Annotated in this window: 103 protein-coding genes (2 of these 103 only partly in view); 65 read left to right on the top strand and 38 right to left on the bottom strand. The window is 61.2% G+C overall.

Annotation, left to right across the window (positions count from 1 at the left end; all coding sequences use genetic code 11):
- The 4 genes from CLH61_RS11365 to CLH61_RS11350 form a co-directional block, all read left to right on the top strand.
- A protein-coding gene (locus CLH61_RS11365; RefSeq protein WP_099614853.1) for a TRAP transporter permease crosses the window boundary here: on the top strand, positions 1-70 show its final stretch. Its footprint begins 2,111 nt before the window's first position; the window shows 70 of its 2,181 coding nt (coding positions 2,112-2,181); the start codon falls outside the window, past its left edge; its stop codon occupies positions 68-70.
- Between the two features lie 127 nt (positions 71-197).
- A complete protein-coding gene (locus CLH61_RS11360; RefSeq protein WP_099614852.1) occupies positions 198-2,012 on the top strand; it encodes a sensor histidine kinase in 1,815 nt (604 codons plus the stop codon).
- Positions 2,009-3,361: a sigma-54-dependent transcriptional regulator gene (locus CLH61_RS11355; RefSeq protein WP_099614851.1), complete on the top strand. Its 1,353-nt coding sequence runs from the start codon at positions 2,009-2,011 to the stop codon at positions 3,359-3,361. Before CLH61_RS11360 ends, CLH61_RS11355 begins: the two co-directional genes overlap by 4 nt.
- A 94-nt stretch (positions 3,362-3,455) precedes the next feature.
- Positions 3,456-5,945 (top strand): cation-translocating P-type ATPase, encoded by a 2,490-nt coding sequence (locus tag CLH61_RS11350; protein ID WP_099614850.1) that lies wholly within the window; start codon positions 3,456-3,458, stop codon positions 5,943-5,945.
- A gap of 19 nt (positions 5,946-5,964) precedes the next feature.
- Here CLH61_RS11350 and CLH61_RS11345 read toward each other — a convergent pair whose 3' ends face one another.
- The 4 genes from CLH61_RS11345 to CLH61_RS11330 all read right to left on the bottom strand — a co-directional run bounded on the left by CLH61_RS11345 (position 5,965) and on the right by CLH61_RS11330 (position 10,825).
- Positions 5,965-7,905, bottom strand: coding sequence for an alpha/beta hydrolase (locus tag CLH61_RS11345; protein ID WP_099614849.1), 1,941 nt, complete (start codon positions 7,903-7,905; stop codon positions 5,965-5,967).
- A 202-nt stretch (positions 7,906-8,107) separates the two neighbouring features.
- The gene (locus CLH61_RS11340) at positions 8,108-9,460 is read right to left on the bottom strand and encodes a PhoH family protein (RefSeq protein ID WP_099614848.1); all 1,353 of its coding nucleotides are present in this window, start codon (positions 9,458-9,460) and stop codon (positions 8,108-8,110) included.
- A 76-nt stretch (positions 9,461-9,536) separates the two neighbouring features.
- Entirely contained in the window at positions 9,537-10,028 is a 492-nt protein-coding gene (locus CLH61_RS11335) for a CBS domain-containing protein (protein WP_099614847.1), read from the bottom strand.
- A gap of 74 nt (positions 10,029-10,102) precedes the next feature.
- Complete coding sequence (locus CLH61_RS11330) at positions 10,103-10,825, bottom strand: START domain-containing protein (RefSeq protein WP_099614846.1); 723 nt, start codon at positions 10,823-10,825, stop codon at positions 10,103-10,105.
- 116 nt (positions 10,826-10,941) lie between these two features.
- On the opposite strand from CLH61_RS11330, the gene CLH61_RS11325 reads away from it, so the two are divergent.
- Positions 10,942-11,982 carry a DUF2804 domain-containing protein gene (locus CLH61_RS11325; RefSeq protein ID WP_228152620.1) on the top strand — a complete coding sequence of 347 codons (1,041 nt, stop codon included), beginning with the start codon at positions 10,942-10,944 and terminating at the stop codon, positions 11,980-11,982.
- 51 nt (positions 11,983-12,033) lie between these two features.
- On the opposite strand, the gene minE is transcribed toward CLH61_RS11325, so the two are convergent.
- From minE to CLH61_RS11300, 5 genes are all read right to left on the bottom strand, one after another.
- Positions 12,034-12,285, bottom strand: a complete 252-nt coding sequence (gene minE, locus CLH61_RS11320) for a cell division topological specificity factor MinE (protein WP_099614845.1) — start codon at positions 12,283-12,285, stop codon at positions 12,034-12,036.
- A 3-nt stretch (positions 12,286-12,288) separates the two neighbouring features.
- Positions 12,289-13,101 carry a septum site-determining protein MinD gene (gene minD / locus CLH61_RS11315; protein WP_099614844.1) on the bottom strand — a complete coding sequence of 271 codons (813 nt, stop codon included), beginning with the start codon at positions 13,099-13,101 and terminating at the stop codon, positions 12,289-12,291.
- Between the two features lie 110 nt (positions 13,102-13,211).
- The gene (minC, locus tag CLH61_RS11310; protein WP_099614843.1) at positions 13,212-13,979 is read right to left on the bottom strand and encodes a septum site-determining protein MinC; all 768 of its coding nucleotides are present in this window, start codon (positions 13,977-13,979) and stop codon (positions 13,212-13,214) included.
- Positions 13,979-14,365 carry a HopJ type III effector protein gene (locus tag CLH61_RS11305; protein WP_099614842.1) on the bottom strand — a complete coding sequence of 129 codons (387 nt, stop codon included), beginning with the start codon at positions 14,363-14,365 and terminating at the stop codon, positions 13,979-13,981. Before CLH61_RS11305 ends, minC begins: the two co-directional genes overlap by 1 nt.
- Entirely contained in the window at positions 14,362-14,673 is a 312-nt protein-coding gene (locus CLH61_RS11300; RefSeq protein ID WP_099614841.1) for a DUF1244 domain-containing protein, read from the bottom strand. The genes CLH61_RS11305 and CLH61_RS11300 overlap by 4 nt, the downstream gene beginning before the upstream one ends.
- A gap of 103 nt (positions 14,674-14,776) precedes the next feature.
- Here CLH61_RS11300 and dinB point away from each other — a divergent pair, with 103 nt between their 5' ends.
- The gene (dinB, locus tag CLH61_RS11295) at positions 14,777-15,841 is read left to right on the top strand and encodes a DNA polymerase IV (protein ID WP_099614981.1); all 1,065 of its coding nucleotides are present in this window, start codon (positions 14,777-14,779) and stop codon (positions 15,839-15,841) included.
- Between the two features lie 27 nt (positions 15,842-15,868).
- Here the strand turns inward: dinB and CLH61_RS11290 are convergent, their stop codons facing one another.
- Both CLH61_RS11290 and CLH61_RS11285 read right to left on the bottom strand, forming a co-directional pair.
- Positions 15,869-16,441, bottom strand: coding sequence for a phosphatase PAP2 family protein (locus tag CLH61_RS11290; RefSeq protein ID WP_099614840.1), 573 nt, complete (start codon positions 16,439-16,441; stop codon positions 15,869-15,871).
- The gene (locus CLH61_RS11285) at positions 16,407-17,627 is read right to left on the bottom strand and encodes a glycosyltransferase family 4 protein (RefSeq protein WP_099614839.1); all 1,221 of its coding nucleotides are present in this window, start codon (positions 17,625-17,627) and stop codon (positions 16,407-16,409) included. Before CLH61_RS11285 ends, CLH61_RS11290 begins: the two co-directional genes overlap by 35 nt.
- Before the next feature lie 119 nt (positions 17,628-17,746).
- On the opposite strand from CLH61_RS11285, the gene CLH61_RS11280 reads away from it, so the two are divergent.
- From CLH61_RS11280 to CLH61_RS11265, 4 genes are all read left to right on the top strand, one after another.
- On the top strand, positions 17,747-18,784 hold the full coding sequence (locus CLH61_RS11280) for an NADP(H)-dependent aldo-keto reductase (protein ID WP_099614838.1): 1,038 nt from the start codon (positions 17,747-17,749) through the stop codon (positions 18,782-18,784).
- 228 nt (positions 18,785-19,012) lie between these two features.
- On the top strand, positions 19,013-19,333 hold the full coding sequence (locus tag CLH61_RS11275) for a hypothetical protein (protein ID WP_099614837.1): 321 nt from the start codon (positions 19,013-19,015) through the stop codon (positions 19,331-19,333).
- 191 nt (positions 19,334-19,524) lie between these two features.
- Positions 19,525-21,732 (top strand): acetyl-CoA hydrolase/transferase C-terminal domain-containing protein, encoded by a 2,208-nt coding sequence (locus tag CLH61_RS11270; RefSeq protein ID WP_099614836.1) that lies wholly within the window; start codon positions 19,525-19,527, stop codon positions 21,730-21,732.
- Positions 21,732-22,190: an FKBP-type peptidyl-prolyl cis-trans isomerase gene (locus tag CLH61_RS11265; RefSeq protein ID WP_099614835.1), complete on the top strand. Its 459-nt coding sequence runs from the start codon at positions 21,732-21,734 to the stop codon at positions 22,188-22,190. Before CLH61_RS11270 ends, CLH61_RS11265 begins: the two co-directional genes overlap by 1 nt.
- Position 22,191: 1 nt before the next feature.
- On the opposite strand, the gene CLH61_RS11260 is transcribed toward CLH61_RS11265, so the two are convergent.
- Positions 22,192-23,010, bottom strand: coding sequence for a lysophospholipid acyltransferase family protein (locus tag CLH61_RS11260; protein WP_099614834.1), 819 nt, complete (start codon positions 23,008-23,010; stop codon positions 22,192-22,194).
- Between the two features lie 23 nt (positions 23,011-23,033).
- Positions 23,034-23,813, bottom strand: coding sequence for a GNAT family N-acetyltransferase (locus CLH61_RS11255; RefSeq protein WP_099614833.1), 780 nt, complete (start codon positions 23,811-23,813; stop codon positions 23,034-23,036).
- A 303-nt stretch (positions 23,814-24,116) separates the two neighbouring features.
- Between CLH61_RS11255 and CLH61_RS11250 the strand changes: the two genes are divergently transcribed.
- From CLH61_RS11250 to glpK, 3 genes are all read left to right on the top strand, one after another.
- Complete coding sequence (locus tag CLH61_RS11250; RefSeq protein ID WP_099614832.1) at positions 24,117-24,854, top strand: response regulator; 738 nt, start codon at positions 24,117-24,119, stop codon at positions 24,852-24,854.
- A 55-nt stretch (positions 24,855-24,909) separates the two neighbouring features.
- Complete coding sequence (locus CLH61_RS11245; protein WP_099614831.1) at positions 24,910-26,484, top strand: ATP-binding protein; 1,575 nt, start codon at positions 24,910-24,912, stop codon at positions 26,482-26,484.
- Between the two features lie 231 nt (positions 26,485-26,715).
- Positions 26,716-28,200: a glycerol kinase GlpK gene (gene glpK, locus CLH61_RS11240; RefSeq protein WP_099614830.1), complete on the top strand. Its 1,485-nt coding sequence runs from the start codon at positions 26,716-26,718 to the stop codon at positions 28,198-28,200.
- A gap of 10 nt (positions 28,201-28,210) precedes the next feature.
- Here glpK and CLH61_RS11235 read toward each other — a convergent pair whose 3' ends face one another.
- Together CLH61_RS11235 and argF are read right to left on the bottom strand one after the other, a co-directional pair.
- Positions 28,211-29,281, bottom strand: a complete 1,071-nt coding sequence (locus tag CLH61_RS11235; protein ID WP_099614829.1) for an ABC transporter ATP-binding protein — start codon at positions 29,279-29,281, stop codon at positions 28,211-28,213.
- A gap of 6 nt (positions 29,282-29,287) precedes the next feature.
- Positions 29,288-30,202, bottom strand: coding sequence for an ornithine carbamoyltransferase (argF, locus tag CLH61_RS11230; RefSeq protein WP_099614828.1), 915 nt, complete (start codon positions 30,200-30,202; stop codon positions 29,288-29,290).
- A gap of 301 nt (positions 30,203-30,503) precedes the next feature.
- On the opposite strand from argF, the gene grxD reads away from it, so the two are divergent.
- A complete protein-coding gene (grxD, locus tag CLH61_RS11225; protein ID WP_099614827.1) occupies positions 30,504-30,830 on the top strand; it encodes a Grx4 family monothiol glutaredoxin in 327 nt (108 codons plus the stop codon).
- Between the two features lie 84 nt (positions 30,831-30,914).
- Here the strand turns inward: grxD and CLH61_RS11220 are convergent, their stop codons facing one another.
- The 5 genes from CLH61_RS11220 to CLH61_RS11200 form a co-directional block, all read right to left on the bottom strand.
- Positions 30,915-31,667: an energy transducer TonB family protein gene (locus tag CLH61_RS11220; protein ID WP_099614826.1), complete on the bottom strand. Its 753-nt coding sequence runs from the start codon at positions 31,665-31,667 to the stop codon at positions 30,915-30,917.
- Positions 31,668-31,754: 87 nt separating this feature from the next.
- On the bottom strand, positions 31,755-34,004 hold the full coding sequence (locus CLH61_RS11215) for a DUF1631 domain-containing protein (RefSeq protein WP_099614825.1): 2,250 nt from the start codon (positions 34,002-34,004) through the stop codon (positions 31,755-31,757).
- Between the two features lie 195 nt (positions 34,005-34,199).
- The gene (locus tag CLH61_RS11210) at positions 34,200-34,802 is read right to left on the bottom strand and encodes a Yip1 family protein (protein ID WP_099614824.1); all 603 of its coding nucleotides are present in this window, start codon (positions 34,800-34,802) and stop codon (positions 34,200-34,202) included.
- Between the two features lie 165 nt (positions 34,803-34,967).
- Positions 34,968-36,248, bottom strand: a complete 1,281-nt coding sequence (locus CLH61_RS11205) for an HlyC/CorC family transporter (protein WP_099614823.1) — start codon at positions 36,246-36,248, stop codon at positions 34,968-34,970.
- 79 nt (positions 36,249-36,327) lie between these two features.
- On the bottom strand, positions 36,328-37,134 hold the full coding sequence (locus CLH61_RS11200) for a cytochrome C assembly family protein (RefSeq protein WP_099614822.1): 807 nt from the start codon (positions 37,132-37,134) through the stop codon (positions 36,328-36,330).
- A 168-nt stretch (positions 37,135-37,302) separates the two neighbouring features.
- Between CLH61_RS11200 and ffh the strand changes: the two genes are divergently transcribed.
- The 13 genes from ffh to ung all read left to right on the top strand — a co-directional run bounded on the left by ffh (position 37,303) and on the right by ung (position 50,925).
- Positions 37,303-38,688: a signal recognition particle protein gene (ffh, locus tag CLH61_RS11195; protein WP_099614821.1), complete on the top strand. Its 1,386-nt coding sequence runs from the start codon at positions 37,303-37,305 to the stop codon at positions 38,686-38,688.
- Between the two features lie 163 nt (positions 38,689-38,851).
- Entirely contained in the window at positions 38,852-39,091 is a 240-nt protein-coding gene (gene rpsP, locus CLH61_RS11190; protein WP_099614820.1) for a 30S ribosomal protein S16, read from the top strand.
- A 27-nt stretch (positions 39,092-39,118) separates the two neighbouring features.
- A complete protein-coding gene (gene rimM, locus CLH61_RS11185; protein WP_099614819.1) occupies positions 39,119-39,646 on the top strand; it encodes a ribosome maturation factor RimM in 528 nt (175 codons plus the stop codon).
- Between the two features lie 3 nt (positions 39,647-39,649).
- Positions 39,650-40,408: a tRNA (guanosine(37)-N1)-methyltransferase TrmD gene (trmD, locus tag CLH61_RS11180; protein ID WP_099614818.1), complete on the top strand. Its 759-nt coding sequence runs from the start codon at positions 39,650-39,652 to the stop codon at positions 40,406-40,408.
- Positions 40,409-40,433: 25 nt separating this feature from the next.
- Positions 40,434-40,790, top strand: a complete 357-nt coding sequence (gene rplS / locus CLH61_RS11175) for a 50S ribosomal protein L19 (protein WP_099614817.1) — start codon at positions 40,434-40,436, stop codon at positions 40,788-40,790.
- 182 nt (positions 40,791-40,972) lie between these two features.
- The gene (gene xerD / locus CLH61_RS11170) at positions 40,973-41,905 is read left to right on the top strand and encodes a site-specific tyrosine recombinase XerD (protein WP_211289104.1); all 933 of its coding nucleotides are present in this window, start codon (positions 40,973-40,975) and stop codon (positions 41,903-41,905) included.
- A 149-nt stretch (positions 41,906-42,054) separates the two neighbouring features.
- The gene (locus CLH61_RS11165) at positions 42,055-42,801 is read left to right on the top strand and encodes a DsbC family protein (protein ID WP_099614816.1); all 747 of its coding nucleotides are present in this window, start codon (positions 42,055-42,057) and stop codon (positions 42,799-42,801) included.
- A gap of 99 nt (positions 42,802-42,900) precedes the next feature.
- Complete coding sequence (locus CLH61_RS11160) at positions 42,901-44,202, top strand: homoserine dehydrogenase (RefSeq protein WP_099614815.1); 1,302 nt, start codon at positions 42,901-42,903, stop codon at positions 44,200-44,202.
- Positions 44,203-44,214: 12 nt separating this feature from the next.
- Positions 44,215-45,615 (top strand): threonine synthase, encoded by a 1,401-nt coding sequence (gene thrC / locus CLH61_RS11155; RefSeq protein WP_099614814.1) that lies wholly within the window; start codon positions 44,215-44,217, stop codon positions 45,613-45,615.
- A gap of 6 nt (positions 45,616-45,621) precedes the next feature.
- Entirely contained in the window at positions 45,622-47,352 is a 1,731-nt protein-coding gene (recJ, locus tag CLH61_RS11150) for a single-stranded-DNA-specific exonuclease RecJ (protein ID WP_099614813.1), read from the top strand.
- A 111-nt stretch (positions 47,353-47,463) separates the two neighbouring features.
- Positions 47,464-48,559 (top strand): peptide chain release factor 2 gene (gene prfB, locus CLH61_RS11145; protein ID WP_099614812.1). Its coding sequence is split into 2 segments (ribosomal slippage): positions 47,464-47,535 and positions 47,537-48,559, totalling 1,095 coding nucleotides; the frame shifts between segments, so codons are not numbered across the junction.
- Between the two features lie 68 nt (positions 48,560-48,627).
- On the top strand, positions 48,628-50,181 hold the full coding sequence (gene lysS / locus CLH61_RS11140) for a lysine--tRNA ligase (RefSeq protein WP_099614811.1): 1,554 nt from the start codon (positions 48,628-48,630) through the stop codon (positions 50,179-50,181).
- A gap of 3 nt (positions 50,182-50,184) precedes the next feature.
- Positions 50,185-50,925, top strand: a complete 741-nt coding sequence (gene ung / locus CLH61_RS11135) for a uracil-DNA glycosylase (protein WP_099614810.1) — start codon at positions 50,185-50,187, stop codon at positions 50,923-50,925.
- Here the strand turns inward: ung and ygfZ are convergent.
- The 4 genes from ygfZ to nadB are packed head-to-tail and all read right to left on the bottom strand — an operon-like array spanning position 50,904 to position 54,262.
- Positions 50,904-51,872 (bottom strand): CAF17-like 4Fe-4S cluster assembly/insertion protein YgfZ, encoded by a 969-nt coding sequence (ygfZ, locus tag CLH61_RS11130; protein WP_099614809.1) that lies wholly within the window; start codon positions 51,870-51,872, stop codon positions 50,904-50,906. The genes ung and ygfZ overlap by 22 nt on opposite strands.
- Positions 51,873-51,914: 42 nt before the next feature.
- The gene (locus CLH61_RS11125; RefSeq protein ID WP_099614808.1) at positions 51,915-52,391 is read right to left on the bottom strand and encodes a hypothetical protein; all 477 of its coding nucleotides are present in this window, start codon (positions 52,389-52,391) and stop codon (positions 51,915-51,917) included.
- Positions 52,375-52,629 (bottom strand): FAD assembly factor SdhE, encoded by a 255-nt coding sequence (locus CLH61_RS11120; protein ID WP_099614807.1) that lies wholly within the window; start codon positions 52,627-52,629, stop codon positions 52,375-52,377. The genes CLH61_RS11125 and CLH61_RS11120 overlap by 17 nt, the downstream gene beginning before the upstream one ends.
- A 28-nt stretch (positions 52,630-52,657) precedes the next feature.
- On the bottom strand, positions 52,658-54,262 hold the full coding sequence (nadB, locus tag CLH61_RS11115) for an L-aspartate oxidase (protein ID WP_211289103.1): 1,605 nt from the start codon (positions 54,260-54,262) through the stop codon (positions 52,658-52,660).
- Between the two features lie 135 nt (positions 54,263-54,397).
- Between nadB and rpoE the strand changes: the two genes are divergently transcribed.
- From rpoE to pdxJ, 13 genes are all read left to right on the top strand, one after another.
- Positions 54,398-55,084, top strand: coding sequence for an RNA polymerase sigma factor RpoE (gene rpoE, locus CLH61_RS11110; protein WP_273168075.1), 687 nt, complete (start codon positions 54,398-54,400; stop codon positions 55,082-55,084).
- An 18-nt stretch (positions 55,085-55,102) separates the two neighbouring features.
- On the top strand, positions 55,103-55,651 hold the full coding sequence (locus CLH61_RS11105) for a sigma-E factor negative regulatory protein (RefSeq protein ID WP_099614804.1): 549 nt from the start codon (positions 55,103-55,105) through the stop codon (positions 55,649-55,651).
- A 45-nt stretch (positions 55,652-55,696) separates the two neighbouring features.
- Positions 55,697-56,695: a MucB/RseB C-terminal domain-containing protein gene (locus tag CLH61_RS11100; RefSeq protein WP_099614803.1), complete on the top strand. Its 999-nt coding sequence runs from the start codon at positions 55,697-55,699 to the stop codon at positions 56,693-56,695.
- The gene (locus tag CLH61_RS11095) at positions 56,692-57,141 is read left to right on the top strand and encodes a SoxR reducing system RseC family protein (protein ID WP_099614802.1); all 450 of its coding nucleotides are present in this window, start codon (positions 56,692-56,694) and stop codon (positions 57,139-57,141) included. Before CLH61_RS11100 ends, CLH61_RS11095 begins: the two co-directional genes overlap by 4 nt.
- A gap of 149 nt (positions 57,142-57,290) precedes the next feature.
- Positions 57,291-58,700, top strand: coding sequence for a DegQ family serine endoprotease (locus CLH61_RS11090; protein WP_407657575.1), 1,410 nt, complete (start codon positions 57,291-57,293; stop codon positions 58,698-58,700).
- A 151-nt stretch (positions 58,701-58,851) separates the two neighbouring features.
- Positions 58,852-61,578 (top strand): bifunctional diguanylate cyclase/phosphodiesterase, encoded by a 2,727-nt coding sequence (locus tag CLH61_RS11085; protein ID WP_099614801.1) that lies wholly within the window; start codon positions 58,852-58,854, stop codon positions 61,576-61,578.
- A 155-nt stretch (positions 61,579-61,733) separates the two neighbouring features.
- Positions 61,734-63,536, top strand: coding sequence for a translation elongation factor 4 (gene lepA, locus CLH61_RS11080; RefSeq protein ID WP_099614800.1), 1,803 nt, complete (start codon positions 61,734-61,736; stop codon positions 63,534-63,536).
- Positions 63,537-63,549: 13 nt separating this feature from the next.
- A complete protein-coding gene (lepB, locus tag CLH61_RS11075; protein ID WP_099614799.1) occupies positions 63,550-64,353 on the top strand; it encodes a signal peptidase I in 804 nt (267 codons plus the stop codon).
- A 30-nt stretch (positions 64,354-64,383) separates the two neighbouring features.
- A complete protein-coding gene (locus CLH61_RS11070; RefSeq protein WP_099614798.1) occupies positions 64,384-64,773 on the top strand; it encodes a DUF4845 domain-containing protein in 390 nt (129 codons plus the stop codon).
- Complete coding sequence (rnc, locus tag CLH61_RS11065) at positions 64,770-65,459, top strand: ribonuclease III (RefSeq protein WP_099614797.1); 690 nt, start codon at positions 64,770-64,772, stop codon at positions 65,457-65,459. Before CLH61_RS11070 ends, rnc begins: the two co-directional genes overlap by 4 nt.
- Positions 65,459-66,376 carry a GTPase Era gene (gene era / locus CLH61_RS11060; protein WP_099614796.1) on the top strand — a complete coding sequence of 306 codons (918 nt, stop codon included), beginning with the start codon at positions 65,459-65,461 and terminating at the stop codon, positions 66,374-66,376. The genes rnc and era overlap by 1 nt, the downstream gene beginning before the upstream one ends.
- A 7-nt stretch (positions 66,377-66,383) precedes the next feature.
- Positions 66,384-67,112, top strand: coding sequence for a DNA repair protein RecO (gene recO / locus CLH61_RS11055; protein WP_099614795.1), 729 nt, complete (start codon positions 66,384-66,386; stop codon positions 67,110-67,112).
- Positions 67,102-67,836 (top strand): pyridoxine 5'-phosphate synthase, encoded by a 735-nt coding sequence (gene pdxJ / locus CLH61_RS11050; protein ID WP_099614794.1) that lies wholly within the window; start codon positions 67,102-67,104, stop codon positions 67,834-67,836. Before recO ends, pdxJ begins: the two co-directional genes overlap by 11 nt.
- Positions 67,837-67,838: 2 nt before the next feature.
- Here the strand turns inward: pdxJ and CLH61_RS11045 are convergent, their stop codons facing one another.
- A complete protein-coding gene (locus tag CLH61_RS11045) occupies positions 67,839-70,724 on the bottom strand; it encodes a response regulator (RefSeq protein WP_099614793.1) in 2,886 nt (961 codons plus the stop codon).
- A gap of 284 nt (positions 70,725-71,008) precedes the next feature.
- Between CLH61_RS11045 and cysM the strand changes: the two genes are divergently transcribed.
- The 5 genes from cysM (at position 71,009) to CLH61_RS11020 (ending at position 76,901) form a co-directional block, all read left to right on the top strand.
- On the top strand, positions 71,009-71,902 hold the full coding sequence (gene cysM, locus CLH61_RS11040) for a cysteine synthase CysM (RefSeq protein WP_099614792.1): 894 nt from the start codon (positions 71,009-71,011) through the stop codon (positions 71,900-71,902).
- Positions 71,903-71,925: 23 nt separating this feature from the next.
- Entirely contained in the window at positions 71,926-73,275 is a 1,350-nt protein-coding gene (gene rlmD / locus CLH61_RS11035) for a 23S rRNA (uracil(1939)-C(5))-methyltransferase RlmD (protein WP_099614791.1), read from the top strand.
- A 62-nt stretch (positions 73,276-73,337) separates the two neighbouring features.
- A complete protein-coding gene (gene relA / locus CLH61_RS11030; protein ID WP_099614790.1) occupies positions 73,338-75,575 on the top strand; it encodes a GTP diphosphokinase in 2,238 nt (745 codons plus the stop codon).
- Positions 75,572-76,423, top strand: coding sequence for a nucleoside triphosphate pyrophosphohydrolase (gene mazG, locus CLH61_RS11025; protein WP_099614789.1), 852 nt, complete (start codon positions 75,572-75,574; stop codon positions 76,421-76,423). The genes relA and mazG overlap by 4 nt, the downstream gene beginning before the upstream one ends.
- 133 nt (positions 76,424-76,556) lie before the next feature.
- Positions 76,557-76,901 carry a pilin assembly protein gene (locus tag CLH61_RS11020; protein ID WP_099614788.1) on the top strand — a complete coding sequence of 115 codons (345 nt, stop codon included), beginning with the start codon at positions 76,557-76,559 and terminating at the stop codon, positions 76,899-76,901.
- A gap of 132 nt (positions 76,902-77,033) precedes the next feature.
- On the opposite strand, the gene CLH61_RS11015 is transcribed toward CLH61_RS11020, so the two are convergent.
- Positions 77,034-77,270 (bottom strand): hypothetical protein, encoded by a 237-nt coding sequence (locus CLH61_RS11015; protein ID WP_099614787.1) that lies wholly within the window; start codon positions 77,268-77,270, stop codon positions 77,034-77,036.
- An 83-nt stretch (positions 77,271-77,353) separates the two neighbouring features.
- Between CLH61_RS11015 and ppc the strand changes: the two genes are divergently transcribed.
- From ppc to CLH61_RS10985, 6 genes are all read left to right on the top strand, one after another.
- Entirely contained in the window at positions 77,354-79,999 is a 2,646-nt protein-coding gene (ppc, locus tag CLH61_RS11010; RefSeq protein WP_099614786.1) for a phosphoenolpyruvate carboxylase, read from the top strand.
- Between the two features lie 51 nt (positions 80,000-80,050).
- Complete coding sequence (locus CLH61_RS11005) at positions 80,051-81,418, top strand: aminoacyl-tRNA deacylase and HDOD domain-containing protein (RefSeq protein ID WP_099614785.1); 1,368 nt, start codon at positions 80,051-80,053, stop codon at positions 81,416-81,418.
- A 199-nt stretch (positions 81,419-81,617) separates the two neighbouring features.
- Entirely contained in the window at positions 81,618-82,271 is a 654-nt protein-coding gene (gene adk / locus CLH61_RS11000) for an adenylate kinase (RefSeq protein ID WP_099614784.1), read from the top strand.
- Positions 82,272-82,288: 17 nt separating this feature from the next.
- Positions 82,289-82,984 (top strand): tRNA (adenosine(37)-N6)-threonylcarbamoyltransferase complex dimerization subunit type 1 TsaB, encoded by a 696-nt coding sequence (tsaB, locus tag CLH61_RS10995; RefSeq protein ID WP_099614783.1) that lies wholly within the window; start codon positions 82,289-82,291, stop codon positions 82,982-82,984.
- A gap of 42 nt (positions 82,985-83,026) precedes the next feature.
- The gene (locus CLH61_RS10990; protein ID WP_099614782.1) at positions 83,027-83,824 is read left to right on the top strand and encodes an undecaprenyl-diphosphate phosphatase; all 798 of its coding nucleotides are present in this window, start codon (positions 83,027-83,029) and stop codon (positions 83,822-83,824) included.
- A gap of 18 nt (positions 83,825-83,842) precedes the next feature.
- The gene (locus tag CLH61_RS10985; RefSeq protein WP_099614781.1) at positions 83,843-84,649 is read left to right on the top strand and encodes a class I SAM-dependent methyltransferase; all 807 of its coding nucleotides are present in this window, start codon (positions 83,843-83,845) and stop codon (positions 84,647-84,649) included.
- An 8-nt stretch (positions 84,650-84,657) separates the two neighbouring features.
- Here CLH61_RS10985 and plsB read toward each other — a convergent pair whose 3' ends face one another.
- Entirely contained in the window at positions 84,658-87,123 is a 2,466-nt protein-coding gene (gene plsB / locus CLH61_RS10980) for a glycerol-3-phosphate 1-O-acyltransferase PlsB (RefSeq protein WP_099614780.1), read from the bottom strand.
- 134 nt (positions 87,124-87,257) lie between these two features.
- Between plsB and nudC the strand changes: the two genes are divergently transcribed.
- The gene (gene nudC / locus CLH61_RS10975) at positions 87,258-88,088 is read left to right on the top strand and encodes an NAD(+) diphosphatase (protein WP_099614779.1); all 831 of its coding nucleotides are present in this window, start codon (positions 87,258-87,260) and stop codon (positions 88,086-88,088) included.
- Positions 88,085-88,957 carry a glutamate racemase gene (murI, locus tag CLH61_RS10970; protein ID WP_228152619.1) on the top strand — a complete coding sequence of 291 codons (873 nt, stop codon included), beginning with the start codon at positions 88,085-88,087 and terminating at the stop codon, positions 88,955-88,957. The genes nudC and murI overlap by 4 nt, the downstream gene beginning before the upstream one ends.
- Here the strand turns inward: murI and CLH61_RS10965 are convergent.
- The 4 genes from CLH61_RS10965 to CLH61_RS10950 all read right to left on the bottom strand — a co-directional run bounded on the left by CLH61_RS10965 (position 88,935) and on the right by CLH61_RS10950 (position 95,175).
- Complete coding sequence (locus CLH61_RS10965) at positions 88,935-89,942, bottom strand: DUF2156 domain-containing protein (RefSeq protein ID WP_099614778.1); 1,008 nt, start codon at positions 89,940-89,942, stop codon at positions 88,935-88,937. The two genes, murI and CLH61_RS10965, sit on opposite strands and share 23 nt — an antisense overlap.
- An 86-nt stretch (positions 89,943-90,028) precedes the next feature.
- Positions 90,029-90,682, bottom strand: a complete 654-nt coding sequence (locus CLH61_RS10960; protein WP_099614977.1) for a class I SAM-dependent methyltransferase — start codon at positions 90,680-90,682, stop codon at positions 90,029-90,031.
- 265 nt (positions 90,683-90,947) lie between these two features.
- The gene (locus CLH61_RS10955; RefSeq protein WP_407657573.1) at positions 90,948-93,140 is read right to left on the bottom strand and encodes an EAL domain-containing response regulator; all 2,193 of its coding nucleotides are present in this window, start codon (positions 93,138-93,140) and stop codon (positions 90,948-90,950) included.
- A 31-nt stretch (positions 93,141-93,171) separates the two neighbouring features.
- A complete protein-coding gene (locus CLH61_RS10950; RefSeq protein WP_228152618.1) occupies positions 93,172-95,175 on the bottom strand; it encodes an HDOD domain-containing protein in 2,004 nt (667 codons plus the stop codon).
- Positions 95,176-95,513: 338 nt separating this feature from the next.
- On the opposite strand from CLH61_RS10950, the gene CLH61_RS10945 reads away from it, so the two are divergent.
- The 4 genes from CLH61_RS10945 (at position 95,514) to CLH61_RS10930 (ending at position 101,401) form a co-directional block, all read left to right on the top strand.
- Positions 95,514-96,737 carry a MinD/ParA family ATP-binding protein gene (locus CLH61_RS10945; protein ID WP_099614777.1) on the top strand — a complete coding sequence of 408 codons (1,224 nt, stop codon included), beginning with the start codon at positions 95,514-95,516 and terminating at the stop codon, positions 96,735-96,737.
- 213 nt (positions 96,738-96,950) lie between these two features.
- A complete protein-coding gene (locus CLH61_RS10940) occupies positions 96,951-98,486 on the top strand; it encodes a fatty acyl-CoA reductase (protein WP_099614776.1) in 1,536 nt (511 codons plus the stop codon).
- Between the two features lie 261 nt (positions 98,487-98,747).
- A complete protein-coding gene (gene acs, locus CLH61_RS10935) occupies positions 98,748-100,694 on the top strand; it encodes an acetate--CoA ligase (RefSeq protein WP_099614775.1) in 1,947 nt (648 codons plus the stop codon).
- A gap of 41 nt (positions 100,695-100,735) precedes the next feature.
- Entirely contained in the window at positions 100,736-101,401 is a 666-nt protein-coding gene (locus CLH61_RS10930) for a response regulator transcription factor (protein ID WP_099614774.1), read from the top strand.
- A gap of 129 nt (positions 101,402-101,530) precedes the next feature.
- On the opposite strand, the gene CLH61_RS10925 is transcribed toward CLH61_RS10930, so the two are convergent.
- The 3 genes from CLH61_RS10925 to CLH61_RS10915 form a co-directional block, all read right to left on the bottom strand.
- A complete protein-coding gene (locus tag CLH61_RS10925) occupies positions 101,531-102,082 on the bottom strand; it encodes a YceB family lipoprotein (protein WP_099614773.1) in 552 nt (183 codons plus the stop codon).
- 112 nt (positions 102,083-102,194) lie between these two features.
- Entirely contained in the window at positions 102,195-102,386 is a 192-nt protein-coding gene (locus CLH61_RS10920; RefSeq protein WP_099614772.1) for a CPXCG motif-containing cysteine-rich protein, read from the bottom strand.
- 9 nt (positions 102,387-102,395) lie between these two features.
- Positions 102,396-103,619 (bottom strand): pyridoxal phosphate-dependent aminotransferase, encoded by a 1,224-nt coding sequence (locus CLH61_RS10915; RefSeq protein ID WP_099614771.1) that lies wholly within the window; start codon positions 103,617-103,619, stop codon positions 102,396-102,398.
- 191 nt (positions 103,620-103,810) lie between these two features.
- On the opposite strand from CLH61_RS10915, the gene CLH61_RS10910 reads away from it, so the two are divergent.
- The gene (locus tag CLH61_RS10910) at positions 103,811-104,788 is read left to right on the top strand and encodes a D-2-hydroxyacid dehydrogenase (protein WP_099614770.1); all 978 of its coding nucleotides are present in this window, start codon (positions 103,811-103,813) and stop codon (positions 104,786-104,788) included.
- 33 nt (positions 104,789-104,821) lie between these two features.
- Here CLH61_RS10910 and CLH61_RS10905 read toward each other — a convergent pair whose 3' ends face one another.
- Together CLH61_RS10905 and CLH61_RS10900 are read right to left on the bottom strand one after the other, a co-directional pair.
- Positions 104,822-106,081, bottom strand: a complete 1,260-nt coding sequence (locus tag CLH61_RS10905; protein WP_099614769.1) for an aspartate aminotransferase family protein — start codon at positions 106,079-106,081, stop codon at positions 104,822-104,824.
- Positions 106,082-106,193: 112 nt separating this feature from the next.
- A complete protein-coding gene (locus tag CLH61_RS10900) occupies positions 106,194-107,351 on the bottom strand; it encodes an isocitrate/isopropylmalate dehydrogenase family protein (RefSeq protein ID WP_099614768.1) in 1,158 nt (385 codons plus the stop codon).
- 203 nt (positions 107,352-107,554) lie between these two features.
- Here CLH61_RS10900 and CLH61_RS10895 point away from each other — a divergent pair, with 203 nt between their 5' ends.
- Entirely contained in the window at positions 107,555-107,911 is a 357-nt protein-coding gene (locus CLH61_RS10895) for a hypothetical protein (protein WP_099614767.1), read from the top strand.
- Positions 107,912-107,917: 6 nt separating this feature from the next.
- Here the strand turns inward: CLH61_RS10895 and CLH61_RS10890 are convergent, their stop codons facing one another.
- Complete coding sequence (locus CLH61_RS10890) at positions 107,918-108,811, bottom strand: LysR family transcriptional regulator (protein ID WP_099614974.1); 894 nt, start codon at positions 108,809-108,811, stop codon at positions 107,918-107,920.
- 158 nt (positions 108,812-108,969) lie between these two features.
- Here CLH61_RS10890 and CLH61_RS10885 point away from each other — a divergent pair, with 158 nt between their 5' ends.
- The 6 genes from CLH61_RS10885 to CLH61_RS10860 all read left to right on the top strand — a co-directional run bounded on the left by CLH61_RS10885 (position 108,970) and on the right by CLH61_RS10860 (position 114,187).
- Positions 108,970-110,181, top strand: a complete 1,212-nt coding sequence (locus tag CLH61_RS10885; RefSeq protein WP_099614766.1) for an acyl-CoA dehydrogenase family protein — start codon at positions 108,970-108,972, stop codon at positions 110,179-110,181.
- A 196-nt stretch (positions 110,182-110,377) separates the two neighbouring features.
- A complete protein-coding gene (locus CLH61_RS10880) occupies positions 110,378-111,199 on the top strand; it encodes an SDR family oxidoreductase (protein ID WP_099614765.1) in 822 nt (273 codons plus the stop codon).
- Positions 111,200-111,229: 30 nt separating this feature from the next.
- On the top strand, positions 111,230-112,294 hold the full coding sequence (locus CLH61_RS10875; RefSeq protein ID WP_099614764.1) for a phosphotransferase family protein: 1,065 nt from the start codon (positions 111,230-111,232) through the stop codon (positions 112,292-112,294).
- Positions 112,294-112,983: a histidine phosphatase family protein gene (locus CLH61_RS10870; RefSeq protein ID WP_099614763.1), complete on the top strand. Its 690-nt coding sequence runs from the start codon at positions 112,294-112,296 to the stop codon at positions 112,981-112,983. The genes CLH61_RS10875 and CLH61_RS10870 overlap by 1 nt, the downstream gene beginning before the upstream one ends.
- A 14-nt stretch (positions 112,984-112,997) precedes the next feature.
- Entirely contained in the window at positions 112,998-113,768 is a 771-nt protein-coding gene (locus tag CLH61_RS10865; RefSeq protein WP_099614762.1) for an SDR family oxidoreductase, read from the top strand.
- 167 nt (positions 113,769-113,935) lie between these two features.
- Positions 113,936-114,187: a DUF2798 domain-containing protein gene (locus CLH61_RS10860; RefSeq protein WP_099614761.1), complete on the top strand. Its 252-nt coding sequence runs from the start codon at positions 113,936-113,938 to the stop codon at positions 114,185-114,187.
- A gap of 214 nt (positions 114,188-114,401) precedes the next feature.
- Here CLH61_RS10860 and CLH61_RS10855 read toward each other — a convergent pair whose 3' ends face one another.
- On the bottom strand, positions 114,402-115,343 hold the 3' portion of the coding sequence (locus tag CLH61_RS10855) for an NAD-dependent succinate-semialdehyde dehydrogenase (protein ID WP_322868242.1). The gene runs 522 nt beyond the window's last position; only the last 942 of its 1,464 coding nucleotides appear in the window; its start codon lies off the right edge, out of view; it ends in the stop codon at positions 114,402-114,404.

Raw genomic sequence — 115,343 nt, 5'->3', positions numbered from 1 at the left:
CGGTATCGGCCTCACCGTGGTGGCGTTTCTCCTCCAGCGCCAGCGCAGACTGAAACTGGCCACAGCCTGATACCGCAACGACCGGCAGGGATGCCGGTTCCGTATCCCCGTGGGCGCTTTATGCCGACGGGGTTGCGGGCTTGTGCTGGCCCCCGGTCGCCGCTACGCTGGCGACTTTACTGCAGGTTAGCGGTGTAATGTCCTACCGAATCGGTGCTGTTGTTCTGTTTGCCCTGACCCTCGCTGCCTCCTGGTGGCTGGGTGGCTGGGCGGGTTATCGCCAGGTCGAACAGGAAAGCCTGGAAGAAGCCTTCCGCTACCGGCAGCTGGTGGCCAATGAACTCAATCGTTACCTTCCCATTCCCGAACTGATGGCCGAGCACCCGCTGCTCGCCGAGGCCCTGCGGGCGCCACAGGACGCCGGTGCGATCCTGCGCGCCAATGAAGAAATGCAGCGCATGGCCACCATCGTCGGCAGTTCAGACGTCTACCTGATGGATCTGACGGGGCTGACCATTGCGGCCAACAATTACCTCCAGTCCGACAGCTTCGTGGGCCGTAACTTCAGTTTCCGGCCCTACTTCAGCGAGGCAGTGGCAAGCGGCGGTGCAGCCATCTATTTTGCCCTCGGACTGATGTCCGGTGAGCGTGGGCTGTATTTCTCCCATCCGGTCCGGGATCACGATGGCCGGGTACTGGGGATCATTTCGGTCAAGGTGCTGGTTCATGAGCTGGAATCCCAATGGCACCGGCCGGCGGCATTACGGGAGGCGGAAATGGTTGTGCTGGACGGCGCGGGCATCAGCTTCCTGGCGAGTCGCCCGCGCTGGCTGTACCGGGATTTCCAGCCTGACAGTGCGGCCAACAAGGGCTCCCAGACCCTGGAGCGATACCCCCGCCGTCAGTTGCTGCCGATTGCCATTGACTACCTTGATCGCCCCTTCGGCCTTTCGGACCAGTCAGTCCGGGTTCGCCTGACCGAAGATGGCGAGGTACGGGAGTTTCTCAGTGTGCGCACACCGCTGCCCCGCATGGACTGGGTGCTGCAGGTGATGGTGGGTACCCGTCCGGTATTGTGGATACGGCTGGGTTTTGTGGTGGGTGGAGCCGCGTTGTTCTTTGGCTGCTTCCTGGCCTGGCTCTACCTGCGGGAGCGCTATCGCCGCGAGGCCGAACTGGCGTTGCGGGGCGAGCAGCTGGAGCAGCGGGTGGCAGAACGCACCGCCGACCTGGAGCGCTCCAACGCACAGCTGATGGCAGAGATCGCGGAGCGGGAAAAGGCCCAGGACGAACTGCGGGAAACCCAGCAGGAGCTTATTCAGGCTGCCAAGCTGGCGGTGCTCGGGCAGATGTCCGCCGGCTTGAACCATGAAATGAACCAGCCGCTGACGGCGATCCAGGCCTATGCCCGCAACAGCCGCCGCTTCCTTGAGCGGGGGGCCAGCGACATGGTGGACGCCAATCTGAACGAGATCATCGTGCTGTGCGACAAGATGGCCGAGCTGACCCGCCAGTTCAAGGTGTTTGCGCGCAAATCAGAGGGACCGCCGAGCAGCGTGGATCTGCGGCTGGCCATTGATGCCGCGCTGAAAATCATTGGCGCCCAGACTGCCAGCGAAGGCATTGATTTTGACTGGCAGCGGCCGGCGGATGCGGTGATGTGTCATGGTGACCTGATCCGGGTGGAGCAGGTGATGGTGAACCTGCTGGCCAACGCGGTGCAGGCTGTCGAGGGAGTTGACCAGCCGGCCATCACCATTGATATCGCCAGCGACGACGGGTGCTGGCGTTGCCGGGTGCGGGACAACGGTTCCGGGCTGCCGGCGGATACCGAGCAGATCTTCGAGCCGTTCTACACCACCAAGTCCATGAAGCAGGGCCTGGGGCTGGGGTTGTCGATATCCCGGCAGATCGTGGATGCCCTGGGGGGGAGCCTGACCGGCCGTAACCGTGCCGACAGCCCCGGGGCCGAGTTTGTGTTGACACTGAACAAGCGAGAGGGAGAGGAATGACAGAGCCGGCGGTAATATTTGTCGATGATGACCCGCACATCCGGCAGGCGATGGGCCAGACCCTGACCCTGGAGGATTTGCCGGTGGCCTGCTTTGCCGACGGCGCCTCCAGTCTGGCGGCCATTTCCCGGGACTACGAAGGCATCGTGCTGTGTGACTACAACATGCCGGGTATGGACGGCCTCGAGCTGCTGGCGAAAATCCGTGAGCTGGATGAGGCGATTCCGGTCATCATCCTGACCGGTCAGGGGGACATCAGTACGGCGGTGTCCGCCATGCAGCAGGGCGCCTATGATTTTATCGAGAAGCCGTTCGACCATGACGAGCTGATTGAGCTGCTGCGCCACGCCCTGGAAAAGCGCCACCTGGCGCTGGAAAACCGCCGGTTGCGCGCCCAGTTGCGCCTGCTGGCCCGCCCCGGGCCCCGAATCCTTGGCGACTCGCCGTCGATGCGCAAGGTCATGGCGACCATTGATCCGCTGCTGGATATATCCGCCAACATCCTGCTGCACGGGGAAACCGGCTCCGGCAAGGACGCCATTGCCCGCTACATCCATGAAAACAGCCCCCGCAGCAGCCACAACTTTGTGGCCATCAATTGTGGCGCGGTGCCAGAGAACCTGATCGAAAGCGAACTGTTCGGCCATGAGTCGGGGGCCTTTACCGGGGCTGACAAGCGTCGCATCGGCAAGATCGAGTATGCCGACAAGGGCACGCTGTTCCTCGACGAGGTGGAAAGCATGCCAATGCCCCTGCAGATCAAACTGCTGCGGGTGCTGGAGGAGCGCCGGGTGGAGCGGCTCGGCAGCAATCAGGAAATTGATGTGGATGTGCGGGTCATCGCCGCAACCAAGGCCGACCTGAAAAAACTCAGTGACGAAGGCACCTTCCGTCAGGATCTGTTTTACCGGCTGAACGTCGTCAAGGTGGATATTCCGCCCTTGCGGGAGCGCAAGGAAGATATCCCGCTGCTGTTCCACCACTTCGTACTGATTGCTGCCGCCCGCTATGACCGGGAAAGTGTGCCGCTGGATGCCGGCCAGGCCGCGCGGCTGATGCAGCACAGCTGGCCGGGCAATGTGCGGGAGCTGCGCAACCTGGCCGAGCGCTATGTGCTGCTGGGCCCTGCGGCGCTGAACGAGAGTGACCCCGTCGCCGCCGGTAACGTATCCGGCCGTCAGACCCTGGCGGAAATGATGGACGGCTTCGAACGCTCAGCCATCATCAGTGCCCTCAACCACTGCCACGGCAGCATCAAGGACACCATGGTGCAACTGGGCATTGCCCGCAAGACCCTCTACGACAAGATGAAGAAACACGGCCTCGACAAGGCGGAGTTCAAAGACTGACGGCGAAGCACACTCCGGGGACAGACCCAAGGTCAGTCCCCGGTAAGAACTTCCCGTTGAGGCTTACAGTGTTGGTGCGGAGGGATCTTGCCTAATGAAACAGTTGATACCCACAGACCGATTGACCGGCCTTGCGGGCTCCTTGTCAGGCCTCAATGAGAAGGAGCGTGGCGAACGGCTGCTGCGCTATGGTCCCAATCGCATTGTTGAGCATGGCCGGTCCGGTATCTGGAGCGTACTGCAGGATTCACTCCGGGACCCGATGCTGTGGTTCCTGATAGGCACCGCTGCGGTATTTTTCCTGGTGGGCGAGTGGACGGAAGCCGTTGTGATGGTCGTTGCCCTGATCCCGTTTTTGGGCATGGACGCCTTCCTGCACCATCGCACCCAGGCCTCGACGGCAGGCCTTAAAAGCCAGTTGTTGACTTCCGCACGGGTACTGGTGGGCACTACCCCGGTGACGGTGCCGTCCGAAGACATCGTGCCGGGAGATCTGGTTGAGGTACGTGCCGGCGAGCCTTTTCCTGCCGATGGACTGATTGTCGCTGCCGACAACGTGCAGGTCGATGAATCGGTGCTGTCCGGTGAAGCCTACCCGGTGCGCAAAAGCGGGGTACGCTCAGGTCCGGACGGTGCCGTGGCCGGCGATGCGGACAGTGATGGCTGGGGGTTCGCCGGAACACGGGTGCTGACAGGCATGGCCCGCGTCCGCATTGCCTACACCGGGCGGGAAACGGCCTACGGTGAAATCGTTCGTACGGCGGTGGAAGGTACCTTGAAACGGACGCCGCTGCAGCAGGCGGTTGCGGAACTGGTGCGGGTATTGCTCGCCGTTGCGCTGGTAATTTGCCTGGTACTCGCGCTGACCCGGTTGTGGCAGGGGCACGGCATGCTGGATGCCATACTCAGTGCTGTGACGCTGGCGGTGGCCGCGCTTCCTGAAGAGTTTCCCGTCGTATTGACTTTTTTTCTGGGGCTGGGCGTGTTCCGGCTGGCGCGGCGCCGGGCTCTGGTCCGGCGTGCGGTGGCGGTGGAGAACATCAGCCGGGTAACCGCCATCTGCTCTGACAAGACCGGGACGATGACCGCCGGTCAGCTGGTCCTGGCGCATCAGTTTCCTGCGGAGGGTTATAGTGCGATCCTGCTGCAGATAGCAGCCGCTGCCTCGCGTGGGGAATCGGGTGATCCCATGGATGCAGCCATTCTTGAGGCCGTTGCGGAGCATCCGCCGATTGAACCGGTAGCGAGCTTTCCCTTTACCGAAGACCGCAAACACGAGACCAACCTATTTCGCCAGGGGGGCACTCTGCAGGCAGCGGTCAAGGGCGCGCCGGAAACCGTCCTGGCTCTCAGCGCTGAGGATGCCGCGACACGGCAGCAGTGGCTGGACCGGGTGGCGGAGCTGGCGGCCACCGGTCACAAGGTCATTGCCTGTGCGCACCGTGTACTGCCGCCAGGCCACGCCGTCGACACTGAACCGGATACCGGCTTTAGCTTCAGCGGTTTACTCGCGTTCGAGGATCCGGTGCGGGAGGGTGTGGCCGAGGCATTGCGCAGCTGTCTGGCGGCAGGAATCCGGGTCATTATGGTGACGGGGGATCATCCGCTGACCGCGACGGCCGTCGCGCGGGAGATTGGCCTGGGGGGAGCAACCCCGCGGGTGCTTACGGGCGATGAACTCAGTGCCTGTCTCGCCAGTGGCGACTCCGATGATCTGGAGCGGGTGGATGTCGTTGCCCGGGCGGTACCGACGGTTAAACTGCAGTTGGTCAAGGCCCTGCAGGCCGGGGGAGAAGTGGTGGCGGTCACCGGAGATGGGGTCAATGACGTACCGGCGTTGAAGGCGGCGGACATCGGCATCGCCATGGGCGAGCGCGGTACCCGAAGTGCCCGTGAAGTCGCATCGATCGTGTTGATGGACGATAACTTTCGCACCATCGTCCGTGCCATGGAGGAAGGCTGGCAGCTGTTCCGTAACCTGAAACTGAGCTTCCAGTACCTGTTGATGATTCACATCCCGCTGGTCATCACGGCAACGCTGATTCCGTTGCTGGGGTTTCCGGTGCTGTATCTGCCAATCCACATCGTTTGGCTTGAGCTCATTATTCACCCAACCGCCTTGCTGGTGTTCCAGAACCTTCCGGAACACGCCCGCTTACCGCTGGCGACGCGAACCGGCAAGGCAATTCTGTTCTCCCGCCAGGATGTTATCCAGGTGCTCGTTGTGGGCCTGCTGACGACCGCCCTGATCTACTGGAGTTTCCTGCGCAGCCTGGGCGAAATGCAGGATGTGGCTCATGCCCGTTCGATGGCACTTGCGACACTGATCGTTGCAGGAGCGGTGATGACAGCTGGCCTGAGCCGGCTCAGGGGGAGGGTGGCGGTAATGGTTACGGTGGCTGGTCTGCTATCCGCTCCCCTGTTAATCCAGCCGGATGCCGTTGCGGTGGCGCTTCATCTGAGCCCCTTGCACCTGGCCGACTGGTTGCGCGCCGTGGGCAGTGGTGTTCTGGTGGCTATCCCGTTGGTTGCGGGTGCGCTGCTGCGTCGCAGCTCACGCACCGGCAAGCGCGCCCGTGCCTGAGCTGCGAGGGTTTGGTTGCTCAGTTCGATGCTGACACTGTAAATGGTGCCTGGCCGTCCGCACTCAGCACCGGTAACGCCACCTGACCGCTGACCGTCACATACTGGCTGGCCAGGTCCCGCGAGAAGGCGCCGACGAAGGTCGGGTGCTGGCCGTACAGCATCAGCACCAGCTGGTCACCGGCGTTCAGTCGCTCGGCGATACCGGTGAGCTGGATGCGGTGACTGCCCAGGCCGCGAACCGGTTGAACCTGTTCATCAATCAGCTCCGGGATACTGGCGCCGCCGCGGACCACGCCCACCCCGAGGAACAGGATTGCGTCACAGGTGCCGGTGGCGGCCATCGGGTCCGAGCTGTCGAGGCACAGCTCATCGAGGGCCGCATCGCCCAGGCTCAGGGACAGCTCGGCGGTCGGAATGCCGGCAATGACGGCGTCTTCCTCGACCGTCAGCAGCGGCACCAGTGTGGGTACAGCACCCAGTACCCCGATCGGTGCGACTACCGGCAGTTGCTGGCCGAGCAGGTCGTAGGCAATGGGGAAGCTGGCGCCGCCCACCGTCACTTCCGGGGCGGATACGCTGTCGCCCGGCGACAAGGTGTAGCAGATTTGCTGGCCGGTGGTGATGACGTTATCCGCGTCCCCTTTCCCCAGCAGCTTGTCGTTGAACCAGGCGAGAGTCGCCTGATTGATTCCGATGTCGCCGCAGCTGGCCAGCACATTCAGGCCCTCGGCCGGCAGTTCCGGCAGGGCCTCACCGTAGAAGCCCAGACTGTCCAGGGTTTCCTGGATCAGCCCCACGTTTGGCGCCAGGTAATGATGGCTGAACGGGTAGGTCAGCAGTCGCACGTCGCCCCCGGCCCTGGTCATTGCCAGGTAGTTGTCATAGGCATCGTTGAAGGGGAACAGGCTGTCGCGCATGCCCTGGAACATCAGCACATCCACCGGGTAGGGCATGCTTCGGGGTGTCTTGATGATGTAACGGCCGTCACTGGTGACCGGAAGCTGGCCCGTGATCGGGTCCAGCAGGTATTCCTGGCTGTTACCGCTGTCGTACAGCTCAAGCCCGCGCTCGTTGTCGGCAAAGTAGCTCGGGCTGTGGTAGTGGAAGAAATCCAGGGCAGTATCCGGGAAGCGGTTCTGCAGGATACCGTCCAGCAGCGACGACCGCAGGAACGGGTCCATGGAGCCGCCGCTGCCGGTGTCACCCATGACCGACAGGAAGGCCAGCCAGTAGTTCTTGGTGACATTGCCCGGATTCAGGCTGTAGGTCAGGTCGTGCCAGGTTATCTGCGGGACCATGGCATCCATCCGCCGGTCCGGATCCACGTTGTACAGCAGATACTGGAAACCACCGCCATAACTGCCGCCGACGGCGCCCAGCAACAGGTTGTCATCACGGTATTTCAGGTAGTCCAGATTGGCTTCGGCCCAGTCCACAATCTGCACCAGGTCCTCACCTTCAAAGTCCGGATCCATCACCCGGATGGTGCCGCCGCTCTCGCCATGGCCGCGCTGGTCAATGCTGATGACAGCATAGCCGGCATCCACCAGTGGCTCGATCGGCGACAGCGGATCTTCCCCGGCGCTGGTGGAGCGCGAACCGCTGAAGCCGTGGCCCTGAAGAATCAGTGGATGGCCGCCCTGGCAGTCAAACTGGGCGGGCTCGAAGACGTTGAACACAATGGCGGCACCGTCGATGCGGGAGGGCATTTCGACCCGATAGCTGCGCCCGCCGGCCAGATCCTCCTCGCGCTGGCAGGAGGCCGGCGCCAGTGCGGCAAGGCTGGCAGGTAGCGGCCTGGCGCTGGCGTCGTTCTCATGCACTTCGCGGTCGCCACCGACGATAGCTTCGGGCTGGGCGATGGGAGAGGTCGCTGCGGTGTCGCCGCCCCCGCCGCCACAGGCGGCCAACAACAGTGTACTCAGGCCAATCAGGGCCGGGGATGTCCGATGGTTCATGGTCTCGCCTTTGTAATTATTTGTTTCGACAGTTACGGAGTGTGACTGGCTTCACAGTAAGGCGGCGGCGCGGTTTCGTGGATGGCCAGATAGCCCGGGCGGGCTGTCGGTTTGGCCAACAGGTCGGGGCGGCGTTGGTGGCGTGTTATTGGCGATGCTGGCGGGGCCGGACACCGGATGTCCGGGCCCCGTCAGTACCGTGTCAGAGGTTGGCCTCGGCATACTCGGCCAGCGCCGAGCGGGGCACGCCCTGCAGATGGATATGGCCACCATGACGGAAGCCCTTGAAGCGCTCCGTCATGTAGGTCAGCCCGGAGCTCAGGGCACTGAGGTAGGGCGTATCGATCTGCGCCAGGTTGCCCAGGCAGATCACCTTCGAGCCGTTGCCTGCCCGGGTGATGATGGTCTTGATCTGGTGTGGCGTCAGATTCTGGGACTCGTCAATGATGATCAGGCTGTGCTGGAAGCTGCGGCCGCGGATGTAGTTCATCGACTTGAAGTGCAGGGGCACCTTGCTGAGGATGTAGTCGACGCTGGCGGTCATGTTCTCGTCGTCCTCGTGAAGTGCCTCCAGATTGTCCACGATGGCGCCAAGCCAGGGCTCCATTTTTTCCGCCTCGGTGCCCGGCAGGAAGCCGATGTCTTCATCCAGGCCCTGGGTGCTGCGGGTGGCAATGATGCGCTTGTACATCTTGCTGGCCACCGTCATTTCGATGCAGGCCGCCAGTGCCAGGATGGTCTTGCCGGAGCCGGCGGAGCCGGTGAGGTTGACCAGGTGGATGTCGGGGTCCAGCAGCAGGTTCAGGGCCATGGCCTGGTAGATATCCCGCGGTACCAGGCCCCAGACCTCTTCATTCATCAAGTCGTGCTGGTGCAGGTCGCGGATCACCACCTGGGTGTCGCTCAGGTCGGTCACCTTGCCGATGAAGCCCTGCTGGTCAATGACAAACTCGTTGATGTTGAGCTTGGCCAGCTCGCCCTCGCGCTTGAGAATGTGTTCGGTGATGCCTTCCCGCTGCAACGTTTCCACCTTGGCGATGGTTTCCCAGAACGAGTTGGGGAACTCACGGTAGCCCTGGGGCAGCAGGTCGATGTCATCCAGCAGCTGGTCGTTGTGGTAATCCTGGGCTTCGACCCCGAATCCACGGGCCTTCAGCCGCATGTTGATGTCCTTGCTCACCAGGATGATTTCCCGGCTCTTGTGACGGCTTTGCAGCGCGGCCAGGCTGTTGATGATCTTGTTGTCGTTCAGGTTATTGGGCAGGGCGTGGTCGGCCAGGCCCTCGGTACTCATCAGGATGGACAGGGTGCCCAGAGGGTCAGCCTTGCCCCGCACGATCGGCACGCCCTTTTCGATCTCTTTCGGGGTGGCATCGCCCAGCAGTTTGTCGATGTGGCGGATCGCCTGCCGGCAGTCGGCCGCCACCGCCTGCTTGCCGGATTTGAGACTGTCGAGTTCTTCGAGGACCGTCATCGGGATGATGACGTCGTGTTCTTCAAAGTTGAGGAGGGCGTTGGGGTCGTGGATCAGCACGTTGGTGTCGAGAACATACATTTTTTTGCGAGCTTGCGGTGCTCTTGGCATAAGGCTCGATACCTCTCTGGGCAGGCGGCTGTGGGTTGCTGGCGGGTCAGTCTTCCCCGGCGCAGCGGGTGGTCAGTGCCTTGTCTGAAATGAGTTTTAGCATATCGTAAGTTGTTATGATGCCAGTTATTTTCTGATCTTTTGTGACAAAGATCCGGTGCAGGTGCTCACGCATCATAATGTCGGCAATTTCGCGTACCGGCGTCCGTTCGTCAACCGAAAGTACGATCGGGGTCATGATGTCCCTGACTTCCACCGGCACTTTTGCCATTTCCTCGAAAATCACCATGCGCAGGCGACGGGCCTCTTCCTGTTCTTCAGCAGTCAGCTGCTTGCCGCCCTCACTGCGGGAGGCGTTCCAGCGAAACTCGGTGATGTCCTTGAGGGTGGCAATGCCCACAATCTCACCGGTTTCGTCGGTGACCGGACTGCCGGTGATTTCGTTGTCGGTGAGGAAGCGGGCCAGCCGGTCCATGGTCCAGGATTGGGGAACGGCCTTGATGCTGGGAGTCATGATCTCGTAAGCGAGAACGGTCATTAAACGGAGTCCTGCCAGTTGTGGGTCCTGCTATCGGGAAGCTTAGCGTTTCAGACCGGCGCCGTCACCTCCGATCAGGGATTTCCTTCCACGCCAACCAGTTCGCCGTCCTGGTTCCAGATCAGCCGATGGTCCTGGTAGCGTTCGGTACGGGCGACGCGTTCGAGCTGTTCCATGGATCGTACCGGGATATCCACCAGCAGGGTATTTACCAGCCAGCCCGGGATAGCTCCGTTAGGATCGGTGTGCTGGATCCAGACCATGCGGGTCTGATCACCCTGGGCAACGAATCGGTACAGGGTATCGGAACGGTCGACCCGGACATGGCCCTCAACCGGGTCGCGGCGATTGGGGGTGGCGTTGAGATCCATGATGATCTCACCGCTGGTACGGTCGCCGCGGGTGCGGATATGCAGGACATAGTCCCGGTCTGCAACCGGCCATGGCATGTCGTTGACGGAATACGCGAAGCGGTCGTGGAAGTGGCCGTCACCAAAGGCATAGGACTCGCTGCAGTTGTGGACCCATTCGACACAGGACTGCGGGTTGACCATCACGGCCATCAGGTTTTCGAGGGGGACGTCCATCACCGCCTCTGCCTTGAAGGCCTTGAAGTCAGAGTCAGGCTGGTTGATGGTGTAGACCCGGATGGCGCCGGCTTCCTTGCGCAGCGTCCAGGCAGGGTCGGTTTCGGCCGGCAGCGCGGCCGAGAGCCGGGCGCTGGTGGCCAGCAGAACCGTGATACAGACCAGCGCGGTCAGCCGGCCCGTTACGGTATGGGCGCGTTGATTGGCCATGGAGTAGACTTCCCTGATGGATTTTGGCGGAGTCTAGCATGGCGCCCCCGGGGCCTGCGGGGTGTAACCGGAGGTTTGTGAACTGGGTAACCCGGCGGGTTGCCTGATCCCGGAAAATGGCCCGATTTGATGAGTGGATTGCGATGAATGGATACGACGGCAAACTGATTGATGAGCGTGGCCAGGTGACACCCGGGGTGTTACCGCAGGCCGTTGCGGAGGTCAATTATCTCGACTACGACCTGAGAAATGTGATGGACCGGCGTCGCTCGCGGCTGGCACGGCGCTGGCGCTTCAACCAGTTCCAGTTCATCGGGGTCATGGCCCGGGACTGGGTGTTCGGGGCGGCCGTGGCGGATCTCAAGCTGATCGCCAATGGTTTTTTCTATCTCTACGACTTCACCTCCGGAGCCCTGCTGGAACACAGTAGCCTGCAGCCACTGGCGCGGGGTACCCATATTGAACCGCGGCCCGAGGATGGCGCGGCCCACTATCGCAAGGGCGGTGTGGACATGCGGATCCTGGCCGATGGCCATTCCCGTCAGCTGACGATCACCGCGCCCGGGGATATCCGTATCCTGCTCGACCTGCAACAGGACGAGGACCCCCTCCGCCTGGTCAGCCGCGCCGGCTATAACGGCTGGGCGTTCACCCGCAAGTCCGCTGGCCTGCCGGTGGATGGCGAAGTGCGTTGGGGCGACCGGGTGTGGCGCTGTGATGAGCAGTGCCGGGGCTCTATCGACTGGAGTTGCGGTTTTATGCGGCGTGAAACCGCGTGGAACTGGGCCTGTCTGGCGGGGCGGCTTGGCGATGGCCGGTCCCTGGGGCTGAACCTGGCGGCGGGCGTCAACGAAACCGGCGTCACCGAGAACGCGTTATGGCTCGACGGCCGCTGCATCCGGCTGGGCCTGGCAGACTTCCGCTTTGACCGCTACCGGCCGGAAACACCCTGGCGGGTAACCACCAGTGACGGTCGGGTGGACCTGCATTTTGTGCCGGCCGGCGTACGCAGGGAGCGGTTGAATGCGCTGGTGCTGGCCTCTAACTTCCGCCAGTTTGCCGGCACCTTTGAGGGTGTTGTGGTGGACGATCAGGGCCGGGAACTAGCCGTAACGGGGCTGAGGGGGCTGATGGAGGACCATTACGCGCGCTGGTAATGGCCCTTTGGGTAGCCTGCCGCCGTGCAGCGGCAGGACGACCCGGGGTGCCTAGTGTTCCGGCAGGGTGACGTTGAGTTCGAGAACCGAGCAGCGTTCGTTGCGGTCTACTTCGACCTGCACCATGTCATCGTCGATCTGCACGTACTTGCGAATGACCGCGAGCAGCTCCTGCTGCAGCTGGGGCAGGTAGTCCGGTTGCTCCCGCTGGCCCCGTTCATGGGCCACAATAATCTGCAGGCGTTCTTTGGCAACGCTGGCAGTGCCGGTTTTCTTGCTTCTGAAGTAATCGAGGAAACTCATCCGTTAGCCTCCCTTGAACATCCGTGAGAAGAAGCCCTTTTTCTGAGCTGTCATGAAGCGGTGCTCTCGCTCCTCGCCGAGCAGGCGGGCGACGGCGTCGTCGTAAGCCTGGCCGGCATCGCTCTCGGCCTCAAGGATGACCGGTACGCCCTGGTTGGAGGCGTTCAGCACCACCTGGGACTCGGGAATCACGCCCAGTAGCGGGATGGCAAGAATCTCCTCGACGTCCGCGACCGACAGCATTTCGCCTTTTTCCACCCGCGCGGGGTTGTAGCGGGTCAGCAGCAGGTGTTCACGAACCGGATCAAGGCCCATCTCGGCGCGGCGGGACTTGCTCTGCAGGATGCCCAGGATACGGTCGGAATCCCGCACCGAGGACACTTCCGGGTTGGTCACTACGATGGCTTCGTCGGCATAGTAGAGCGCCATCAGGGCGCCATGTTCGATGCCGGCCGGGGAGTCGCAGACGATGTAGTCGAAGGTTTCGGAGAGTTCGTTGATGACCTTCTCGACACCTTCCCGGGTCAGGGCTTCTTTTTCCCGGGTCTGGGAGGCCGGCAGGATGTACAGGGTATCGACCCGCTTGTCCCGGATCAGTGCCTGGTTGAGGGAGGCCTCGCCCTGGATGACATTGACGAAGTCGTACACCACCCGGCGCTCGCAGTTCATGATGAGATCGAGGTTGCGCAGGCCTACGTCAAAATCGATGACGACGGTCTTGTGGCCCCGCTTGGCGAGACCGGTGCTGATGGAGGCGCTGGTAGTGGTTTTGCCTACGCCACCCTTTCCTGAGGTAACGACAATGATTCTAGCCAAGGTTGCAATCCTGTTTTGCTGTGGATGTTTCGTCAGGCTCTTGTGCAGCGGCCCTGCTACGAACGTTCCGGTGTTTATGTTTCATTCATGTTCAGTACAGTGCTAACCGGTCAGGCCCTGTCCAGTGGCGTAACCACCAGCATGTCGTCCCTGAGCTGGATCTGGACCGCGGACTTCCAGCCGTTGTCCTGGAGATCTTCCGAGATTTTATAGTGTCCCGCAATGGACACAAGCTCTGCCTCCAGTGACTGACAGAATACCCGCGCCGATTCGGCGCCATGGATACCGGCCAGGGCACGACCTCGCAAGGGTCCGTAGACGTGGATGTTACCTGCTGCCAGTACCTCGGCTCCAGCCTGCACCGGGGCCAGAATGATCAGGTCACCCTCCGGTGCATAGACCTGCTGGCCCGAGCGGACCGGCTGGCTGATGATCCGCGCCGGGGTCGCCGCGCTCACCGTCTCAGCGACGGTAACCGGTTCCGGCTCCGCTGTGCTGGTGGCAGGCTGCCCGGGACCGTCGGCTTGCGGAGCCGGCCCGTTGCGTTGGCTACCGGCCGGGAACAGGGCCAGCGACGCACCGCGGGCGAGCCGGCGCTGGTCGTCATCGCCACCGCGCACGCCGATCACATGGATGTTGTGACGGCGACAGCTGCCGATGATCTTGAAAAAATCCAGTTCGCTGGTGAGGCCTTCGTACTTCTCCAGGCTGATGATCAGCGGAATGTCCCGGAAGAAGCCAGGGGCCTGGCTGATCTTGTCCCGCAGGGTGCTCTCGAAGTCGGTCTCATCATAGAAGTAAAGCTCCAGGGCCGTCATCGACACATTGGCGCTTTTGAGCTGGAAGCACTGCTTCAGGTCTGGCGCGGTTTCACTCATCAGCGACTCCCTTCACTGGCATCTTCGGTTAACGGGGCCGCCCTCAGGCGCAGCGGTTGGCCCTCGAAGCGGATGCCGGACCAGCCGGTGCTGATGAACTGGCGGATGTTGCCGTGGCTGCTGCCGGCGGGCTCATCCATTACCTCCTGGTAGTGCTGGGCAAACAGCCGGAGGGTATCGGCTTCACTCAGGTTGCCGTACTGGCCGAGGGCGAACACCCGGCAGGAGCCGGCGTTTTCCCCGGGGCCGTTGAACAGCGGGCCATTGTGGAAGCCGGTGGGCTGGTAATCGAAGTGGCGCTCGATCAGGGCCAGGGTGTCGGCAAAGTCGGAGCGGCCGGCGTCCAGTGCGGCCAGGTGAATACGCAGGGCATCGTTGATGTTCATGCGTCCGGTCCGTTGCTGTCCTGATGGTGGTCTTTGTGTTCCTGTTTCGGGCCCTGCTGGTAACGGGCTTTCCAGTCTTCGTAGGGCATACCGTAAATGCGTTCCCGGGCTTCGGGGTCCGAAATCTCGAAGCCCCGCTCCGCTGCCTCGGCGCGGAACCACTTCGACAGGCAGTTGCGGCAGAAGCCGGACAGATTCATCAGGTCAATGTTCTGTACGTCGGTACGTTCCTGCAGGTGGCTGACCAGGCGGCGGAAGGCAGCGGCTTCGATTTCAGTCTGGGTCTGTTCCGGGATTGGTGTTGTCATTAGATACTCGCATCGTAGTGAAGGGTTCCTGACATTCTCGGCATGTTACCGTAAGATACAAGGCTGTATATATGTACAGATTGGTTACCCGGTCGCCATGTCCCTGAGTCAGCGCAAGATTATACACCTCGACTGTGACTGCTTTTATGCGGCGGTGGAGATGCGTGACGATCCGTCGTTGCGCCATGTGCCGCTGGCGGTAGGCGGTGAGGGTGGCCGCGGCGTCGTCACCACCTGCAACTACCGCGCCCGTGAATTCGGGGTGCGCTCGGCCATGCCCGGCGGTGAGGCGCGCCGCCTGTGCCCCGGACTGGTGACCGTGCCGCCGGACATGGCGCGTTATCGTGCCGTGTCAAAACAGGTGATGGATATTTTCCGGGAGCTCACGGATCTGGTCGAACCGTTGTCGCTGGACGAGGCATTCCTGGATGTCAGCGAGGTGGACAGCCATCACGGCAGCGCCACCCTGATGGCGGAGTACCTGCGCCGGCGGGTGCGTGACGAGGTAGGTATTACCGTGTCTGCCGGCGTGGCCCCCAACAAGTTCCTCGCCAAGGTTGCCAGCGACTGGAACAAGCCTGACGGCCTGTTTGTGATCCGTCCGCAGGATGTGGCCGCTTTCGTGGCAACCCTGCCGGTGGAAAAACTGTTCGGGGTGGGCCAGGTGACAGCCGCCAGACTCCACGACATGGGCGTCAGTACCTGCAGCGATTTGCAAAGGGTTGGGGTGGAGGTGCTCAGCGAGCGCTTCGGCAAGCAAGGCTTCAGGTTATTCGAAATGGCCCATGGCCGGGACGAACGGCCGGTGGTGGTTACCCGGATAGCCAAGTCGGTCAGTGTCGAGCGGACGTTTTCCCGTGACCTGCCGGACAAACAAGCGTGCGAGGCGGTACTTGGCGGGCTGGTGGATGACCTCAACCGGCGGCTGAGCCGCAAGGCCGGTCACAAGCCGTTGCACAAGTTGTTCGTCAAGGTGCGGTACAGTGACTTTTCCACCCATACCCTGGAGCGGATCCGCGACCAGGTCCGCGAACCGGCCGTCGATGATTACCGCCCGCTGCTCGATGAGCTGGTGACCGACAGCCAGCGGCCGGTCCGGCTGCTGGGCCTCGGGGTGCGGTTCCGTAATGACGACGCGCCGGTCATGCAGCTGCGGTTATTCGACTGACGCCGGCATCATCCGCTGTCCTGACCTTCAGCCGCCAAACACCGTCACCAGGCTGTCCCCCAGTCCGTTCACCATGACCACCCCCATGGCGCCGCCGATGATGGCGCCGGCAATGACGTCGCTGGGGTAGTGGAGGCCGAGAATCACCCGTGACGCCGCCACGCTCAGGGTGAAGGGCAACAGGGCCCAGGCCATGGTCGGCGCGGTAAGGGCCAGAACGGTGGTAAAACAGACGGCGTGGAGGGTGTGCCCGGAGGGAAAACTGTAACGGTCCAGCGGCGGCGTACCGCAGCTGATGGACGGGAAGGAGATAAACGGGCGTTCACGGATTAGCCAGCGTTTCAGCAGCTTGTAGATCAGGGTGCAGCACAGTCCGGTAAGGGCCAGCAGCAGGCCGAGCGCCAGTCCGTTGGTGGGAAACAGCAGGGGCATGGCGAGGATGACGGCATACCACAGCCAGCCGTCACCGAGCCTTGAAACTACCTGGAAATAGGTCAGTACCGGGCGGAAGCGGGTGGACCGGTTGATCGCCTGGCACAGGGCGAATTCCCGTTGATCCACCAGGTTAAAGAAGCGAGACGCTTTGCTTGTCGAGGACATGGTGTTTGGCCTTTGTGGGTGGCTTCAGTACCAGTTGTTCGAATTGTTCGACCTGGGCCTGCCAGCTGAGGTCAAGGGCGTCCAGCCGGGCCTGGGTGCGAACCCGGCTCAGCAGGGTTGGCTGGTCAGTCAGCCGGAGTGCGCCATCAATGTAGCCATCGTCATCGTCAAGGCGCGCTTTCATGCCATTCTCTTCGTGACGGATATGCTCGCTGGCAGCACCATCATCAAAAGCAATCACCGCCAGCCCGCTGGCCATGGCCTCGGTGACCACGTTACCGAAGGTGTCAGTTTTGCTGGGGAACAGGAACAGGTCGGCGGAGGCGTAGTGCCTTGCCAGGTCCTCGCCGCGGCGGATGCCACAGAAAATATAGTCCGGGTGGCGGTTCTCCAGGCGTTGGCGCAGTGGCCCGTCGCCCACCAGGACGAACCGGGCGGCGGGGTGGATGCCGCGGATGCGTTCAAAACAGGCGGCGGCCATTTGCAGGTTTTTCTCCGAGGCCAGGCGTCCGACGTAGAGCACCGCACGATCGCCGGGGCGCAGTCCCCAGCTGCTGCGCAGGTCGTCATCCCGCTTGCGGGGCGAGAACCGGTTGCAATCCACGCCCCGGCTCCAGATGGCGGTCGGTGTAATGCCCATGGCCGCAACAGTCCGCTGCATGCGACCGGTCGGCACCAGGGTTACCGCGGTCTGGTTGTGGAACCAGCGGCCATAGGCACAGAGGAATTTCTCAAGAAAACCGGCGCCGTAGTAATGGCTGTAGCTGTGGAAATTGGTATGGAAGCCGGAGATGACCGGCAGGTCCAGCTTGCGGGCGGCCGCAATGGCGGCCACGCCAAGCGGTCCCTGGGTGGCAACGTAAACGGCATCGGGCCGGCAGTCCTGCCAGTAGCGGACCAGGGTGCGTTTGCGAACCAGGCCGAAACGCAGGTCGGCGTAGCCGGGCAGGGGCAGGCCGGCAACCAGGTGCTCAGCGGTGAACAGGGCGTCACCCGGGCCGTCAGCCGTGCCGGTGGTTTCGTGGCGCTGCCGGGGTCTGACGACAGTCACCCGGTGGCCGCGCGCCATCAGTCCGTGACACAGGTGCCGGAGCGTGTTTGCCACACCATTGATCTCCGGAGGAAAGGTCTCCGAAACAATGGTAATGTGGCTGGTCCGTCCCGGGGGCTGGGGGCTTTCCGTCATGGTGCTTCCTGTGAAACTGGCCTGGTTCATGGTTCCACTATGGAAAGCCCGTGTGACAGTCAGGCGACAGTCCTGTGACAATACTTTTACCCGTTAGGTGGATCTGAACCGGAGGAAACATGCAGAAGCGCACGCTCGGCAAAACCGGCCTCGAAGTGACTGAAATCTGTCTTGGTACCATGACCTGGGGCGAGCAGAACAGCGAACAGGAAGCCTTTGAACAACTGGATCTGGCAACCGCTGCCGGGATCAATTTTATCGATACGGCCGAAATGTATCCGGTGCCACCGCGTGCGGAAACCCAGGGGCTGACCGAGACGTTTCTGGGGAACTGGCTGGCCCGCCGCGGCCGGCGCGACGACCTGGTGATCGCCTCGAAAGTGGCCGGGCCGGGGAATGGACTGGGTTATCTGCGCAACGGCCCCAGACTGACCCGTGACCATATCCGCAAGGCGTGTGAGGACAGCCTGCGGCGCCTGCAAACAGACTATATCGATCTCTACCAGGTCCACTGGCCGGACCGCAATACCAATTTCTTCGGCAAGCTGGGGTATGTCCACAAGGCCGACGAACAAATGACGCCGATCGAGGAGACCCTGGGTGCCCTCGACGAGCTGGTAAAGGAGGGCAAGGTCCGTCACGTCGGGCTGTCCAACGAGACCGCCTGGGGCACCATGGAGTACCTGCGGCTGGCGCGGGAGAAGGGCTGGCCGCGGGTGGCCAGTATCCAGAATCCTTACAATCTGCTCAATCGTTCATTCGAGGTGGGGCTGGCGGAGATTGCCCATCGCGAGGACGTCGGATTGCTGGCCTACTCCCCGCTGGCCTTTGGTACCCTGTCTGGCAAGTACCTGGACGGGCAGCGTCCCCCGGCCGGTCGCCTCACCCTGTTCGAGCGGTTCAGTCGCTATACCCGGGAGCAGGGCGATGCTGCGGTCCGCGCCTACGTGGAGCTGGCGCGTGCCCATAATCTGTCGCCGGTGCACCTGGCGTTGGCCTATGTCACCGGTCGCAGCTTTGTGACCAGCAATATTATTGGTGCCACCACCATGACGCAGTTGCGGGAGAACCTGGAGTCAGCAACGGTCACCCTCAGTGATGAGGTATTGACGGAGATCGAGGCGATCCACGCCCGTTATACCTACCCCTGCCCCTAGTTCTGGCAGGGCTATCCCGGGGATTGTCGGTTCCCCGGGATAGCCATTGAGCGGCTGCGGATTACATTCGACAACAAAACCGAGTATTTCTTGACACTAAAGTTGACTTAACGTGACAAAAAACCGACCCAAATGTGTCGGTTTTCACATCTTTTAGGGTGTCAATCATTAGACTTTAGCAGGGTAAGGCTCTAGAATTTCCAACCCTGAAAAGGTCGTTGTGGTCCCATGATTATTCGCATTTTTATCGCACTTCTCGCTCTGAATATGGTCGCTTTCGTGGTTCGTGCCGAAGCGGGTGAGAATCGCGTTTTTGCGGATGAGATTCCGCAGCAGGATATCTACGAGTTGCAGGAGCAGATGTCGGGCGATTTTGACTCCGACGACACCTCGGATGCCCTCGCCGAGATTGGTTCCCGCCTGCTCAGCCTGAAGCTCAGCAAGTCTTATGCTAATGAGCGCTATTACGCCTCCCATGCGGCCCGCCCGGATCATGGTGTTGCGCTGCTTGAAGAAGGCGCCTGCCTGAACCTGAAATGGAACTTCTGATCCTGCCTTTGTTACCCTGACATTACCGCGAACCGGTGCCTGCTGACTCCCGGTGCTGCCGCTTCCCGTTCTGATGCCCGTTTCAACAGGCCAGTATGACTCCGTCCGGGGTGATCTGGCTCATTGTTTGCCGTATGGTCTCGTGTAATTATCTGACCAAGCTGATTCAAGCGTGATAAAGGAGTGTTGCGATGTCTGCAGACAAACCGCTGACGGTGTCTGATGTCAATGCCTGTGTGGATGCCGTAATCGGGAAAGTCGGGCGCAACATCACGCTCGGTTTGCCGTTGGGGCTGGGCAAGCCGGTCCGCTTCATCAATGCGCTTTACCAGCGTGCCAAAGACGATCCCACTCTCAATCTCCATATCGTCACCGCGCTTTCCCTGTTGGCACCTCAGGGCGGCTCCTCCCTTGAAAAGCGCTTCATGGGGCCGTTCACCGAGCGGCTCTATGGCCGGATTCCGGAACTGGCCTATGCCCGTGATGTGGTGAATGGTCAGCTTCCGGATAACGTGCGGGTGTCGGAGTTTTTCTTCAAGGCAGGTACCTTCCTCCGTCACGAGGAGCAACAGCGCAATTATGTCTGCACCAACTACACTCACGCGGTGCGTGACCTGATGGCACTGGGGGTCAATGTCATAGGCCAGCTGGTGTCGGCGTCGCCGGAGCATGCACCCGGCCACGTCAGCCTGAGCTGTAATCCCGATCTCTCCCTCGACCTGTTTCCGCTGTTGCGGGAGCGGGAACGAGGCGGCACCGCGGTTGCGCTGGTCGGGGAAAAGAACAGTAACCTGCCATACTTCGGGCACAAGTCAGCCCTCCCGCTGACAGAGTTTGATGTTGTGCTGGAACACCGGGCTTCCGATTACCCGCTGTTTTCTGCACCACAGATGGCGATCAGTCCGGAAGACCACCTGATCGGCTTCTACGCCAGTGCCTTGCTGAAAGACGGCGGCACGCTCCAGGTCGGCATCGGGTCGCTGGGTGCCGCGCTGGTGTACAGCACCATCATGCGCCATACCAACAACAAGGTCTGGCGGGAACTGTTCAGCCGCCTGCGGGTCGGGGACCGGTTTCCGCTCACCCTGACCGAAGGTGGCTCGGCTCCTTTTGCCAAGGGGCTCTATGGCTGCAGTGAAATGATGGTGGATGGCTTTATCCACTTGCTGGAAGCCGGTGTTCTGAAGCGCGAAGTATTTGATCATGCCGGGTTGCAGCAGCTGATCAACAAGGGTCATATCAGTGACGAGGTCTCGCTGCGAACCCTGGATGTACTGCGGCGGGTAAAGCTGGTGGATTCGCCCCTGCGGGCGCGGGATGTGCAGTGGTTGCAGCAATACGGAATCCTCAAGCCGGATGTGGTGTTCCGGGGCGGACGGCTGGTGGTGGGTGAGCAGTCGCTGGTGCCGGACCTCGACGATGCGGCCGCTCGCGAGGCTCTTGCGCAGCTGGCGCTGGGAGACCGGCTGACCGGTGGTGTCCTGATGCACGGTGGTTTCTACGTGGGGCCGGAAGACTTCTACGAGAAGCTGCGAGGGCTGAGTCCGCAGCTCCGGGACAAGATCTCGATGACCAGCGTCAATTACATCAACCACCTGTATGATCACCGCTTTGGCAACCAGCGTCTCAAGGTTGCCCAGCGCTCCCACGGCCGGTTCATCAACTCGACCATGATGTACACCCTCAGCGGGGCGGCGGTGTCCGATGGCCTGGAAGATGGCCGGGTGGTCAGTGGGGTGGGTGGCCAGTACAACTTCGTTGCCATGGCCCACGAACTGCCCGGTGCCCGTTCCATCCTGACCATGCGGGCAACCCGCCAGGCCGGCGGCAAGACGCTGTCGAATATTGTGTTCAGTTATGGTCACTGCACCATTCCCCGCCATCTGCGGGACATTGTGGTGACCGAGTATGGTATTGCCGATTTACGGGGTCGTTCTGACGAAGATGTATACCTGGAACTGATCCGGATTGCCGACTCGCGGTTCCAGCCGGATCTGCTCCGGCAGGCCCAGAAGGCAGGCAAGGTGCCGGCGGATTTCCAGCTGCCGGTGGACTGGACCGGCAACACGCCGGAGGCTGTCCGCGAGGCCCTTGCCGGCTGTGGTGATGCCAGCCTGTTCCCGGCGTTTCCCTTTGGCTGTGACTTTACCGAGGAAGAGCTGATCCTAGGTAAGGCACTCAAGGCTCTGAAGGCCGCAACGGCCACGCCCCGTGGTAAACTGACGACGATCTTGCAGGCGCTGCGGGCCCGGGACGAGGAGGGGTATCTCGAGTCCATGCTTGAACGCATGGCGCTGCACAATCCCTCGGACCCGAAAGCCCGTCTTGAGCGCCGCCTGGTCATTCACGGTCTGCAAATGACCGCAAATTCGCCAGCTACAGGAAAATCGAAAAACTGATGCAAAAACCCGCTGTCTATACCGTTCACTACCGGCTGAAAAACAAGCTTGGCGAGATTATTGACACCTCCGAGGGCGCAGAACCGCTGCACTTTCTGATGGGCACGGATGGCGTGATCAAAGGGATTCAGGAAGCGGTACGAAACCGGGGAGTGGGTGACTGCCTGGAAGTCACGGTGCCCCCGGAGATGGCGTATGGCGAGCATAACCCCGACCTGGTGCGTAAAGTGCCCCGGTCGGCGTTTGATGGTGTTGAGGATCTGAAGATCGGCATGAAATTCCAGACCAATACCGGCGCCGATGCCCAGATTGTTCAGGTGATGGGTATGGATGGCAACCTGGTCCGGGTCGATGCCAACCATCCCCTGGCCGGCTTTACCCTCTACTTCGACCTCGAGATTATCGGCAAGCGTGAGGCCACGGACGAGGAAATTGCCGAAGGTCGCCCGCTGTACTGATTCAGCTCCAGGCCTCGCCGGGCCTTGCGATTCCAGTCTTATCGCCGGTTTCCGTCGTCGGGGCCGGCCCGCCGTGGCCAATCTGCTGCAACCCGTTCATCACCGTTTCATGGAGTTGCCGCGCGAGCGGCTCTGCCGCTGTGGCGTCGGTCACCTCAACCGGCGAGTGGAAGATGACCCGGATTTCCGGCGCGGGCTGCTGTAGCAGGCGAATCAGGTGGTGGTGAAAGCTGTCTTCGCCGATGAACGGCGCCAGGTGGTCGGGTTGGCCGTCGCGTAGATAGCCGATGCTGACCGGCTGGACCCGGACCTCCGCGGCGCTGGCCGCGGCTAGCAAGCGACGGTGGAAGGGCAGCACGGTCAGGCCGCTGGTGGTGGTGCCTTCGGGGAAAATAAGCACGGACTGACCGCGACGCAAGGTCCGGCTGATATCCTCGCGACTTTTTGCTGCCTGGCCGGCGCCCCGGTGAATGAACAGGGTGTTGCCCTGGGTGGCCAGCCAGCCAATCAGCGGCCAGCGGGCGACCTCGGCCTTGGACAGGAAGGTGACCGGAAACAGACTGCCCAGAACCGGAATATCAGTCCAGGAAATATGGTTGCACACCACCAGTGCCGGCACGGGGGAGGGTTCACCCCGCTGACGGATCTTCAGCCCCAGGCAGGCACAACAGGCCCTGAAGCAGCGTCTTGACCAGGGCGCGCGGTCAATGCGGTCACCGCGGATCCGTTCGGCGATGCCGAGACAGAGCGCCAGCAGGGTTGTTGCCAGCAGGAACAGGACAAAGAGCGTCAGTCTGACGGATAACCGCAGTGTACCCATGGCTGTGGCCTCTTCGGTACCGCTCAGATTTGAGCCGGGGCGCCAGGATCCTGACGCATGAAATGGCGGCTGTATCGTGCCGCCAGTTTATTCACCTCCAGCAGGACCAGCAGATCGGCGCAGCGGAACTCGGGGTCCCAGCACGGCTCGCCGCAGACCCGTGCGCCCAGCCGCATGTAAGCCTTGATCAGTGCCGGTACCTCCATCGCCCGCTCGTCACTGCCGGCGTCGGTCAGGTGGGGCAGTTCCCGTTTCGGTATAACCCGGAAGGCGTCGGCGGCGAGGTATTCCCGTTGCAGGAAGCGTGCAATCTTCCAGGCCTTGTGGCCGCCGTCGGCCATGCCGATGCTGGCGCAGCCAATCAGATAGTCTACCCGGTGCAGTACCAGGTACTCCGCAAGCGCAGCCCACAGCAGGCTGATGGTGGCGCCATTGCGGTAGTCGGGGTGGACGCAGGTGCGGCCGAGCTCGGCAACGGTGCCAGGCAGGCTGTGAATGCGGGACAGGTCGAACTCACCTTCCGAGTAGAATCCTCCGCCCTGGCGGGCGGCGTCATCGCGCAATACCCGTGTGGTGGCCACGAGTTCGCCGCTGCCGGCGTCGGTTACCATCAGATGGTCGCAAATCGGGTCAAACTGGTCGGCATCAATGCCGGGTGTGGTGGCTCCGAGATCTGATCCGTACTCTTCGGAAAAAACCCGGTAACGCAGGCGCTGGGCAGCCTGCACCATTTCCCGGTCGCGGGTGATGGCCGTGGTGAGGCGGCGGGCCGGGCGGCTGACACGGGCGGTTTGAGCGGTCATGGCAATGTCCCTTGATGTCGGTTTAGAGACAAGGCTATGAACCGGGTGTGACAGCGAAGTGACCTGTCAGTGACGAGTCTGTGACAGAGGGCCCGGATGGGAGGATCCTGTGACACTTGTCACGGGGTGTAACGAACAGGCTGTTCCATGTATATTTCTGAATAGCATGTATAATTGCTGTTACAGGGCGTTGCCTGTATCGTCATGACAACCGGACAAGCGGCAGACAGTCCGGTTGCCAGCGCTCCGGGTCAAGCGTTCCGGATTAATGGGAACACGACACTTGGTAAAACAAAATCAGAGATGGACGGCGTGGAACAGACGAACGAAAGTTGGCGAATTCTCATCGTTGAAGACGACGAGCGGCTGGCAGACCTCACCAGGGAATACCTGGAAAACAATGGTCTGACCGTCTCCCTCGAGACCCATGGCGGTCATGCCGTCGAGCGGATCCGTAACGAGCAGCCAGACCTGGTGGTGCTGGATCTGATGCTCCCGGGAGAGGACGGCTTGTCTATTTGTCGCCGTGTCCGGCCTTTCTACACCGGTCCGATCATTATGCTGACCGCAAGGACCGACGACCTTGATCAGGTTCTTGGCCTGGAAATGGGCGCCGATGACTATATTGGCAAGCCGGTTCAGCCGCGGGTCCTGCTGGCACGCATCCGCGCCCTGCTGCGGCGGGTTGCGGAAACCGGTCAGGGCAGTGGCGAGCAGCCGTCCGGTGATGAGCCTGTCCGGCTGCAGTTCAATGACCTGGTAGTTGACCGATCCATGCGGGAAGCCTGGCTGGACGAGCAGAGTATTGATCTTACCAGTGCCGAGTTTGACCTGCTCTGGCTGCTCGCCAGCAATGCCGGCCGGGTGTTGAGCCGTGAAGAGATTTTCACCGCCCTGCGGGGCATCGAGTACGACGGCCAGGACCGCTCCATTGATGTGCGAGTGTCGAGGATCAGGCCCAAGATCGGCGATGATCCGGTCCACCCCAAGCGGATCAAGACCGTCCGCAGCAAAGGCTACCTGTTTGTAAAGGAAGCCTGATCAATCTGATACCTTCGCCGGCTCCGGGGCCGGCGTTGACCGCCAGGGTTTCCCCATGTCCCTGAAGTTTTTCCTGAAGCAGTACGTCCGCCTGGTTGCCCTGACGGGTCTGGTATTGGCGCTGTGTGCCGGCTTGTTCGCGGGGGTCAGCTCGGTGCGCGGCCATTATTGGCAGGAGCATTTTCCTGCGCCGCTGATGCGCTGGCTGGCGGCAGTTCCGCAGCCCGCCGAGCAGTACCACTGGCTCGCGTCACTGTATGATTTCCGGGTAGCCGACCGTGCCGAACTGGCATTGTCGCCGGTCATCGCCGAACGCCTGTCCTATGGCCAGGTGGTGGCACAAGCAACCGGTCTCGGCCAGCGAATTCTGGTTCGCAATGACGTCGGTGAAATCCTCGAGATCCATTTTCGCGATACCTACCGGGATGTGGCCGAGGCCCTGGCGTTGATTTCGGCCTGGCACCTTAACGATGTGCTGCCCGGGCAACGGGACGATGCCATGGCCGAGATGTCGGAGCACTTCGGGGTCGGCCTCCGGCGTCTGGAGGATCCTGCACGGCTGCCATCCGCGGAGGTGCTGCAGCGGGTCATGGATCGCGGCATTGCCTTCCATCGGGCGGGGCCCGGAGGTCCGGGAGGCGCACTGATCCGGTTGCAGGATGGCACCCTGGTCAGCCTTGATCTGCCACCGCCGTTCAATCGCTGGTCCTGGCCGGTGCTGCTGATGTTGGTGCTGGTCGCCGGCGGCATCCTTGCGGCTGCGCTGTTCCTGTTGCTGCGGGACGTCGACCAGAACCTCAGGGCCGTCGAGTCGGTGGCCATGCGAATCGCCAGGGGTGAGATGGGGGCAAGGGTCGAGGCCGGTGAGGGAGCGCTGGTGGCGCGGCTGGCAGATGCGTTCAATGGCATGGCAGAACACATCCAGCGGCTGGTGGGGGTGCAGCGTGAAATGATCCACGCCGTGTCCCATGAGCTGCGTACGCCCGTTGCGAGGATTCGCTTTGGGGTCCAGATGCTCGAAAGTTGTAAGGACCAGGCCAGCCTGCAAAAACAGCTTGATGGCATTGATGGAGACATCCAGGAACTGGATGAGCTGATTGACGAGATACTTACCTATGCCCGGCTGGAGCAGGGAGGGCCGGTGTTCAACCTGCAGGAGGCCTCGGTAACGGATATTGTTCGCCAGGTGGTCAGTGAGCAGCAGCTGATCCGCCCCGAGGTGAGCATCGAAGCCGAGATAGCCGCCGATTCTGAACCCTGGGCGCTCTCGGACATCGAGCCGAGGTATATCCATCGGGCCATTCAGAACCTGGTCGGCAATGCGGCCCGTTATGCCAACAGCAACGTGCGGGTTTATTGCCACATTGACGAGGACACCTGTCGGGTGGACGTCGAAGATGATGGCCCGGGCGTGCCGGAGCAGGACTGGGAAAAAGTGTTTACCGCCTTTGCCCGGCTCGACGACAGCCGTACCCGCACCTCGGGTGGCTATGGTCTGGGCCTGTCCATTGTTCGCCGTATTCTGTTCTGGCATCGCGGCCAGGCGTTTGTCAGCCGTAGTCCACGCCTGGGCGGGGCCCGCTTCAGCCTGGTGTGGCCGAGAAAAAAGCTCGACGATTCAATTATGTGACGCAGGTCTCACCACCTCACGTAGTGTTACAAGGCGACACACAACGCCTACTGAACCGGCGGCTCCGGTTGGCGATACTGCACGGGTAAGGGATGACTTTTGAGGTTGTAGTTCTTACGAACTTTCCTTGTTTCATTCGTCATTTGAGGGCCGGTATTTTCCGGCCCTTTTTTTTGCTATTTTTTCAGGCCTGACATCCACCCCCGCAGAACAACAACAGGGACCTGCCTGATGCCTACCACGTATTTGCTTGCTATCGACCAGGGAACCACCAGTTCCCGGGCCATTGTGTTTGATCGCCAGGGGGTTATCCGGGCAGTAGCACAGCAGGAATTCCACCAGTATTTCCCGCAGGATGGCTGGGTCGAGCACGATGCCATCGAGATCTGGCAGAGCACCCTGGCGGTTTGCCGTGACGCCATCGCCAAAGCGGGTATCGACGCCGGCCAGCTGGCCGCAGCGGGGATCACCAACCAGCGCGAGACCACGGTGGTGTGGGACCGGATGACCGGCGAGCCGGTGCACCACGCGATTGTCTGGCAGGATCGCCGGACCGCCCAGGTTTGTAGCCAGCTGAAGGCTGCAGGTCATGAAAATACCGTGGTGGAAGCGACCGGGCTGCTGATTGATCCGTATTTTTCGGCCACCAAGATAGCCTGGATCCTGGACCACGTGGAAGGTGCGCGGCGGCGGGCCGAGGCGGGTGAGCTGGCTTTCGGTACGGTTGACAGCTGGCTGCTGTGGAATCTTACCGGAGGCCGGTCTCACCTGACCGATGCGACGAATGCCTCACGTACGGCGTTGTTCAATATCCACCGGCAGTGCTGGGATGACCAGTTGCTGGAGCTGTTCGACGTGCCGCGTGCGCTGCTACCGGACGTGCGGGATTCGGCAGCGGACTTCGGCGAAGTCATACCGGAGTTGTTGGGTGCCGCGGTGCGGGTGGCGGGAATTGCCGGTGACCAGCACGCCGCGCTGGTGGGGCAGGCCTGCTTTACGCCGGGCATGGCCAAGAGCACCTACGGTACCGGTTGTTTCATGATGCTCAACACCGGTGACCGGGCGGTGCGCTCAGAAAACCGCTTGCTGACCACCATGGCCTATCGCCTTGAGGGTAAGCCCTGTTACGCGATGGAAGGCAGTATCTTTGTGGCCGGCGCGGCGATGCAGTGGTTGCGGGATGGTTTGCGACTGATCACTCATGCCAGCGAGTCGTCCGCCCATGCCGAGGCGGTAGGCGTGGATAACGCGGTCTATCTGGTGCCGGCGTTTACCGGGCTCGGCGCGCCACACTGGGATCCCCATGCCCGGGGCGCCATCATGGGGCTGACCCGGGATACCGGGATTGCCGAGATCGTTACCGCGGGGCTGCAATCTGTCTGTTATCAGACCAAGGACCTGGTCCGCGCCATCCAGAACGACGGAGCACGGCTGGAATCACTGCGGGTTGATGGCGGGATGGTGGTAAACGACTGGCTGATGCAGTTTCTTGCCGATATTCTCAACGTGCCGGTAGACCGGCCACAGGTCACCGAAACTACAGCACTCGGGGTGGCCTATCTGGCGGGCCTGCAGGTGGGCGTCTATGGCGGGCTTGATGACATTACCGCATTATGGGCCCGTGAGCGCCGCTTTACCCCGGCGATGAAGCCGGCGTTAAGGGAGTCCCTGTACGCCGGCTGGCTGGACGCCGTAGAGCGCGTCTGCAATCACTGAGCCTGCGGGTTCAGGTGCGCTCGAAGGCGATCAGGTGGTCGGCCTCGACCCGGATGGGTACCGCTTCGCCGAGGTGAAAGTCGAGGTGGCTGCGGAACAGGGTTTCGAACTCGGTTTCTTCCGACATACGGAAGCGATAGAGAGTCGAGGTACCGGCAAAGGTTTTCTCCACCACTCGCGGCTTCAACCCTGATTCGGGATCGTAGACGATGTCGTCCGGGCGGATGAGTACATCCACCAGGGTGCCGTTCTGCCACTTGTAGGCCCGGTTGCCACGGATGACCCCCAGTTCTGACTGAATGGTGTCCGGCCCCAGAACCGTGCCCGGAATGAAGCCTCCCTGACCGACAAAGCTGGCCACAAAGCGGTTGGCTGGTTCGTGGTAGAGGTTGAAGGGAACATCCCACTGCTGGATTTCGCCGTCCCGCAGCACCGCGACCTGGTCGCACATGGCAAAGGCTTCCTGCTGGTCGTGGGTGACCAGGATCGCGCTGATGCCAAGGGTTTTAAGAATGTCTCTCACATCCAGGCTCAGCCGCCGGCGCAGGTCGGCGTCGAGGTTGGAGAAGGGTTCGTCCAGCAGAATCAGGGTCGGCTCCGGAGCCAGGGCACGGGCCAGTGCTACCCGTTGCTGCTGGCCGCCGGACAATTCGTGGGGATAGCTGTCGGCGAGGTCCTGCAGATGGACCAGCTTCAGCAGTTCCATCACTTTGGTGCGCTTGTCCGGGCCCCGTTCGTTGCGCAGGCCGAAGCCGACGTTATCCGCCACGGTCATGTGGGGGAACAGCGCGTAGTCCTGGAATACCATGCCAATCTTGCGCTTTTCCGGCGCGAGGGTGCGTCCCGGCAGGCTGATGGTATGGGATTGCAGGCAGATTTCGCCGCCGTAAATGGGCAAGAAGCCGGCCAGCGCCCTCAGGATGGTGCTTTTGCCGCACCCGCTGGGGCCCAGCAGGCAGCCGATGTCGCCGTGGCTGAGGGCAAAGCTGATGTCTTTGACAACGGAGCCGTCACCGTAGCCACAGGACAGGTTGTTCACCTCGAGAAGCCAGTCGGTTTTCGGTGTTGCGTTGTCAGTCATGCCGGTTCAGTCCAGTTGGCCGAGGATCAGGAATTCAAGCAGCGCCTTCTGGGCGTGGAGCCGGTTTTCCGCCTCGTCCCAGACCACGGAGCTGGCGTGATCCAGCATGTCCTCGGAAATCTCTTCACCCCGGTGGGCCGGCAGGCAGTGCATGAACAGGGCATCCTTGTCGGCCAGGGCCATCAGCTGCGGATTGATCTGGTAGCTGTGGAAGGCCTTCGTACGGGCCTGCTGTTCGTCTTCCTGGCCCATGGAGGCCCAGACATCGGTCACCAGCAGATGGGCGCCACGGGCGGCTTCGGCGGGGTCGCTGATCACCGATACCCGGTCCCGGTGTCTTTCAACAATGGCGGGATCCGGCTCGTAGCCCTCGGGACAGGCGACGTTGAGGTGAAAGTCGAATTTTTCCGCCGCATTGATATAGGAGTTGCACATGTTGTTGCCATCGCCGATCCAGGCCACAGTGGCGCCGCGGATACTGCCGCGATGTTCGCGGTAGGTCTGCATGTCGGCAAGCAGCTGGCAGGGGTGGAAATCATCAGTCAGTGCGTTGATCACCGGTACCCGGGAGGCGGCGGCAAACCGCTCGACGATGTCATGGGCAAAGGTCCGGATCATCACAGCGTCGACCATGCTGGAAATGACGATGGAGGAATCCTCAATGGGTTCACCGCGACCGAGCTGGGTATCCCGGGGGGACAGGAACAGGGCCGAGCCGCCGAGCTGGAACATTCCGGCTTCAAAGGACACCCGGGTCCGGGTAGAGGATTTCTCGAAGATCATGGCCAGCACCCGGTTTTTCAGGGAGTCGCGGATCTCGCCGTTGTGCCAGCTTTGGCGAAGTTTGCTGGCGTGGACAAGCAGGTCCTCCAGTTCCGCGGTGGACATGTCATTCAGAGTGAGAAAGTGTCTAACTGCCATATCTAAGGCCTTTTACTGAATTGCCTACACGATTCCCCGGGGCCGGTAACCCGAAACGACAACAGGCCGGACTACGGAATTATCCGTACCGGCGATGCAGCAAGCGGGAGCCATCTGAGTGCCTGATGACAGGCAGACCGCCAAGTCTAGCGGGTCGGGCCGGGGATGACAACGCCGGGCGGGCAGGAGCGGATGGATCTGGGACAAGGGCCGCCCCTTGGTGCATAGTGGGCGGGATGTGTACAATAGCGGCAAAGTGTTGCCCGCCGGCAACCCCCGTTCCAAAGAGAGGTAACTGTCCATGGATATCAACGACACCATCAAGAGCCAGCTGGAAGAGAACCCGGTTATCCTGTACATGAAGGGTACACCGCAGGCGCCCCAGTGCGGTTTCTCTGCCAAGACCGTTCAGGCCCTGATGGCTTGCGGCGAGCGCTTTGCCTTTGTAAATATCCTGGACAACCAGGAGCTGCGTGATGCGCTGAAGGTTTACTCCAGCTGGCCCACCTATCCCCAGCTGTACATCAACGGTGAACTGGTTGGTGGTTGCGATATCGTGCTTGAGCTGTCCGAGAGCGGGGAGCTTGCGTCCATGGTCAAGGCTGCTGCCAACAAGCAGGAAGCCTGAGCCATTACGCCCTGCCACCCTCTGGCAGGGCTGGCCGGCAGTGCGGTCCATAACGGGCTGCACCTGCCTGTCGTTGCAGGCTCCTCAGAGCCGCTCTGGTGTATACGTCAGTTTCACCTGAAAACTCTTCCTGTCTTTCACGTCTTCCGGCGGCTCCGGGTACGGGCTTGCGGCCAGCGCGGTGCGGTAAGCAGCACGATCAATGCTGTCGTGGCCGGACGAGCCGATGATGGTGGCCCGGGTCAGGGTTCCGCTTGGTAACAGTTGCAGATCCAGGGTGACGGTTACCGGTTCCGGGAGCGCGCTGACGGCCGCCGCCACGCTATGACCTGCCTGGAACTCGGCGATCCGCTGCACAAGCCGGATGGCGTAGGGATCCTGTTCCGCTGTTCTGGTTGTCAGTTGGTTGAGCCTGTCTTCACCGGGTTCCCGGAGCGGGTGTGGAGTGGCCGTGTCCGCCGGGGTCCGGGATTGCTGTTGAGCGGGCGAGGGCGGCGTCAGTGGCCGTGACGGAGTCTCTGGAGGACGAGACTGTTGCGATTTCGGGGCTGCTGGTGCCGGATTCGCGATCGCCGGATTGGGTGATACCTCAGTGTTGTTTTCTGGTTTGCGATCAGCGGAAGCAGGTGGTGTCGGAATTGCCGGTGCCTGACTGTTGGTGATTGAGGCCGCCGGTGCCGGCAAGCTGGCAGATTGGACGAGGCTGAAGCGCAGGGTGGTACTCGCCAGCTCCTCAGGTTGCCGGACCTCGGGAGCGAGCACCAGCACAAGGGTGTGGACAAGCAAGGCCAGTGAGATGGCCAGTATTAGCCGGTGTTTATCCGGAACGCTGGTCATACGGCCGGGCTCCGGCACGGGCGGGTAAATGGTCGGATAGCGTCACCCCCGGCCCGGCGACAGATAAACCGGGCCCCTGTAAGCCGGTCAGGCGGTCTTGCCTCGCAGGCTCCCCATGACCGCGTCCATTGCCCGGTCAAACAGCGCGCCCTGCTCCAGCAGGGTCAGGCGGCCGCGGCGCATTTCGTGCGCCAGTTCGGTGCGGGTTTTCTCGATCACCTTCAGCCCCATGCGGTTGACGAAGACGAAACAGTCGGCCTCCTCTATGATGGCAGACAGTTTGCAGCGGAAACTGGCCCCGTTGACCAGGCTGAATTCCACCCATTCGCCGATCTCGATGGCATCGATCTGATTGATGTATTCGGCGATCGCCGCATCTTCCAGTTCCTGCTGCCGCTGAACCGCAGTCAGCTGAATCGCTGACGGCTCCTCGATCTCGGGTTCGGCCCGGGTCGGATCATCGGCACGGGCTTCTGCCAGGGCATGGTTGCGGAAGGCCTCGGTCAGTTCGTGTTTAAGTTCCGACATCATTTCGTCGAGGCGTGCAGAGTTGTAGGAGACTTCCTCGAGTCCGGCACGAAGTGCCTTGATCAGCCCCGGCACGACCCTGACCCACTGCTCCCGTTCATCGTCTTCAAGGTGAGGGTGCAGGCACCAGATCAGGTCATCCACCAGCCGTACGCTCTGGGTCCAGCGGTGCTCGATGTCGTCGCGAAGGTAGGCCAGGAACATCACCCGGCTCCAGCCATTCAGGATAATGTCGCGGACGGTATCCGGCACCCGGTGGCGGGACAGCTTCTGCTGCAGCAGCTGGTCGACGGTTTCCTGAGCCTTCTGGGACTTGATCCGGCCCCGTTCGGACTCCCGGGTACGCTGCTCCACAAGAGCGGATTTGCGGTTCTCCCGCGCAAGAAACTGGTCGAACTCGTTGCTCAGGGTTTCGAACAGGGTGGGATCGTCGTCAAATTCGTTGAGGATCCGGAGCACAATGGCGTGAATCTGCTCATAGAGCTTGTCGCGGGCTTTCTCGTCACTGGCGCTCCAGCCGATGCCGGCGCGGGCGAGCGAGTTCAGCAAACGCCGGGCCGGGTGATTGGCCTTGCTGAAGAACGATTTGTCCTTGATGGCTACTTTCAGTACCGGGATCTGGAGCCGGCTGATCAGCACCTGAATTGGAGCTGACAGGTTGTAGTCCTCGAGAATGAACTCGAACAACATGGACACCAGATTGATGAGGTCTTCATCAACCTCCGTCAGTGCCGGTGTCTTGCCGTCACTGGTTTTGTTTTCCCGGAGCAGTCTGGCGACGGCCTCGCGCAGGTCGATCACCACCGGATCACCGGCGCTGAGGTTGCCCGCTGGCGCACTGGCCTGCAACTGTGGCAGGGCCCCGAGCAGATTGACCAGCTCGGCATCACCGATGATATGAATATTCGGGTCGCCGACCCGGCCCGGTGCTCCCGACAGGGTGCGCTGGCCCGCCAGCAACTGGCGGATCTGTTCGAAGAAGGCGTCGTCTCCACGATAGTTCGTCGTGGGTGCTGTGGAGGATGCCGTGGAGGGTGCGGTCGCGCTTCCGGGCTGGCCGCCAGTGGACAGGCCGACGGTCTCGGCTTTCTGGCGGGCCTGTTCGCCCGATTTGCCGTGATAACGGAAGTTGGGGACGATTCCTGCCTGGATGAGGATGCGGTTGGCTTCGTCCAGTAGCATGCCCAGGTTGGACACAACGTAGCGGTCAAACTGTTTGAGGACGATCAGCCGTTCCCGGATCTGGATGTCGAGAGCTTCGGCGGCGCTGGCGAAAGCATTACACAGATGTTCCGGTGCCATGGGGTTGACCGGAGCGTCTTCACTTTCGCCCGGGTAGGCAACGCTGAAGCGGGTTTGCAGTTGTATCAGGGGGCTCTGGAAGTGGGCGCGGGCCTTGCTGATCATCGCGTTCAGCGCAACCTGTTCTTCCAGTTCGTCGTTCTGTACCAGTGAGAGGCTGTCGGCCGTCGGTTGCCGGACTGGCGCAGCGACGCTGGTCTCCTGGCCGGAGCGGGGAGGCTGGTTGAACAGCTTGACGACAGCGCTCTGGAATTGCTTCTCGACACCTTTGCGCTTGATGCGGATCTCCCGCATGGCTTCAAAGTAGCGGTTCTGCTCGTTGTTGCTGCGGGCATTGTTGGCAAGCTCGAACAACGAATCATCCACTGCATCGAACGCACCCTGGAGCAGATCGCCCAACCCGGCCACGACGGTATCCCTGATCCGGACGACTTCACCCGGAAGGCCTGGCGGTGTGGGTGCCCCCATGCGCTCGCCAATGAAATGTATGCCGGACTGCTTGTTCATGGCCGACTCCCTATTGTGCCTTAACCGGATACATAACCGAGCTTACCGCGTTCATTCTGATAATCAGCGTAATTTACCGTAAATTGGCCCGGGGTAACATGACCATCTACTAATAATAATAACCTTTCCTGTAAACAATTGTAGGGCAGCGCGTACGCTGCCCTCCGTCAAACCGCTGTGCTCCGGCGTCCGCGCTCAGCTGACGTAAACCGGTCCGATGCCCATGCTCCAGATCACTACGCTGATGGCCAAAAGTCCGACAAACATCACTAATCCCACCGTCAGCACTGAAGAGGCGAACATGAAACCGCGATCTTCGGGGATCTTCATCAGAATGGGCAGGCCTTCATAGAGCAGATATACCGCATAGGCTATGGCGGCAAGCCCGACCAGCATGTTCACCCAGATGTTGGGATAGACTGCAATCACACCGAGCAGAAAAACGGGAGTGGCGGTATAGGCTGCCAGCGTCACGCCGCGCGGTGTCCGTTCCCTGACTTCGTAGGTGGCGGCAAAAAAATCAATGAAACGGCCAATGATATAGATGCCGGCGAGCATCGCGGCATAGAACAGTGCACTCAATTGGAGGGCGCTGGCGGCAGTCAGTCGAATCACCTGGCCATCACCTATCTGCCAGCCCACCTGGGTGCTGCCGTAAAAGGCCGCCGCGGCCGGGATGAGGGCGAGGATCAACACATGGCCGAAGTAGAGCTTGCCGACCGATTCCGATTCGTTGCGAATAGCTTCCCATTCCCTGTCGGGATGGGTTAACAAGCCAAGGGTGTGTGTCAGGCTCATGGATGGTACTCCCGTTGTTGTTATTGAAATCTCCTCTTTCAGTGTTGTAACGGGGGGGCGTACGGTCAAGGAAGCGGTTAAATTTTGATCTTTCTAGGAAGGGTGTGCCTAGAACGGATTGATATAACGCAAGCGCGATCCTGAGGTGGTAAAACCGGGGAGGGGTCAGGCCCCGGTTTTGCGCTTTTTCCGTTTCAGGGGGTGAACAATGGCGGCCTTGACCACGTTGTCCTTGATTTGCAGGACTTCGATCCGGTGCCCCTTTACCTTCAGGCAGACGTTGGTTTCCGGGATGCTTTCCAGGGTTTCGGTGATCAGGCCATTTAGGGTCTTCGGTCCGTCGGTGGGCAGCTTCCAGCCGAGGGATTTGTTGATTGTTCGCAGTGCGGCGGCGCCATCGACAATAAAAGTGCCGTCGTCCTGGGGAATGATGTCCGGGCTGGTGGCCGCGTAGTCGGTGGTGAACTCGCCAACGATTTCCTCCAGGATGTCCTCCAGGGTGGCAAGGCCAAGGACGTCGCCATACTCATCCACCACGATGCCGAAGCGGCGCCGGGATTTCTGGAAGTTGATCAGCTGGGTATTCAGAGGGGTGCTTTCCGGGATGAAGTAAGGCTCCTGGCACAGTTGCATCAGCGCCGCCTTGTTGGTTTCCTCCTGCATCAGCAGCTTGGAGCTGTTGCGCAGGTGCATAACGCCCTGGATGTTGTTGATGTCGCCCTTATAGACCGGGAGCCGGGTGTGCTGGCTGCTGCGAAGCTGGCGAAGGATGGTGTCCAGGTCGTCGTCGAGATCGATGCCAACCACTTCATTGCGGGGCACCATGATGTCATTGACGGTGACCATTTCCAGGTCGAGGATGCTTACCAGCATATCCTTGTGCTTGGTGGGAATCAGTGCGCCGGCTTCATTGACCAGTGTTCGCAGTTCCTCGCGGCTGAGGTGGTCGGCCGTGGCATCCTTGGCGGATACCCGCAGAATCTTCAGGATAGCTCCGGTAAACAGATTGACCGCCCACACCAGGGGATAAAGGATCTTGATCATCGGGCCAAGGATGTGGCTGGCGGGAAAGGCAATTTTTTCCGGAAACAGTGCCGCGAGCGTTTTCGGGGTCACCTCGGCAAAAATCAGGATCACGATGGTCAGCAGCACGGTGGCAATGGCGATCCCGGCATCGCCCCATACTCTGATGGCAATAACCGTGGCGATCGATGAAGCCAGGATGTTGACGAAGTTGTTGCCAATCAGGATCACGCCAATTAACTGGTCGGTGCGCTCCAGCAGGTTCTGCGCTCGTCTGGCACCTTTGTGGCCGGTTTTGGCCATGTGTTTCAGACGGTACCGGTTCAGAGACATCATGCCGGTTTCTGAGCTGGAGAAAAATGCGGAGAGCAGAATCAGGCCGACGAGGGTTGCGAACAGCGCAGTAAGCGATGTCTCGTTCAAGAAGGGGTGTCCTTATGTTGCGGGTAAGTCAGGAAAATAAGAGGTGGGGGCCGGCACTGTCAAGTGCCGCTGCCCTGACTCAGCCGCCGCGTTGGAAGATCAGCTCGAGTACAAATTTGCTGCCATAGAACGCCAGCATGAGCAGGGCGCACCCTGCCAGAGTCCAGCGGCTGGCGGTTATGCCGCGCCAGCCGCGGGTATAGCGGCCGATCAGCAGGGCGACAAAGACGGCCAGGGACAACAGGGAGAAAACGGTTTTGTGGGCCAGGTCCTGGGCAAACAGGTCGTCGACGAACAGCGCGCCGGTAATGACGGCCAGCACCAGCAACACCACGCCGGCCCAGACCAGTTCGAACAGCACCGACTCCATGGTCTGTAACGGGGGCAGGTTGCGCACCAGCAGGCTGTTGTAGTTGTGTTTGAGCTGACGGTTCTGGATGTACAGCAACACCGCCTGGGCTGCTGCCAGGGTGAACAGGCTGTAGGCGGTGATCGACAGGGTGATGTGGGAAAGCAGGCCGAAACTGCTGTCCGGAATGAACCGCGCCGGGGTATGGGTGATCAGGGCTGTGACAATACTGAGCCCGGCAATCGGGTAGATGGCAAGAATCAGATTCTGCAGCGGTTTGCGCAGGTTCAGTGCAAGCAGTAGCAGGACCACCAGCCAGGAAATCAGTACTGAGATCTGGAAGAAGCCCAGGTTGAACGCGCCGTCCTGGTAAACCAGTTGCCAGAGCAGCAGGCCGTGGCTGGTCAGTGCCAGGAGGCCGATGAGGGTGGTGACTGCAACGCTCGTCTGGACCCGTCCCCGAAAGCGAAGGGCTTGCAGGCAGGTCCCGACGCTGTAAAGAAAGAGGGTGGTAACCGCAAGAATGAGCGTTCCCATGGCATCCTTTTTGACTTGCTGGGCAGAAAAAACAGACGGTTATTAACCGATTTGACCGGGTTGGTCGTTTCAGGGCGATAGTCTGGTTATAATGTCGCGATTGTGCAACCGGAATCAACCGGTTCCCTGTTTCATGCACCCAAAATATTCGGGGTACGGAAGACCAACATGTTCGAGAACCTGCAAGAACGACTCTCCGGCAGCCTGCGCAAGATCTCAGGTCAGGCGCGGCTTACCGATGACAACATCAAGGACACCCTGCGCGAAGTGCGCATGGCCCTGCTGGAGGCCGACGTTGCGCTTCCGGTGGTCAAAGACTTTATCGAAGGTGTCCGGCAGCGCGCGGTGGGCCAGGAGGTTCAGCGCAGCCTGACTCCGGGCCAGGTGTTCGTGAAGGTCGTCCAGCAGGAGCTGGAGCGGGTGATGGGCGAGGGTAATCAGTCCCTCAACCTGGCGGTTCAGCCCCCGGCGGTGATCATGATGGCCGGTCTGCAAGGTGCTGGTAAGACCACGACCGTGGCCAAGCTTGCCCGGCTGCTCAAGGAACGGCAGAAGAAATCGGTGATGGTGGTCAGTGCGGACATCTACCGTCCGGCCGCCATCAAGCAGCTGGAAACCCTGGCGAGCGAAGTGGGGGTGGTGTTCCATCCCAGTTCCGCAGATCAGGATCCGGTTGCTATTGCCGAGGGGGCGATTGACGCGGCGCGCAAGAAGCACATTGATGTGGTGATTCTCGATACCGCCGGTCGCCTGCATGTCGATCAGCAGATGATGGGCGAGATTGGCCGTTTGCACCAGGCGGTCAAGCCGGTGGAAACCCTGTTCGTGGTCGATGCCATGACCGGGCAGGACGCCGCCAACACCGCCAAGGCGTTCAACGATGCATTGCCGCTGACCGGTGTGGTGCTGACCAAGACCGATGGTGACGCCAGGGGCGGTGCCGCGTTGTCGGTGCGCCATATCACCGGCAAGCCGATCAAGTTCCTCGGGGTGGGCGAGAAGACCGAAGCGCTGGAGCCGTTCTACCCGGATCGCGTGGCGTCGCGGATCCTCGGTATGGGCGACGTGCTGTCGCTGATCGAGGAGGCAGAGCGCAAGCTGGACCAGAAGAAGGCACAGAAGCTCACCACCAAGATCAAGAAGGGTAAGAGCTTCGATCTGGAGGATTTTCGCGACCAGTTGCAGCAGATGAAGAATATGGGTGGTATCGGTGGCTTGCTCGACAAGTTGCCGGGCATGGGGCAGATGAAGCAGCTCGCCCAGCAGCAGGTCAATGACAAGTCGATGGGGCAGATGGAAGCCATCATCTGTTCCATGACTCCCAAGGAGCGTCGCTATCCCGACGTCATCAACAATTCGCGCAAGCGCCGGATCGCTGCCGGGTCGGGTACCCAGATTCAGGACGTGAACCGTCTGCTCAAGCAGCACAAGCAGATGCAGAAGATGATGAAAAAATTCGGCAAAAAAGGCGGCATGTCTAATATGATGCGCGGTCTTGGTGGTATGATGCCGCCCGGCGGCGGTGGCGGAATGCCCCCGTTTGGCCGTATGTAGAAAGCCGTATGCAGAAAACAGGCTTTCGCTCAGATTCCCTGTTTTCTTCGGCGCTTTTTTAGAATAGAATAGCGCCCCTTTCGAGTATGGGTCTTCACGCCAGCCAATGTCTGGCGGGTGTGAATCGTACAAAGTTCGTACAACAGAACAGGATATTGGTTAAATGGTAACAATCCGTTTGGCTCGTGGCGGCTCCAAGAAGCGCCCGTTCTACCACCTGACAGTCACTGACAGCCGCAAGGCCCGCGACGGTCGTTTCATCGAGCGCGTTGGTTTCTTCAACCCGATCGCCCGTGGCCAGGAAGAGCGTCTGCGCGTTGATCGTGATCGCGTTAACTACTGGCTGGGCCTGGGCGCTCAAACCAGTGATCGCGTTGCCCAGCTGCTGAAAGGCGCTGAGTAATCACGTTTTGACACCGGGGTTCGGGGCATGACACAGCATCCGCAGGAAACTGTGATTGGCCGGATTACCTCGGTGTTTGGGGTCAAGGGGTGGCTCAAGGTCTTCTCCTATACTGACCCGAAAGACGGAATACTGAACTACCGTGACTGGACTTTGGTTCATGACGGGAAGCGTATTCCGGCCAGGCTTGAGGAAGGTCGCCGGCAAGGCCAGGGGATCGTCGTCAGGCTTAAAGGTATTGACGATCGTGATGTCGCACTGACCTATAGCGGTGCGGAAATTCGCGTCCCGACCGAGGAGTTGCCAGCACTGCCCGAGGGTGAGTACTACTGGCATCAACTGGAAGGGCTCGAAGTGTTTACGGTCGACGGTGAGTGCTTTGGCTTCGTTCACCACCTCGTGGAGACCGGCGCTAACGATGTGCTGGTGGTCAGGGCCAGTGAGTCCTCCATTGATCAGCGCGAGCGGCTGATTCCCTATCTTCCGGACCAGGTGGTGCGGGAGGTGGATCTGGCGGCCAATCGTTTGGTGGTGGACTGGGATCCGGAGTTCTGACGGGTGTGGATTGGCGCAGTCAGTCTGTTCCCGGAGATGTTCGGTGCGGTAACGGATTACGGGATAACCGGCAGGGCAGTTCGTGACGGTCTGTTGACCTTCAGGAGCTGGAACCCGCGGGATTATACCCACGACCGTCACCGTACGGTGGATGACCGGCCTTATGGCGGCGGTCCCGGCATGCTGATGAAAATCCAGCCGCTGCGGGATGCGATCCATGCGGCTCGGGAAGCGGCACCCGGAAAAGCCTGTGTAGTTTATCTTTCGCCTCAGGGTGAAACGCTGAATCAGTCGGTCGTGGAGTCGCTTGCAGCGGCAGAGCGGCTGATTCTGGTGGCAGGCCGGTACGAAGGTGTTGATGAGCGCCTGATCGCCACAGAAGTCGATCGGGAGGTGTCGCTGGGTGACTTTGTGTTGTCCGGCGGCGAGCTGGCAGCCATGGCTGTCATTGATGCGGTTACACGCCTCATCCCCGGAGCGCTGGGTCATGCGCAGTCGGCAGAGCAGGATTCCTTTGCCGACGGTTTGCTGGATTGTCCGCACTACACCCGGCCCGAAGTGTATGAAGGTCAGGCGGTGCCGGATGTTTTATTAGGCGGTCATCATGATCAGATCCGGCGTTGGCGGCTCAAGCAGTCGCTGAGGCGAACCCGGGAGCGACGCCCCGACCTGCTGGAGAAGCGGGTGTTTACGGACGAAGAGCGTGTGCTGCTGGAAGAGATTTTGAACGAACCGGGTGCCTCTGAATCATCAGGGCATTAAAAGATTGGGTATCAGGAGCATTACGATGAGCGGCAAGAACAACATCATCAGTCAGATTGAAGCGGAACAGATGACCAAGGAAATCCCTGCGTTCGCGCCGGGTGATACCGTGGTTGTTCAGGTTCGCGTTACCGAAGGCAACCGTGAGCGTCTGCAGGCGTTCGAGGGTGTGGTTATCGGCAAGCGCAACCGTGGTATGAACTCCTCTTTCACTGTTCGTAAGATTTCTTACGGCGTGGGTGTTGAGCGTACCTTCCAGTCCTTCTCCAAGCTGATTGACAGCATCAGCGTCAAGCGTCGCGGCGACGTTCGCCAGGCCAAGCTGTACTACCTGCGTGACCTGTCTGGTAAGGCAGCCCGCATCAAGGAAAAGCTGGGCTGATCTTTGCCCTTCGGGCATCGATCTTGCGCGGATTCCTGAAGCGCGGACCGCAGTACGCATGACAATGCGAAAAAAGGCAGCCTCAACAGGCTGCCTTTTTTGTTTATGCCCGCCAGGTGGGGCGGATTGGGTGCGTGGTGCTGGCATAGGTTCTGGTAGAGCAGGTTGCGAGAGAGGTGGTGATGGGGCCGGTTGATAACGCCAGGCAACCGTTGCGGGCCGCGGATGAGGATGTCATCCGTCGTTTCTGCGATGCGATCTGGCTGGAAGATGGCCTCGGCGAGAAAACCCGCATGGCCTACCGTAGTGATCTGGAAAAGCTGGCGGGCTGGCTGGTGGTTCAGCCCGGCCGGCCATTGCTGGCCGCTGCCCGGCGCACGGATCTGCTGAACTGGATTTCGCGGGGGCTGGCTGAAGGGCAGAAGGCATCCACGGCCGCGCGGCGCCTGTCGGGCATCCGCCGGTTCTATCGCTACCTGTTGCGGGAGGGGGTGATCGCTGAAGATCCCACCCTGCGAATTGACAGTCCGCGTCTGCCGCGCCGGTTGCCGGATACGCTGTCAGAGGAGGATGTCGAGCGGTTGCTGGCGGAGCCCGACACCGCCATCCCCCTCGAGCTGCGGGACCGGGCCATGTTGGAAATTCTCTACGGCTGTGGCTTGCGGGTTTCGGAGTTGGTGGGCTTGCGGATCGACCAGGTCAATCTTCGCCAGGGAGTTGTGCGGATTACCGGCAAGGGTGACAAGGAACGGCTGGTGCCGCTGGGGGAAGAGGCGGTGGACTGGTTGCTTCGCTACGTCAAAGAAGCCAGGGCGGAGCTGTTGCGGGGCAAGCCCAGCGATGCCCTGTTTCCCGGTAACCGGGCGGAGGCGATGACCCGCCAGGCTTTCTGGTATCGAATTCGCCACTACGCCGTCAGTGCGGGAATCCGCAAGCATCTGTCGCCGCATACCCTGCGCCATGCGTTTGCGACCCACCTGCTGAACCACGGTGCGGACTTGCGGGTTGTGCAGATGCTGCTGGGGCATGCGGATCTGTCAACGACCCAGATTTATACCCACGTTGCCCGGCAGCGCCTGCAGTCACTGCACCAGGCTCATCACCCGCGGGGCTGACCGGAGGTAACGGGTTTGTCTCCGGCGCCGGAATAGGGGACTATGAGCAGCCCTGGTCGCTGAACTTTTCCGGTCGGCAAATGTCGCAAAAGATCAGCCATTGCGCCCGGCGCGGTCCGGGCCATATTCAACACACAGCAGGATGGTTTATGTCCAAGAAACTCAGCATCATGACCGGCGTACGCGCCGCCCTGGCAGGCCTTGGCCTGTTGGCTGCATTCGGCGCGCAGGCCGGGGCGACCGAGGATGCCATAGCGGAGAAGCTGGCGAAGTCGATTCCCGGCCTGAAGGTTACCAGCGTGCGTCAGTCCGTTGCCGAAGGGCTTTACGAGGTTGAAAGCAACAGTGGTGACATGATTTATACCACCGCGGACGGCCGCTTCCTGCTCACCGGCGACCTGCTGGAGCTGACGCCCACCGGCATTGCCAATGTCACCGAAAACGCCCGCTCTGAGCGCAGGGCCAAGACCATGGCAGATTTTGGCAAGGAAGGTGTCATCCGCTTCCCTGCCAAGGGTGAGCAGAAGGCTGAAATTGCCGTGTTTACCGACATCGACTGCCCCTATTGCCGCAAGCTGCATGACGACGTGCCGCGCCTCAACGAGTTGGGGATAACCGTAAACTACTACGCGTTCCCCCGGTCTGGCCCCAATACGCCGTCGTTCCGCAAGTATGAGTCGGTCTGGTGTGCTGATGATCAGCAACAGGCCATGGACGTGGCCAAGCAGGGCGGCAAGGTCGCCGATGCCAGCTGTGACAATCCGGTGCGGGCACAGTTTGACCTCGGCAACAAGGTCGGTGTGACCGGCACGCCGGCGATCGTTCTTGAGGACGGCGCCATGGTGCGCGGTTACGTTCCGGCAGACAAGCTGGCCCAGGGCCTCGGCTTGCTCTGATGTCCGCGGGGCTTATTCGCAGGCCCCTTTACCGGTATACTGTGCGGCGCGTAAATCAACGCCCGCATACAGCTATCCAACAGTTACAGAGGTGAGAGTTTGAAAGACGTCAGTGTCGGAATCTGCGGACTGGGAACCGTCGGTGGTGGTACCTTTAATGTCCTGACCCGTAACGCCAGCCTGATTGCGGGCCGTGCCGGCTGCAATATCCGGATCGGTCGCCTCGCGAGCCGCGCCCGCCGTGATGACCTTGAGCTGGGTGATATTCCGTTCAGTACCGACATTTTCGACGTCGTCAACGATCCGGCCATTGATGTCGTGGTGGAGCTGATCGGGGGCTATGAAGTTGCCCGTGAGCTCGTGCTGGCCGCCATCCGCAACGGCAAGCATGTGGTGACCGCAAACAAGGCGCTGATCGCCGTTCATGGTAACGAAATCTTTGAAGCTGCCGAGGCTGCCGGTGTCATCGTTGCCTATGAGGCGGGTGTCGCCGGCGGTATCCCGGTCATCAAGGCCGTCCGTGAGGGCATGGCTGCCAATCGCATCGACTGGATTGCCGGTATCATCAACGGTACCGGTAACTACATCCTGACCGAGATGCGCGCCGGCCGTGAATTCAGCGAAGTTTTGAAAGAGGCCCAGGCCCTGGGTTATGCCGAGGCCGATCCGACCTTTGACGTCGAAGGTATCGACGCCGCCCACAAGCTCACCATCCTGGCTTCTGCGGGGTTCGGTGTGCCGTTGCAGTTCGAGAAAGCCTATACCGAGGGCATTTCCAGGATCACCCCCTACGATATCGCCCATGCCGAGTTGCTGGGTTACCGGATCAAGCACCTGGGCGTGGCCCGTCGCCGTGAGGACGGTATCGAGCTGCGTGTTCATCCCACCCTGGTTCCCCAGAGCCACCTGATCGCCCAGGTGGATGGTGTGCTCAATGCGGTTCTGGTGGACGGCGATGCCGTTGGCCAGACCATGTATTACGGCCCGGGCGCCGGTGATGAGGCGACCGCCTCGGCGGTTATCGCCGACATCGTCGACGTTGCCCGCACCGTTGCCAGCGGCAGCAGCCAGCGGGTGCCTTATCTCGGCTTTGAAGCTGCCGCGCTGGAGGATCTGCCGGTATTGCCGATGGAGGATATCCAGTCAGCCTACTACCTGCGCATCCAGGCCCTGGATCGTCCGGGCGTGCTGGCAAAAGTGGCTTCGATTCTCAGTGAACATGGCATCAACATCGAATCCATCATGCAGAAAGAATCCGAACTGAAGGACGGCCGCATCCCGGTGATCATCCTGACCCATACCGTGCAGGAGCGCCAGGTGAACCGTGCTATCGAAGAACTGGAAGCCCTGGCCGATATCGACGGTCAGGTTGTTCGCATCCGCGCCGAAAACTTTAACTGACAGGATCGCAAGGTGAGATACATCAGTACACGGGGCGAAGCTCCGGCCCTGGGCTTTGAAGACGTTCTGCTGACGGGCCTGGCCCCTGATGGCGGGCTCTATGTACCGGAATCGCTGCCCCACTTCAGCCTCGAAGAAATCCGCGGCTGGCGCGGCCTGTCCTACAGCGAGCTCGCGTTCAACGTGATGTACCCGTTCGTCGAAGGGGCCATTCCGGAGCACGATTTCCGCAAGATGCTGGACGAAACCTACGGTGTGTTTGCCCACAAGGCAGTTGCTCCGCTGGTTCAGCTCGATACCAATGAGTGGGTGATGGAGCTGTTCCGCGGCCCGACCCTGGCGTTCAAGGATTTTGCCCTGCAGCTGCTGGGCCGGCTGCTGGATTATGTGCTGGCCGCCCGCGACCAGCACGTGGTGATCATGGGTGCTACCTCCGGGGATACCGGGTCCGCAGCCATTGAGGGTTGCCGCCGGTGCGAGCATGTGGACATTTTCATCCTGCATCCCTACGAGCGGGTGTCGGAAGTTCAGCGTCGCCAGATGACCACTGTCCAGGGCGACAACATCCATAACATCGCGGTGCGGGGCAACTTTGATGACTGTCAGCGGATGGTCAAGGAGAGCTTCGGCAACCAGTCGTTCCTTGGGGGTAAAACCCAGCTGGCGGCGGTGAACTCCATCAACTGGGCGCGAATCATGGCCCAGATTGTATACTACTTCCAGGCGTCGCTGGCGCTGGGTGGTCCGGATCGCAGCATGGCGTTCTCGGTGCCCACCGGTAACTTTGGTGACATTTTTGCCGGCTACCTGGCCCGCAAGATGGGGCTGCCCGTTTCCCAGTTGGTCATTGCCACCAATCGCAACGATATCCTCCATCGCTTCATGAGCGGCAACAAGTACGAGCAGCACAAGCTTGAGCATACCCTGTCGCCCAGTATGGATATCATGGTGTCGAGCAACTTCGAACGCCTGCTGTTCGACCTCCACGGCCGCGATGGTGCGGCGGTCAGGGAGTTGCTGGAGAATGCCGCCAAGGGGCCGGTCAGTATTGCCGACTACCGCTGGAAACACGCCCGCAAGCTGTTCGACAGCGATGCGGTGGATGACCGGACCACCTGCGATACCATTCGCGAGGTTTACGAACAGAACGAATACCTGCTGGATCCCCATACGGCTATCGGCGTACGTGCCGCCCGCAACTGCCGTCGTGATCCGGCGGTGCCGATGATCACCCTGGGTACTGCCCACCCGGCCAAGTTCCCCGATGCCATCGCAGCCGCCGGGCTCAGCATCAAGCCGCAGTTGCCGGCGCACATGGCCGACCTGTTCGAACGCGAAGAGCGCTATACCGTGCTTGATAACGACGTGACCGCAGTGCAGGAGTTTATCGCCGGGCACTGGAAAAACGCCTGATCCGGTATGACACCGAAAAAGATCCTGCGTCGCCCCATTCCGGACACGGGTCCGGAATGGGGGCAAAACCTGCCTCCGATTCTCCGCCGGCTCTACGCCGCCCGTGGCGTGACCTCGGACGAGCAGCTGAGCTATACCCTCAAACACCTGGCGTCCCCGATGGATCTGCGCGGGATCGACCAGGCGGTCCGTTTGCTCACCGATGCCATCGTTCAGCGTCAGCGTGTCCTGGTGCTGGGGGATTTTGATGCCGATGGTGCAACCAGTACCGCGGTCGCCGTGCTCGGTCTGGCCATGCTGGGCGTGCGGAATATCGATTTTCGGGTGCCGAGCCGGTTTGCCGATGGCTATGGCCTGACCCCCGGCATCATTCACCGTTTGCAACAGGAAGGGGAGTTGCCCGACCTGATGGTGACCGTGGACAACGGCATTGCTGCAGTGGAAGGGGTGCGGACTGCGCGGGATCTTGGTATCAAAGTGGTGGTTACCGACCATCACCTGGCCGGCGAGGTGCTTCCGGATGCCGATGCCATCGTGAACCCCAACCAGCCCGGGTGTCCCTTCCTGAGCAAGAATGCCGCCGGTGTCGGGGTGATGTTCTATGTCCTGACCGCGCTGCGCAAGCATTTGCGGGAGCAGGGGCTGTTGCCGGAGCCCCAGCCCAACCTCGGTACCCTGCTGGATCTGGTGGCACTGGGAACCGTGGCAGACGTCGTGCCGCTGGATCACAACAACCGGATTTTTGTGGAACAGGGCCTGCGCCGGATCCGGCAGGGTGAGGCGCGCCCCGGTATCCTGGCCTTGCTGGAAGTGGCCGGACGGGATTACCGGGAGATCAGCTCGACTGATCTGGGCTTTGTGGTCGGGCCGCGGCTCAATGCCGCCGGCCGGCTGGACGACATGAGTATCGGGATTGCCTGCCTGCTGGCGGACAGTGGTGACGAGGCCATGCGCCTGGCCAGGGAGCTGGACACCTTCAACCGTGAACGTCGCAGTATCGAAAAGGACATGAAAGCCCAGGCCCAGGACCTGCTGGCTTCAATGTCACTGGACACCGAGGGGCTGCCCTGGGGGCTGGCGCTGTTTGACGAGGACTGGCACCAGGGGGTGATCGGTATACTGGCCGCGCGAATCCGCGAACAGACCCATCGCCCGACCATTGCCTTCGCTCCCGGCGAAGATGGCCAGGAGATCAAGGGCTCGGCCCGTTCCATTCCGGGGCTGCATATCCGCGATGTGCTGGCAGTGGTGGATGCCCGTCATCCCGGCCTGCTGAAGAAGTACGGTGGACACGCCATGGCGGCGGGTATGACCATCAGTCGTGGTGATCTCGGCGTTTTCAGCGAGGCCTTCGACCGGGCAGTGCGGGACAGTCTCCGGGCGGAGGACCTGGAGGCGGCCATTACCACAGATGGCCCGTTGAGTGCCGATGAGTTGCGGCTTGAAACCGCATTGTTGCTGCGGCGCGCCGGCCCGTGGGGTCAGCATTTCCCGGAGCCGCTGTTTGATGGCGAGTTCCGGGTGATTCGCCAGCGGATTGTCGGCGAGAGCCATCTCAAGCTGGTCCTTCAGCCGCTGGACGGTGGCGACATCATTGACGGCATCGCGTTCAATACCGGCGCAGAAGTGCCTGACTATACCCGCACCGGGGCCCGGGTGGTCTACAAGCCCGATGCCAATACCTTTCGCGGGCGCACCAACCTGCAGTTGCTGATCGACTACCTGGAACCGGCCTGACCCTGGCCGGGGTTATTTCGGATAACCCCGGCTGATTTGCCACCGGAATTCCGGTAGAATTTCGCGTCTTGTTTTCATCGCATCCATTTTTTGCAAGCGAGTGACGGTTTCATGGAAATCAATCCCATTGTGACGAAGATTAAAGAGCTTCGTGAGCGCACCGATGCGCTTAGGGGGTATCTTTGACTACGATCTGCGCAGTGAGCGGCTGGTCGAGGTAGAGCGGGAGCTGGAAGACCCCAAGGTGTGGGACGACCCGGACCGCGCCCAGGCCCTGGGCAAGGAGCGTGCCGACCTTGAGCTCATCGTCAAGACCATCAATAACCTGACCTCCGGCCTGGAAGATGCCGAGGGTCTGCTCGACATCGCCGTCGAAGAAGACGACGAAGGCACGGTTGACGAGATCGCCGCCGACCTCGAGGGCCTGGACGGCGAGCTGGAAAAACTCGAGTTCCGCCGCATGTTCTCCGGCGAGATGGACGCCAACAGTGCTTACCTGGATATCCAGGCAGGCTCCGGCGGTACCGAAGCCCAGGACTGGGCCAATATGCTGCTGCGGATGTATCTGCGCTGGGCCGAGCGTCGCGGGTTCAAGACCGAGATCGTCGAACTGCAGGAAGGCGAAGTGGCCGGCATCAAGAGCGCTACCATCCATATCCAGGGCGATTACGCCTATGGCTGGCTGCGCACCGAAACCGGTGTCCACCGTCTGGTGCGCAAGTCGCCGTTCGATTCCGGTAACCGTCGCCATACTTCATTCTCGTCGGTGTTTGTGTCTCCGGAAGTAGACGACAGCTTTGAAATCGAAATCAATCCGGCCGACCTGCGGGTGGACGTCTACCGTGCCTCCGGCGCCGGTGGTCAGCACGTTAACCGGACCGAGTCGGCGGTGCGGCTGACCCACAATCCGACCGGCATCGTAGTGGCCTGTCAGGCCGGTCGTAGTCAGCACCAGAACAAAGACCAGGCAATGAAGCAGCTGAAGGCCAAGCTTTTCGAGCTGGAGATGCAGAAGCGCAACGCCGAAAAGCAGAAGCAGGAAGATGCAAAGTCTGACATTGGCTGGGGTAGCCAGATCCGTTCTTACGTGCTGGACGACAGCCGCGTCAAGGATCTGCGCACCAAAGTGGAAACCAGCAATACCCAGGCGGTACTGGACGGCGACATCGACAAGTTCATCGAAGCCAGCCTGAAAATGGCCCTGTGATGACCGGCAAAGGCCCCGGACTGATTACCCCGGACCGAATCTGAATCCGACACTTTTAGTGAGATATCATGACCGAACAAACCCATAACGTCGCCCAGCACGAGGACAACAAGCTGATTGCCGAGCGCCGCGCCAAACTGGCGGAGATGCGCGAGCAGGGCAATCCGTTTCCCAATGACTTCCGTCGGGACAGCACCGCTGCAGAGTTGCAGGAAAAATACGCTGACAAGAGCAAGGAAGAGCTGGAGTCCATGGGCATCCGGGTGGCCATTGCCGGTCGCATGATGCTCGACCGCAAGGCGTTCAAGGTGGTTCAGGACATGACCGGCCGGATCCAGGTCTATGCCTCCAAGGATGTCCAGAAAGAAACCCGCCACTGGGATCTCGGTGACATCATCGGTGTTCGCGGCACCCTGTCCCGGTCCGGCAAGGGCGACCTGTACGTCAACATGGACGAGTATGTGCTGCTGACCAAGTCGCTGCGACCGCTGCCGGAGAAGCACAAGGGCCTGACGGACATGGAGGCGCGCTACCGCCACCGCTATGTCGACCTGATGGTCAACGAGGACACCCGCAAGGTGTTCCAGACCCGTACCCGGCTGATCAACAGCATGCGTAACTACTTCGCCGAACGTGGCTTCATGGAAGTGGAAACCCCGATGCTGCAGGTGATTCCGGGCGGCGCAACCGCACGCCCGTTCGTCACCCACCATAATGCCCTGGGTATTGATATGTACCTGCGGATTGCGCCGGAACTGTTCCTCAAGCGTCTGGTGGTGGGCGGCTTTGAGCGGGTGTTCGAGATTAACCGTAACTTCCGTAACGAGGGGCTTTCCACCCGGCACAACCCCGAATTCACCATGGTGGAGTTCTACCAGGCGTATGCGGATTATAACGACCTGATGGACCTCACCGAGGACATGCTGCGCCGGATGACTCAGGAAGTGCTCGGTACCACCACCGTGGTCAACACCCGCGAGCTGCCTGGCGGTGAGGTGGAGACGGTCGAGTATGACTTCGGCAAGCCGTTCGACCGGATGACGGTGGTGGATGCCATCCTCCGTCACAATCCGGATATCCAGGCCGGTCAGCTGGGTGATGAGGTCAGTGCACGGCACGTTGCCGAGCGCCTGGGCATCAAGCTCAAGGACACCTCGGGACTGGGTAAGGTGCTTACCGAAATCTTCGAGGCTACCGCCGAGCACCTGCTGGTCCAGCCGACCTTTATTACCGACTATCCGAAGGAAGTCTCGCCGCTGGCCCGCTGCAAGGACAGCGATCCGTTTGTCACCGAGCGTTTCGAGTTCTTCATTGGCGGCCGCGAAATCGCCAACGGTTTCTCCGAGCTGAACGACGCCGAGGACCAGGCTGAGCGCTTCCGTGCCCAGGTGGCGGAAAAGGATGCTGGTGATGACGAGGCCATGTTCTACGACGACGACTACGTGATGGCGCTGGAGTATGGCTTGCCGCCCACGGCCGGCGAGGGTATTGGTATTGACCGTCTGGCCATGCTGCTGACCAACTCGCCGTCCATCCGTGACGTTATCCTGTTCCCGCACATGCGGCCGGAACACAAGGCCGAGCACCAGAAGGCCGCGGACGACCAGGAAGGAACGCAGTAAGCCATGCACCCGGCTGAGGTCCTGGCAAACCAGCTCCGGCCCGGCCGGGGCTGGTCCGAGTACCTTGCCGGGGAGTTCCGCCAGCCCTACATGCGGACGCTGGCAGAGTTCCTGGCGGCGGAGGAGCAGGCAGGCAAGACGCTGTTCCCGCCGCGTCAGCACTGTTTCAATGCCCTGAACAGCACGCCCCTGGATCGGGTGGCGGTGGTGATTTTGGGGCAGGACCCCTACCATGGTCCCGGCCAGGCCCACGGCCTGTGTTTTTCGGTTCGCACCGACGTTCCGCCACCACCCTCCCTGGTCAATATCTTCAAGGAAATCGAGAGTGATCTCGCCATTCCGGCGCCGGATCACGGCTGCCTGCAGCCCTGGGCGGAGCAGGGCGTCCTGCTGTTGAATACGGTGCTTACGGTAGAGCAGGGCAAGGCCGGCGCCCACCAGGGGCTGGGCTGGGAAACCTTTACCGACAAGGTCATCACGACCGTTAACGGGCAGCGGGATGGCGTGGTGTTCCTGCTGTGGGGCAGCCATGCCCGCAAGAAAGCCGGAATGATCGATCGCAGCCGTCACCTGGTTCTTGAAGGCCCGCATCCGTCACCACTCAGTGCCTACCGTGGTTTCTTCGGCTGTCGCCATTTCTCCCGGGCCAACCAATGGCTGACCGGGCAGGGGAGGATGCCGGTGGACTGGGCACTGCCCACCCGGGCCGAGCTGCTGGCCCGTTATTCCCGCTCGGGTACCTGATAGGGTAACGGCAGCGGAGCAAGCGCGACCGCGCCCATGCCGTCCACGGTCAGGGCCTGGTTTGCTGCATCGTGACGCAGCACTGCCAGCAATTCCACACTGCCATCGTCATAGCCAACGGCATTGATCACCTCGCCCACGGCCCGGTCACCAGCCAGAATTGCCTGCCCCGACTCGGGAACTTCGGCGAGTGGGCTGGCGGTCAGTCGGAACAGGCTTTTCTTCAGCTGGCCAAGGAAATGCATGCGCGCGATCACCTCCTGGCCGGTGTAGCAGCCTTTCTTGAAGTGAATGCCGCCGACGTGCTGCCAGTTGAGCATTTGTGGAACGTAGGCGTCATGGCTGGCCAGCGTAAGGCGAGCCACGCCAGCCGCAATTTCACTGCCATACCAGTCGGCAAGACTGCCACCGGTCGCCGTGTCCAGTGGACTGCTATCGCTGCGGCGGGTTTGCCAGAACTCGTAGCGGGCCAGTCCGTCGGCCGTGCTCTCAGTGCGAATCAGGTGGCCGGATGCCGTCTTGACACTGTCGCCGGGGCGGAGCAGTTGTTGCGCGGCCGCCGGGTACAGGCGGTCGGCGATCTCGTCGCCCAGCAAACCGGTAATCCGGGCTGACTCTTCGACGGCCATGGTGGTGCCGCGGAACAGCATCAGGTATTTGCGCAGGTGTCCGGTGATCGCGTCCGCGCTTTCAACGGGCAGGTTGAGCAGGACATCCTCGCCATCGCGGACCAGGCGGGTCAGGCAGTAGGCCCTGCCTTTCGGGTTGCAGGCTGCGGCTCTGGGGGAGAAGGCTTCGGTCACGTCCGCCAGGTTCTGGCTGAACTGGCCCTGGAGAAAGGTATCGGCCTGGGCTCCGGACACCCGGATAACCGCCCGATCGGTCAGGGAAATTGCCGCCGGCCGGGGCAGGGGCTTGTGGGCTTGGGTGCTGGCAGACTGGCTCATGGAAACTCCCAGGTTATGGTTCGGATGGTGCGCCCGCCGGGTTCAGGACCGTTGCGGGTTGCCACCGGTAGCCGCGGAGCCGGATAACCGGATCCAGGCTCTGAGGCGGCGGAAATCCTCCCCGCGGACGTTGCAGCAGTATGGACCGGCATCCACCAGGATGACCAGTCGTGACCGGGATATGGTGTCATTGGTGGAGACTTTCAACAGCGCAAGGCGAGCGGTAATACGGCTTTCCGGGGCAATCCGTGCGGCCAGGGGCGTGCCTGACGCGGTTACGGCAAACAGTTGGTCGTCCTCGACCTGCAGCCCGGTGATGGCACGCCGGCCCCGCAACAAACCGCTGGTGCGGGCCTGCCAGATAACGCCGGCGACGATCAGCGGAAGGCAGAACAGCAGCGCCGGCAGCGTGAGCAGCCCGGCGAGGGCTGTAAACGTCAGTAGTGCCAGCCAGGGCAGGCTGGCCAGGGCGCCGGCACTGAGTGACGGCGCCAGGCGGACATCAATCCGGCTGGACACGCTGGAGAATGATATCAACGATGCGCTGCAGGTCCGGATCTTCCGGGCGGCTCCGCTGCATGAACCATTCGAACATGTCGGTGTCTTCGCAGCTCAGCAGCTTGCGGTAGCGGGCCTGATCCTCTTCCGGCAGGTCAAGGTAGGCTTCTTCCAGGAAGGGAACCAGCAGTACGTCCAGTTCCAGCATGCCGCGGCGGCTATGCCACCAGAGGCGTTTGAATTCGGTATTGTCAGACATCGGCGGTCTCGCTTGAGTGAACGGGTGATCAGGACGCTGGGGTCCTGTAGTTGGCCGGAACCAGTACGGTGTCCCCGGGCTCGTTGAGCAATCCGGGATAATCCAGGGTGTAATGGAGGCCGCGGCTCTCCTTGCGCTGCAGGGCGGAGCAGATGATCAGATCGGAAACGGTGACCAGGTTGCGCAGCTCAAGCAGGTCATTGGAGACCCGGTAGTTGCTGTAGAATTCGCTGATTTCCTGGGATAACAGGTCGACCCGGTGTTTGGCCCGTTGCAGCCGTTTGGTGGTGCGTACGATTCCAACGTAGTCCCACATGAAATGGCGCAGTTCATCCCAGTTATGGGAGATCACAACGTCCTCGTCCGAGTCCCGTACCTGGGACTCGTCCCAGTCCGGCGCCGGGGGCGGTGGGGGAATATCGGCTTCGCGTCGGGCGATATCACTGGCTGCCGCCCGGCCGTACACCAGGCACTCCAGCAGGGAATTGCTGGCCATGCGGTTGGCACCGTGCAGGCCGGTAAATGCGGCTTCGCCGACGGCGTAGAGCTGGTTGATGTCGGTCCGGGCCCGTTCGTCGCTCATGATGCCGCCACAGGTGTAATGGGCGGCAGGAACGACCGGAATGGGCTCGCGGGTGATGTCGATGCCAAAGCCCAGGCACTTCTCATAGATGGTCGGAAAGTGGTGGCGGATAAAGTCCGCCGGTTTATGGCTGATGTCCAGGTACAGGTGGTCGGCACCCAGCCGTTTCATCTCATGGTCAATGGCACGGGCGACAATATCCCGGGGCGCCAGTTCGCCCCGCGGATCGAACAGGTCCATGAAGCGGGATCCGTCCGGCAGTTTCAGCAATCCGCCTTCACCGCGGACAGCTTCGGTAATCAGGAACGACTTGGCATGGGGGTGATACAGGCAGGTCGGATGGAACTGGTTGAACTCCATGTTGGCAACCCGGCAGCCTGCCCGCCATGCCATGGCAATACCGTCACCGGACGCACCGTCGGGGTTGGTGGTGTAGCGATAGGCCTTGCTGGCCCCGCCGGTGGCGATCACGGTGAAGCGGGCGCGGAACAACTCGACGTGATTGTCGGCCAGGTTCAGGATGTAGGCACCAACACACCGGTTGCCCGGCAGGGACAGCTTGCGGTTGGTGATCAGGTCGACCGCGACCCGCTGCGACAGCAGGTCGATGTTTGGCCGGGCTGCCGCCTGCTCGCTCAGGGTGGTCGACACCGCCTGGCCGGTAGCGTCGGCCGCATGGATGATGCGGCGGTGGCTGTGGCCGCCCTCCCGGGTGAGGTGAAGCTGCTCGTGTTCGTCACGGGTGAACTGGACGCCGCTGTTGACCAGCCAGTCGATGCTTTCCTTGGCATGTTCAACGGTGAAGCGGACGGCATCCTCGTGACACAGGCCGCCGCCGGCATCCAGTGTGTCACGGACGTGGTTTTCCAGCGAATCGGCATCGTCCAGCACGGCGGCGATCCCGCCCTGTGCCCAGAGTGTGGCACCACTAGTGATGGCGGCCTTGCTGATGACAGCGATGCGCAGATGGCCTGGAAGGTTCAGCGCTACTGTCAGACCGGCAGCGCCGCTGCCGATGATGAGCACGTCGTATTCGTATGATTGTGGCATCAGATTGTAATCGCAGGCCATAATGTGGACGTGTATTGAACTAAACTTTACGCTTGCTGTCTATTTGGCGAAACGGGGTGTGCCCGCAAACTTCCGGGCACCAGTGATAAACCGGACGCCAGACAAGGCAGTAGCATGACGCTTTTGAAGCAAACACCCACTGGTTCCCTGAGCCAGCAACGTGCAAGGCCCGGCACTTCATCCATGACTCCGGAAACCGACAACCGCCCCGAGGAAACGCCTGACAGCCAGACCGACCTGCAGCTGGTCAGGAAGGTGCGCCATGGCGACCGTGCGGCGTTCGATCTGCTGGTTATCAAGTATCAGTCGCGGGTCGCTTCCATCATCAGTCGTTATGTCTTTGACAGTCAGGAAGTGCTGGACCTGACGCAGGAAACCTTTGTCAAAGCCTACCGGGCGATCGACCGGTTCCGCGGTGACAGTGCCTTCTATACGTGGCTGTACCGGATTGCGGTCAACACCGCGAAGAATTTCCTGGAGGCGCGTGGTCGTCGGCCCCAGGGCAGTGCCGATGCAGCCGAGGCAGAGAATTTCGATGATGGCAGCCGGCTGCGGGACAATGCCTCGCCCGAACGCATGCTCCAGCGCGAGCAGTTGCAGCGGGAGTTGCGCAAGGCAATCGCAGAATTGCCGGAGGAGCTCCGGTCCGCGTTCCTGTTGCGGGAATTCGATGGCCTGAGCTACGAGGATATTGCGAAAGTGCTTGAGTGTCCGATCGGAACGGTCCGGTCCCGGATTTTCCGGGCCCGGGATGCAGTGGACCGCCGTCTTGGTCCGTTGCTGAATGACTCCCTGACGTAATGAATGAGGTTACATCCCATGGATGATCGTCTCAGAGAAACACTTTCGGCCATGCTCGATGACGAGGCGGACGAACTGTCTGTGCGCCGGCTGTTGTCCCATGGCGACCAGAACGAGGTCCGCTCCCAGTGGCAGCGCTGGCAGCAGGTCAGGGACCTGATGCACGATGGCAGTCAGCCGGTTGCCGGAGGGATCAATGTCAGTGAACAGGTTCGCCAGAGCCTCGACAGCTCTTCGCCGCAGCGGTTTCGCCAGGCAAGCGGTGCCGGCCGGCGCGGCATGTGGCGCTGGTCTGCCGCAGCCATGGTGACCTTTGGTCTGCTGGTCGGCTTCGGTGTTGGCAGCGGCTGGGAGCAGATGGAACCTGCGGTCGTTGCGGCCTCCGCGCAGCCGCCCGGGACAGATGAGAATCCGGTTCCGGAAGTTGCGCTGCAGGGGCTGGACGATGAGCAGTGGGAGCAGCTCAGTCGCTACCTGCTGGAACACGCCCAACACAACAGTGTCGGAGCCGGCCGCGGTTCGGTGGGCTATGCCCGCCTTGCCAGTGCTTCGGCTCCGGCCTACTGACCCGTGCAGTGGATGCTTAATGTTATGGGACTGCGAGGACATGACATGACGCTTGTGGTGCGTGCCCTGGCCTTTCTGCTGCTACTGCCAGCGCTGGCGGTCCGGGCGGATATTGCTGCTGATAGCGCGGCGGACGCCGATTATTGGCTGGAACGGTTGGGGCCGGCGCTGAACATGACCAGCTACCGTGGCGTTTTTGTCTATGCGCGGGGTGACCAGGTCAGCACCATGCGGGTGGCACACCGCTATCGCGATGGTTACGTGGAGGAGCGGTTGGTACAGCAGGATGGCGCCAATGGTGAAATTGTCCGCAAGGGTATGCGGGTGGTGTGTGTGCTGCCCGATCACGGTCGGATCCAGTTGGACCAGGTCATCCCTTCAGGTCCCTTTGCCGAAGCCTTTGCCAGCCAGCCGCTGCAGGTCAGCAAGTGGTATGTCCCGGAAAAGGTGGGGGAGGACCGGGTAGCCGGCTATGCCTCGGTCGTGGTGGCGCTCAAGGCACGGGATGGCTTCCGCTACGATCATCGGCTGTGGCTGGAAAAAACCACCGGTCTGCTGGTCAAGAGCCATGTTCGCACGGCGGCTGGCGAGGTGCTGGAGCGCTTTCAGTTTACCAGCCTGGAGATCACCGACGACCTGCCTGACAGTGACTTCGAGGTTCAGCTGGAGGGGCGGGAAGTGCGCCGGGATTTGCCCGACCCTGCGGCGTCCCCGGCTCCGGCCAGAATGAATGGCTGGACCCTGGGCTGGCGTCCGGATGGCTTCATGCCGGCCGCGGCGCCCCGTTCCGGCAGCGGTCAGGCGGTTGCGTTTTCCGACGGCGTGGCCGCGTTCTCGGTGTTTGTTGAGCCGCGGGGCAGGCTGGACATGCCCACCGGAGCGTCCCGTATCGGCGCTACCACGGCATATATGCGGCAGCTGGATGCAGGCAAGAATGGCTTTCTGGTCACCGTGGTGGGAGAAATTCCACCGGCAACCGCCCGGCGGGTTGCGAACTCGGTTGCCATCGATGATGCCATGGCGTTCACGGTGCAGCCACAGTGATAACCGAATCCGGCAAGGTCGTGGCAGAGGCAGGCAACAAGGTGTGGGTCCAGACCATCCGCCAGAGCGCCTGCACGAGCTGCGCTGCCCGCCATGGCTGCGGTCAGAAGGCGCTGGCGAGTTTCACCGCCGGGCGTGCTAACCGGGTGCTGGTGGACAATACCCTGGGGGTCCGGGTAGGTGACGAAGTGACCGTGGCCATTTCCGAGTCCGCTCTGCTGGCGGCATCGGGACTCGTTTATGCGTTGCCCCTTTTGCTGTTTGTGGCGGGTGCACTGGCCGGTCACTGGCTGTCGGGTGGTGCCGAGCCTGCTGCGGTTGCTGGTGCGGTCATTGGCATGGCGGTCGGATTCGGGTTTGCCCGCAGCCGTCGGGTCGGTGCAGATGCCCGCTACGCACCGCGGCTGATACGGACCGGTACGGCAGAACGCGACACCTGTCTGTAAATCCTACAGTTTGTTAAGTTGAAATCGCCTTGCCAGGCCACAGAATACATCCCATACCGGTGTTAAAACCGATCACCTGGACTGACTACAACAAGGGGTACGAAATGTCAGAAGCCATGATTTTCAGACCGTCCCGTTTCCGTTCCGGGATGACCATGACCGCTCTGCTGATGCTGGTTGTCGCAATGTTCTGGGTGCAGGGCGCAGCTGCCCGCAGCCTGCCGGATTTTACCGAACTGGTTGAGGAGAACTCCGGAGCCGTGGTGAACATCAGCACCACCCAGGAAGTGCCGGCGCAGGGCCGGGCGATGCCCTTTGACGAGCGCCAGCTGGAGCAGTTGCCGGAATTTTTCCAGGACTTCTTCCGTGGCCCGCACTCACCCTTCGGGGGAGGCAGTCCCGGACAGGTTGAGCCGCGCCGTTCCATGGGGTCCGGATTCATTGTTTCGTCGGACGGCTATGTGCTGACCAACAACCACGTGATCGAGGGCGCCGATGAGATCATCGTGCGTCTCAATGACCGTCGTGAACTGCCGGCCACCCTGGTTGGTACTGACCCGAAATCCGACCTTGCTGTTCTCAAAATTGAAGATGGTAACGACCTTCCGGTGGTCCGGATCGGTCGGTCGAAGGATCTGAAAACCGGTGAGTGGGTATTGGCCATCGGCTCGCCGTTCGGTTTTGATTACACCGCAACCGCCGGTATTGTCAGTGCGCTGGGCCGCTCCTTGCCGACCGAGAACTACGTACCCTTCATCCAGACCGATGTGGCCATCAACCCCGGCAACTCCGGCGGCCCGCTGTTTAATCTGGACGGCGAGGTGGTTGGAATCAACTCGCAGATCTACACCCGCTCCGGCGGCTTCATGGGGGTGTCGTTCGCCATCCCCATCGACGATGCGATGAACGTTTTCCGTCAGATTCGTGACAAAGGGTCGGTTTCCCGGGGCTGGCTGGGCGTACTGATTCAGGAGGTCAGCCGTGATCTGGCAGAGACTTTTGGGCTGAAGCGGCCCCGCGGTGCACTGATTGCCGAGGTTATGGAAGGGTCGCCCGCGGCGCAGGCCGGTCTGCAGGCCGGGGATATTGTGCTGGAGTATGACGGCGAGGCGATCGTGATGTCGTCGGACCTGCCACCAATGGTCGGTCGTACGCCGGTGGGGGAAACCGCCCGCCTGCAGGTGCTGCGCGGTGGTCGTGAAATGATGCTGGATGTCGAGATCGGCCAGCTGCCGGAGGAAGGGCAGCAGCAGGCGGCGGCACCGGCACCTGATGCGGCGCCATCGTCGGCACCCCTGGGGCTGACTGTGCAGCCGTTGCCTGCAGACCTGGCCAGCTCCCTGAGCGTGAGTGGCGGGGTGCTGGTCAGCAACGTCGCCCGGGGCCCGGCGCTGGAGGCGGGAATTCGCCCGCGGGATGTGATCACCGAGCTGAACCGTCAGGAAATCCGCTCCGTCGAGGACTTCCGGAAGGTGGTGGCGGCATTGCCGAAAAATCGTGCGGTTTCCGTCCGGGTGGTTCGCCAGGGGATGGCAACCTACCTGGTAATGAAGCCCTGATCCGGAGCTGACGGCGGCCGCTTCTGCGGCCGCGGTCTCCCATCGCGGGCGCAACCCGCAGGGTGTCGGCAGTGAACGACAGCCTGCGGGTTGTTTGTTATACTCGAAAAAAATAATTTCCGTTCAAGGCCATGGATCGGACCGTATCTTCATGATGAATGCCAGGGATGTCTCCCTCCGGGAGTTGTTGCGGCTGCCCCACGCGCTCGTTGCGTGGTTCCTGCTGATTGCCTCTATCATTATCACAGCCCTGCTGTGGCAGTTCTCCGTCCGCCTCGTCGAGGACCGCACGGAAGCCCGTTTCCGCACCCAGTCGCTCCAGCTCAAGACAGCCATCGAGGAACGCCTGCTGAACTATGAGCAGGTGCTTGCCGGCAGTGCGGGGCTATTTGCGGTTACCGGGGAGGTCAGTCAGCAAGACTGGCGTACCTATATCCGTAATGTGGATATCGAACGTTACTACCCGGGTATTCAGGGCATCGGTTATGTCCGGCGCCTCGCTCCGGAGGATGTGGCGGACCATGTCAGCAGCGTGCGGGAGCAGGGCAATACCGGCTATCAGGTGCGGCCGCCCGGCTCGCGCGACGAGTACCTGCCTGTTGTTTTCATGGAACCGGGTACCGCGCGCAATCGCAAGGCATTTGGCTATGACGCCTCAACCGACCCTGTTCACCGGACTGCCATGGTACAGGCCCGGGATCAGGCAAGTCCGGTGGTGACCGGCAAGGTAGTGCTGGTTCAGGAGGAACTGGCCGAGGACCAGGCCGGCTTCATGATGTACTACCCGGTCTATCACGGCGGGGAAGCGCCGGCAACACTGGCGGAGCGCCATGGGATGCTCAGGGGCTATGTGTTCAGCGCATTCCGGATGAATAACCTGATTGATGGCATCGTCGGGCTGATTGCGCCCTTCCTCGATGTGCGGATTCACGACGGCAGTGAGCCGCGGCGGGATACCCTGATGTACGGGTCCAATCTCGGTTCGCTTGATGACAACTTCAGTTTCGAACTGAGCCAGACGATCCGTTACGGTGGCCGTACCTGGCTGCTGCAGACCCGTTCGACGCCGGCGTTTGACTTCCTCGCCTCTGACCCGCGGCCACCCATTGTGCTGGGCAGCGGGCTGGTCATCAGTTTCCTGTTGTTTGCATTCAGTCTGTCGCTGATCCGCTCCCGGCTGCTGGCGCAGGTCAGTGCCGGCCGGTACCGTGCGATCACTGAGGGTGCTGCCAACGTGACCCTGGTGCTCGACCGGGATGGCCGCGCCAACTATGCCAGCCCGTCGTCCCGCGACATTCTCGGTTTTGAGCCTGATCATTTGCGGGATATGGACTTCGAGACCGTGGTGCACCGGGACGACTGGCCCCAGTTGCAGGCCGGCTTTGGTGAGGCGGTGCGATCGCCGGGCACCCAGTTGCCGGTGGTGCGGGCGCGGGTACGGGATTCCTCGGGTCAGTGGCGGGATATGGAAGGCACCTACACCGCCATGCTGGACGTGCCCGGGGTAAACGGCGTGGTGCTCAGCCTGCGGGACCTCACCCAGCTGAAGGCTGCGCAGTCCGAGCTGCACCGCCTGGCGTTCTATGATCCGCTGACCGGACTGGCCAACCGCCAGTTATTCCGTGACCGGTTGGCCCACGTGGTAAGGCGCAGCAAGCGCACCGGTGAAGCGGCCGCTCTGATGTTCCTTGACCTGGATGGCTTCAAGCGCATCAACGACACCCTCGGTCATGAGGCCGGCGATGAGTTGCTGCGACAGGTGGCCTTCTGGCTGACCGGTTGTGTTCGTGAGGAAGACTCGGTCGCCCGCCTCGGTGGCGATGAATTTGTGGTGTTGCTGTCGCGAATCAGCGGCCCGGAAGCGGTCGGGCGGGTTGCCGAAACCATCCTGCGCAGGTTGTGTCAGCGGGTTCGCCTGAGTGAACATGAGGTGGGGGTAACAGTGAGTATCGGTGTCACCATGGTGCCCTTCGACAGTGACGACCCGGGCGTGCTGATGAAGTACGCCGACCTCGCCATGTACCGGGCCAAGGAACGGGGGCGTAACAACTACCAGTTCTTCACTCCGGCGATGAATATCAAGGCCGCTCGTCGCCTGCTGCAGCAGGAAGAGCTGGCGAGCGCCCTCGAAGGCGACCGCTTCCTGCTGCATTACCAACCCAAGATCAATCTCGAGAATGGCCGGGTGATTGGTGTCGAGGCGTTCCTGCGCTGGCAGCACCCCGAGAAGGGACTGGTGTCGGCTCAGCAATTCATTGGCCTGGCCGAAGAGACCGGGCTGATTGTCCGGCTCGGCGAGATTGCCTTGCGGCAGGCCTGCATCCAGATCCAGGCCCTTGAGCGGGCCGGCTTTGAATCGCTCAGGGTGGCCGTCAATCTGTCCGTGCAGCAGGTCACCGACAATGGTTTCCTGGACCTGTTCCGCCAGATTATCACCGAAACCGGAGTGTCGCCGGATCGGCTCGAGCTGGAGATGCCGGCTGAGTTGCTCAACGAGGATCCGCGGATGTTGCGGGATATTCTTGGAGCGCTGAACGATCTTGGTGTGTGTCTGATCCTCGATGATTTCGGAACCGGCTCCTGTTCGCTGGCGGCGCTGCAGCAGCTGCCGCTGGACGTGGTAAAAATAGACCACCGGTTTATCCGCGATATCCCGTACAACGTCAGTGCAACGGATGTGGCCTCCGCGGTCATCGCGCTGGCGCGCAAGCTGCATCTGACGGTCGTGGCCGAAGGGGTGGAAACCCCGCAGCAGCTGAGCTTTCTCCGGTCGGTGGGTTGTACCCAGTGCCAGGGTAATCTGTTCAGCTATCCGCTGGACGAGGATGCCCTTATCGGCTTCCTGGTCCGGCAGTATGAACGACCCCTTATCTCCTGATCATGGCAATGGCGGCTGGTTACCGGTAAAATCCCGCAGTTACCAAATTCCCGGTCTGGCCAGAGCCTGCCGGTGGTTCGGGTAATGCGCCCGATCTGCCGCCTGTCCGGCCTTTCCGGATCGGATCCTTCGTCTTTTATGAGTACCCATTGTCTGTGACTGAATTGAGCCGTATCCGCAACTTTTCGATCATCGCCCATATCGACCACGGCAAATCCACACTCGCTGACCGGTTTATCCAGATTTGTGGCGGCCTGAGCGACCGCGAAATGGCCGAACAGGTGCTCGACTCCATGGACCTTGAGCGCGAGCGCGGCATCACCATCAAGGCCCAGAGTGTGACGCTCAACTATACGGCGAAGGATGGCGTCGAGTACAAGCTCAACTTTATCGACACCCCGGGCCATGTCGACTTTTCCTATGAGGTTTCCCGCTCCCTGTACGCCTGCGAGGGCGCATTGCTGGTGGTCGATGCCGGCCAGGGCGTTGAGGCCCAGTCGGTGGCCAACTGTTACACCGCGATCGAGCAGGGCCTTGAGGTCGTGCCGGTCCTGAACAAGATGGACCTGCCGCAGGCCGAACCTGAGCGGGTTGCCAAGGAAATCGAGGACATTATCGGTATCGAGGCCCAGGACGCAGTGCGCTGCAGTGCCAAGAGCGGTATGGGTGTCGAGGATGTTCTCGAGGATCTTATCAAGAAGATTCCGCCGCCCCAGGGGGATCGCTCGGCGCCCCTTCAGGCGCTGATTATCGATTCCTGGTTTGATAATTACCTGGGCGTGGTGTCGCTGGTGCGGGTGACCCAGGGTGTGCTGAAAAAGGGTGACAAGATCGTCATCAAATCCACCGGCAAAGCCTGGAACGCCGACAAGGTGGGTATCTTCAATCCCAAGCCGACCGACACCAACATTCTTGAGGCCGGTGATGTGGGGTTTGTGGTTGCCGGTATCAAGGATATCCACGGTGCTCCAGTGGGCGACACCATCGTGCACCACAAGTTTGCCGACGAAACACCGATGCTGCCGGGCTTCAAGAAGGTCAAGCCGCAGGTGTATGCCGGCCTGTTTCCGGTCAGCGCGGATGATTACGACGATTTCCGTGACGCCCTGGAAAAGCTGACCCTGAACGATGCCTCCCTGTTCTACGAGCCGGAAAATTCCGATGCTCTCGGTTTTGGTTTCCGCTGTGGATTCCTCGGCATGCTGCACATGGAAATCATCCAGGAGCGGCTTGAACGGGAATACGACATCGATCTCATTACCACCGCGCCTACCGTCATCTATGAGGTGGTGACCCGACAGGGTGAGACCGTGTCGGTGGACAACCCCTCCCGGCTCCCGGATATTGGGTCCATCGAGGAGATGCGTGAGCCAATTGTCGAGGCCAACATTCTGGTGCCCCAGGAGCACCTGGGTAATGTCATTGCGCTGTGCGAGGAAAAACGCGGTATCCAGAAGAACATGCACTTCATGTCCAGCCAGGTTCAGCTCACCTATGAGTTGCCGATGGCGGAAGTGGTGATGGACTTCTTCGACCGGATCAAGTCCGCCAGCCGTGGTTTTGCGTCGCTGGATTACCATTTCGTCCGCTTCCAGCCCGCCAACCTGGTACGTCTGGATGTGCTGATTAACGGTGACCGTGTCGATGCCCTGGCGCTGATCGTCCACAAGGAGCAGGCCCATTACAAAGGCCGCGCCCTGGTCGAGAAGATGAAAGAGCTGATTCCCCGTCAGATGTTTGATATCGCCATCCAGGCTGCGATTGGCAATCAAGTGGTGGCCCGGGTAACCGTCAAGGCCCTGCGCAAGAATGTCACGGCCAAGTGTTACGGTGGTGACGTCAGCCGTAAGAAGAAGCTGTTGCAGAAACAGAAAGAAGGCAAAAAGCGCATGAAGCAGTTGGGTAACGTCGAGGTGCCTCAGGAAGCGTTCCTTGCCGTACTGAAAGTGGATAAATAACTAAGGCACCTGAATGGATATCGATTTTCCCCTGATTCTGGTCGTTCTGACCCTGGCGACCGGACTGATCTGGCTTGCCGACAAGTTGTTTTTGCGGGCGCGACGGCAGGCAGCCGCAGAAGCAGAAGGTGCGGTGCCGGCTGCAGTCACCGGTGACGAAGCGCAGGCTGAGCCGCGGGAGCCGTATCTGGTCGATCTGAGCCGGTCATTCTTTCCGGTGCTGGCCATCGTTCTGGTATTGCGCTCGTTTCTTGTGGAGCCGTTCCAGATTCCTTCCGGCTCCATGCTGCCGACCCTGGAAGTGGGCGACTTTATCCTGGTCAACAAGTTTTCCTACGGGCTGCGCCTGCCCGTTGCCGGCACCAAGGTTGTGGATCTCGCAGATCCGGAGCGCGGCGACGTGATGGTCTTCAAGTATCCTGAGGACGGTAAAACCAACTACATTAAAAGGGTCATCGGCCTGCCCGGCGATCACATCCGTTACCGCAACAAGGAACTTTTCGTCAACGGGGACAAGGTGGCGAGCCAGTTTGTAGCGAAATTGCCGCCGGTGGAACTGCGCCGCGAGTACCTGGGTGACGTGGAGCACGACATCTTCCTGACCATGGGGCGCCAGAGTGGCTCCGGGGAGGGCGAATGGGTGGTCCCGCAAGGCCATTACTTTGTTATGGGGGACAACCGGGATAACAGTAACGACAGCCGTTACTGGGGAACCGTGCCAGACGATCTGGTGGTGGGCAAGGCTTTTGCCATCTGGATGCACTGGAAATCACTGACCAGCCTGCCGTCGTTTGACCGCGTAGGCGGCATAGAATAATCAGAAACTCATGTCAGGGCGTGGAATATCATGAAAACCAGAAATCTTTCCTCCATAAACAGTCAGGCGGGTGCCTCTGCGATCACCATGCTCATTATGGTGCTGTTTTTCGGCAGCCTGCTGACGCTGGTGATCAAGCTGGGGCCGGCCTATCTCGATGACATTACCATCCAGGAAGCCCTTGAGAGCCTGGACGGTACCGAGGGGCTTTCCGATATGGGCCCGGCGCAGGTTCGCACGCTGATCAACAAGCGCCTGAGCGTGAATAACGTACGGGGCTTTGACGCCAAGCAGATTCTCGTGGAGAAGAACGGCGAATTCGTGGTCATCAAAGTGGACTACGAAGTTCGTAACAACATTTTCCGCAACGTCGACACTGTTGTCAGTTTTAAACATGAATACGAGATGAAGGGCAAGTGACTTCCCGACCCGACCTTGACCGCTTGCAGCGCCGCATAGGCTATCAGTTTCGCGACCCGGAACGTCTGCTGCTGGCGCTGACGCACCGCAGTCATGGCAATCACAACAACGAACGGCTGGAATTTCTCGGCGACTCGATCGTGAATATGGTGATTGCCGAATACCTGTTCCAGCACTTCGAGAAAGCGCGGGAAGGGCAGTTGAGCCGGCTGCGGGCACGGATGGTCAAGGGGGTCACCCTGGCTGAGATCGGCCGGGAATTCGAGCTGGGGAATTACCTGCGACTGGGGTCCGGTGAATTGAAAAGCGGTGGTTACCGCCGCGAGTCGATTCTCGCCGATGCCGTGGAGTCGATCATTGGCGCCATCTATCTCGACAGTGATTTCGAAACCTGCCGCGCCCAGGTGCTGCGCTGGTTCGAGCATCGCCTGAAGGGGCTGAACCTGCAGGACACCCAGAAAGATCCGAAGACCCGGCTCCAGGAATACCTGCAGTCGCGCCAGTTCCCGTTGCCGAAGTATGATGTCATATCGGTGGAAGGTGAGGCCCATGCCCAGACCTTCCACGTATCCTGCGCCCTGCCGTCACTGGATCGTACAACCACAGGTGTGGGTAGCAGCCGTCGAATCGCCGAACAGCAGGCAGCACGCAATGCCCTGAAGGCACTGGGTGTCGAGGAGCACTGATGAATGATATTACCCGTCCGGAGAATCCGGATAGCCGCTGCGGTTTCGTCGCCATTGTCGGTCGCCCGAATGTTGGCAAGTCGACCCTGCTGAACCACATCCTGGGGCAGAAGCTCAGTATCACGTCCCGCAAACCGCAAACGACCCGCCATCAGGTTCTTGGCATCAAGACCATGGGTCCGGTCCAGGCCATCTATGTGGATACGCCGGGTATGCACGAGGAAGAGCCGCGTGCGATCAACCGGTATATGAACAAGGCTGCGACCTCCGCGTTGATCGATGTGGACGTGGTGGTATTCGTGGTGGATCAGCTGAACTGGACCACCGCAGACGAAATGGTGCTGGAAAAGCTCAGCAAGCTGCGTTGTCCGGTGATCCTCGCCATCAACAAGGTCGATAAACTCGAGAACCGCGAAGTGCTGCTGCCTCATCTGCAGATGCTGTCGCAGAAGCGGGATTTTGCCGAGATCATCCCGCTGTCGGCATTGCGGGAGCAGAATCTGGCGCCCCTGGAGGAAGCGGTCGGGCGTTTCCTGCCCGAAAGCGTTCACTTCTATCCGGATGACCAGATCACTGATCGCAGTGAGCGTTTCCTGGCGTCGGAGATTGTGCGCGAAAAAATTACCCGCCAGCTGGGTGCCGAATTACCGTACTCCGTGGCGGTGGAAATCGAGGAATTCCGCCGTGACGGCAAGACCCTGCACGTGTCCGCGTTGATTCTGGTGGAGCGGGAAGGTCAGAAGAAGATCATGATCGGTGACAAGGGTGAGCGCCTGCGTCGCATTGGCCAGGAAGCCCGGGTTGATATGGAGCGCATGTTCGACAGCAAGATCATGCTGCGGCTCTGGGTCAAGGTCAAACGCGGCTGGGCGGACAGTGACCGGGCCCTCAAGAGCCTGGGAATGAACGATCTCTGAGGCGGTTATGAGGGGGGCGTCGCAGCAGGAGCCCGCTTATGTGATCCACCGCCGGCCCTATCGGGATACCAGCCTGATGGTGGATCTGTTTACCCTCAACCATGGCCGCATGACGGTGGTTGCCCGCGGTGCGAACAGTCCCCGCAGTCCTCTCAAGGCCCAGCTCCAGCCATTCCAGCCCCTGTTGCTCGACTGGCAGGGGCGGGGTGATCTGAAAACCCTGACCCAGGCCGAAACCCGCCATGGCCCAGCGCTGACCCGCACCACCGCCATGTACAGCGGGCTTTACCTCAATGAAGTGCTGCAGCGGCTGTTACCCGCCGGTGACCCCCATCCGGACCTGTTCGCGGCCTACATCGAAGCGGTTTCGGCACTGGCCGAATCTGCCGATGTCGAGCCGGTACTGCGGCGTTTCGAAATGGCGTTTGCCGAAGCGATGGGGCTTGGCTTTGCCTGGGACCGCACCACCGATACCGGAGCCGACGTGATGCCCGGCGAGTTGTACTGCTACGACCCCGAGCAGGGACTGGTGCGTGTCCCGGGTGTGGGCCTCCACCTCAGTGCCCTGCCGGGAGAGACGCTGCTGGCGATTGCGGCTGGCGACCTGGAATCTGTGGCCTGTCGTCGTCTTGCCAAGCGGGTAATGCGTATACTGATTGATTACCTGTTGCAGGGGCGCCCCCTGCACAGCCGAACCCTGTTCAGTCATGGTCGAGGAGAACCCCATGAACCCTAGAGTTTTGCTTGGTGTGAACGTAGACCACGTGGCGACCCTGCGGCAGGCCCGCGGTACGCGGTATCCGGATCCGGTGCAGGCTGCCCTGCTGGCGGAAGAAGCCGGTGCCGACGGCATAACCATTCACCCCCGGGAGGATCGCCGCCATATCCAGGAACGCGACGTGCTGATGTTGCGGGAGATGCTCAACACCAAAATGAACCTGGAAATGGCGGTTACCGACGCCATGCTGGCGTTTGCCGAGCAGGTGCGGCCGCATTGTGTCTGTCTGGTGCCGGAGAAGCGCGAGGAGTTGACCACCGAGGGCGGGCTCGACGTCGACGGGCAAGAGGAACGCGTTGCCAAGGCATGCGAGCGGATGGCCCGGATAGGGGCCGAGGTATCGCTGTTCATTGATCCGGACCCGCTGCAGATTGATGCGGCGGTCCGTTGCGGGGCACCGGTCATCGAACTGCACACCGGCGAATATGCCGAGGCGGCGACGCCGGAAGCGGTGGAGGAAACCTTTGCCAAGCTGGTTGAAGCGGTTAACTACGCCCGTAAGAAAGGCCTGATTGTGAATGCCGGCCACGGCCTGCATTACCACAATACCGAACGGGTTGCCGCGATCCGTGGTATCAACGAGCTCAACATTGGCCATGCCATCATCGCCCGCGCGGTGTTCACCGGTCTCAAGGAAGCGGTGCGCGACATGCGGGCAATCCTTGATAGTGCCCGCCGCTGAGCTCAGTCAGCGCTGACCCGGTGCCGGTGGCCACGGAACATCGGCTGCCAGTCGGTCTGCTCACTCCATGCCTGGAGGCGCTCCATGGCACCCAGGAGCTGGTCCTTGAGGTATTCCCGGTCCGGGGTGGCACGCTTGAGGGCGGTTTCGAGCCGGTTGGCGGCTTCCCGCAGCTCGGGTACGCCGCAGTAACGGGTAGCGCCGTGCAGCTTGTGGACGATGTCGAGCAGGCCGTCGAGGTCGTTTTGCTGCCACCGCGCCCGGATTTCCGGCAGGTCGGTATGCAGCTGCTCCAGTAGCATGCTGAACAGTTCCTCGGCCAGATCCTCTTTGCCGGCTGCCAGTTCAATACTTTCATCCACGCTGACGCATTCCCGTTGTTGCTGGCGGGTGGAGGGCCGGATACGGCGGCGGGTATCGCGGATCTCCGCTACCGGCAACTGATTGCCATTGCCCCCGTGACAGGCATAGCCGGTGTATTCTTCGATGGTTTCCCGCAGCTGGCTGCTGCTGATGGGCTTGGCGAGGTAACCGCTGAAGCCTTGCTGCAGCAGCCGGTCCTGCTCGTCGGAAAGGGCGTGGGCGGTCAGCGCGATAATCGGTGTGCGCCGGCTGCTGTCATCCAGTCCCCGCAGCCGTTCGGTGGTTTCGACACCATCCATACCCGGCATCTGCAGATCCATGAACACCAGGTCGAAGCGCTGCTGGCGCGCCTTGCTGAGTGCCTCGAATCCACTGGCTGCGCCTTCCGCCTCGACCTGGCAGTCCTGCAGCAGGGTCATCACCAGTTTCAGGTTGGCCTCGTTGTCGTCCACCGCAAGAATCCGCGGAACCCCGCCGGCCACCGGTTGTGGTGCCGGGTAAGCCGGCTTGCCGGGCAGGCGCTGCTGGCCGGCGTTGATGCCATGGACCAGCAGCAGCAGCTCGTCATAGAGCGGGTCCCGGCTTACCGGCTTGGTCAGGTGTCCGCTGGCGAGCTCGGACACCGGCGTGTCGTGGGTATCGAGGGTGGGGGTCAGCAACAGGGTGCGGCAATCCCGGTCGAGTTCCAGGTTCCGGATCAGCCCGCAGTACTGGCTGGAACGCAGCAGGTGCCGGGTAATGCCCACGATGGCAACTGCATAGCCGGCCTGGCTTTTCTGGGCTTCCTCGACCTGCTCCTGCATGGCCGCGGGCGTTGCCACCCGGTCGACGGTCATGCCCCAGTCCCGCAGCAGATGCTCGACCGCCAGTCCGGTGGTTTTCTGGTGTTCCAGGTAGATCACCCGCTCGCCCTGCAGGGCATCCCGCGGTGGCATGGCCTCGCCGCTGGCTGACAGCTCCGATGACAGGGTAAACCAGAAGGTCGAGCCCTTGCCGAGCTCACTTTCAAGGCCGATCTTGCCGCCCATTTCTTCCACCAGGCGTTTGGAAATTGCCAGCCCGAGTCCGGTGCCGCCGTATTGGCGGGCTGTGGAGGCATCGGCCTGGTTGAACGCATTAAACAGCGATTGCTGCTGGGCCCGGGACAGTCCTACCCCGGAGTCGGTGATGCTGAGGCGCAGGGTGACCCGGTGGTTTTCGACATCCTCCTCTTCGAGACTGGCACGCAACACCACCTCGCCGGTCTGGGTAAACTTGATGGCGTTGTTCACCAGGTTGGTAATGACCTGCTTGACCCGTAATGGGTCCCCCATCAGGTTGTCGGGGACGTCGTTGTAGATCAGCGGCACCAGGTCGAGGTTCTTGGCATGGGCGGCGGGCGCCAGCATGACCATGACGTCTTCGATGATATCCCGCAGCTGGAACGGAACCCGGTCGAGGATCAGCTTGCCGGCCTCGATCTTGGAGAAGTCGAGAATGTCGTTGATGATGGTAAGCAGGATCTCGGAGGACTTGCGGATGGTGTTGAGGTGATCCCGTTGCTGGCGGGGCATGGGGCCCTTGAGCAGCAGTTCGGTGAAACCGATGATCCCGTTCAGCGGGGTACGGATTTCATGGGACATGTTGGCCAGGAACTCGGACTTGATCCGGCTCGCTTCCAGCGCCTCCTTGCGGGCGAAGTCCAGTTCGATATTCTGGATTTCGATGGTTTCGAGAGTCTCGCGCAGGTCTTCGGTGGCCTGGTCAATATTCTGCTGCATTTCAGCCTGGGCCTTGCTCAGCTCCTCCGCCATGGCGTTCAGCCCCGATTCCAGCTGCTCGAATTCCGGGCCGGCGCCGGTATAGACCCGGGTGTCCAGCTTGCCTTCCTTCAGTCTGGCAACCGCGGCGTTGAGTTCAAAGACCGGATCGGTGAACGAGCGGCTCAACCGCACGGCAATTAACAGGCTCAGAATGACCCCGGCCAGAATGACCAGCAGGGAGATCAGCAGCGCTTTGTAGGTTTCCTTTTCGGTGCGGATATGGGACATCTCCACCGAAACCCAGCCGATGGGTTCGCCGCTGCTGCCCCCGAGGCCATCCGGGCGGAGTTCGAGCAGGTTGTCGATCATCAGGTCCTGGAGGTAAACCGGTGTGACGAAGGCGGTGCTGGCCTGGTTGTTCTGGCGATGGTCAAAGGTGGTCTTGTGAATCCGCAGGGCGGCGGCCCCGAGACCGGATTCCAGGGTCGGTCCGGTATGCAGCAGGCGGTTGCGGCTGCTGTCGTAAAAAGTAATCGAGCGCACGTCCTGCTCTTCCAGCAGGGCATTGGAAAGGCTGCTGAGCAGGCTGCGGTTGGCGGTGAACATGCCGTATTCGGAGCCGGCGGCCAGTTGCCGTGACAACGAGTCGCCCCGGTCCACCAGCAGCTGTTCAATGTTCCGCACCCAGCTGTAGGTGAAGAAGATGCCCAGCAACAGAGTGGTCAACAGGGTGGGGACCAGTGTCACCACCAGAACTTTTTTACGAATGCCCCAACGCCGCATCTGGTGTTCCCGATTGATAACTGCCCGGCCTGAAACCCGCCTGGCCGGACGACTCCGCCGGCGCGTTCCGGTAACCGGCTGTCTTCCGTGACAGGATAGCTGATCCGGCACCGGATGACTGTGATTCGATGCCAGTTATAGCCGGCAGTCATGGATATAGCGGTAAGCTGTATTGGGAGACTGCGGCTGATACGCGTATCATGCGAATCCGAAGTGTACCACAGGCGGTCGGCGTCACTACCGGGAATCCGGTCCGGCCTCTGCTGACAGGAGACAGATGCAAGATGCAGTTCCCGACCATTGAAGATTATGTGGGGCATACGCCCCTGGTGCGCCTGCAGCGGCTGCCTGGCGACACCAGTAACGTGATTCTGGCCAAGCTTGAGGGCAATAACCCCGCCGGTTCAGTGAAGGACCGCCCTGCCATCAGCATGATTCAGGAAGCGGAACGCCGGGGTGAAATCCGCCCGGGGGATACCCTGATCGAGGCTACCAGCGGCAATACCGGTATTGCGCTTGCCATGGCGGCTGCCATCAAGGGCTATCGCATGGTGCTGATCATGCCGGCCAACATGAGTGAAGAGCGGCGGGCCTCGATGCGTGCCTACGGTGCCGAAATCATCACCGTAAGTCAGCAGGAGGGCATGGAAGGTGCCCGAGACCTGGCCCAGCGTATGGAAGCCGAAGGCCAGGGCAAGGTGCTTGACCAGTTCGCCAACCAGGACAACCCGCTGGCCCATTACCGCACTACCGGGCCGGAAATCTGGGAACAGACCAAGGGGCAGGTTACCCACTTTGTCAGCTCCATGGGGACCACGGGTACCATCATGGGCGTGTCGCGCTACCTCAAGGAGCGGAATCCGGATGTGCAGATCATCGGTCTGCAGCCGAAGGAAGGCGCGTCCATTCCGGGCATCCGGCGCTGGCCGGAGGAATACCTGCCCAAAATCTATGATGCCACCCGGGTTGACCAGGTGATCGATATTGGCCAACAGGACGCCGAGGAGACCATGCGGGCACTGGCCCGCGAGGAAGGCATCTTCTGCGGCGTTTCTTCCGGTGGCTCCATTGCCGCCGCCCTGCAATTATCCAGGCAGGTTGAAAACGCGGTGATCGTAGCCATTATCTGTGACCGTGGTGACCGATACCTGTCAACCGGGGTCTTCCCCGGCGCCTGATTCGCCCAGTAAGAGAATTCAGTATGAGCAGAAGACGCAGGAAGGCCCTGCCGGCAGAGCCCGTCCGTTGTGTAATTGAAAAACTGAGCCACGATGGCCGCGGTATTGCCCATCAGGACGGCAAGATCCAGTTTGTTGACGGAGCCCTGCCCGGTGAGACCGTCATGGCGAAGGTGGTGAGCAGCCGTCGCAAGTTTGATGAGTTGCGCACCACCGAGGTGCTTGAGGCGGTGGCAGAGCGGGAAACGCCGCCGTGTGAGTTTGCCGACCTGTGTGGCGGCTGCAGCCTGCAGCACATGGGTAGTGACGCACAGATCCGGTTCAAGGAAGACACCCTGCGGGAGCATTTTGCCCACTTCGGGGGCATTGAGCCGGAAACGTGGATTGCGCCCATGCGCTCCACCGCACTGGGCTATCGCCGCAAGGCGCGCCTCGGCGTCCGCTTTGTACAGGCGCGGGAGTCGGTGCTGGTGGGGTTCCGGGAGAAACGTAACAGTTTTCTGACCGACATCAGCCGTTGCGCTGTGCTGGATCCCCGCATCGGTGAGCGGATTGTGCCACTGCGGGAGCTGATCCACAGCCTTGAGGCGTATCAGCGTATTGCCCAGGTGGAGGTTGCCTGTGGTGATGACGAGGCCGCGATGGTGTTCCGGAACATGGACCCGCTCAGCGATGCCGACACCGCCCGGCTGATCGCTTTCGGTCAGGCCCATGATTTGCATATCTACCTGCAGCCGAAAGGCCCGGATACCGTTCACCGGATCTGGCCGGAGCAGGGTGCCGGTGACACTGACGGCCAGGAGCGCCTGGTGTACCGGCTGGACGAATTCGATCTCACCATGCGCTTCCATCCGATGGACTTTACCCAGGTCAATGCGGAGGTGAACCGCAGCATGGTGCACCGCGCCGTGGAGTGGCTGGATATCCAGCCCGGCGAGCGGGTGCTCGACCTGTTCTGCGGGTTGGGTAACTTCACCCTGCCGCTCGCCCGCAAGGGCGGCCATGTGGTGGGTGTCGAGGGTGATGACGCCATGGTGGTGCGGGGCCGGGAGAACGCCCGGCTCAACGGCCTGGCCAATGTCGACTTTCACGGTGCCGACCTGCACGGGGATTTCACCGGACAGTCCTGGGCGAAGGAAGGCTTTGACAAGATTCTGATCGACCCGCCACGGACTGGCGCGGAGGAGATTTGCAAGTATCTGACGGCCTTCGGGGCCAGCAGGATCGTTTATGTATCCTGTAACCCGGCAACCCTGGCGCGGGACGCGGGGGTGCTGGTCAGGAACGGATACCGCCTGGTGCAGGCGGGCGTGATGGATATGTTCCCCCACACCACCCACGTGGAGTCCATCGCACTTTTCGAGAAGAAGTAGCGCCTCGGGAAAACCACAGGTCCGCTGGCGGGCCGGTAACGGACAGGTAGAGCAGTTACGGCATGGTAAAAGTTCGCGAAGATTACGCAGTGACCGGGGACGGTCAGGTGGACATCGAGCGCTGGGTGCGTCAGATCGAGTCACAGACCCATCTGGAGAATCCCGACCAGTTCCGCAGGGCCTGCGAAAAGGCGGCCGAGATTGACCTGAAGGCGGTCCAGGAAGACCGTCTGTGGGCACCCGGAGCCAGCAGCTTTCGCACCGGGATCGAAATGGCCCAGGTGCTGGTCGAGCTGCACCTGGATCAGGCCAGCCTGGTGGCCGCCATCCTCTACCGCGCCGTACGGGAGGAGCGGGTCCCGCTGGCGGAGATTCGTGCCGAGTTCGGTGATGAAGTCGCCAACCTGATCGACGGCGTCCAGCAGATGGCGGCCATCTCGTCCATGCACCATCCCCTCAAGGGCAACGTGCTGGGCCAGAGCCAGGGGCAGTTGGACAACGTCCGCAAGATGCTGGTGACCATGATTGACGATGTCCGGGTCGCCCTCATCAAACTGGCCGAGCGGACCTGCGCCATCCGCGCGGTCAAGGATGTGTCTCCGGAAAAGCGCATGCGGGTGGCCAAGGAGGTCTTCGACATCTACGCCCCGCTGGCCCATCGCCTGGGCATCGGTCACATCAAGTGGGAGCTGGAGGACCTGTCGTTCCGTTACCTCCACGAGTCGGCCTACAAGAAAATAGCCAGGTTGCTGGATGAGAAACGGCTCGACCGGGAGGGTTACATCCGGCGGGTACTGGATACCCTGCGTGGCGAACTGGAAGAGGCGGGCATTGAGGGCGAGCTGTCGGGTCGTGCCAAGCATATCTACAGCATCTGGCGGAAGATGCGCCGCAAGGGTATCGATTTTTCCCAGGTCTACGACGTGCGGGCGGTACGGATCCTGGTGCCGGAGGTGCGGGATTGCTATGCCGCCCTTGGCATCGTCCACAGCCTGTGGCGCCATATCCCCAATGAATTCGATGATTACATTGCCAGCCCCAAGGAGAACGGCTATCAATCCCTGCACACCGCGGTGATCGGCCCGGAAGGCAAGGTGATGGAAGTGCAGATCCGCACCCACAAGATGCATGAAGAGGCGGAGCTGGGAGTCTGCGCGCACTGGCTCTACAAGGGTACCGACAAGGGCAACAAGTCTGCCGGCTACGATGCCAAGATCAACTGGCTGCGCCAGGTGCTGGAATGGCAGGAGGAGCTGGGTGATATCTCCGGCCTGGCCGATCACCTCAAGTCGGACGTGGCGTCAGACCGGGTGTACGTGTTCACGCCGGAGGGTCATGTGGTGGACCTGCCCCAGGGTGCGACCCCGGTGGACTTCGCCTACCGCGTGCATACCGAAATCGGACATGCCTGCCGGGGTGCCCGGGTCAACGGCCGTATTGTGCCGCTGACCTATCCCCTGAAAACCGGCGACCAGGTGTTCGTGCTCACCTCGAACAACCTGGCGCCGAGTCGCGACTGGCTCAACTCCAGCCTCGGCTACATCCAGACGTCCCGGGCCCGGGCGAAGGTGACGCACTGGTTCAAACAACAGGATCGTGGCCGCAACATCATCGATGGCCGAGCCATCCTCGAGGATGAGTTCAAACGCCTGTCGCTGCACGACGTCGACCTGAACGATCTCGCGGTCAAGGTAAACTATCCGGCTGCCGAGGACATGTTCGCAGCTGTGGGTGCCGGCGACCTGCGCCCGACCCACGTTGCGCATGTTGCCCAGCAGATGCTGGAGCCACGGACCCAGCAGCTCGATCTCAAGCTCGGAGCCAGGCGTAACAAAACCTACGATACCGAGTCGGACATCCAGATCCTGGGGGTCGGCAAGCTCAAAACCCAGGTGGCCAAGTGCTGCAAGCCACTCCCCGGTGACCCCATTGGCGGCTACATCACGGTGGGTCGCGGGGTCACGGTGCATCGCCAGGACTGCCTCACCTTCCTCAACCTGCGCGAGTTCGAGCCCAACCGGATCATTGAAGTAAACTGGGGCGGGCGCCAGGAATCGGTGTACCCGGTGGATATCGAGATCGAAGCCTATGACCGGTCCGGACTGCTGCGGGACATTACCCAGGTGCTGACGTCGTCGAAGAGTAACGTGCTGTCCCTGCACACCCAGTCAAATCGGGATGACAACACCGCTACCATGACGGTGACCGTGGAAATCTCCAGTCTTGAACAGCTGGCCCGCCTGCTCGCCCAGATCCGTAACCTGCCCAATATCATCGACGTCCGGCGGAAGCGATCATGAGCTACAGTATCGATGACCTGAAGACCCTGATGGCCAGGCTGCGGGATCCGCAGACCGGTTGCCCGTGGGATGTGAAACAGACCTTCAGCACTATCGTGCCCCACACGCTGGAGGAGGCCTACGAGGTGGCGGATGCCATCGAGCGGGAAGATTATCCTCACCTGGAAGATGAGTTGGGTGACCTTTTGTTCCAGGTGATCTTCTACAGCCAGATGGGGCAGGAAGACGGCCACTTTTCCTTCGACTCGGTGGTGGACAACCTGGTTCGCAAGCTGATTCGGCGTCATCCCCATGTCTTTCCGGAGGGCACCCTGGCGAGCCGGGTGGACCCGGACAACCGGCCCGGCGAAGCCGAAATCAAGGCCAACTGGGAGCGAATCAAGGCAGAAGAGCGGGCGGCTTCGGCGTCAGGGCAGGGCGAGGCTGTCGCGCCCGGGCGGCTCGACGGCATTGCCCGCACCCTGCCGGCCATGGCTCGGGCTGAAAAACTCCAGCGCCGGGCGGCCAGCCACGGCTTCGACTGGCCGGACATCGGCCCGGTGTTTGACAAGCTTCATGAAGAGATCGATGAGCTTAAAGCGGCCTGGCGGGAGGCCCAGGCCGATGACTCCGCCCGCGATGCGGTAGAAGACGAGCTCGGCGACCTGATGTTCGTCTGTGTCAACCTCGCCCGCTTTCTCAGGGTCAACCCCGAGCAGGCACTGAAGCGGACCAACCACAAGTTCGAGGCCCGTTTCCGCGCGATCGAGGCGCGTCTCGCAGCCGAAGGCCGGGACCTGGATTCGGAGCCCCTGGAGGCTCTGGATGCCATCTGGCAGTCCGTCAAAGGGGTTGAAAACAAACCGTAATCTTCGGTAGGTACAATCCGTTACCATTTTGACGGGCTGTCCGCAGCGCCTTCGACTACACTCCGCTTAAAGGACTACGGGACCAATCCGTGGTCCGGGTTTGGCCAAAACAAGAGGCAGGAGTAGCGGCACCATGAAGATCAAGGATCTGGTGAATTACTGGGACAAGCACGCACGGGGACGTCTTACCCGTGATGCGTATTTTATGGCCCTGTCAGATCAACACCATCAGCGGCTGGAAAAACTGGCGGCGCTGTACCCGATGAAGTCACCGCAGGATTTGATGCGAGACCTGATCTCCGCATCCCTCGACGAGCTGGAAACCAGCTTCCCGTATGTGCAGGGAACCAAGGTGGTGGCTCTCGATGAGGATGGCTTCGAGATCTACGAGGACAAGGGGCTGACCCCGCGGTTTGTGAGTCTCAGCCAGAAGCACATCCAGCGCATCAAGTCCCGCCAGCTGGAGTCGGTCGCCTGACCTCCTGACCCGGGGGCTCGATCGCTTTCTTGTCAACCCGGGTGATTGCCTGTCACCCGGGTGTTGTCGTCGCGGCCTTCCGTGTAGCGGTTTGCCCGGTCAGCGCCCGACACGGGCGCCGTCACTTCCCGGTTATTTCTTGTCCCTGGCCTCAAGCTTGTCCCGGATCGGGCTCTGGCGCACCAGGTCATCCAGTGCGGCCGCAATCATGTCGTTGAGAATGTCACTTTCGGAACGGTCCGGATAGAGTTCTGCCAGGGCTGCTACCCTTGCGGCATCTTCCAGGGGCAGGCGCAAGTTGTAATCATGGGTCCGCTCGACCGGTTCTTTCTTGCTTTCCCAGTGTTTGGGCAGATCTGTAACTTTCATGCATTCTCCTTGCGGCCACTGTTTTTAATCGTTATTAGTATCGTTACTACGCCGGGCTTTCGTCAATTTAAAAGGATGGCAATGTGACCGAACTACATCCCGACCTCAGAGAAAATGTCCGCATGCTCGGAGAGCTGCTGGGACAGAGCATCCGCAAGTATCCGGGGCAGCAATGTTTCGACCGGATCGAAGAGATCCGCGCGGCGGCCAAGGCGGACCGTCGTCAGGAGAGCGGATCGGGCCAGCGCCTTGAGAAGCTGCTCAGTGAGCTTGGTGATGACGAGTTGTTGCCGGTCACCCGGGCCTTTAACCAGTTTCTCAACCTGGCCAATCTGGCGGAACAGTATCACGGTATCCGGCGCAAGCGCGGGCACCAGTCTGACCTGATGGTGGAATCCCTGGGGGAGGTATTCGAACGCCTCAAGGCCGGGGGTATTGCGCCGGACGAGTTGCACCGCCGGGTGGCGGATCTGCGCATCGAGTTCGTACTGACCGCGCATCCCACCGAGGTTGCCCGCCGCACGCTGATCATGAAATACGACGAGATGTCCGCGTGCCTTGCCCGGCTGGACCACGATGACCTGTTGCCGGCCGAACAGGAAGAAATCACCGAGCGACTGCGGCGACTGATCGCCGAAGCCTGGCATACCGACGAGATCCGTCATGAGCGTCCCACCGCGGTCGATGAGGCCAAGTGGGGTTTTGCTGTTATCGAGAACAGCCTGTGGCAGGCGCTGCCCAGGTTCCTGCGCGGCCTGGACCGCGCACTTGCCGAATCCACCGGTCAGGGGCTGCCGCTGGAGGCCTCACCGGTCCGGGTGGCGTCCTGGATGGGTGGCGACCGTGACGGCAACCCCAACGTCACCCACACCGTCACCCGCAAGGTGTTCCTGCTCGGACGCTGGATGGCCGCGGACCTTTACCTCCGGGACATCCAGGCACTGCGGGCCGAGCTGTCCATGTGGCAGGCCAGCGATGAGTTGCGGGCGGTGGTCGGCGACACCCGGGAACCCTATCGGGTGGTGCTCGGGCAGCTGCGGGAGCGGCTCGTGCGTACCCGCGACTGGGCCGAGGCGGGCGTCCATGACAGGGTTGCGGACAGCAACGATATCCTGTTCGACAACGACGAACTCACCGGCCCCCTGGAATTGTGTTACCGCTCACTGATTGACTGCGGCCTCGATGGCATTGCCAACGGGCCACTGCTCGATACCATCCGTCGCGCCCACAGCTTTGGGCTGCCGTTGATCCGCCTCGATATCCGCCAGGAGGCTTCCCGCCATGCCGAAGCGATCGCGGAAATTGTGGCGCACCTCGGGATCGGAGATTATCTGTCCTGGCCGGAGCAGCAGCGCCAGGACTTTCTGGTGAAAGAACTCAGGGGATGCCGGCCACTGGTACCGCGCAACTGGCAGCCATCGGAACCGGTGGCGGAGGTGCTCGCCACCTGTGAAGTGGTGGCGGCGCAGACCCCGGAGGCGCTGGGCTCCTATGTCATCTCGATGGCCAGTACGCCGTCCGATGTGCTGAGCGTGATCCTGCTGCTCCGGGAAGCGGGGATGAAAAACCCGATGCGTGTGGTACCGCTGTTCGAGACCCTGGACGATCTGCGCGGTGCGCCCGCGAGCATGACGGCCCTGTACGAGGTGGACTGGTACCGTGAGTATTGCGGTGACCGTCAGGAAGTGATGATCGGTTACTCCGATTCCGCCAAGGATGCCGGCCAGCTGATGGCCGCCTGGGCGCAGTACCAGGCCCAGGAGCAGCTCACCGAGGTGGCTGGCCGCTACGGTGTCCACCTGACCCTGTTCCACGGTCGCGGTGGCACGGTTGGCCGCGGCGGCGGCCCGGCCAACCGGGCGATCCTGTCGCAGCCTCCGGGCTCGGTCAATGGCAGTTTCCGGATTACCGAGCAGGGCGAAATGATCCGCTTCAAGTTTGGTTTGCCGCGGCTGGCGGAACAGAGCTTGACCCTTTACACCACCGCGGTGGTGGAAGCCACCCTGGCGCCACCGCCGGCTCCGGAGCCGGAGTGGCGGGAGACCATGGATTGGCTTACCGAGCGTTCGCTGAAGGCCTATCGGGAGGTGGTCCGGGAGAATCCGGATTTCGTGCCTTATTTCCGCCAGGTGACCCCGGAACAGGCCCTCGGCAAACTGGCCCTGGGAAGTCGGCCGGCACGCCGCAAACCTTCCGGCGGTGTGGAGAGCCTGCGGGCCATTCCCTGGATATTTGCCTGGACCCAGATGCGGCTGATGCTGCCCAGTTGGCTGGGGAGCGACGTCGCCCTGGAGGAGGCGGCCCGTAGCGATCGTTTTGTTACGTTGCGGGAAATGATGGCGCGCTGGCCGTTCTTCAAAACCTACGTCGACATGCTGGAAATGGTGGTTGCCAAGGCAGATCTGCGGATTGCCAACTACTATGAGCAGACTCTCGTCCACGACCCGCAACTGCGGGCACTGGGTGCAAATCTCCGGCACCGGCTGCAGGATTGCACCAACCGGTTGCTCGAGCTCAAGCAGCAGGACCGGCTACTGGCCGACGAACCGGTCTTTGCCCATTCCATGAGGGTTCGCAACCCTTATACTGATCCGCTCCATTACCTGCAGGCAGAACTGCTGCGCAGGGATCGGGAAAGTGAGGGTAAGGGCGAGGTTCCGGAACTGGTGGAACGGGCGCTGAAGGTCACCATGGCAGGCATCGCCGCCGGAATGCGCAATACCGGTTAAACCCGGTGGCGCACTCCCTGCAACAGCGAGCAGCAGGAAAGGAGTCAGATCTTGGCAGTAGCGGCGCAACTGGAGCAGTACTTCAGTCGCAAGGGCATTGCGTACATTGAGTTGCCGGTTTCCCCGGCAGCCAGCCTGGAGGCAGTGGTCAGCGCGTCCGGCAGGTTGGCGGCGGATGTGATCCGTGCCACCTTGCTGGTGGATATCAATGGCGCGGTGATGGCGGTACACCCGTTTCGCAGTGTGCTTGATCCGGAGGCTGTCTACTGCCTGACCGGGCGTAAACTGCAGCCTCTCACCAGTCGTCAGGCGGATCGCCTGTTCGGTGACTGTGCGCCGGGGTTTCAGCCGCCGGTGGGTGAGGCCTATCAGCTGCCGGTAATGGTGGATGAAGATGTGCTGGCGATGTCCCGGGCGGTAATGGCGGGCGGTGCCGCCAATACCCTGGTGCTGTTGGAAGAAGACTCATTGCGGGAAGTGCTGGCGGGGGCGCGCGTTGGCCGGCTGATCAGCGCTGGCCCGATGGCCAGAGGGTCTGCCGGAGTCACCCTGGAGGACGCTGCCGAACAACTGCAGCGGCTTTATCGTCTGCCCCCGATGCCGGCGCTGACCCCGCGCCTGGGGCAGCTTGCCGGGGGTGCTGACGTCAACCGGGAGCAGCTGCTTGAACTGATTGAGCTCGATCCGGGCTTGACTGCGCAGATTATGCGCTATGCCCGTTCGGCGTTGTTCAATGAGGCGGTGGCGGTTAATTCGGTACAGGACGCAGTACGGGAGCTGGGCTGGGATCGGGTCGCCCATGCCGTTGCCGGCATGGCGGCGGAACAGCCGTTTGCGATCCCCCGAGGTGGCAGTCTGGGCCTTGATCAGTACTGGAGTCACTCGTTGTGTTGCGCCTTTCTGTGCCAGCGCATGGCGAGCTGGACCGGTACCGAGCGGAGTCTGGCGTATCTGTGCGGGTTGCTGCACAACATCGGGCTGTTACTGATTGCGCACCTGTATCCGGCGGAGTTCGCCGAGCTGGATGCGCTGAGGGATGCCAGCCCGGAGGCTACCATGGCGGTGCTGGAGCAACAGGTTTTCGGTGGTGGCAACGACGAGGAACTGCAGGCCGTCAGTCATGGCGCCATGGGCGGGATCCTGCTGCGCCTTTGGCAGTTACCGGACGCGGTGATCAAAGCGGCCGGGGTGCACCAGAATCCGCAGTATCATGGCGACCATGAGACCAGTGTACTGATGGTCCAGCTTGCCAATGCCCTGCTCAGAGAGCGGGGCATTGGCGACGAATTCAACACGGCGCTTGCCGAGCCTGTCGCCGCCCGACTTGGCCTCCGGCCGGAGCAGCTGGCCGAACTCCGTGAAGAGGCGGGGCGCGTGGCTGAGGACCTGGATATGCTGACCGCTGCCTTTGCGACCTGAGCGCCGGCTCCGGCAGGCCAGCATGACCGTGGCCCGGTCATGCTACGGAGGTCCACTTTCTCTTACCCCGCTGAGTTCGTATAATGCGCGTGCTTTTTTCGCGGGGTCGTGCGTTTTCTCCGCTGAGAGGTTGTCGCAAAGCTGCGGAGTTTTGCCACACCTTCTTAAATGATAATGACTAAAATGGGAGCACAACGTTATGAGAATCATCATGTTAGGGGCGCCAGGCGCCGGTAAGGGGACACAGGCCCAGTTTATTACCGAGCGATTCGGGATTCCCCAGATTTCTACCGGAGATATGCTGCGGGCCGCGGTCAAGGCGGAGTCCGAGCTTGGTCTGCAGGTCAAGGAAGTCATGGCGACCGGTGGCCTCGTTTCTGATGACATCATCATTGCGCTCATCGAAGAGCGGGTTCAGCAGCCGGACTGCAAAAACGGCTTTCTGCTTGACGGCTTCCCACGCACTATCCCGCAGGCTGAAGCCCTGAAAGACCAGGGGATCGGTATCGACTATGTGGTGGAGATCCATGTTGCCGATGAAGAAATCGTCAACCGCCTGTCCGGTCGCCGGGTTCATGAGGCCAGCGGCCGTACCTACCATGTGAAGTACGATCCGCCCAAGGTTGAAGGCAAGGACGACGAGACCGGCGAGCCCCTGGTCCAGCGCGAAGACGACAAGGAAGCCACCATTCGCAAGCGCCTGCAGGTTTACCACGACCAGACCGCACCTCTGATCGGCTACTACCAGGGCTGGGCCGCCCAGGCGCCGGCCGCGGCACCCAAGTATGTGCGCGTGGAAGGTGTCGGCTCGCTGGACGACATTCGGGCGATGATCCTCGAGCAGTTGGGCTGAGTGGTTTCGACCTGCCTGTGAAACTGCTTGCACTGGACACTTCGTCGGAAGGCTGCTCGGCGGCCCTGTCGCTGGACGGCCGGGTTACCGAGCGTTTCGAGCTGGCACCGCGGGGCCATACCCGCCTGCTGATGCCGATGATCCGTGAACTGCTGGCGGCCGAAAGTATGGCCCCGGCAGCACTCGATGCGCTGGCGTTTGCCTGTGGTCCGGGCTCATTCACCGGGTTGCGGATAGCGACCGGTGTGGTTCAGGGCCTGGCCTATGGCCTGGAGCGGCCGGTGGTGCCGGTGTCGTCACTTGCTGCGGTGGCTGCAGAAGCCATCATGCGTTACGAACTTGCCGAAGGCGCAGGTGTCGCAGTGGCGTTCGATGCGCGGATGGGGGAAGTCTATTGGGGGTGCTACCGCAATGTTGGTGGCCTGCCCGAACTGCTCGCCGACGAACGCGTATGCCCTCCGGACGCGGTGACCCTGCCGGATGGTGTGACAGGCTGGCTGGGCGCAGGGTCGGGTTGGGCCTTCAGTGAGCAAATGCCGCCGGAGGTGGTGAGTCGGGTTACAACCGTTGACGATGGCCTGGTGCCCCGGGCCGCGTTTGTCGCCCGCCTGGCGGTACGGGATTATGCCCGTGGCCGGAGCGTCCCGGCGGCCGAGGCCCAGCCGGTTTATCTTCGCGACGAAGTTGCCTGGAAAAAACTTCCCGGCCGCTAGCCGTTCGTTCCTTTCAAACTCTCGATACCGGTACTTCCCGCCATGGAACTCTGGCAGACCATCATACTGGCTGTGATTCAGGGGCTGACGGAATTCCTTCCGATCAGCAGTTCAGCCCACCTCATTCTGCCATCCCAGCTGCTGGGCTGGCCGGATCAGGGCCTGGCCTTTGACGTTGCGGTGCATGTGGGCACCCTGGCCGCGGTGGTCTGGTACTTTCGCCATGAAGTACTGCGGCTTGCGGCGGCCTGGACCGGTGATACCCTTCGTGGCCGCATCAGTGAGGACAGTGGCCTGGCCTGGGCGATCATTGCCGCGACGGTGCCGGCGGGACTGGCGGGCATTTTGTTCAACGATCTTATCGAAAACGAATTGCGCTCCGGCCTGGTGATTGCGGCGTCCACAATCGGCTTCGGCCTGGTGCTCTGGTGGTCGGATGCCGTGGGGCGCCAGCAGCGGGGGCTGCCGGCCCTGCGGATGAGGGATGCGGTTGTGATCGGGCTGGCTCAGGCACTGGCGCTTATTCCCGGTACCTCCCGTTCCGGCATCACCATGACTGCGGCACTGTTCCTGGGGTTTACCCGGGAAGCGGCCGCGCGGTTTTCGTTCCTGTTGTCGATTCCACTGATCACCGCCGCCGGCCTGCTGAAAACGCTGGAGCTGGTCGAGCTTGGTGAGGCGGCGGACTGGAACGCCATCCTGACGGGCACCCTGGTGTCCTTTGTCAGTGCGGTTATCTGTATTCATCTGTTCCTCAAGTTCCTGGAACGGCTGGGCCTGTTACCCTACGTGATCTACCGGCTCATCCTTGGCGCCGTGCTGATTGTTGTGCTTTGGTAAATCCTGCATGATGGCCGGATGATGACATTACCGGACACTCTTTCCCTCGCAGTTGCCTGCAGTCCCTTGGGGGATGCCTATCAGGCCGGCCAGCTGGCCAGGGACCTGGGTATTCCCTTTCTCGGCACGACCGATCCCCGCAAAGTGACGGACGTCGAGGTGTTGCTGTACGCCGACGAGTCCGGTCTGGCGCTACAGCTGACCGGCAAAGGGGCGCCCGGGCCGGTGCGGGCGGAGTTTGTCAGTGGCAAGGCCGGCTACCGTCGCGAGCATGGCGGCGGCACCGGGCAGCTGGTGGCCCGGGCTGTGGGGCTGCAGAAAACCCGGCAACAACTGCATGTAGTGGATGCAACCGCCGGGCTTGGCCAGGATGGTTTTGTGCTTGCCGGCCTGGGGTGCCGGGTAACCCTGTTCGAACGGTCACCGGTTATCCATGCCCTGCTGGCCGATGGCCTGGCAAGAGCCCGGCTAAACGCAGATGCGGCGACGGTGGTGGCCCGGATGACGTTGCGGGAAGGCAGCAGTATCGACTGGTTGAGATCGGACGCCGCCGACGCCGATGTCGTCTACCTGGATCCGATGTTTCCACACCGGGACAAATCCGCCCTGGTCAAAAAGGAGATGCAGGTGTTCCGCTCGGTTGTGGGTGACGATGACGATTCGGCGGACCTGCTGGCGGCGGCACTGGCCGTAGCCAGGTACCGTGTCGTCGTCAAGCGCCCCCGCAAGGCGCCCTCCATTGCCGGCCCGGAACCGACGACCCGCCTGGAGGGCAAGAGCAGCCGCTACGACATTTACTCCCTGAAAGCCCTGCCGCGGGCCTGAGGGGCGGCTCAGGCCCCCAGCATGGTTACCTGCTGGATGGCCTGGCGCTTCTCGACACTCAGCACCAGGTCGGCGTCCTCAGCCACTTCATCCAATCCTTCCGTGTAGCTCAGCAGACCGTGGTCGTCCGTGGTTATGACGCCATTTTCCTGCAATTTCGCGATAAAGTTGCGGAACAGGGTCTTGTCGAAAAACTCCGGCGCGTTCAGGCCGAACAGAATGGACATGCGCTCCGCCATCAGGGTGCTTTGCTCTTCCAGTTCGCTGGCGCTGATCTTGCCCGGCCCATACTTGCGCAGTACCGCAATGGCGAGGTGATAGCGCTCCAGGGTCTGGATGATGAAGCGGGACAGGGTGCGCAGACGGAGCATGGCATCGGTACCTTCCTCCGGACGGCAGATACGGTCGCCGTCAACGCTGAGCAGGCCCTGTTCAATCAGGACGTCAATCCACTGGTCGATCACCGCCTCGGCATCCGCTACCGGATGGTGCAGGAACAGTTCCGAGCGCAGGAACGGATACACCACGCCCGACAGGGACCGGACTTTTTCCCGCCGCAGTGACCGGTTGTTCTCGAACAGGCAGGCAATCAGCGAGGGCAGGGCGAACAGGTGCTGGATATTGTTGCGGTAGTAGGTCATCAGGATGGCATTGCTGCCCTCGAGGCCGATGATGTCTCCCAGTTTCTGGGCTTGGCGGGTGACCAGCCCCATGTTTTCGCAGTAGGCGATCCAGTCTTTGCCGTTGCCTTCCGGCAGGGTTGTGGTGGTGGCATAGGGAAAGCGGCGCAACAGGTCGGCAAACTGGTCCATCAGCCGGGCGAGCTGGCTCTCATCCATCGCCAGGCGCTCGGTACTCAGCAAGACAGTGGCGGTGATGCCGATGGGGTTGACGGCGACCGAGGCGTTGATGCCGGTGGCCACCCGGTTGGCGAGATCGTCCACCGCCACGGGTAGCCAGTCCGGCCGGTATTCCGAGTCATAGGCTTCCTGGCGCCAGCTCGGGTGTGCCTGGTCGAGCACCTCGGCCAGGTGAATGGCATCGCCAAAATTGACGGCGACCCGGCCAAACGAATTGGTCAGCTTGCGCAGGGTCTTGGCCAGGGCAAAGATGCTCTCCTTCTGCTTTTTCTTGCCCCGCAGTTCGCCCAGGTAGGAGCGACCTTCCATGACCTTCTCATAGCCGATGTATACCGGCACGAACACGATGGGTTTGCGGTGATCGCGAAGGAAGCTGCGCACCGTCATCGACAGCATGCCGGGCCGGGGCTGCAGCATGCGACCGGTGCGGCTGCGGCCGCCTTCCACGAAATACTCCACGGAATAGCCGCGGGAGAACATGACGTGCATGTACTCGTTGAATACCGTGGCATACAAGGGATTGTCACGGAAGCTGCGGCGCATGAAGAAGGCGCCGCCGCGACGCAGGATCGGGCCCACAATCGGCATGTTCAGGTTGATGCCGGCGGCAATGTGCGGCGGCATCAGGCCGTTGCGGTAAAGCACATAGGACAGCAACAGGTAGTCAATGTGGGAACGGTGGCAGGGCACGTATACCACGGCATTGTCCTGGGCCACTTCCTTGGCAACCGTGATGTTGTTGACGGCGATGCCGTTGTAGATCCGGTTCCACAGCCAGCTCAGCACCACCTCGAGAAAGCGGATGGTAACGATGGACATGCTGGCGGCAATCTCATCGGCGTACTTGCGGGCCTTGGCGCGGACCTTTTCCGGCGGAATGTCATCCCGGCGGGCGGTCTCGCGAATGGCATCCTTGACCGCCTGGGTGCGGACCAGGCCTTCTACCAGGGTGCGGCGATGGGACAAATCCGGACCCAGCACCGCCTGGCGTACGCGGCGGAAATGGGTGCGCAGGACCCGGGCCAGCTTACGGTTGGCGCGGGCCTCGTTGTCGCGGTACTCCTCGACCACCTGGTGCAGGGACAGCGGACGATTGAACTGGACGTAGGTGTTACGGCCGTGCACGAGGATGATCAGCAGCTTCTGCAGCCGGCCAGCTACCGACCAGGTATCGGACAGCAGCAACTTGAACAGGGATTTTTCCTTGTCCGGAGAGCGCCCCCAGAACAGCGATACCGGAACCAGCTGTACATCCAGCTCCGGATGGCTCACCCCGTCGCTGACCAGGTCTCGGAACTGCTGGGTCAGCACAGGTGTCTGGCGCCGGCGGAACATGCCACCGGTGCGGCGGTAAAGGAAGAAAAAGGAATGGGGAGGTGCCGAGGTTATCGGCAGCGCCGCTTCCGCACCGGGCAGGCCGGCGCGGCGGACTTCCTGCTCCAGCACCAGCCGGCTGGAGAGCGAACTGTACTGGAGGACATAACAGACCGGTTTTTGTGGATCCAGTCCCAGGGCTTCGCGGCTGTTGCCGCTGACGTCTGTCCGGACCCATAAGAAGAGCATTTTCCGTAAAAAGGTCAGGATCAGGCTGCGAAGGCCCGGGAAAAGTCGCATATTGTCTGGCTCCGGTCTGAAAACAGGCGCTCAGTTTACTTGCTCGCGGGCACGGCGCAAAGCACAGGCTGTTCTTCTGGCCCCTGACCACGGTGTGGTACATTCTTGGGCAATCAGGTTGAGGATGTATTGTTATGGATTCATGGTCGCCCGGCTGGTCTGTCCGGCCTCCGGCTCCCGCAGACCGGCTATTGGCCTTTGCCGGTACGTCGGTGCTGCGCAATGGTCAGCACTGGCTGATGCACTGGCAGGACGGTGCCGGGTCGCTGGCTTCCGGTGCCGCCCCGGTTTATCTCGGGCAGTGGGGTGGTGAGTCCGTTTATGTGGCCGAGGTGGAGCCGGACAGCCTGGCGTCCACCGTCGAGGCGATTCCGCTGCGGGAGGCATTGCTGGCGACGGCGGATGCGCCGGTAGACATGCTGGGGCTGGGTTTTCAGGTCAGCCAGTGGTGGCGTGACCACCAGTTCTGTGGCCGCTGCGGCCAGCCCACGGAGATCCACCCCAGGGAACGGGCCAAGTGGTGCGAGCCTTGCGGTGTCCCCTGGTATCCGCGGGTTGCGCCCTGCGTCATCGTGGTCATCCGCCGTGGTGAGCGGATGTTGCTTGCGCGTTCTTCCCGGGTCAAGCGCCACTTCTACAGCCTGATTGCCGGATTTGTCGAGCCCGGTGAAACCCTCGAGCATGCCGTGGTCCGGGAGGTACGGGAAGAGACCGGGCTGGACGTTACCGCGGTGCGTTATCAGGGTTCGCAGCCCTGGCCCTTTCCCCACCAGTTGATGGTGGGCTTCTTTGCCGACTATGCTGGCGGAGAGCTGGTGTTGCAGCAGGACGAGCTGGCGGATGCCGGCTGGTTTGTGCCAGGCAACCTGCCACCGGTGCCCCCGGAAACCACCATTGCCGGGCGTCTGATCCGGGCAATGGCGCGGGAAATTGCCGGGCCGTCACCCGTGGGGAGCGCCCGGTGAGTCCAGACGAGCTGACTTCCGGTAGCGGCGCGCCCAGGGTGCTGCTGTTTGACTCCGGCGTGGGCGGGCTCAGCATTGCCCGCTGTATCCATCAGCAGCTGCCCGGTGTGCACCTGGTCTATCTCGCAGATAATGCCTGTTTTCCCTACGGTGACCAGCCGGAAGAGGTGGTTATCCGCCGTTGCCTCGAATTGACGGCCGCGGCCCTCGAGGCGTGGCCCAGTGATCTTGTCGTGGTCGCCTGTAACACCGCCAGTACGGTGGTGCTGCCACATCTGCGGGCGATGACGACGGTTCCGGTGGTGGGGGTGGTGCCCGCCATCAAGCCGGCGGCCCAGCTGTCCCGTAATCGCCGGATCGGTTTGCTGGCAACGCCGGCGACCATCCGCCGGCCCTATCTGGACCAGCTGGTGCGGGAGTTTGCCGCCGACTGCGAGTTGACCCGCCTGGGGGATCCTCGCCTGGTTCGCTGGATTGAAAGCTGGGTAGCCGGCGAGCCCCTGCCGGCGGATGCCCTGGACGCCATGCTGGCGCCTTTCCGGCATGCCGGGGTGGATACGGTGGTGCTGGGGTGCACCCATTACCCGCTGATTGGCGAGGTGCTGCAACAGTGCTTGCCAGAGGTCTTGTCCTGGGTTGATTCCGGCGATGCCATTGCGCGGCGCACGGCACATCTGCTGGCGCAGCAGGGGTGCCCGGTGGAGTCTTTACTTCCGTTGGCGCAACCGGTGGATGCGGCGTTGTTCTCCGGCACGGTGCCTGCGGGCCTTTCCAGCTTCATGAGCGGGCTGGGACTGACGGCAGCGCGGATTCATGGCCACTGGCCGGTGGCCGCCAGCCGGTGTGCTACAGCAACCGGGTCAGCTTGAACATGGCGAGAAACTCCAGCGCCGGCAGACTACGGCGGTGGCAGCAGTAAGTCTTGAAGCTCTCCCCGCGAAAACGTGACTTGGTGAACTCCAGGCCCTTGAAGTTATAGAGAAAGTTTCCCCTGTCGTAGAGACTGTGCAGGATGCGCTTGAGAATCCGGCTTTCCTGGTGCTCGGTAGACGGGTCGAGGGACAGGGGAATCAGCCCGAGATCCAGGTAGGGGGTGCCTTCCCCCTGAAAGACTTCCATCGCGTGGGCCATCAGGGTGTAGAAAATGCCCTGGCGAAAGTCCGCATTGGCCCGCGAAATATTGGGTACGTAACTGATGATCCGGTTATTGCGGTAGACCGGGTCGAAATAGATAAAACCGACCGCCTTGCCATCCTGGTAGGCGTAAAAATGCCGCTCGTTTTCCCGGTAGTCCATCTCCATGGGGCGAATCAGGAAGCGTATCTCGTTACTTTTGCATTTTCGGGTGCGGATCCAGGCCTCGGAAATTTCCCGGGTATGGTCGTCGCTGAAGCGTTCCCGGACGGTGATGCCGGCCTTGCTGGCCTGGTTCAGGGCGGTGCGGATGATCTGCTTTTTCTTGCCGCTGAGGCTCCAGCTGGCCAGGTCGATGCGTGATTCGCTGCCAAACTGGGTGCCATACAGCCCGAAGCGACGGTGGAGTATGTCCACTACCGCAGCGGATACCTGGATGTAGCAGGCGTTGGCGTGACGTTTGTGGAACGCCTCGAGAATCAGCGGGAAGTGCTCGGGGGCGGTCACTGGATCAGACAGTACAAAGGTCATGCCCCATTTGCGCATATAGGCGAGGTAGCCAATGCCTGGCAGGTCAAAATACGCCATGCCGGGTTGCAGGGTAGAGAATGACTGCGAATGGGTACCATACTGCTTCAGGTAGTCCACCCGCTCGGTGAAACTGAAGGAACCTGCTTCCGCTGAATCGACCTGATCCAGGGCCAGAATCTGATCGGCCATCTGATTGCTCCCGCTGTCCTGTTTTTGTTGGGTGGCGTGCGCCGTAACGGGCTGCCCCTGCCGGGTCTGAGCGGCAGGGGGATGGGCTATGCCTGTTTCTGGCCAAGGATCGACCAGTAACAATCCATGTTCAGCAACTTGAAATGCTTCTTGTCGGTAACCTGCAGGCCCAGCTTCTGCATGTGCTCGGGATAGTTGTAGATCTTGTGGAATGCGTTATTGGCGAACAGCCAGAAGATGAACACCGCGAGGTACCAGTAGACCTTCTTGAACAGGCGGGCGACCACGTTGCCGCTGGGGTAGCAGAAATCACCGACCACCACTCTGGCGTCGGCCTTGCCGAGCCGGATCAGGTGTTCGAGCACCTTGACCATGGTGTCCTCGTCGAAGACATTGAGGAAGAAATTGGCAACCACCATGTCGTATTGCCCGGCTTCATCGACCTTCATGATGTCGCTGTGAATGCGGCGGATGGTGAGGTTAGGGGCTTCCCGGCGCTGGGCTTCGGCAAATTTGCGCAGCATGGTTTCTGACAGGTCCACCACGGTGACTTCGGCACCCAGTTCGGCGGCACGGATGGCGTCGCGGCCATGACCGACACCGGCAAACAGAATGCGGGCACCGGGTTTTACGGTTTCCACATCCAGCATGGCGGTCTTGCACCGGTGGATGTTCTTGCCGCTGTACAGGTTGCTCAGGAAGTCATAGACGGGGCCGATGTACTTGTATTTATCACGCATGATCGCGGTCACCTGTTCTTGTCCTTATGAGCCCGCGCGCCGTTGTTGTGGTTATTGTGGCTGTGACTGTTGCGGGCAGGGCACAGGGCTCCTGACCAGAACATGGCCGCGGGTGTGGGCGAGAATCAGCTTAGATAACGGGAGGTGGGAAAGATGTGCAGTGGCCCACATTTCGGGATACACAAAGTTACGCACTGCAACGCTTTGCAAACTGCATCAATATTTATAATAAGAGTGTCCGACAATCCGTTTATGTCGGACGGAGTCAGGAGGCTGTTGCCCGGAACGGCGCATTCTGCAGCGAGCCCACGACGGCGTCGGCCGGTGCCGGTCGGCCGTAGAAGAACCCCTGTACCTGATGGCAGCCGAGACTGCGCAGATAGGCGAGTTGCACGTCGTTTTCCACGCCCTCGGCAACAATATCCAGCTTGAGGCCGTGGGCCATGGCCACGATGGCGTTGACGATGCAGGCGCCGTCTTCGCCGCTGCGGATACCCTGCACAAAGGACTGGTCGACTTTCAGGGTGTGGATTGGCAGCCGGTGCAGGTAATTCAGCGACGAGTAACCGGTGCCAAAGTCATCGATCGCGATGCGAATGCCGAAGTCGGCCAGCTTCCGCAGTTTCTGGCTGATCTGGTCCAGGTCGTTCATGATGACGTTTTCGGTAATTTCGATTTCCAGGTTCTGTGGAGGGAAGTCGCACGCTTCCAGCTGTTCCATCAGTGACTCGACAAACCGCGGATGCTCCACCTGCACCGGTGACAGGTTGACGGCGAGACGCAGGTCCGGATGGCCATTGCGGATCCACACCCCGACATCGCGGCAAGCTTTGGCCAGCACCTGCTCACTGAGGGTGGAAATCAGCCGGGTTTCTTCCGCCAGGGGCAGGAAATCCCCCGGATACAGCAACCCCTGCTCCGGGTGCTGCCAGCGCACCAGGGCCTCCAGGCCAACGGTACGACCGCTGACGGCGCAAACCTGGGGCTGATAGAACACCCGCAATTCGTCCCGCTCCAGTGCCAGCCGCAGGTCCCGCTCCAGACTCAGCCGGTTCGCCGAGTCGATGCACATGGAGCGGGAGTAGAAGCGGTAGCCGTCCTTGCCGCGGGCCTTGACGTGGTACATCGCAATATCGGCGTTCTGGATCAGCTGGTCGAGGGAATCCCCCGCTTCGGGGTACATCGCAATGCCTATGCTGACACCGACGAAAACCTCATGTTCGCCGAGCTGGAAGGGCGCACGCAGGGCTTCGATAAGTTTGCGGGCAATCCGGCGGGCATCCTCATGGTTGTTGAGGGCGGGCAGCAGCAGGGTGAATTCATCCCCGCCAAAGCGGGACAGGGTATCGCCCTTGCGCAGGCAGCGATCCAGGCGTTGCGCGACCGCCTGTAGCAAGCGGTCGCCCATGGCATGACCGAGCGTGTCGTTGACCACCTTGAAGCGGTCGAGGTCCAGAAACATCACCGCCAGTTCCTGTCCTGCCCGCTTGGCCTGGGTCATCGCCAGGTTCAGCCGGTCCTTGAACAGTGCCCGGTTGGGCAGGCGGGTCAGCAGGTCGTGATAGGCCTGGAAGTTGATAAAGGCTTCCGCTTCCTTGCGCTCGGTCACGTCGCGTGCGGTGCCGTAAAAGCGGGCGTCACGGTGCCCGGTGCTGGTGCCGTCCTGATGGCTCCAGGTTTCCGGGTCAATCGGGAAGGCGGTAATTTCAAAATGGCGGGTTGCTTTGCGGCTGCCGCGGGCCTTTAACCGCACTTCGAGGGTGCGGGGGTTGTCGGCACTGATATTCGGGCCTTTCAGTGCGTGGGTGCCGCGGCTTACATCCCGTTCGTCGAGAATGGCGCCGAAATGGCTGCCCAGCAGTTCGTCCGGCGCATAGCCGAGTACGGTTTTGATCTTGCTGTTGACGAAACAGAAGTGGCCGTCCTTGTCGAGCATGAACACGATGTCCGGTGAACTGTTGACGATGTAACGATGCAGAGCCTCGGATTTCTGCAGGCGGCACTGGATGGCCGCATGGGCACGAACCAGGGAACGCTGGTGGAGGACTGCCTCCAGGGTGGTCAGCAGTTCTTCCGGGTCGTAGGGCTTCTTGATGTAATCGAGGGCGCCGCGTCGCAACGCCCGGCTGACCGCGGTGAACCCGCTTTCACCACTGACCACCACCACGCCGCAGTCCGGCTGCAATCGCGAGATTTCAGTCATCACGCCGAAACCGTCTATGTCGGGCATCCGCAAGTCGAGCATGGCCACGTCAAATTCCAGCTGGCGCAACTTCTCGCAGGCCTGCACGCCACCGAGGGCTTCGGTTACCCGATACTTTCTGAATCGCAGTAGTGAGGCAAGGCTGTTCAGCAGGCGTGGGTCGTCATCAACCACCAGGATATGGGCGGGGCGTTCTGCTGTTGCGGACATTGCGGTTGCCGTTTTAGCCGGGGAGTCGGTGAGTTCAGGTTTCATCTCGGTGGTTTCCGTCCGGTTCCTGGTGTGATTATGCGTTGGATTCGCCGCTTGCCACCGGGAAGAGGATACGGAACAGGGTTCCGGTCCGTCCGGTGCGACAGCCAATGATGCCCTCCATGTCATCGACCAACTGTTTGACGATGCTCAACCCCAATCCACTGTGTTGAGCCCCCTTGGTGGACGCGACCGGCCGGAACAGGGACTGCTGAACCTGTTCCGGCAGGCCGGCGCCATTGTCCTCGATTTCCAGTTCAACCCATTGCCTGCCGTCCTGCCAGACCGGCGCCGAGGTGCGCAGGGAGACGTGTGCCTTGTCCTGGCCCGCAAGACCTTCTGCCGCGTTGCGCACCAGGTTGATGACAATCTGACGGATTGTCGCCGGTGTTGCCGCGACCATGGTCTCATTACTGCAGGTTGCCACGCTCAGTCGGGCCGAGCCCGCGCTGAAAAGGCTGGTTTGCAGCAGCTCGCCGAGCGCCTGCAGCTCGGTGTTCAGCGCGCTGGATGACGACTGGTCACCGCGGTCGGACGGGCCCTGACCGAGTTCCGCCAGCAGGTTTCCGGCGCGATCGATTTCTTCCCGGATCACCTCCAGCTGTTCCCGGGCCTGCGGGTCTTTGAGCCGGTCCTGCAGCTGGAAGATAGACTGGCGGATGATGGTGAGCGGGTTATTGATCTCATGGACCTGGCGCCGCAGTGATTCCCGGGCCAGCAGTCCGGCGATGTTGCCGTCGCCTGCTCCGGCCGGGTGGCTGTCCTGCTCCAGCTCCGTGCCCAGGTGACGGGCAAACCGGGCGGCGGTCGCTGCCAGCGCCCCGGCACCCTGATGATCGCAAGCCACAACAAAAACCGCGCGACAATCGGTGGTGTCCCACACCGGCACGGCCATCAGCGATGCTGCCCCAAGCAGGGACATCAGCTGGCGGTCCAGTACCCCAGGCGGGTGGTCGCCCAGGGCCAGCGGTTGCCGTGAGGTGCAGGCACGGGTCAGCAGGCTGCGGGCCGGTTCGCGATCAATGCTCAGCAAAGGCACGGCGCCGGCGCTGGAGGCCAGCAGGATGAGCTGGTCGCGGGAAAGTTCAAAGCACAGCACCGGGTTGCCCGCAATGAGTGCCAGGCTACTGGTGGCACCGGCGAGGAAACCCGTTGCTCCCCGTTGGCCTGCAAAATCGATGGCCTGTCTCACCATCGCCTGGCCAATCAGGCTTGCTTTCAGTTCACTGCCCGCCGCCGCGGGGTCATAGGGGGTGTCGAGGGGAACTCCGAGGGAGTTTGCCAGGGTGGCCACCTCGCGCTCGATCCGCAGGCAAAGCTCCTGGGTCAGCTCTTCCTCCAGCCCGAGGACCGTCCGGGCGGCAGCGATACCGGCCGCATCCCTGAGGGCCAGCCGGCTGGAAACGTTGACCAGTTTTGCCAGGTGGCCACCATCGATAATGTCGTCCGGTGCCGCCTGCTGGTAGCGCAGGGCATCCCCCGCCAGCGCCCCGAGCCCCCAGTCGGTGACCAGGCGGGCGCCAAGCTCTGCCTGGTCGTTGAGAACCTGCTGGCGGGCATCTCCTTCCGGCATGGCAAGGGCGATGAGTTCCCCGATATTGTGGAGAATGCCGAGCAGGAAGGCTTCGTCGGGGGTCGGGTAACGGGTCAGCGTGGCGAGGGTGCGGGCGGTGAGGGCGGTAGTCAGTGAATGGCGCCAGAAATCGCGCAACTGTTGCCACTGGTCTTGCGATGGTTCGACCGGTAATTGCCCGAGCCCGGATGTCAGTATCAGGGTGTAGATCCGCTGGGAGCCGAGGCGCGTCAGTGCCTGCTCCAGGGAACGGGTCGCGCCGGGTTGGCCATAGAGGGCAGAATTGGCGAGGGCGAGAATCCGTGATACCAGTGCGGTATCCATACCGATAAGATCGCTGAGCTGGCGATAGCTGCTGCCCTGCTCGCAGGCATCAAGCGCCTTGAGCGTTACTTCCGGCAAGCCGGGTAACTGGAGGTCTGGGGCTATCTGCATGGTTTTCACGTTCACTGTGGATGCAGCCATGGCAATCGTCATTTCCATTACAACGCCGGGAAAGCGAACAGTATGCACCGGCGATATGACGCATTCGTTATTGTTCTTCGCTGGAGAGCTTAGACAATAAAGTCGAATTATTAAATATTTATTGCCGGTTTTTTAACCAAACTATGAACCGGTTTGTAAAACGGGTTGTCGGCCCGGGAAGTCCGCTCCCCGGCGGGCCAATTGGAAACCATTGTAAAATCTGCTTATCCATCCCTGCGCCGCCCAAGGTGCGTGGCTAGACTTAGCCGGTGTTGCAGGCAAATTGTTGCCCGCCCCCGGCGTCGCAGGACGCCCCTGGATCTGGTTGACCATGAGCGATGACGGATGCAGAGAGCGGCCACCCCGGTCGCCATGACGTTCGGTCCGTCCCTGCGGGGACTGATCCGTACAAGCAGTTTTCACACCAACCCCGGGTACTTGCCGTAGCGGGCGGAGGTCCGGCCATTGGCAAAACCTCCATGGTGCTGAATCTTGCGCTCGCCCTGGCCAGTGGCGGCGAGCGGGTATTATTGCTTGACGGCAGCGACGGGAAGGCAAGCGTCAGCACCATGCTCGGACAAACGCCGGCGTTCTCGCTGGCACAGGTTCTTGACGGTTCCTGTGCCGCCGGGGCTGCGGTAACCGAGGGTCCCTTCGGGCTACAGCTGCTGGTCAGCCATCCTGCGGACGAACTGCAGCCGGTAAACAAGCCCCTGGACGGTGAGGCCCTGTGGCAGGTGCTGACCGGGCTTGAAGGCAGCTATGACTACATTGTGATTGATGTTCCGGGCGGCCGGCAGCCGCCGGCTCTTGACCTTATCTGTGCTGCTGCCATGGCTTGCCTGGTGGTGACCCCCGACCCCGGATCCCTTGCCGGTGCATTCCGGCTTCTCAAGGCATTGCGTCAGCGTGGCTACCAGGGAATTCCGGGCGTGCTGGTGAACATGGCGCAGGGGGCTGGCCAGGCACAGTCAGTGTTTCGCAGGTTTGCCGGGGCAACCCAGCGCTGCCTCGGCCTGCAGCCCGATTATCTCGGGGCCATCTGGCGGGACGAGACGCTGGCCCAGGCGGTGCTCAGCCAGCAACCGGTGGCCCTTATGCCGGCGACAGACCCCTCATGCCACCAGTTCCATACCGTGGCAGAAACCCTGCGGATGCGGTTCGGTCAGGACACCACGCCAGTCCCGGCCCGGGCCTGCGCAGCCATTCCGGATGGCAGGCCCGAGACGACACCTGATACCATGGACGCTGGTGAGGAATGCAACCGGCTACTGGACCAGTTGGAGTCGTTGCTGGGCGATCCCGGGCTAACGGCGGTGCGTCGTTATGAGGCGTTGTGCCGCATGTCTGCACTGCTGGAGAGCGTGAGAGCGCCGCGAATCCCGGAGATGACTCACCCCGTGATGGCGAAGTTACCTGCAACGAAGCTGCCTGCCACAACGCCGTCTGACCATTTTCCTCTGGCGGACCAGCAGAGCCTGGTCCGGGCGCTGCGAGAGCAGCCTGCCGACCGCCCCCTGAATGAGCTGCTGAATGTGCTGATGGCTGGCCCGGGAAGGTAAAACTGACGGCCGGCGTCAGTCCTTCCAGGCTCCGCAGAATTGTAAATTTGGTGTCATTTTTGTAACCGTTTGTTTCGTTATATTTTGCTGCATGTCACCGACTTGTCATGCACACTGTGCAAATATTGATCTTCCCCAGAGTACAGATGGCCCGGTTAATGCAAGCCTTGCCGGTGTAACCATTTGCATGCGTCAACGAGAAGGAGTTCCGACATGCCTGAACGACTCACTGTAGCTGATCTGTCCCGCTCCCGGGTACTTGGTCAACTGCGCGGTAAACATGTACTGATAACCGGAACCAGCGGCTTCCTGGGCAAGGTTGTTCTTGAAAAACTGATCCGCGCGGTGCCCGATATCGGCGGTATTCATCTGCTGATCCGTGGCAACAAGCGCCACCCGGATGCCCGGGACCGCTTCAACAGCGAAATAGCCTGTTCCTCGGTCTTCGAGCGTCTGCGCCTGGACGACGGCGACGGCTTTGAGAACTTTCTTGAAGAGCGGGTCCATTGCATTACCGGGGAGGTGACCGAGCCGCAGTTCGGGCTGTCTGCGGAGGCCTTCCGCCAGCTTGCCGGCCGGGTCGATGCGGTGATCAATTCGGCGGCGAGCGTGAACTTCCGTGAGGAGCTCGACAAGGCTCTGGCCATCAACACCCTGTGTCTGAACAATATTGCCAGCCTGGCCGCGCTCAACCCCCGCATGGCGGTCCTCCAGGTGTCCACCTGCTACGTCAACGGCAAGAACTCAGGGCCCGTTGCCGAGACCGTGATCAATCCGGCCGGGGAGGCGATTCCGCAGAGCGACCAGGGTTATTACGAGATCGATGAGCTGGTGCGCCTGCTGACGGACAAGATCGCTGACGTGCGGGCCCGCTACTCGGGCAAGGAGCTGGAGAAAAAGCTGGTGGACCTGGGTATCCGGGAGGCCAACCGCTATGGCTGGAGCGATACCTACACCTTCACCAAATGGCTGGGTGAACAGCTGTTGATGAAGGCGCTCAATGGCCGCTCGCTGACCATTTTGCGGCCCTCCATCATCGAGAGTGCGCTGGCGGAGCCGGCTGCGGGCTGGATCGAGGGGGTCAAGGTTGCCGATGCAATCATCCTGGCCTATGCCCGTGAGAAAGTGACGCTGTTCCCCGGCAAGCGCAGTGGCGTGATTGACGTGATCCCGGTGGACCTGGTTGCCAACGGTATTATCCTTTCCCTTGCCGAGGCCCTGGCGGAGCCGGGCAAGCGCCGGATCTACCAGTGCTGCAGCGGGTCTTCCAATCCGGTGACCCTCGGTGAGTTTATTGATCACCTGATGGAGGAGGCCCGCAGCAACTACGCCGCCTATGACCACCTGTTCTATCGTCAGCCTACCAAGCCGTTTATGGCGGTGAACCGGAAGCTGTTCGACGCGGTCATCGGAGGTGCACGGTTGCCGCTGTCGCTGGCGGGGCGCGCCCTGAAACTGGTGGGGCATACCCGGGAACTGAAATGGTTGAAGAACATCGATACCACCCGTTCACTGGCAACCATTTTTGGTTTCTACACAGCGCCGGATTACGTGTTCCGCAATGATCAGCTGCTGGCACTGGCAGAGCGGATGGGCAGCGTTGACCAGGACTTGTTCCCGGTGGATGCCCGGAAAATTGACTGGGCTACCTACCTGCGCAAGATACACCTCGCTGGCCTGAACAAATACGCCCTCAAGGAGCGCAAGTTGTACAGTCTGCGTAGCCGCAAGCTCAAAAAAGCCGCCTGAAGCAGCTTTTTCCTCCCTGCGGGCCGGTAACAACCGGCCCGCTCCTGCATCTAAAAGTCGCGATCTGCAGTGAAAATTTATCTTCCTGGTGCAGAACAGCACGGAAGTTCTACTGCAGTAGGACGTTGGTCTAATTCATCGATCAGTGGCACGCATGTTGAACTATAGGGAATCCGTCTTAATAGCCTGTATGGCTATAAAAGCTCTGTTTTATAAAACCGACAACGATTAACAGACTCTGACCAAGGGGGGAGCACAACAATGACTGACAAACAGGTATATCCGGTAAGCGCAGACTTTGCGAAAGACGCGCTGATCAACCGGGAGCAGTACGACAAAATGTACCAGCAGTCGATCAATGACCCGGACACCTTCTGGGGTGAACACGGTAAGCGTCTTGACTGGATCAAGCCGTATACCAAGGTCAAGAACACCACCTACGATTACAACAACCTGTCCATCAAGTGGTTCGAAGACGGACAACTGAACGCCTCTGCCAACTGTCTGGATCGCCACCTCGAGACCCGTGGTGACCAGACTGCCATCATTTTCGAAGGCGACGATCCCGCCGACTCCCGCCACGTCAGCTATCGCGAGCTGCATGAGCAGACCAGCAAGTTTGCCAATGTGCTCAAGGGCCTGGGGGTCAAGAAGGGTGACGTGGTCACCATTTACATGCCGATGATCGTGGAAACTGCCGTTGCGATGCTGGCCTGTGCCCGCATCGGTGCCATCCACTCGGTAGTGTTCGGCGGCTTCTCTCCGGAAGCGCTGGCGGCCCGTATCGTTAACGGCAAGTCGCGCTTTGTGATTACCGCCGACGAAGGTCTGCGTGGCGGGCGCAAGATCCCGCTGAAGAAGAACGTGGATGCGGCGCTCAAGCATGAAGATGCCGCCAATGTGGACAAGGTCGTGGTAGTGACTCGGACCGGTGGCGATGTGCCCTGGAACGAAGGCCGCGACGTGCGCTTTGAAGAGCTCATGCAGGGCGCCTCTGCCGACTGTGCGCCGGAGCCGATGAACGCGGAAGACCCGCTGTTCATGCTGTACACGTCCGGTTCAACCGGCGCGCCGAAGGGTGTACTGCACACCACCGGTGGTTACCTGGTGTATGCGTCGATGACGCACCAGTACGTGTTCGACTATCATGACGGTGATATCTACTGGTGTACTGCGGACTTTGGCTGGGTGACAGGCCACAGCTACATCCTGTACGGTCCGCTGGCCAACGGTGCGGTTACCCTGCTGTTCGAAGGGGTGCCTAACTACCCGGACAGTTCCCGCATGGGCCAGGTGGTCGACAAGCACAAGGTCAACATTCTCTATACCGCACCGACCGCAATCCGCGCCCTGATGGCCGAAGGCGAGTCGTGCATGAACGGTACCACCCGGGACAGCCTGAAGCTGCTGGGCTCGGTGGGTGAGCCTATCAACCCGGAAGCCTGGGAGTGGTACCATCGGGTCATCGGTAACGGCAAGTGCCCGATTGTAGACACCTGGTGGCAGACCGAGACCGGTGGCATCCTGATTTCCCCGTTGCCTGGTGCGGTGGACCTGAAGCCGGGCTCGGCGACCCTGCCGTTCTTCGGCGTGCAGCCGGCGCTGGTGGATAACGAGGGCAATCTGCTGGAAGGCAAGACCGAAGGTAACCTGGTCATCCTCGATAGCTGGCCGGGCCAGATGCGCACCATTTACGGTGACCACGAGCGCTTTATCCAGACTTACTTCAGCACCTACAAGGGCATGTATTTCACCGGTGACGGTGCCCGCCGTGATGAAGACGGCTATTACTGGATCACCGGCCGCGTCGACGACGTGCTGAACGTGTCCGGTCACCGCCTGGGTACCGCCGAGGTGGAAAGTGCCCTGGTGGCCCATGAGAAGGTTGCCGAGGCAGCTGTGGTAGGCTATCCCCACGAGATCAAGGGACAGGGCATCTATGTCTATGTCACCCTGGTCCAGGGCGAGGAGCCGACCGACGAGCTGAAGAAGGAACTGGTCCAGTGGGTACGCAAGGAGATTGGTCCGATTGCGTCTCCGGATGTGATCCAGTGGGCACCCGGTTTGCCAAAAACACGTTCAGGCAAGATTATGCGCCGGATTTTGCGTAAAATCGCTGCTAACGAGCACGACCAGCTGGGCGATACCTCAACACTTGCCGATCCGGGTGTTGTGGATGAACTGATCAGTCATCGTGCGTTCAAATAAGGTCTGATTACAGGCCGCGAACCTGTAGAGGAATCTGTTGAATGGCACAAACAATTATCGTCGCCGATGATCACCCGCTGTTTCGGGCAGCCCTGAAGCAGGCGGTCAGTCAGGCAGTACCGGATGCCGAAACCGTGGAGGTGGAAAGCATCAAGACGCTGCAGGCGGCGGTGGAATCCCATCCGGATGCGGATCTGGTGCTGCTGGATCTGAATATGCCGGGTGCCCACGGCTTCTCGGGGCTCGTGTTCATGCGCGGGCAGTACCCGGGATTGCCGGTGGTGGTGGTGTCAGGATCAGAGGAATTGCAGGTGATGCGCCGTTCCATCGACTACGGGGCGTCCGGCTTCATTCCGAAGTCGGCCCCGCTGCCGACCATTACCGAGGCCATTCAGGCGGTCCTGGAAGGGGACGTCTGGTTGCCGGAAGGTGTGGCGGACAAGATTGAACGGATGCATTCGGATACCACGGACTTTTCCGAGAAACTGGCGTCGCTGACGCCGCAACAGTTCCGGGTGCTGGGTATGCTGGCCGAGGGGTTACTGAACAAGCAGATCGCCTACGACCTGGATGTTTCAGAAGCCACCATCAAGGCCCACATTACCGCAGTGTTCCGCAAACTGGGAGTGCGTAACCGTACCCAGGCGGTGATCGCAATCCAGCAGATGGAGATCGATCCTTCGGATACGTCGCTATCTGGCAGCTGACCGGCACGGCAAGAGTGAATCCAGGAAGGGGGCAGAACGGTGTTCTGCTCCTTTTTTTGTGCCCGCTTTTTGCCGGCGCTGCCGGTCAGAAAAAAGGCTCCCGCGGGAGCCTTTTTTGCGGGATGCTGGTTACTCCGCCATGATGAACTCAAGCCGACCCGGGGCCACGCGGATATCCATCGGCACCATGCCGAACATGCGCTGGCGGTAGTCGCTTTCATCCAGGCGGTACACCGGCACGGTTTCCAGCAGCTGGGCAACGGCCCGCATCACGGTGTCGGTAACCGGCTTGAGGTCACCCTTGAAGAAGGGGGACTCCACACTGCTGTCGAGCAGTTGCAGGCGGCGGATGTAGACGGCTTTTTCTTTGCTGTCATACACCGGCGCGCCTTCCACCTTCAGTTTGACGTCCACCGGAAGTCTGGTCATCAGGGCGTTGACGGCAACCTGTCCGGTCACGTCGATGACCGCCACGTCACGACCATCGGGCCCGAGGGTGATGTCGGCGTCCGACAGGCTGAGGCTGAGGGGCGAGCCGGCCTGCAGTTGCTGGCGGTCGAAGTCGGCAATGGAATCCCTCAGGTGGTTCTCCAGGGTGCCTTCACTGATGGAATAGGGGGACATGCTGGCGCAGCCACTCAGGGTTATCAGCAGGAAGGCGAGGACAATCAATCGGTTCATGTAAGTTTCTCCATGTAAGTCCGGGTATCCTGCGATACCGCCCGCCATCCGGCAAGCGGGATTTGATTACGTCGGGGTCAGATTCGGTGCGTTTCGGGCGGGCGGGTTCCCGTCAGCCATTTTCGGCAACGGCGGTGACCGTCAGGTTACGGTCGTCATCAAAGACCACATGGACCAGCATCGGCTGGCAACAGACCTGGCAGTCCTCCACATACTCCTGGTCCTCGGCGCTGGGGTCGATGCTCAGTTCCTGCGTCTCCCAGCAGTAAGGACATTGAATAGTGGCGGACTCCAGGGCTGGCATGGTGTCACCTCAGAATTGCTGCTTGGCCATCCAGGGGATGATCCGGTCAAATGCTTCCTCGAGTTTCTCACAGGTGGTCGAGAAGCTCAGCCGCAGGGCGTTGCTGGTATTTTCCCCGAAGGCGTCCCCCGGTACCACGCACACGCCGGTTTCCTTCAGCATCCGCAGCGCCAGGTCAGAGCCGTCGACGTGGGGCGGCAGATTGGGAAACGAGAAGAAGGCACCGCCGGGCTTGTAGCCGGTGAGGTGAGGGGTCCGGTCGATCAGCTCCATGATCTTGTCCCGCCGTTCCCGGTAAATGTTGACCATGTCCCGCACACACTGCTGGTCTCCGGTCAGCGCGGCGACACCGGCAAACTGGGCCGGGGTATTGGCCACCGAAGTGGTGAACATGTGGTAGCGGCGCAGGGACTTGATGGCGGCCTGGCTGGAGATGACCCAGCCGACCCGCAGCCCGGCCATGCTGTAGGTCTTGGAAAAGCTGCTGATACACATCACGTTGTCCAGATCCACCGCGCAGCTGAGGACACTGGCGTAATCCTCGTCATCAAAGATCAGGTGGTCATACACCTCGTCGCTGTAAATCTGGATACCCCGGTAGGCGCATTCCTCGACAATTGCTTCAATGGTGCTGCGCGGATAGACCGCCCCGGTGGGGTTGTTCGGGGAGTTCAGGATGATCGCAAAGGTGCGTGCCCCCATAGCCTTGATGACTTCGTCCGGATCCAGCTGGTGGTTGTTCTCCGGCCGGGTGGGGATGTACTTGACCTCACCACCATTCATCCGGATCAGCGGTGCGTATAGCAGGAACGATGGATCGGTAATGATGAACTGGCGACCGGGCGCGGAGGTGGACGAGATGGCCAGGTACATGGCTTCGGTGGCGCCGCTGGTCACCAGGATGTTATCCCGGGTCAGCTTGCGGTTGTAGCGCTTGCCGTAATAATCACGCAGCGCGATCAGCAGTTCGGGCAGGCCGGCATCCATGGTGTAGCCGGTCTGACCGGCATTGAGGGCGTCGATATAGGCATCAACGATGTGTTTGGGCGTGGGCAGGTCGGGCTGGCCGATCGACAGGTGAATCACGTCTTTCATGGTCGCTGCCATGTTGACCATGCGACGGATACCGGGAACCGGGATGGCCTGCATCGACGGATGCCAGCGCGCTTTGGTATTGCGGTATTTGATCTTGCGTGGCTGAGTCTGTCCGCTGTCTCTTGCGGCCGCTGTCATAAGCACCTCCGGGCATCAGAAAAATTACACCTGCTCCTGCAGGTTAGTCATGAAAAACAGGGGGTACAAGGAAGCTCCGGTCATAATTTGTGCATCGGACCGCAGCCATTGATTTTCCGGTGCCATTTGACCGTCCTGTTTCCGGGGGTCAGACTGTTGTGAGTCATTTACGTTATCTCTGGAGGGATTCCATGAGCACCCGGAACCGACCGGTTGTTACAGTTCTGACGGCACCCGGCGAAAGCGAACCGCCTGGCATGGAGGCGCTGAAGGCCAGGGCGGAAGTGCGTTTTGCCTGTGACGAACAGACCCTGCAGAAAACGCTGCCAGGCACCGATGTGATGATGGTGACGGACTTCCGCACCGAGGCCTTGGCGGCAGCCTGGGGCTGCGCGGACCGGCTGAAGTGGATTCACGCCACCAGCGCCGGGGTGGACGCCCTGATGTTTCCGGAGTTGATTGACAGCGAGGTGGTGGTCACCAACGCCCGGGGCATTTTCGACCGTACCATCGCCGAATACGTGCTGTGTACCATTCTGATGTTTGCCAAGGACTTTCCCCGCTCGCTGCGGTTACAGCTGGAGCATCGCTGGCAGCACCGGGATACCGAGCGCGCCGAAGGCAAACAGGTGCTGGTGGTGGGCGCCGGGTCGATCGGTCGCCAGATTGCCAGGCTGGTGCGTGCGGCCGGACTCAACCCCCACGGTGTTGCCCGCACACCCCGTTACGACGATCCGGACTTCATTGCAGTGCATGGTAATGAGCACCTGCACGAACAGCTGGCGCTGGCGGATTTTGTGGTGATCGCCACGCCACTGACGCCACAGACCGAGGGGTTGTTTGACCGCAAGGCCTTTGCCGCCATGCGGCCGTCGGCGCGGCTGATCAACATCGGGCGGGGGCCGGTGGTGCACACGGCGGATCTGCTGGCGGCGCTGGAGAACGGGGATATAGCCGGTGCTGCGCTGGATGTCTTCGAGGAGGAGCCATTGCCGGCGGACCATCCGTTGTGGGAGCGCGACGATGTGATCATGACGCCGCACATGTCCGGGGACTTCATTGGTTGGCACCGGGCGTTGACGGATCAGTTCCTGGAGAATTTCGACCGCTGGCACCGGGGGCAGGACGTCTTCAACCAGGTGGACAAAAAGCTCGGGTATGCCCGTTGATCCTGGCAGGAACGTTTCGCCCCCGGCCCCCGCTCAGGCTGTCGCCTTCAGGGCTTCCTCAAAGATGCCTACGGCCTCATCAATCTGCTGGCCATTGACAATCAGTGGCGGCAACCAGCGCACGATCTCGTGGTAAGGGCCGCAGCGCAGCATCAGCAGGCCGCGTTTTTCGCATTCTTTGAGAATGTTGCCGGCGCGGTCACCATCGGGGCAGTCGCCGCGGCGCATTTCAACGCCCAGCATCAACCCCATGCCGCGGACGTCGGCCATCTCCGGGTAATCCTTCTGCAGGCCTTGGAGGCTGTCCCGCAGGCGTTTCCCCATCTTGTCGGCATTCTCTACCAGGCCTTCTTCCCGGATCACGTCGATCGTCGCGATGGCCGCTGCGGCGGCAACGGCATTGCCACCGTAAGTGCCGCCCTGGGAGCCGGGCCAACCCCTGGCCATGGTTTCTTCTGACGCGGCCAGTGCTGAAATCGGAAAGCCGCTGGCAAGGCCCTTGGCGATCATGATGGCATCCGGTGTGACCCCAAAATGCTGGTGCGCCCAGAACTTGCCGCTGCGCCCGAAACCCGCCTGGACCTCGTCGAACACCAGCATGATGCCATGCTTGTCACAGCGCTCCCGCAGCCCCTGCATGAAGCGGGCGTTGGCGGGTACGTAGCCGCCTTCGCCCTGCACCGGCTCGATCATCATCGCTGCGGTTTCCTTTGGGGCGGAGTAGGTCACGAAGATCCGGTCCAGTTCCCGCAGGCAAAAATCGGTGGTTTCGTCCTCGCTCCAGCCGTAATGATGGGCATGGGGGAAGGGTGCCACCACCACGCCCCCCATCATCGGGCTGACCCCGGCACGCAGGGCGACACTGGACGTGGTCAGTGACAGCGACCCCATGGTTCGGCCATGGAAACCGCCATGGAATACGATGATGTTGGGACGACCGGTGGCCTGGCGAACCAGGCGGATGCCGGCCTCGGCCACTTCGGTGCCGGCATTCGAGAAAAAGAAGGCATTGAGCGGATCCGGTGTGAGCTCACCCAGCTTCTCCGCCAGCTCCGGCAACCGCGGATTCATCACCGTGGTGGCCTGGGCATGGATCATCGTGGCGACCTGCTTCTGGGCCGCGGCAACCACCTTGGGGTGGCAGTGGCCGGTACTGGTGACACCAATACCGGATGTGAAGTCGAGGTAGCGGCGACCGTCCGTTGCGTGGATATAGGCCCCTTCGCCTCGCTCTGCGGTGATACCGGTTGCCTGCTTGAGCAGTGGAGATAACTTGCCTTTGTGGTCGGTCACGATGCACCTCCCGAAGTGAATTTGATACCTTCCCTAGCCTAGTTGCTATAGCCACCTTTTTAAACGAAATGACCGGATTAATTTTGGATTCCGGTGCAATCCGCCCCGGGAATCAGCCATTGCCCAGGCGTCGGCACACGGATTCTCCCACCTCGCTGGTGTCCCGATGGTTGCCACCATGCTCGGCCAGGTCCGCGGCGACCGCGTCATACAGCTCCTTGCCAGCGTCGGCCAGTGCCGGATCATTCCTGCCCAGCCATTCAAGCATCCGGGCGGTGGTGAACAGCATGGCGGTGGGGTCGGCGACTCCCTGCCCGGCGATGTCGGGGGCGCTGCCGTGGGTGGGCTCGAACATGGAGGGCATGTGCGGATCGTCCGGGTTGAGGTTGCAGGAGGGCGCCACGCCCATGCCGCCGGACAGCACGGCAGCCAGGTCGGTCAGGATATCGCCCTGCAGGTTGCTGGCCACCACTACATCAAAGGCCCAGGGGCTCTGGACAAACTTCATGCAGGCTGCGTCGACCAGCTCATGGTGGGTGGCAACATCCGGGTAGTCGCGGGCAATGGCTTCGAAGGCCTCGGTGTACATGTCGCCCCAGTGGCGCAGGGCATTGCGCTTGGTGATCAGGCATACCTGGCTGGCCAGCTGCTTGCCATCCAGGGTAGGGAAGGTACGGGCACGGCCTTCCCGGTCACGCAACTCCGCCCGCTGGCGGGCCTGTTCGAAACCGTAGCGGATGATGCGGTCGGTGGCCCGGCGGGTGAAGATTTCCATCTGGGTCGCGACTTCATCAGGGGTGCCCTTGCGCAGGCGTCCGCCCTGGCTGACATACTCGCCCTCGCTGTTTTCGCGGATGACCAGCATGTCGATGTCTTTGGCGCGGGCATCGGCCAGGTACTGACGGGCGCCGGGCAGCAGGCGGGCAGGGCGTTCGCACACCCACTGGTCAAAGCCCTTGCGCATGTCGAGCAGCGGCGCCAGGGAGATGCTGTCGGGCAGCAGATAGCGGTCCGGGTCGTCCAGGGGGCCCGGGTCGCCAAGGGCGCCAAGCAATATCGCATCGTAATCCTTGAGCTGCTCCAGGGCATCTTCCGGCATGCACTGGCCGTGCTGTTCGTGCCACGCATGGGAGGGCCAAGGGAACCGGGTCCATTCCAGGGCCAGGTTATGTTTTGAGCGCAGGGCCTCCAGGCAGCGCACGGCTTCGCCAATAACTTCCGGACCGATGCCGTCGCCCGGCGTGATCGCGATGCGTGTCAGGTTGGCCATCAGGATACTCCTTTTGGTAATTGCGTCTTGGTCATTGCGCACGTATGGAACTGTGACGTTCAGTGTAGCCGTGTGGGCACCGGATGCCAGCCACTGACTGAATGCGATGACCTGTTGCCTCCGGGGCTGGTAAGCTGACCCCCGGGCATAACCGTCGGGTCCGGCACGATTGCCGCCCCCCCAACCTGCAAGGAGAATGCTGTTTGATCTACCGGGTAATAACACTGATTGGCGGTATCGTATTTGTTGCCGTGCTGTTTGGCCTGCTGTGGTGGTTCTGCAAGCAGTTCCTGGCCCGTCACGGCGTTACCGAACGCTTGACTGACCGGGCAACGATGCTGGCGACCTGGACCTTTGCGGGGATCAGCATCGGCCTGCTGTTTGCCGTCGTGGGCGCCTTCGTACTGGGTCCCTGGGCTTTTTACCGTACGTTGCGCGGGCACGATGTGCCGGTCTCGGATGCTGCAGCGATCTGGTGGGGGCTGGGGATAGTTGCTACGGCTCTGGCAATAACGGCGTCAGGATTCTTTGGCTTTCTCTATCTGGTCGGGGCGCTCTGAGGCCCCTCAGGCAATCCTCTTCAACTGCTCGCGGAACCAGGTCAGTGCCGGCTCCTTTTCATAGGCCTTGTGCCAGTAAAGGTGGACATCCAGCCCCGGCAGGTCGGCGGGGGGCGTCATGATGACAAAGCCATCACGTCCCGCGATGATCCGGGCGTAGGTCTCGGGCATGGTGAGCACCAAGTCGGTTTCTTCCACAACCCGGCAGGCGGCAAAGTAATGCTGGCAGCGCAGGCGGATGTTGCGCCGTACGCCCAGCCTGGACAATTCGAAATCTTCGATGCCGGGCCCCTCCGTACGGGATGACACCAGGACATGGCGGGCGTTCAGGTAGTCCTCCATGGTCAGCGTGTCCCTGGCGATCGGGTGACCCTTCCTGGCCAGCACCACCAGCCGGTCACGACGCAGCAGTTCGTGGGCCGTCTGGTTACTTACCGGTAGCAGCACATCCACGGCAAAATCCAGTTTGCCAGCGGCCAGCTGGGTTTCCATCTCCCGCCGGGCAATTCGCTGGCTTACCACTTCCAGTTCCGGGTATTCGGTCAGCCGTTTCATCAGCGCCGGCAGGAAGGTGGATTCGAGGATGTCCCGGAGCCCCAGGGAGTAGGTCTTGCGCTGGGTGGCGGGATCAAAGGCATGAAACTGGTTAACCGAGTTCTGGATCTGGGTCAGGCCCGGGCGCATGGATTCAAGGAAGCGGCGTGCCAGGGGCGTTGGCACCATCTGGTTGCCCTGCCGTGTGAACAGCGGGTCATTGAAATGATCCCGCAGCCGGGACAACGAGTGAGACACCGCGGGTTGGGTCAGGTGCAGGGCTTTTGCTGCACGGGTCAGGCTGCCTTCGCGGTAGATGGTGTCAAAAACGTGGAGCAGATTGAGGTCGAGTCGGTTCAGTGCCATACCGGATGTCCGCATACTGATAAGTCCTGTTTATGATAAACGATAAGAATAATTCAGTCGCGTAATAGTCGACGCCTTCTTAGACTGATCCAGATGACCGGAAACCGGGCTCACCACTCATCGTTCATCACTCATCTCTCACTACAGAGGACATGGCAATGGACTTCAATATCTCTCCGAAGGGCGAGGATTACCTGAACCGCGTCAGGCGTTTCATGAAGGAAGAGATCTTCCCGATTGAGGAGGCCTATCACCGCGAGCTGGCGTCCCGGGAAAACCGCTGGGTGGTGCTGCCGGTGATCCGCGAGCTCAAGGAGAAGGCCAGGGCGCAGGGGCTGTGGAACATGTTCTTCCCGGACGAGAAATACGGTTGTGGCCTGCTCAACTCGGACTATGCCCTGATTGCCGAGGAAACCGGGCGGAGCTTCATTGCCCCCGAGATCTTCAACTGCAATGCGCCGGATACCGGCAACATGGAAGTGCTGATTCACTATGGTTCCGACGAGCAGAAAGCCGAGTGGTTGCCCAGGCTCCTGAGCGGCGAGATTCGCTCTGCGTTCTGTATGACCGAGCCCGCGGTAGCCTCATCGGACGCCACCAATATGGAAGCTACGGCTATCGTGGAAGGGGATGAGGTGATCCTCAATGGCCGCAAGTGGTGGAGCACCGGCATAGGTCATCCGGACTGTAAGGTGGGCATCTTCATGGGCCTGACAGATCCTGATGCCCACAAGCACCGCCAGCATTCCATGGTGCTGGTGCCGCTGGACAGCCCGGGGGTGAAGATCGAGCGCATGTTGCCGGTGTTTGGTGCTTACGATGAGCCCTACGGTCACGGGGAGGTGCTGTTCGATAACGTGCGCCTGCCCAGGAGTGCCATCATCGCGGGCCCGGGCCGCGGCTTCGAAATTGCCCAGGGTCGTCTGGGACCGGGACGCGTCCACCATTGCATGCGGGCCATCGGTGCGGCGGAGCGCACGCTGGAATTGCTGATCAAGCGGGCTACCACCCGGGAAGCTTTCGGCCGGCCTATTGCCAAGCTGGGTGGTAACCCGGACATCATTGCCAATGCCCGTATGTCCATCGAGCAGGCGCGTCTGTTGACCCTGAAATGCGCCTGGGCGCTGGATACCAGGGGCATTATGGGGGCGCTGCAGGAAGTGTCGATGATCAAGGCGGTGGTGCCGCAGATGTTGCAGACCATTGTCGATCAGGCCATTCAGATTCATGGGGGCGCCGGGGTGAGTGATGATGACTTCCCGCTGACCCAGTTGTTTGCCTATGCTCGGGTATTGCGGTTGGCGGATGGGCCGGATGAGGTTCACCGGGCTATGGTGGCTCGGCTTGAGCTTTGGAAGTACAAGTCCTGATCCGTGAGCCTTTGATTCAGGTGCCAGGGAGCAGGTGGGATAAGCTTTCTGAAACCCGCTCCTTCGGCCATCCATGGGCGCTTGGGCTCCGCCATCCCTGGCTCCGCACAGTTTTGGAAGGCCAACCCGGCAGCAGCTCATGCTCCGTGCTAACTAAAAAGAACACGAACCCTGAAACCACTAGAGAGAAACAACCATGACACAGCGAGTATTCATCACAGGGGGAGCCTCGGGCCTTGGGCGCGCCGTTGCGCTGCGCTACGCCAAAGAAGGCGCCAAAGTCTGTATCGGGGACATCAACCCGGAGCAGGGGGTTGCCGTCGAGCAGGAGATTACTAACGCTGGTGGCGAAGGCTATTTTGTTGAGTGCGATGTACGCCGGTTGACGGATTTCGAGAAAGTCCGGGATGAGCTGGTCAGGAAATGGGGTGGTGTGGACGTGGTGGTGAACAATGCCGGCGTGGCCTCCGCCGGTTCCATCGAAGATACCACCATGGCGGACTGGGAGTGGATCCTGGATATCAACGTACTGGGCGTGGTGCGTGGCTGCAAGGCGTTTACGCCGCAGTTCAAGGCGCAGGGCGCTGGTGCCTTTGTGAACGTGGCCTCCATGGCCGGGCTGATGCTGGCGCCGTTGATGGACAGCTACAACGTTACCAAGGCCGGCGTTATTGCCCTGTCCGAGACCCTGAGCCAGGAGCTGAGGGATTCCGGAATCCATGTCAGTTGTGTGTGCCCGGCGTTCTTCCAGACCAACCTCACCAACAGCATGCGTTCGGACATTCCCGGTATCCAGCAAAACGTGAACAAGCTGATGAAGCGTTCCAGCATTACCGCGGAGGATGTGGCCGAGGACATCTTCCGCTCGGTGAAGGACAAGAACTTCTGGGTATTGCCTCACGCCAGGGAGCGCCGCATGTGGATACTCAAGCGCCACGCGCCCTGGGCCTTCGACTGGCTGATGCACCAGGAGAGCAAGCGCTGGATGAACAAGATGGGTGCCAGGGCCAACGCCTGAGTGGCCGGAACAGACCACAGGAGAAAGTGAATGACACAGATCGATCAGGCGGTGGATATCCGTGAGGGAGAGGAGCTGGATATCGGCGCCGTCGACCGGTTCATGAAGCAGGCGATTCCCGGGCTGGAGGGGCAGCCCTCAATCAGACAATACCCCGGTGGCGCCTCCAACCTGACTTATCAGGTGGATTACGGTGACCAGTCCTACGTGCTGCGCCGGCCGCCGTTTGGCAAGATCGCCAGGTCCGCCCATGACATGCTCCGGGAAGCACGGGTGATGCAGGCGCTCAAGCCGGTGTACCCGTACGTGCCGAATATCGTCGCCATCTGCGACGATCATGACGTTCTCGGTTGTGATTTCTACGTGATGGAACGCCTGAAGGGCATCATCCTGCGGCAGGATTTCCCCAAGGACTTCGAACTGAGCGAGGGCGACACCCGCAAGTTGTGCCTCAGTGTGATCGATAAACTGGTGGACCTGCACCGGGTGGACGCCGGGGCCGCGGGGCTGGACAAGCTGGGCAAGGGTGCGGGTTACGTGCAGCGCCAGATTGGCGGCTGGAGTGACCGCTTCCGCAAGGCCCGTACCGGGGATGTCGGGGATTTCGAGGCGGTGATGAGCTGGCTTGATGACAAGATGCCCGAAGATATCGCCCAGGTGGTCATCCACAATGACTACCGCTTCGACAACGTGGTGCTCAACCCGGACAACCCCTTCGAAGTCATCGGTGTGCTGGACTGGGAGATGGCCACTATCGGTGACCCGCTGATGGACCTGGGCAACAGTCTGGCCTACTGGATTCAGGCCGACGATGAAGGTCCGTTCCAGATCCTGCGGCGGCAACCTACCCACCGGCCCGGTATGCTGACGCGCCGGGAAGTTGTGGACTACTACATGGAGAAGTCCGGTTTCAGGGCCAATAACTTCGATTTTTATGAGATTTACGGATTGTTCCGTCTGGCAGTGATCATCCAGCAGATCTATTACCGTTACTACCACGGCCAGACCAAAGACAAGCGTTTTGCCGCCTTCGGTCATGCTGCCAACTACCTTGAAAAAAGGTGTCAACGACTCATCAACGAGAGCCGTCTGTAATGGCCACTATCTATCTTATCCGGCACGGTCAGGCCAGCTTTGGCAAAGACAACTACGACCAGCTGTCTCCCCGCGGCTGGGAGCAGGGCCAGGTGCTGGGCCGCTGGCTGGCGGGCAAGGTGACACCTGACGCTGTGTTTGGCGGGAATATGGAACGCCACCGGGAAACCGTCGAAGCCATTGCCTCCGGCTTTGGCCAGGCCCTGCCGGATATGCAGGCGATTGAGGGGTTGAACGAATTCGATCACATGCAGGTGGTTGAGCGGCTGAAGCCGGAATGGGCGGACCGCCAGGTGATGGCCCGTGACATGGCGGCATTCCCGAAGCCGGCGCGCCTTTTCCAACAGGTGTTCGAGAAAGCCATGGCACGTTGGATCGGGGGCCATCACGACAATGAGTATGGCGAATCCTGGCCTGAGTTCCAGAACCGGGTGATCGGCGCATTCGACGGGCTGATCGAATATGCCGACGGCGGTGATGTGCTGGTGTCCACTTCCGGTGGTCCGATCGCGGTGATCGCCCAGCACTTGCTGCAGCTTAACGACCACAAGGCGCTGGAGATGAACAATGTCATCGCCAATACCAGTGTTTCCCGCGTGCTCTATTCCGGCCCACGCCGAAGTCTGGCGGTCTTCAACAATTACAGCCACCTGGAAGCGGAGAATCCCGCCCTGGTGACCTTCCGTTAACCTGAGGTAACTGCATGAGCAAGAAAGATCTTTTTGACCTGACCGGTAAAGTGGCCCTGGTCACCGGTGCCAGCCGGGGTATCGGCGAAAGCATTGCCCGGATCCTCGCCGAATACGGCGCCCACGTAATTTGCAGCAGTCGCAAGCTGGATGGCTGCGAGGCGGTCGCAGAAAGTATCCGGGATGCTGGCGGCAGTGCCGAGGCCTATGCCTGTCACATCGGTGAGATGGAGCAGATAGAAGCGGTGTGGACGCACATCGAAAAGGCCCATGGCCGGCTCGATATCCTGGTGAACAACGCCGCGGCCAATCCGTATTTCGGCCCGGTCGAGGAAACCGACCTCGGTGCCTTCCAGAAGACCGTCGACGTGAATATCCGCGGTTATTTCTTTATGTGCGCCCGCGGTGCCCAGCTGATGAAGAAAAATGGCGGCGGTGCGATCGTTAACGTGGCCTCCGTTAACGGAGTGAATCCCGGCCACTTCCAGGGTATCTACTCGGTGACCAAGGCGGCGGTGATCTCCATGACCAAGTCCTTTGCCATGGAACTGGGCCAGCAGAAGATTCGGGTCAATGCCCTGTTGCCGGGGCTGACGGATACCCGATTCGCCAGTGCCCTGACCACCAATGAAGCCATCAAGAAGCAGGCCATGGCCCACATCCCGATGAAGCGGGTGGCGGATCCGGATGAGATGGCGGGGACGGTACTGTACCTGGTGTCGGATGCGTCAAGCTATACCACGGGCGCCTGCGTGAATGCGGATGGCGGATACCTGACCATCTGATTGGCGTCTTTTCGCGCCAGGCCGCTGCCCGGTTCCGGGTAGCCGGCCTCCCGGTTTGTCCCGCGGACGTTTTCCGGCTATCGGTTTGATAGCGTTTTGACGTATGACAATCCCGAAGTGACTGTGCTAGATTCCTCTGCCTCCGATTTTAATAGGAAGCTAGAGTTATGAACCTGACGCCGGCCCGTCTCCGCCAGCTGGTTTTTTCCTGTTATATGTCAGGGCTGATGTCGCTACTGATGTCCGGCGTGATCACCCTGGCCAATACGGGGCTGGACGCCACCTTTCTGGACCGTTGGATGCCTGCTTTCCTGGTTGCCTGGGGGGTTGCGTTTCCGCTGGTAATCTTCATCGCGCCACTGGCGGGCAAACTGACCGACAAAACAGTGCGTGGGCTGGTCAGAGATAAATCACTCTGAGTTGATCCGCTGGTTGGGGTACGACGTATTCCTGACCAGATGACGGCGCATTCCGTTCATCTCTGCAAATTTGTTCACCTTGCAGATCCCGTAGTTTCAGGCGTTGCTTCTTGGCCCCGGAGAATCCCGGGGCCTTTTTTGTGAAACGGATCCTGGTGACTGCTGCTATCCGTCGTGCTGTTGGAGGAGGGGAGCTAGCGCATGCCCCCCAGACCTAGCGCATGCCCCCTAGACACAGGTACTTGAGTTCCATGAACTCGTCCAGGCCGTAACGGGAACCTTCCCGGCCCAGGCCGCTTTCCTTGACCCCGCCAAAGGGCGCCGCCTCGGTGGAAATAATGCCCTCGTTGATACCGATCATGCCGGTTTCCAGTGCCTCGGCCACGTGCCAGATGCGACGGATGTCGTTGCTGTAGAAGTACGCCGCCAGGCCGAATTCCGAATCATTGGCCATGGCAATCGCCTGCTCCTCGGTGTCGAACCGGAACAGCGGTGCCACCGGGCCAAAAGTTTCCTCACTGGCCACCAGCATGTCCTGGGTGACGTCGGTAAGGATGGTCGGCTCAAAGAAGGTACCGCCCAGCGCATGCACCTTGCCACCCAGAGCCACCTTTGCGCCCTTGGTGGTGGCATCCTCGATGTGGCGCTGGACCTTGTCCAGGGCCGCGGCATTGATCAGCGGGCCCTGCTGGGTGTCACCTTCAAGGCCGGCACCCACCACCATCTTGCTGACGGCAGCCTTGAGCTTTTCAACAAATTCGTCATAGACAGCGGACTGGACATAGATGCGATTGGCGCACACGCACGTCTGCCCGGTGTTGCGGTACTTGGAGGCCATCAGTCCGGCCACCGCGGCATCGAGATCGGCGTCGTCAAAGATGATGAACGGGGCATTGCCGCCGAGTTCCAGGCTCACTTTCTTGACGGTGCCGCTGGCCTGGCGCATCAGCAGCTTGCCCACCGGCGTGGAGCCGGTGAACGACACCTTGCGGACGACCGGGTTGGTGGTCAATTCCTCGCCTACCTCCGGCGCCCGAGCTTTCGAGCAGGTCACGATGTTGAGAATCCCGGGCGGCACGCCGGCTTCTTCCGCCAGCACTGCCAGAGCCAGGGCGCACAGCGGGGTATCTTCGGCCGGCTTGACCACCACCGGACA

Source organism: Marinobacter profundi (assembly GCF_002744715.1).
GTDB classification, from domain to species: domain Bacteria; phylum Pseudomonadota; class Gammaproteobacteria; order Pseudomonadales; family Oleiphilaceae; genus Marinobacter; species Marinobacter profundi.
This window is presented reverse-complemented; position numbering and strand designations above follow the sequence as displayed.

Bases quoted from the DNA above. Each gene is read 5' to 3' on its own strand.
- CLH61_RS11360 (WP_099614852.1), top strand. From the start codon at position 198: ATGTCCTACCGAATCGGTGCTGTTGTTCTGTTTGCCCTGACCCTCGCT.
- CLH61_RS11355 (WP_099614851.1), top strand. From the start codon at position 2,009: ATGACAGAGCCGGCGGTAATATTTGTCGATGATGACCCGCACATCCGG.
- CLH61_RS11350 (WP_099614850.1), top strand. From the start codon at position 3,456: ATGAAACAGTTGATACCCACAGACCGATTGACCGGCCTTGCGGGCTCC.
- CLH61_RS11345 (WP_099614849.1), bottom strand. From the start codon at position 7,905: ATGAACCATCGGACATCCCCGGCCCTGATTGGCCTGAGTACACTGTTG.
- CLH61_RS11340 (WP_099614848.1), bottom strand. From the start codon at position 9,460: ATGTATGTTCTCGACACCAACGTGCTGATCCACGACCCCAACGCCCTC.
- CLH61_RS11335 (WP_099614847.1), bottom strand. From the start codon at position 10,028: ATGACCGTTCTCGCTTACGAGATCATGACTCCCAGCATCAAGGCCGTT.
- CLH61_RS11330 (WP_099614846.1), bottom strand. From the start codon at position 10,825: ATGGCCAATCAACGCGCCCATACCGTAACGGGCCGGCTGACCGCGCTG.
- CLH61_RS11325 (WP_228152620.1), top strand. From the start codon at position 10,942: ATGGCCCGATTTGATGAGTGGATTGCGATGAATGGATACGACGGCAAA.
- minE (WP_099614845.1), bottom strand. From the start codon at position 12,285: ATGAGTTTCCTCGATTACTTCAGAAGCAAGAAAACCGGCACTGCCAGC.
- minC (WP_099614843.1), bottom strand. From the start codon at position 13,979: ATGAGTGAAACCGCGCCAGACCTGAAGCAGTGCTTCCAGCTCAAAAGC.
- CLH61_RS11305 (WP_099614842.1), bottom strand. From the start codon at position 14,365: ATGAACATCAACGATGCCCTGCGTATTCACCTGGCCGCACTGGACGCC.
- CLH61_RS11300 (WP_099614841.1), bottom strand. From the start codon at position 14,673: ATGACAACACCAATCCCGGAACAGACCCAGACTGAAATCGAAGCCGCT.
- CLH61_RS11290 (WP_099614840.1), bottom strand. From the start codon at position 16,441: ATGTCCTCGACAAGCAAAGCGTCTCGCTTCTTTAACCTGGTGGATCAA.
- CLH61_RS11285 (WP_099614839.1), bottom strand. From the start codon at position 17,627: ATGACGGAAAGCCCCCAGCCCCCGGGACGGACCAGCCACATTACCATT.
- CLH61_RS11280 (WP_099614838.1), top strand. From the start codon at position 17,747: ATGCAGAAGCGCACGCTCGGCAAAACCGGCCTCGAAGTGACTGAAATC.
- CLH61_RS11275 (WP_099614837.1), top strand. From the start codon at position 19,013: ATGATTATTCGCATTTTTATCGCACTTCTCGCTCTGAATATGGTCGCT.
- CLH61_RS11270 (WP_099614836.1), top strand. From the start codon at position 19,525: ATGTCTGCAGACAAACCGCTGACGGTGTCTGATGTCAATGCCTGTGTG.
- CLH61_RS11265 (WP_099614835.1), top strand. From the start codon at position 21,732: ATGCAAAAACCCGCTGTCTATACCGTTCACTACCGGCTGAAAAACAAG.
- CLH61_RS11260 (WP_099614834.1), bottom strand. From the start codon at position 23,010: ATGGGTACACTGCGGTTATCCGTCAGACTGACGCTCTTTGTCCTGTTC.
- CLH61_RS11255 (WP_099614833.1), bottom strand. From the start codon at position 23,813: ATGACCGCTCAAACCGCCCGTGTCAGCCGCCCGGCCCGCCGCCTCACC.
- CLH61_RS11250 (WP_099614832.1), top strand. From the start codon at position 24,117: ATGGACGGCGTGGAACAGACGAACGAAAGTTGGCGAATTCTCATCGTT.
- CLH61_RS11245 (WP_099614831.1), top strand. From the start codon at position 24,910: ATGTCCCTGAAGTTTTTCCTGAAGCAGTACGTCCGCCTGGTTGCCCTG.
- glpK (WP_099614830.1), top strand. From the start codon at position 26,716: ATGCCTACCACGTATTTGCTTGCTATCGACCAGGGAACCACCAGTTCC.
- CLH61_RS11235 (WP_099614829.1), bottom strand. From the start codon at position 29,281: ATGACTGACAACGCAACACCGAAAACCGACTGGCTTCTCGAGGTGAAC.
- argF (WP_099614828.1), bottom strand. From the start codon at position 30,202: ATGGCAGTTAGACACTTTCTCACTCTGAATGACATGTCCACCGCGGAA.
- grxD (WP_099614827.1), top strand. From the start codon at position 30,504: ATGGATATCAACGACACCATCAAGAGCCAGCTGGAAGAGAACCCGGTT.
- CLH61_RS11220 (WP_099614826.1), bottom strand. From the start codon at position 31,667: ATGACCAGCGTTCCGGATAAACACCGGCTAATACTGGCCATCTCACTG.
- CLH61_RS11215 (WP_099614825.1), bottom strand. From the start codon at position 34,004: ATGAACAAGCAGTCCGGCATACATTTCATTGGCGAGCGCATGGGGGCA.
- CLH61_RS11210 (WP_099614824.1), bottom strand. From the start codon at position 34,802: ATGAGCCTGACACACACCCTTGGCTTGTTAACCCATCCCGACAGGGAA.
- CLH61_RS11200 (WP_099614822.1), bottom strand. From the start codon at position 37,134: ATGGGAACGCTCATTCTTGCGGTTACCACCCTCTTTCTTTACAGCGTC.
- ffh (WP_099614821.1), top strand. From the start codon at position 37,303: ATGTTCGAGAACCTGCAAGAACGACTCTCCGGCAGCCTGCGCAAGATC.
- rpsP (WP_099614820.1), top strand. From the start codon at position 38,852: ATGGTAACAATCCGTTTGGCTCGTGGCGGCTCCAAGAAGCGCCCGTTC.
- rimM (WP_099614819.1), top strand. From the start codon at position 39,119: ATGACACAGCATCCGCAGGAAACTGTGATTGGCCGGATTACCTCGGTG.
- rplS (WP_099614817.1), top strand. From the start codon at position 40,434: ATGAGCGGCAAGAACAACATCATCAGTCAGATTGAAGCGGAACAGATG.
- xerD (WP_211289104.1), top strand. From the start codon at position 40,973: ATGGGGCCGGTTGATAACGCCAGGCAACCGTTGCGGGCCGCGGATGAG.
- CLH61_RS11165 (WP_099614816.1), top strand. From the start codon at position 42,055: ATGTCCAAGAAACTCAGCATCATGACCGGCGTACGCGCCGCCCTGGCA.
- recJ (WP_099614813.1), top strand. From the start codon at position 45,622: ATGACACCGAAAAAGATCCTGCGTCGCCCCATTCCGGACACGGGTCCG.
- lysS (WP_099614811.1), top strand. From the start codon at position 48,628: ATGACCGAACAAACCCATAACGTCGCCCAGCACGAGGACAACAAGCTG.
- ung (WP_099614810.1), top strand. From the start codon at position 50,185: ATGCACCCGGCTGAGGTCCTGGCAAACCAGCTCCGGCCCGGCCGGGGC.
- ygfZ (WP_099614809.1), bottom strand. From the start codon at position 51,872: ATGAGCCAGTCTGCCAGCACCCAAGCCCACAAGCCCCTGCCCCGGCCG.
- CLH61_RS11120 (WP_099614807.1), bottom strand. From the start codon at position 52,629: ATGTCTGACAATACCGAATTCAAACGCCTCTGGTGGCATAGCCGCCGC.
- nadB (WP_211289103.1), bottom strand. From the start codon at position 54,262: ATGCCACAATCATACGAATACGACGTGCTCATCATCGGCAGCGGCGCT.
- rpoE (WP_273168075.1), top strand. From the start codon at position 54,398: ATGACGCTTTTGAAGCAAACACCCACTGGTTCCCTGAGCCAGCAACGT.
- CLH61_RS11105 (WP_099614804.1), top strand. From the start codon at position 55,103: ATGGATGATCGTCTCAGAGAAACACTTTCGGCCATGCTCGATGACGAG.
- CLH61_RS11100 (WP_099614803.1), top strand. From the start codon at position 55,697: ATGACGCTTGTGGTGCGTGCCCTGGCCTTTCTGCTGCTACTGCCAGCG.
- CLH61_RS11090 (WP_407657575.1), top strand. From the start codon at position 57,291: ATGACCATGACCGCTCTGCTGATGCTGGTTGTCGCAATGTTCTGGGTG.
- CLH61_RS11085 (WP_099614801.1), top strand. From the start codon at position 58,852: ATGATGAATGCCAGGGATGTCTCCCTCCGGGAGTTGTTGCGGCTGCCC.
- lepB (WP_099614799.1), top strand. From the start codon at position 63,550: ATGGATATCGATTTTCCCCTGATTCTGGTCGTTCTGACCCTGGCGACC.
- CLH61_RS11070 (WP_099614798.1), top strand. From the start codon at position 64,384: ATGAAAACCAGAAATCTTTCCTCCATAAACAGTCAGGCGGGTGCCTCT.
- era (WP_099614796.1), top strand. From the start codon at position 65,459: ATGAATGATATTACCCGTCCGGAGAATCCGGATAGCCGCTGCGGTTTC.
- recO (WP_099614795.1), top strand. From the start codon at position 66,384: ATGAGGGGGGCGTCGCAGCAGGAGCCCGCTTATGTGATCCACCGCCGG.
- pdxJ (WP_099614794.1), top strand. From the start codon at position 67,102: ATGAACCCTAGAGTTTTGCTTGGTGTGAACGTAGACCACGTGGCGACC.
- CLH61_RS11045 (WP_099614793.1), bottom strand. From the start codon at position 70,724: ATGCGGCGTTGGGGCATTCGTAAAAAAGTTCTGGTGGTGACACTGGTC.
- cysM (WP_099614792.1), top strand. From the start codon at position 71,009: ATGCAGTTCCCGACCATTGAAGATTATGTGGGGCATACGCCCCTGGTG.
- rlmD (WP_099614791.1), top strand. From the start codon at position 71,926: ATGAGCAGAAGACGCAGGAAGGCCCTGCCGGCAGAGCCCGTCCGTTGT.
- relA (WP_099614790.1), top strand. From the start codon at position 73,338: ATGGTAAAAGTTCGCGAAGATTACGCAGTGACCGGGGACGGTCAGGTG.
- mazG (WP_099614789.1), top strand. From the start codon at position 75,572: ATGAGCTACAGTATCGATGACCTGAAGACCCTGATGGCCAGGCTGCGG.
- CLH61_RS11020 (WP_099614788.1), top strand. From the start codon at position 76,557: ATGAAGATCAAGGATCTGGTGAATTACTGGGACAAGCACGCACGGGGA.
- CLH61_RS11015 (WP_099614787.1), bottom strand. From the start codon at position 77,270: ATGAAAGTTACAGATCTGCCCAAACACTGGGAAAGCAAGAAAGAACCG.
- adk (WP_099614784.1), top strand. From the start codon at position 81,618: ATGAGAATCATCATGTTAGGGGCGCCAGGCGCCGGTAAGGGGACACAG.
- CLH61_RS10990 (WP_099614782.1), top strand. From the start codon at position 83,027: ATGGAACTCTGGCAGACCATCATACTGGCTGTGATTCAGGGGCTGACG.
- CLH61_RS10985 (WP_099614781.1), top strand. From the start codon at position 83,843: ATGATGACATTACCGGACACTCTTTCCCTCGCAGTTGCCTGCAGTCCC.
- plsB (WP_099614780.1), bottom strand. From the start codon at position 87,123: ATGCGACTTTTCCCGGGCCTTCGCAGCCTGATCCTGACCTTTTTACGG.
- nudC (WP_099614779.1), top strand. From the start codon at position 87,258: ATGGATTCATGGTCGCCCGGCTGGTCTGTCCGGCCTCCGGCTCCCGCA.
- CLH61_RS10965 (WP_099614778.1), bottom strand. From the start codon at position 89,942: ATGGCCGATCAGATTCTGGCCCTGGATCAGGTCGATTCAGCGGAAGCA.
- CLH61_RS10960 (WP_099614977.1), bottom strand. From the start codon at position 90,682: ATGCGTGATAAATACAAGTACATCGGCCCCGTCTATGACTTCCTGAGC.
- CLH61_RS10955 (WP_407657573.1), bottom strand. From the start codon at position 93,140: ATGAAACCTGAACTCACCGACTCCCCGGCTAAAACGGCAACCGCAATG.
- CLH61_RS10950 (WP_228152618.1), bottom strand. From the start codon at position 95,175: ATGGCTGCATCCACAGTGAACGTGAAAACCATGCAGATAGCCCCAGAC.
- CLH61_RS10945 (WP_099614777.1), top strand. From the start codon at position 95,514: ATGACGGATGCAGAGAGCGGCCACCCCGGTCGCCATGACGTTCGGTCC.
- CLH61_RS10940 (WP_099614776.1), top strand. From the start codon at position 96,951: ATGCCTGAACGACTCACTGTAGCTGATCTGTCCCGCTCCCGGGTACTT.
- acs (WP_099614775.1), top strand. From the start codon at position 98,748: ATGACTGACAAACAGGTATATCCGGTAAGCGCAGACTTTGCGAAAGAC.
- CLH61_RS10930 (WP_099614774.1), top strand. From the start codon at position 100,736: ATGGCACAAACAATTATCGTCGCCGATGATCACCCGCTGTTTCGGGCA.
- CLH61_RS10925 (WP_099614773.1), bottom strand. From the start codon at position 102,082: ATGAACCGATTGATTGTCCTCGCCTTCCTGCTGATAACCCTGAGTGGC.
- CLH61_RS10920 (WP_099614772.1), bottom strand. From the start codon at position 102,386: ATGCCAGCCCTGGAGTCCGCCACTATTCAATGTCCTTACTGCTGGGAG.
- CLH61_RS10915 (WP_099614771.1), bottom strand. From the start codon at position 103,619: ATGACAGCGGCCGCAAGAGACAGCGGACAGACTCAGCCACGCAAGATC.
- CLH61_RS10910 (WP_099614770.1), top strand. From the start codon at position 103,811: ATGAGCACCCGGAACCGACCGGTTGTTACAGTTCTGACGGCACCCGGC.
- CLH61_RS10900 (WP_099614768.1), bottom strand. From the start codon at position 107,351: ATGGCCAACCTGACACGCATCGCGATCACGCCGGGCGACGGCATCGGT.
- CLH61_RS10890 (WP_099614974.1), bottom strand. From the start codon at position 108,811: ATGGCACTGAACCGACTCGACCTCAATCTGCTCCACGTTTTTGACACC.
- CLH61_RS10885 (WP_099614766.1), top strand. From the start codon at position 108,970: ATGGACTTCAATATCTCTCCGAAGGGCGAGGATTACCTGAACCGCGTC.
- CLH61_RS10880 (WP_099614765.1), top strand. From the start codon at position 110,378: ATGACACAGCGAGTATTCATCACAGGGGGAGCCTCGGGCCTTGGGCGC.
- CLH61_RS10875 (WP_099614764.1), top strand. From the start codon at position 111,230: ATGACACAGATCGATCAGGCGGTGGATATCCGTGAGGGAGAGGAGCTG.
- CLH61_RS10870 (WP_099614763.1), top strand. From the start codon at position 112,294: ATGGCCACTATCTATCTTATCCGGCACGGTCAGGCCAGCTTTGGCAAA.
- CLH61_RS10865 (WP_099614762.1), top strand. From the start codon at position 112,998: ATGAGCAAGAAAGATCTTTTTGACCTGACCGGTAAAGTGGCCCTGGTC.
- CLH61_RS10860 (WP_099614761.1), top strand. From the start codon at position 113,936: ATGAACCTGACGCCGGCCCGTCTCCGCCAGCTGGTTTTTTCCTGTTAT.